Origin of the sequence: Alishewanella sp. WH16-1, from assembly GCF_001441695.1 — a bacterium.
Taxonomy (GTDB): domain Bacteria; phylum Pseudomonadota; class Gammaproteobacteria; order Enterobacterales; family Alteromonadaceae; genus Alishewanella; species Alishewanella agri.
The window spans coordinates 1-115343 of the sequence record NZ_LCWL01000024.1 but is presented as its reverse complement, the minus strand read 5'-3'; the positions used below and the strand labels follow the sequence as shown (position 1 = coordinate 115343).

Below are 115343 nucleotides of genomic sequence, written 5' to 3'. Positions count from 1 at the left end.
TCTCCTTGCTCGCGACTTAATAAATATAAGCGCTCGTTATTCAAACTGAGGCTACGGTAATTACCCGCGTCCAGCGGCACTTGCCACAGCCGGCTGTTTAATCCCTGCCAGTCGATACGCTGCCCTCGCCGCCCTTGCTGGCTGTCGGTTGCGGCTTTATTGTCGCAGGTCACCAGTTCTTGCTCCGCGGCAAAGGGGAAACAGGCCTGCGTTTTCAGGCTAAGGGCAAAGATTTCTGCTCTTTTATCAAACATCGGCCCCAGGTTACGGTCGCCCCAGGGGCTGGAAGGGGTGGCGCGGAACTGGCGGTCAGATAAGAAATACAACCAGAGCCCATCCGGGCTAAAGGCCGGCGCATAAGACTCATACTTATCACTGGTCAACACTTCACTGCGCTGCTCCGCCAGGCTGTACAGTACCACCTGACTGCGCGGTCGCTGCTGATGATTCAGGGTAAAAGCCAGTAACTGGCTATCCGCCGACCAGATCACATCGGCATAAGGGGAATGGCCCCAGCCTTGCTGATAAATTTTGCGGTTACTGCCGTTTTGTAAATCGAGCAACCAGAGATCGCCGTTTTTATCATCGTGCGCCAGATAACGGCCATCCGGCGACAGATGTAAGCCCCAGCGAAAGGTGCTGCCATCTTTTGTCAGTTGCTCTGAGCGAGCAGAGCCATCGGCCGCAAAGCGCCAGATTTCATTTTCACCACTGGCATCGTTAATGGCATAGACCCAGCTACCGTCATGACTTAACAACGCTTGCCGGGAACGACTCCCCTCCGGCGTGGCGATTTGCACCGTGCGTCTGTTGCCCTGACCGACCAGCACCACCTGACTTCGCACAGTTAACACGGCTTGTTTGGTATTGGCATTGGCCGTGACATCAGTCAGGTAACGTAATGGCTGCTCCAGCCAACGCTCCCGCTGCTGTAAACGATCGGACGCCAGTTGCAGTTTTACTGGCTGCGTTTGATTGCTAGCTAAATCCAGTTGATACAGATCAGCGCCGAGCTGATAGACCGCCTTGCCGTCGCTGACCGATAAGCGGCCAATACGCCAGTCTTGCTGGCGGGTGTGCTGCTGCAAATCCTGCCCGTTGAGCGCAACCGACCAGATATTCGTATTACCATCGGCATCACTGATAAAATACAGTCGACCTTGCCACAGCTGTGGCTGGCTAATTGAGCCCTGATGCTCAGGCAACATCCGCTCGGCTTCTGTATTTGAGCCCAGCGTCCAACGCCACAGCTCGCCCATGGCTCCACCGCGGTAAACTTTGGCGTTGTCACCGGTTAGATGTAAACCAAAGCGGGTAAAAAACAGCGTATTGCTGCTTTCATCCAATTGACCACTATTCGCATCGGCCAGCGGTAACACAGTAGCGATGCCGGTTTGCGGATTAAGTAATTTCAATTGCCAATAATTAACCGGGCCAACGGTATTATCGGTGGCATATAACACCCGGCCATCGCTTAAGGTTTGCTGCAAGCGAACCCGGCTATTTTCAAAAGTCAAACGCGTGGCAGTGCCGCCGCTCAGCGGCAACTGATAAATCTCATCGGCACCATCGTAATTGGCAATAAAATACAGAGTCTGACCATCGCGTGCCAGCAACGGCTCGCGCTCCAGTGCCGGATGCGTAGTCAGTCGTTGTGTCTGTTGCTTATCCAGAGCACTGTGCCAAATGTCGCCTTCGGCGGTAAACACCAGTTGATTTTGTTGCACAGCAGGGAAACGATAGTAGCCTTCGCTTGCTGAGCTGGCCAAGGCCGGATTAAAGCAGCTAGCAAAACACAGAGAGAGTACGGTTAGCGGGAAACGGCGGCTGATAGCCATGGTTGACACCTCATTGCTGTTATATTGTTATTCTAATAGCCAGAAACTAACAGAATGCCGCTACCACGGGTAGTCACAGCTGCTCAAATGCCCGGAAAAAACGATAAAAAAAGCCAGCACTGAAACGCTGGCTTGTTGCTAACCATCAACCCGAACTAACGCAGAACTTCACTCAGTGCCTGTAAACACAGCGCCACATTTTCGCGCCGGGCGCCAAAGCCCATCAGGCCAATGCGCCAGGCTTTACCGGCCAGATCGCCAAGGCCAGCACCAATCTCCAGATTATAGTCATTAAGCAAGCGGCTGCGCACTGCGGCATCCTCCACGCCGACCGGGATATAAATGGCATTTAATTGCGGCAAACGGTATGGTTCAGCCACCACGAAGTCGATACCCAGTGATTGTAATCCCTGCTTTAACTGCTGATGCATTGCCTGATGTCTGGCCCAGGCTTGCTCCAGGCCTTCTTCGGCTAATAAACGCAGCGACTCATGCAGCGCATACAGCGTATTAACCGGCGCGGTATGGTGATAAGCCCGTTTAGCACCACCACTCCAATAGGACATTACAAGGCTTTGATCGAGGAACCAGCTTTGTACCGGCGTCTTACGTGCTTTGATTTTTGCCACTGCAGCCGGCGAAAAAGACACCGGTGATAAACCCGGTACGCAAGACAAACATTTCTGACTGCCGGAATAAATGGCATCAATACCCCAGTCATCCACGCGCAGCTCGACACCACCAAGTGAAGTGACGGCATCCACAATACTCAAACAACCATACTGCCTGGCCAACGCACAGAGCGTTTTGGCATCTGATAACGCCCCGGTTGAGGTTTCCGCATGCACAAAGGCCAGAAAGCGTGCATCCGGGTGCTGTTTCAACGCATCTTCAACCTTAGCCGGGTCGACCGGTTCGCCCCAGCTATGATCAACCGTCACGGCAATACCGCCGCAGCGCTCGACATTCTGCCGCATCCGCTCACCAAAGACGCCGTTACGACAAAGGATCACTTTCTCACCCGGTTCCACTAAGTTAACAAAACAGGCTTCCATCCCGGCTGAACCCGGTGCGGAAATCGCCAGCGTCATCTCATTACGGGTTTGAAACGCATATTGCAGCAGTTGTTTCAGTTCATCCATCATGCCGACAAACAGCGGATCCAAATGGCCGACGGTTGGTTTACTCTGCGCTGCCAGTACAGTCGGATACACATCAGAAGGCCCGGGGCCCATTAAAATACGCCGCGGTGGATTAAAAGCAGCGATAGTGGGTGCCGGAATCATCGCCAGGGTCATAGATAAGCTCTCCTCAACTTAGCCTGCAAAGTGCGAGACAAACAAAGCGAAACGGCAGCATAACAAATTATCCGCGCCGCGGCGGTCTCAGCGCGGCATTTAGCTGAATAGCGAAGATAAAGCGCCTAAATACTGACAGGACAAGCCTGAGACTATCAACTATAATGCGCGGTTTTCCAAGTTGGAGTCTTGTATGCAAACCTTACCCGCCTGTCCCAATTGTCAGGCTGAATACACCTATCAGGATGGCGAGCTGTTACTTTGTCCGGCTTGTGGCCATCAATGGTCTGCGACAGAGAGTGCCGCCAGTGAGCAAGGCTTACAGATCCGCGATAGCGCCGGCAACTTGCTGCAGGACGGCGATACCGTTACAGTAATTAAAGATCTAAAAGTCAAAGGCTCTTCAGCAGTAGTTAAAATTGGCACTAAGGTGAAGAATATCCGGCTGGTATCAGGTGATCATGATATCGACTGCAAAATTGATGGTTTTGGCGCCATGAGTTTGAAGTCGGAGTTTGTGCGTAAGGTGTGATGAGATACCGCACCTGCAAGGGTGCGGTTATTCCGGTTACTGTTTTAGCATTGCGGCAATTTCAAAGCTACGCTTACGGTCTGCAAAGTGATAAAAATCACAGGTAAATATTAGCTCATCGGCCCCGGTTTGCTGCAAGATGCGCTCTAAACCCGTTTTAACCTGGTCTGGCCCGCCAATAACTGCCATCGCTAAAAACTCCTCTACTGCTCGTTGCTCATGGGGTTGCCATAAACCATTCATCGAGGCGACAGGAGGTTTCATTTGCAATGATTGTCCGCGAAACAAGGCAAGGATCCGTTGATAAGCCGTGGTTGCCAGATAATGTGCCTGCTCATCGGTGTCTGCAGCAAACAAAGGAACGCCAATCATCACATAGGGCTTGGCCAGCACCGCAGAGGGTCTGAAATTATCGCGATACAACTGAATGGCTTGTTGCAGAAAACGTGGCGCAAAATGAGACGCGAAAGCATAAGGTAAGCCACGATAAGCCGCCAACTGAGCACTAAACAAACTGGAACCAAGCAACCAGATAGGTACCTGAGTATCCATGCCAGGCACAGCAATGACTCTTTGGCCTGGCTGCCTTGGCCCCAAATAGTGTTGTAGCTCAGCGACATCTTCCGGGAAGTCGTCAGCACTACCATCACGGCTCCGTCGCAAGGCGGCCGCCGTATACTGATCTGCTCCGGGCGCCCGGCCAAGTCCCAGCTCGATACGATTCGGATATAAGGTAGCCAGGGTACCGAACTGCTCGGCCACCACCAGAGGCGCGTGATTCGGCAACATAATTCCACCGGATCCAAGCTTAATTCGTTGCGTGTTGGCCGCCAGATAACCTAACAGCACTGCCGTTGCCGAGCTGGCAACACCATCCATATTATGGTGCTCTGCAACCCAGAATCGATTGAAATTGAGCGCTTCCGCATGCTGAGCTAAAGCCAAGGCATGATGCAATGCCTCAGAAACATCACCGTTATCTCTTATTGGAGCCAGTTCAAGAATAGAAAATGGGGTTTGCTGTAACATGTTGGCACCTCTGCAGAAAAACAAACACCCCAACAAGCGGGGTGTTTGTCAGAGCGAAAAATTAGAACTGACGGCTGTTTTGCAACGCAGCAATGCGTTTTTCCAGCGGTGGATGGCTTAAGAACAGTTCTGATTTGGCTTTCTTACCGGAAATACCAAAGGCCATCATACTGCCTTCCAGGCGGCTTTCATGGTTATACTTTAACCGCTCCAGCGCTTTAATCATCTTACCGGCACCGGCTAAACGAGCGGCACCGGCATCAGCCCGGTATTCTCGCTGCCGCGAGAACCACATCACAATGATGCTGGCCAGAATACCAAATACCATTTCCAGTACGATAACGATGGCAAAATACGCCAACTGACCCATTTGCTGGTTGTTGTTACGAATAACACCGGCAATTAAACGCGCTAAGAAAATCACAAAGGTATTCACCACGCCCTGGATCAGCGTCAGCGTCACCATATCGCCATTGGCAATGTGAGACACCTCATGTGCCAACACCGCTTCGACTTCATCTTCGCTCATATTGCGCAGCAGGCCGGTCGACACCGCGACCAGCGCGTTATTGCGGTTAGCCCCGGTAGCAAAGGCATTCATTTCTGGCGAGTCATAGACCGCCACTTCCGGCATACCAATGCCTGCCGCTTTCGCTTGCTTGGCCACGGTATTCATCAGCCAGTGCTCAGTGGCATTGCGCGGCTGAGTGATCACCACAGCGCCGGTAGAGCGCTTAGCCATCCACTTAGACATCAGTAACGAGATAAAGGAGCCACCAAAGCCAAAAATCGCGGCAAACACCAGTAAGCCGCCGATACTGCTATGGTCTATTCCCAGAAAGCTGAACACGATATTTAATACAATGCTCAGAACTAAAATCACCGCTAAGTTAGTTGCCAGAAATAACAACACCCGTTTCATCGATACATCCCCTTAAGATTTACTGCACCTGTATATATGGGCATAGACCCTGAATTCAATTTCTGGTTGCCGTTTTACGGCAAAAAATATGAAAAGTCAGGTAAAACGTGTAAGTAAACATAAGCACTCACAACGGCCTAAGTCAGTTGTTGTTCTAAGGCTGCCGCTAACTGAAGCGCGATTTCCGGCTTAGCGACAGCGGCATAAGGCACAGTAGCCAGCAACGGCGCCTGAATACGCTGCGTTAAGTCCGCAATATTTTGTGCCAGGTACAGCATATCCGGGCTGATAATATTGGCGACCCAACCAAGGATTTTGGCGCCACTGCGCTCTAATTCCCGCACCGTAAGCATGGCATGATTTAAACAGCCCAGCTTAATGCCTACCACTAACACCACCGGCAACTGCTGCTCTAACACCCAATCTGCCAGATAACGCTTTTCCGATAAGGGTAATAACCAACCACCGGCACCCTCGATTAAAATGCGCTGTGCCTGAGTTTGCTGTAACTGCTGCAAATGTGCAGTCAGTTGTGGCTCATCCAGCCTGATACCGGCGGCCGCGGCCACCAGATGCGGTGCGGCTGGTTCGGCTAAACACACCGGATTATGCTGCGCATAAGGTAACGCGATACCAGAATGCTGCTGTAGCAGTAACGCGTCACTATTTTGCAGACTGCCATCCGCCGCCTGCTCTGCACCCGCCGCCAGCGGTTTCGCACCCAGCGCCGCAATGCCCAAAGCAGCATAGCCTTGTAACAATAAGGCACTGACATAGGTCTTACCGGCATCGGTATCAGTGCCGGTAACAAAAAAACAGTGTTGACTCATCATTAATCCCTGCATGGCTTGCTAAGCTGTAACACCGCAACCTGATAGCTGGCCGTTAAACCTGTGGCACTGGCATTGGGATAAGCCGCCGCAACCTGTTGCCAGTAACCCTTGCCGGTTAACCCCTGCCGCCCACGATGGGCAATATAACTGGCACCCAATTGTTTTAGCTCTTTTGCCAGCGCAAAGATATCCGGGTAGTTAAGGTCAAGCTGATAGCTGTGCACTTGCCAGCTCGCGCCTGAGGTCTCTGCGGCGGTGCTGAGTGCATTGAGGGGTAAAAAATGTTGCACATGCTGGTGCTGATCCACGGCGGCGAAGGCAGTCTGCAACTCGCTAAGGGTGCCGGCAACTAAAGTCGTGACCACAGCCCGGCCCCCTGGCGTCAGTACCCGGCTAATTTCGCGCAGAACCTGAGCTGGCTCAGGGCACCACTGCAGCATTAAACTGGAAAATACGGTATTGATACTGGCATCAGCCAGTGGGATCGCCGCCGCATCGGCTAACAGATAATGCGCCGCCTGCCCCTGAGCCTTGGCAGCCGCCAGCATGCCGGCACTAAAATCCAGCGCAGTCAGCGTTTCGGTATGCGGTGCTAACTCCGGATGCAGCCAACCCGGGCCGCACCCCAAATCGAGCGTCTTGCCCAGTGTTGTGCCTGTAAACGAACCGGCAGCCGTTAAATCGGCCAGCGCCTGATAGGCCACCTGACGCTGTAAACGGGCCGCGTGCTGATAACTGGCCGCGGCTTTACCAAAACAGGCGGCGATGGCGCCCTGAGAAGCGTGCATTACAGCTTGCATTAAAAGTACTGCCTTAAGGTATTGATTAAAAACCGGATATCGTCCGGCTGATGACTGGTGCTAATCGTTATGCGTAACCTGGCACTGTTAGGTGGTACCGTCGGTGGCCGGATCGCGGTCAGCCAAACCCCCTGTTGTTGCAAGGCCTGGCTCAGTGCCAAAGCACGACTGGCTTCGCCTAATAGCAGCAGCTGAATGGCACTGTGCTGGCTGCGATCCAGCCAGCTTGTTGTCGCCTCTTCTGCATGCAGCAGCGGTAAACCGGCCTCTGCTGCCAGTTGTCGGAACAAGCGGATATTGTCCTGTAGCAGGTCACGTCGCCACTGCTCAGTGCGAACTAAGCGGATGGCACAGTGCACCGCCGCGCAAAGTGCCGGTGGCAGCGCTGTGCTGTAAATATAATGTTTGGCAAACTGTTCCAGATATTCGATAACGGTGCTGTTCGCTGCCAGAAAAGCACCGCTGGCACCCAGGGCTTTGCCAAAATTCGCCATGGTGCAGAACAGTTCGCAGTTTGCCACCCCCTGAGCCGCCGCAGTACCGCGCCCCTCAGGCCCCAGTACGCCTATACCATGCGCATCATCCAGTAGCAGCGCGGCCTGATGCTGCTGACACAGCTTCAGCATAGCCGGCAAATCCGGACTATCACCATCCATACTAAACACACCTTCAGTCACCACCAACTGATGCCTGGCGCTGACGGTTTTTTGTAACAGCTTTTCTAAGGAAGCCAACTCATTATGCGCAAAACGCCGCAGTGGCTGCTTGGCCTGTGAGGGATGCTGCTGCGCGGCGCTAATCAGGGAGGCATGACAAAGCTTGTCGAGCAGCAGCTGATCATCGGCACTGGCCAGACACTCCAGCATACTTTGGTTCGCGGCAAAACCCGAGCTAAACAGCAAGACCCGCTCGACACCAAGCCAGTCACAAAGCTCAGCACTTAATGCCTGATGCGCGGCATGAAAACCTGTTACCAAAGGCGAGCCGGTACTGCCCACCCCATATTGGTTGACCGCATCACACAGCGCTTGCTGGACTTTGGGCTCGCTGGCCAACCCCAGATAGTCATTACCGGAAAAATTCAGATACTGCCGGCCATTGACATGCAATAACCGGCCACAGACGGCGCCAAGTGCCCTGGTGCTACGCCTGAGCGCCTTAGCCTCGCGCTCGGCAAGTGCCTGTTGCATGGCGGCAAGCTGCATGGCGCTTAGCCTGCAGCATGATATAGCGGCGGATTTTGCTGCTCTTTAATGGCATCGGCCAGTGCCAGCGCATGGGCTTCATCCGACACATCCTGGCGCTTTTCCGGCACTATGCCGAGCTTGGTAAATAATTGCATATCCGCATCCGCCGCCGGGTTTTCGGTGGTCAGCAGTTTGTCACCGTAGAAAATGGAGTTGGCGCCGGCGAAAAAGCACAGCGCCTGCATCTGTTCATTCATCCGGCTGCGACCGGCTGATAAACGAACATGACTGTGCGGCAACATAATACGGGCCACGGCGATGGTACGGATAAACTCAAAACCGTCCAGATCGGCGACATTCTCCAGCGGTGTGCCTTCTACCTTGACCAGCATATTAATTGGCACACTCTCCGGATGCAGCGGCAGATTGGCGATTTGCATCAGTAACGCCGAGCGGTCATTGGCACTTTCGCCCATACCGACAATGCCACCACAACAGACTTTCATGCCGGCATCGCGTACATGGCTCAGCGTATCCAGTCGATCCTGATAGCTGCGGGTGGTAATAATTTCACCATAAAACTCCGGCGAGGTATCCAGGTTATGGTTGTAGTAATCCAGGCCTGCTGCGGCCAGTGAATGCGCCTGCTCCGGCTCCAGCTTACCCAGTGTCATACAGGTTTCCAGGCCCATGGCTTTTACACCACGCACCATCTCAATTAAATACGGCATATCACGCTGCTTAGGATTACTCCAGGCGGCGCCCATACAAAAGCGACTGGCGCCCTTGTCTTTCGCGGCTGCGGCCTGGCGCAGCACCTTTTCTACCTCTAACAACCGCTCACGTTCAAGGCCGGTATTGTAATGACCACTTTGCGGGCAATATTTACAATCTTCGGCACAGGCACCGGTTTTAATCGACAGCAAGGTGCTAACCTGCACCTCATTGGCATTAAAATGTGCCCGGTGCACCGACTGTGCCTGAAACAATAGATCGTTAAAGGGTAAGGCGAACAGCGCGTTAACCTCGGCTAAAGTCCAGTTATGGCGGGGAGTAACCTGAAAAGATGTGGCCTGCATGGGGATCCCTGTTATCAGCGTAGCAGCATTGAGCCGCAATGGTTTTTCCGCTAGTCTAGCGACCAACCCCGGCTTGTCAACGCAGACCAGCCACCAAAGTTTACTACTGGTTATTTTATGAGCGCAGATCTGGATTTTGATCGCCAGCATATCTGGCACCCCTATACGTCGATGTTAACGCCACTACCGGTTTATCCGATAGTGCGGGCCGATGGCTGCGAACTGGAGCTGGAAGACGGCCGTAAACTGATTGACGGTACCGCTTCCTGGTGGTCAGCCGTGCATGGTTATAATCACCCACGGCTGAATCAGGCTATCAGCAGCCAACTTAGCCAGATGGCGCATGTCATGTTTGGCGGCATTACCCATCAGCCGGCGGTGGCACTCTGTCAGCAGCTGCTTAAGATGGTACCGGCCAATCTCAGCAAGGTTTTCCTGGCCGACAGCGGCTCTATTGCGGTGGAAGTGGCGCTGAAAATGGCGCTGCAATACTGGCAAGGTGTGGGTCAAACCCAAAAGACCCGGCTGGTGAGTCTGCGCAAAGGCTACCATGGGGATACCTTTGCGGCGATGGCGGTCTGCGATCCGCATGACAGTATGCATACTATGTTTAGTAAGTTACTGCCACAGCATGATTTCCTGCCGGCACCACAGAGCGCGTTTGCCGGCCCTTTTGACGATAACGATCTGACGCCGCTACGTGATCTGCTGCGCCAGTCTGCCAATGACATCGCCGCTATTATTCTGGAGCCGATCGTTCAGGGCTATGGCGGGATGCGCTTTTATCATCCGAATTATTTACGCGGTGTACGCGGGCTCTGTGACCAGTATCAGGTGCTGCTGATTGCCGATGAAATTGCTACCGGCTTTGGTCGCAGCGGTAAGCTGTTTGCCTGTGAGCATGCGGCAATCACCCCTGATATTATGTGTTTGGGTAAGGCGTTAAGTGGTGGCTATCTGACGCTGGCAGCCACGCTGTGTAGCGCTGAAATTGCCCGCGGTATCAGTTTAAGTGCGGCCGGCGGTTTAATGCATGGCCCGACCTTTATGGCCAATCCGCTGGCCTGTGCGGTAGCACTGGAGAGTATCCGCATCATTGCCGAGGGGCACTGGCAGCAGCAGGTGGCGGCGATTGAACAACAGCTTAGCGCGGAGTTAGCCCCCTGTGCTAATCTTGCGACAGTAAAACAAGTGCGCGTGCTGGGCGCCATTGGCGTGCTGGAAATGCGGCAAAAAGTGGATGTGGCGAAATTACAGGCACAGTTTGTCGAGCGCGGTGTCTGGGTCCGGCCCTTTAATAACCTGATCTATATTATGCCGCCCTTTACTATTAGCAGTGCACAGCTAAGCCGTCTCTGTTGGTCGATGTACGAGGTCGCCTCGTCGTGCTAGAGTAAACCAGATAACTGAACAGGCCGTAGTTTTTGTGCCTAATCACAATAAATTATTGGAGCCCATAATGAAAATAACCAAACCTCTTAGCCTCTTAACCGGCGCCGCGCTGTTACTGTGTAGCAGCGTCGCCTTAGCCAACCGTTTTGCCGATGTGCAGGTTAACGCTACCCCGCTGAAAGACAGCGTTTATATGCTGACCGGCGCTGGCGGCAATATGGCCGCAGTCGCAACCAGCGATGGCGTCTTACTGATTGATAGTCAATACGCCGAGCTGGCGGATAAAATTCGCGCTACGTTAAAAACCTTAAGCCCGGCTGAGCTCACTACGCTGATTAATACCCATATGCATGGTGATCATGTTGGCGGCAATGCAGCACTGGCAGCTAATGCCAATATTATCGCCCATGCCAATGTGAAAACCCGGCTGATGGCTGACAACAATTTCGACCGTGCGGGCCTACCAAAAACCACCATCAGTGAGAAAACTACCATTAATCATCATGGCGTTGAAATGGTACTGGAGCCGATGCCGGCCAGCCATACTGATGGTGATTTACTGATTTGGTTCCCGAAACAAAACATTGTGCATATGGGCGATTTAATGTTCCAGGGCCGCTTTCCGTTCGTCGACACCAATAACGGCGGTAATGTGCAGCAATATATTGAAAATACCCGCTATGTCATTAGCAAAATTGATGAGCAAACGCAGGTGATTCCGGGCCATGGTGAGCTGACTAATAAAGCCGGCCTACAAAAAGAGCTGGCGATGCTGGAGCAAACCCTGGCGCTGGTGACTGCTGCTAAACAGCAAGGCGTCTCTGAAGCCGAACTGATTGCCAAGGGCCTTGGCGACGAGTTCAAAGCCTGGCACTGGAACTTTATTACCGAAGAGCGCTGGATAAAAACCCTGTATCAGGCAGTGAATTAATGTTAAAGCGCCTGTGTCTGCTGCTAGGTTTGGTGAGCCTCGCGTTACCAGCCCAAGAGTTGCCCGGACAACCGGTGCAGTACCTGCTGTCTGAAATCAGTAGTAGCGCAGCACAGCAACTGGCATTGGCCGATGGCTCGCTGTGGCGGTTAACCGCCACACGGGCGTTAAGCCGGGGTAGCCCGATCCTGATTAGCGGCCGTAACCTTAAAACCGGCGCCGAGGCGCATAGCGGCGGTTTTAGTTTCCGGCTCAGTTACGATAGTGGTTCCCTGCAGCCACAAAGCGGCACAAAGCTAAAACTTATCGCCATGCAACAAGATGGCAAACGACTACTGTTATCTGAGCAACTACAAGCTCTGGTTTATGACGCCGACCGCATGCAAAGCCGGCACTTTCAGGGCAACAGCGAGGTCATTGTCAGCCAGGATGGCCAACGGCTGATTTATCTGCCCAGTCTGCAACAAATTCGCATCCGGGTATTAGCCACTTCGCCCTAACCCTGCCCTAATCCGGCCTTAAGCCGTTAACTGTTTAGCATCGGCGTGATTTTTTACTTGTATTCAGCAAGGCGCCAAGTATCATTACTGCTTTGACTAAATCAGGCCTCAACCACGACTGAAGCCCTCAGATCTACCCTGTGGAGTTGTTTGCATGACGCATGCTGTTATTAAAGATGTTCTGGCCGGTCGCTATGCGATTGGCGATAAAATCACTGTAAAAGGTTGGATCCGCACCCGCCGTGACTCCAAAGCCGGTATTTCATTTCTGGCCGTGCATGACGGCAGCTGCTTTGACGCCGTGCAAGCCGTAACTCCGGCCAGCCTGAATAATTATGAAACTGAAGTGAAGCGTTTGACGACCTCTTGCTCGGTGATCGTTTCAGGCGTTATCGCCCGCTCTGAGGGCCAGGGCCAGGCCTATGAAATTCAGGCTGACGCCGTCGAGGTGATTGGCTGGGTAGAAAACCCGGATACTTACCCAATGGCGCCAAAACGCCACAGCATGGAATATCTGCGCGAACAGGCGCACCTGCGGCCACGCACCAATATTATGGGCGCGGTCACCCGGGTACGGCATTGTCTGGCCCAAGCCATCCATCGCTTTTTCCATGAGCAGGGTTATTACTGGATCAGTACGCCAATTATTACCGGTTCGGATACTGAAGGGGCCGGTGAGATGTTCCGCGTCAGTACGCTGGATATTCATAACCTGCCACGTAACGATCAGGGTAAAGTCGATTTTAGCCAGGATTTCTTTGGTAAAGAGACGTTTTTAACGGTATCAGGTCAGCTGAACGGTGAAGCCTATGCCTGTGCGCTGTCAAAGATCTATACCTTTGGCCCAACCTTCCGTGCTGAGAATTCGAACACCAGCCGTCACCTGGCTGAGTTCTGGATGATTGAACCGGAAGTCGCCTTTGCCGAACTAAAAGATATCGCCCAACTGGCCGAAGATATGCTGAAGTACGTGTTTAAAGCGGTATTGACCGAGCGCGCCGACGATTTAGCCTTCTTTGCCGAGCGGATTGATGCTGATGCGATCAACCGGCTGGAGAAGGTGGTGAACTCCAGCTTTGTGCGGATGGACTACACCGATGCCATCGAAATTCTGAAAACCTGCGGTAAGAAATTCGAGTACCCGGTAGAATGGGGCGTTGACCTGCAGTCTGAACACGAGCGCTATCTGGCCGAAGAGCATATTGGTGCGCCAATCATTATGCAAAACTACCCGAAAGACATTAAAGCCTTTTATATGCGTTTAAATGAAGACGGTAAAACCGTGGCAGCGATGGACGTCCTGGCACCGGGGATCGGTGAGATTATCGGTGGTAGTCAGCGTGAAGAGCGCCTCGAGATGCTGGATAAGCGCATGGACGAGATGGGTCTGAACAAAGAAGATTACGGCTGGTATCGCGATTTACGCCGCTACGGCACAGTACCACACGCCGGCTTTGGTTTGGGCTTTGAGCGTTTAGTGTCTTATGTTACCGGTGTCGGTAACGTGCGCGATGTAATTGCTTTCCCACGGACACCGGGTAATGCCGAGTTCTAATTGTTGAATGTTGAATAGAACATTCTGATAAGACAGAAAAAACCCGCAATAATTTGCGGGTTTTTTCTGCTTAAAGTGTTGGGATAACGTCAGACTTCACAGTATTTATCAGCCCGACCAACTGATTAAAACGCAGAGAAAAAGTTATCCGCATCCAAGGGTGTGCGATTAGGTGCCTCGCCATTTGGCGTGCCGAGATATAAAAAGCCAACAATTTCATCATCTGCTGCCAGCTCAAACGCCTGCTTAACATAATCATACTGAGTGTAAGCGCCGGTGCGCCAAATACCACCATAACCTAAGGCAAAGGCCATTTGCTGCATTGCCATCACTGCACAGGCGGTGGACTGTACCTGCTCCGCTGCGGGGACCTTCGGATGGTCGGTAATCTTCGCAATACAGACAATCACCATCGGTGCCCGCAGTGGCAACTGCCGTGCCCGCTCCTGTAATTCCAGCGAAATGGTAGGATCTTCTTCAATCGCCGCTTCGGCAAAAATATCGCCTAAGCGAACCAGCGCCTCCCGCCCTTGCACTACGACAAAACGCCATGGTCGTAAGGCACCATGATCCGGTACCTGCACCGCGGCACGTTTAATCAGTGCCATAGCTTCAGCTGAGGGAGCCGGCTCGGTTAGGCGCGGCGAAGAATAACGGCTGGTCAGAAGAGTTAATGCATCCATAAACTTACCTGTAAATAGCGAGTGCTGTTGCTGCGCAGGCTATCAAAAAAAACCGTCCGACTCACGGCAATTTTGCAGCACGCTGCGCAAGTGGCGATTAAGTCCGCGAAAACTGCTCGGTCAACGCCTGTTGGTAAAGCTGAATATAACTTTGCACCGAGCTTTGCCAGCTAAAGTTCTGTTGCATACCGCGTAATTGCACCGCCCGATAGGCTGGCTGTTGCAGATAAAGTTGCTCGGCTTGCTGTAACGCCGACAACAAAGCGGCGATACTGACGTCACTAAAACCAATGCCCGTTGCGGCCTGGTCTGGCCAAGGTATCACGGTATCCCGCAAACCGCCGGTTAACCGTACCACAGGCACAGCACCATATTTCAGACTATACAGCTGATTTAAGCCACAGGGTTCGAATAACGATGGCATTAAAAAGAAGTCACCGGCCGCTTCGGTCTGGTGTGCCAGAGCCTCATCAAAGCCCTCAAAAAAGCGGAACTGCGCCGGGAAATCTTCCTGCAACTGATAGAGTTGCCGGCAATAATGTTGCTCACCACTGCCAACAATAAACACCTGCACCTTACTTAGCGCCAAAAACTGGCGCAATGCCGGGATCAGATAGTCATAGCCTTTCTGACCGGTGATCCGGCTTACCGCTACCATTAACGGCACGTCGGCCGCCGGTAAATGAAACCGGGCTTTTAGCTGTTGTTTACAGGCTACTTTGCCGCTCAGATCGGTGCTATCGAAATTTTTAATTAAGGTTAAATCGGTGGCCGGATCCCACTGCTGATAATCGCAGCCATTCAGAATACCGACAAAATCAGCTTGCCGCTGCTGATATAAGCGGGCCAAACCATTGGCCGCCGGCTCCGATAACAACTCGTCACGATAGCCCTGGCTGACGGTATTGACCTTAGCCGCATAGCGAATGCCCTGCTCCAGCATATTCAGAAAGTGATCCTGCTGCTGCGCCAGTTCCAGCTTACCAAACCACTCTGCGCCGGCCGTTAACTGATAGGCACCATTGTGGATAGTAAAGACAAAGGGGACTCTGCCAAGTACCGGATCCTGCGCATAATGCTGTTTTAAATAGGCCGCTGTTACTGCGGTTTGCCAGTCATGGCCATGGATCAGGTCAACATCCGGCAAATACTGGCGGCACCATTCCAGCGCTGCTTTACAGAAAAACCCAAAGCGTAGCGGATTGTCGGCATAACCCTGATCACCATCATCATAGGGCCTCTCACGATGAAAAAAGTCATGATGCTCCAGCAGGCGGATATCCACCCCACCCTGGCTGGCTTGTGCCAACTGTCGTACCGCACAGCCCAGTGGCCGACCGCCTAAATGAAAATAAACCGAGTGCCATTCACCGGTTGGCCGGCTGTAAAGATTGGTATATTGCGGCAATAACACGGTAACCTGATGGCCGGCATCAACCAATCCCTGCGCTATGCCGCGACAAGCATCGGCAAGGCCACCGGTTTTGATCAGCCCTTCATATTCACTACACAACAACAAAATTCGCACCAGGCAGATCCTTTTCTAGCTTAAAGCAGCAACCTTAGTTGCTGCTCACGTCGTTATCAAAACCCACTTTCGCACCTTTGGGGATCACTACCACACCACCTGGCGAGATATGAAAGCGCTTGCGATCCGCTTCAATATCTTCGCCAATCACCGTGCCTGGGGCTATCTTAACATCTTTATCGATAATGGCACGGCGGATCCGACAGCCACGGCCGATATCGTTATTGCCCATTAGCACACATTTCTCGATATAGCTGTGGCTATGCACATGGACGTTATAGCCCAGTATCGACTGATAAACGATAGAACCACTAACAATACAGCCGGCAGCAACCATTGAACTGATTGCCTGCCCGGTACGGTTAGCTTGGTCATGGACAAATTTCGCCGGTGGCATCGGTGGTGTATAACTACGTAGCGGCCAGTAACGGTTATAGACATCAAAAGGCGGGTCAATAGAAATCAAATCCATATTGGCTTCATAGTACGAGTCCAGTGTACCCACGTCGCGCCAGTAACCTGAGCTGGACTCGGATTCACCGCGAATTTTATTGGTGGAAAAGTCGTAGACGAACACCTCGCCGGTTGGCACCAGCTCAGGAATAATATTATGGCCAAAGTCATGTTTCGAGTCTGCCTTCTTGGCATCCTCGTTTAACACCCTAACCAGGCAATTCGCTTCAAAAATATAATTCCCCATCGACGCCAGCACCATATCCGGCCGGCCGGGGATGGTTTTAGGATTTTCTTTTGGTTTTTCCTGAAAGCCAATCATCCGCCCTTCGTGGTCAACCTCAATAATGCCGAATTCATGTGCCTGATCAATGGGCACCGGGATGGCCGCGACCGTAAGTTTGGCGGCTTTATTGCGATGAAAGTCCAGCATTTGCCGCACATCCATTTTATAAATATGGTCGCCACCGAACACACAAATATGCTCCGGATCCAGGCCTTCAATCAGGTGTAGATTTTGATAGATGGCATCGGCCGTACCCAGATACCAGTGCTTACCGGTTTGCATTTGCGCCGGGATAGGATCAATAAAGCGGTTAGTAATACCACCAAGTCGCCAGGCCCGGCTTAGGTGTTTCATCAAGGAATGCGATTTAAATTGGGTAATAACAAAGATTTGTAATAAATCAGAGTTCACAAAGTTGTTCAGTACAAAATCGATAATGCGGTAGTTACCACCAAAGGGTACTGCAGGTTTGGCCCTTACTGCGGTTAATGGTGCCAAGCGCGTACCTTCGCCGCCTGCCAGAATCATGGTTAATACACCTGACATATTTTCTCCCCTAGCGCTGTACTTTGGTACGACGCTTTGCCTGTGATGTGATGCGTCCTATATTAACCCCGGGGTTTATATTGTTTTACGGGGATGTCGTTGGCTATGCAATAGCAATACCAAGGCTTTCGATTGTTATACACAGCCCTGTTAACTAACGGTGAGGTATCAGTCAACGTTTTAAAGATAGCAGGTAATGGTGCCTAAACATAGGGCAAAGAAATGACAAAAATATGACCAACTGCACCAGCATGGTGCAGCTGCCATCGAGAATACGCTTTAAATTTGTGCAGCTAACTCAGCGCCTTGGCGGATCGCGCGTTTGGCATCCAATTCTGCCGCGACATCCGCACCACCAATTAAATGCACTTTCTGCCCCCGCTCAACTAAGCCTTGCTGTAACGCCCGCAGTGGCTCCTGACCGGCGCAGATCACCACATTATCGACCGCCAGGCAGCGTTCTTCGTTATTAATGCTGATCCAAAGCCCGGCATCGTCTACTTTCAGATAGTTAACGCCGGATAGCATCTCCACCCCTTTTTTCTGCAGCGAAGCCCGATGCGCCCAGCCTGAGGTTTTGCCCAAACCCGAGCCGACCTTGCTGGTTTTACGCTGCAATAAAAAGATTTTGCGCTTAGCAGGCTCTGCTGGCTCCGCCTTAAGTAAGGCTCCGCGCGCCTGATAGGCCTTATCCACACCCCATTCTTTTAACCAGGCATCGGGTTGTAGCGTCAGTGAGTGCTCTTCAGTCAGGTATTCGGCAACATCAAAACCGATACCGCCGGCACCGATAATGGCCACATGTTTACCCACTGCTTTGTGGTCACGCAGTACATCGAGATAGCTCAGCACTTTCGGATGATCCTGGCCCGGCAAGCCAATATCCCGCGGCACTATGCCGCTGGCCAGAATAATCTCATCAAAACCACCGCTGCTTAATGACTCGACGGTTTGTTCAGCATTTAAATGCAGCTTAATCGCATGCAGCTCCAGCATCCGGCCGTAATAACGCAGGGTTTCATGGAACTCTTCTTTTCCCGGAATTTGCTTGGCGTAGTTAAACTGGCCACCGATTTGATGCGATTTATCAAATAAATGCACCTCATGGCCGCGCTGCGCGGCATAGACACTAAACGCCAAACCGGCTGGGCCGGCACCGACGACGGCCAGTTTTTTGCGCTGCGTTGCCGGCACAAAATTCAGCTCGGTTTCATAGCAAGCGCGCGGATTGACCAGACAACTGGCGCGTTTTTGCTGGAAAATATGGTCCAGACAAGCCTGGTTGCAGGCAATACAGGTATTGATTAAATCGGCCTGATCGGCAGCAGCCTTATTCACAAAGTCGGCATCAGCTAAAAATGGTCGCGCCATACAGACTAAATCAGCCTGACCATTGGCCAGGATATCTTCCGCTACCTGCGGATCATTAATCCGGTTAGTGGCAATTACCGGCACTGATAACTCCTTACGCACCCGCTCGGTGATCCAGCTAAAGGCAGCGCGCGGTACCCGGGTGGTAATGGTCGGGATCCGTGCCTCATGCCAACCGATACCGGTGTTAATCATACTGGCGCCGGCTTTGGCCACACCTTTACCTAAGGCCACGACTTCCTCAAAGGTATTACCGTCTTCGACTAAGTCGAGCATCGATAAGCGATAAATGATAATAAAGTCCTGGCCACAGGCTTCGCGCACCGCACGCACGGTTTCCAGCGCAAAGCGGCTACGGTTATCAAAACTACCACCCCACTCGTCGGTACGCTGGTTGGTGCGCTGACATAAAAACTGGTTAATCAGATAGCCTTCAGAGCCCATAATTTCTACGCCATCGTAACCGGCTTTCTTCGCCAGTTTGGCCGCATTGGCAAAGTCTTTAATCGTAGCGCGGACCTGACGACCCGACATAGCTGAGGGTTTAAAGGGAGTAATAGGTGATTTAATCTTACTTGGCGCAACGTTAAACGGATGATAACCATAACGGCCGGCATGTAATAACTGCAAACAAATTTTCGCACCATGCTGGTGCACGGCGGCAGTCACTTCTTTATGTTTGCCAACCTGCCACCAAAAACTCAGCTGGCTGCCAAAGGGCACCAGGTTGCCGCGAAAGTTCGGGCTGATGCCCCCGGTAATAATCAGGCCAACGCCGCCTTTGGCGCGCTCGGCATAAAAGGCTGCTAATTTATGAAAGCCGTTTTTTTCTTCTTCGAGGCCAGTATGCATCGACCCCATAATGACTCTGTTGCGTAATGTTGTGAAACCGAGATCGAGCGGTTGTAATAATTGTTGATAAGCCACATAAACCTCTCTGGTCGTACCTGTCGTAAAAGCCAGACTCTAGCGACTTTGCCGCCGTTTCGCAAGCGCTAAACATTTTCTTACAAATTCGGTTTCGCCTTTATTCGAAAAGCCGTTAGCATTAGCCTTGTGTAATTGCATTTTAATACGGGACATAGGACAACCTCATGGCTGAAAAAAAGAAAGGTTTAATCCGGCGCTTCTTTGGCGCGATCTGGGCGGTCTATAAAGGCTTTCGCTCTACAGTACTGAATATTATTTTTATTCTGTTCGTTATTCTGATTGGCAGCGCCATCTTTAGTGGCGGTGACAAGGTAGAAGTCGCGAAAACGTCAGCACTTTATCTGAACTTGCGCGGTGACTTAGTTGAAGAGAAACGCTTTGTTGATCCCTTCGCCGCCATTATGAATGAAAGCCTGGGCGGTCAGGAAGAAACGCCTGAGGTATTAGTCCGCGACGTGGTGGCGGTAATCAACCATGCTGCCAAAGATAACCGTATTCAAGCCATGGTGATGGATCTGTCCGGTTTAGGCGGCGCCTCACTGGATAAAATGCTGGCGGTAGGTAAAGCCATCGAGAACTTTAAAGAGAGCGGCAAAAAAGTGTTTGCCTATGGCGCTTTCTTTGCGCAGAACCAGTATTTCCTGGCCAGCTATGCCGATCAAATCAGCCTGGAGCCAATGGGCGCAGTGATTTTAGAAGGTTACGGCAGCTACCCGATGTTTTATAAGAGCGCGTTAGAGAAGCTGAAGGTCAATACCCATGTATTCCGGGTCGGCACTTATAAATCAGCGGTGGAGCCCTTTACCCGTGACGATATGTCACCCGAGGCGAAAGAAGCTAATATCGCCTGGTTAAATGAGCTGTGGTTGCAGTATAAAGAGCAGGTTGCCGGCCGTCGTGGCTTTGCCCTGGATAACTTTGATGAAACCTTCGCCAGTCTGTATGCCAAAGTCGCAGCCGCTGAAGGCGACTTAAGTAAGTATGCCCTGGACAACAAACTGGTGGATAGCATCCAAACCCGCGAAGAATTCCGCCGCAGCCTGATTGCGGTAGTAGGTAAAAATGACAAAAACACCTACAACCATGTCACCTTTGGCGACTACAGCAAGCTGGTGTTACCGGCGAAGCAATTCGATAACCCGATGACCGAAAAAGTCGCCGTTGTCGTGGCGCGCGGTATGATTATCGATGGCACGGCTAAAGCCGGTACCATTGGTGGTGATTCTACTGCTGCGCTGCTGCGTCGCGCCCGTCATGACGATAAAGTAAAAGCCGTGGTACTGCGCATCGACAGTGGTGGCGGTAGTGCTTTCGCCTCGGAAGTGATCGGTCAGGAAATCACCTTATTACGTGAAGCTGGCAAGCCTGTTATCGCTTCTATGGGTGCCGTTGCGGCCTCTGGTGGTTACTGGATCGCTGCTCCAGCCAATGAAATTTGGGCTGCACCAACCACCATTACGGGTTCTATCGGCATCTTCGGTTTAATGCATACGCTGGAAGATGCAATGAAAACCCTGGGCCTGAATGTCGATGGCGTCGGTACCACTGAACTGGCTGGCGTTTCGGCAGGCTTACCGCTGTTTAAAGGCTTAACCGATCCGATGAAAGACTTAATGCAGTTAATGATCGAACGTGGCTATACCGAGTTCCTGACCATGGTCGGTAAAAACCGCAATATGAGCATTGAAGCAGTAGATAAAGTCGCCCAGGGTCGCGTTTGGACCGGCCGCATGGCACAGGAATTTGGTTTAGTGGACAAGCTAGGTACCTTTGATGACGCCGTGGCACGCGCCGCTGAGATGGCTGGCTTAAGCCAGTACGATGTAAAAGTGATTCAGCAGGAGCTAAGCCCCACTGAGCAACTGTTCGTGGATATGTTTGGTGCAGCGCAAGCCAAAGGCTGGGTACCAAGCTTCGGTCAGTCGATGCAAAACCGTGCGCTGCGTCAGTTAAGCCAGCAGGTGCAACAAGACTTTGTGTTAATGAACCAGTTTAACGATCCAAATGGTATCTACTCTTACTGTCTGAGCTGTCAGATCCACTGACAGCCCCGCCAATAACGATTACAATGCCCGGCAATGACCGGGCATTTTTTTAAGGTTCACATGCAGAGAAAACGTATCTATGTCGCTTATACCGGCGGTACCATCGGTATGCAGCAATCCACCCGCGGCTTTATTCCGGTTCCGGGCTTTTTAACCGACACGGTAAAACGGATGCCGGAGTTTTACCGGCCGGAAATGCCCGAGTTCGATATTCACGAATATCATCCGGTGATTGACTCGTCCGATATGACACCCGCCCACTGGCTGGCGATCGCCAAGGATATCCAGTCGAACTACCAACAGTATGATGGCTTTGTGGTACTGCATGGCACCGATACCATGGCTTATACCGCCTCAGCGCTGTCTTTTATGCTGGAAAATCTGCAAAAACCGGTAATTATCACCGGCTCGCAAATTCCGTTGGCGCAGTTACGTTCGGACGGCCAGGTTAATCTGCTGAATGCCCTCTATCTGGCAGCGAATTATCCGATTGCCGAAGTCGCCTTGTTCTTTAACAACCAGTTATTCCGCGGCAATCGCGCCACCAAAGCCGATGCTGATGGCTTTAATGCCTTTGCCTCACCTAACTTTCCACCGCTGCTGGAAGCGGGTATCCATATCAAATTACAGGCTGGTAAACTGAGTAATCCGCATCAGCCATTGCCACTGCAGGTCGCGGATATTACGCCGCAGCCGATCAGTGTGGTGACACTCTATCCCGGCATTACCACCGACGTGATCAGCAATATGCTGGCCGCCCCGGTACGGGCGCTGATTATTAAATCTTTTGGGGTCGGTAATGCGCCACAGCGCCCTGAGTTATTACAGGTACTGGAAGATGCCACCGCACGCGGTCAGGTGTTAGTTAACTGCACTCAATGCTTTAAAGGTAAGGTGAATATGGATGGCTACGCCACCGGCAACGCCCTGCACCGCGTTGGCGTCATCAGCGGTTTTGATATGACGCTGGAAGCCAGCCTGACCAAGCTGCATTACTTATTAAGCAAACCGCTTAGCAGCGAACAAATCCGCAGCCAGATGCAGCAAGATCTGCGCGGTGAACTAACCCTGTAAGCGGAAAAACTGCAAAAGCTGCCCCGCTCTAAGACTCTGCTCCACGACTCCGGTACGCTCGTCGTACCGGAGTCGCAACCTGCGATATCAAACCAAGCAGCTACCTAAGCGCTACACCAAACCTCGACTCCGGTATGCTTGCGTACCGGAGTCGCAACATGCGATACCAAAAAAGAATCCCAAAGTTAAGTGCCGGTGCCCGACTCGACTATGGTTGCCGTAACAGCACTCAACTTAAAACGTCATGCTCTGTCAGCAACTGGCGACAGTTTCTTACCGTTAGAACGCGTATCTCATGACTCACACTATAAATTATGCGGTAATGACCAAAAATAATTTCTCGGTAGTTGGTGTGAGGCAATTCTGGAACGATTCGCCCAATTTCCGGCGTTGATCCAAGTAAATCCGTTTTGTTAAAAACTTCATTTACTCATTTTTCAGCCGCTGACGGATTATCCAAAGCAATAAATTCTGCCGCATCACCCAATTTTTGTAATGCTAAAGGTGACCACAGTACTTTCATCTATTAAGGCGTTCCAATATTTGGGAACGAGCATCTTTATTTGATACACCTAAGCCTGCAACTAACTGAGCTTCTGCGATACGCATTTCTTCAAGTAACTCAATTTTCTCTTGCATTGCTTCATATTCTGCAACGTCAAGAACAACTGCTACACCTTTACCACGCAGTGTAATAACCAATGGACGGCGAGTCTCATTGATTTGCTTAATAAATGACGCTACGCCAGCCCGAAATTCAGATAAGGGCTGAATATCTTTATCAAGGTGGATACGGCTCATATTTGACTCTTTACAGTACGCTTAGATGTACAAATAGTAATGCAGTTAGCTTTTGTGAGCAAGGAATAACACTCATCACGATATCGTAGGTTGCGACTCGGGCTATTATTAATGATGATTATATACCTTTTGAGCGTAAACCTACCCCGCTCTACGACTCCGGTATGCTTGCGTACCGGAGTCGGTCCTGCGATAGTGGGTTAGAAACCTTGGGTGTGATATGTGGTCAATCCTGGTGCGAAGAAATGCAGCTTTGTGCCAATAGCCGACATCACATACTTTTGATGGCGAAACTGGTTGTAGAAGTTATACAAACAATCATTTATTGAAATGACAATTACTTAGGGTCCCCCCCTAAAGTCGCTTAGCATGTGGAACAATCAGAACAGCCACAAGAGTAGAGGAATACAAGAGCCATGACTCATAACAAAATCACCCTGACCATCGCCGCTGTGTTAGCCCTAAGCGCATGTGCCGACAAAAATCCGCCAGCACCGACCTTAACTATCAAAGTGACACCACCGGCTGATTACTCTGCTAATGACACTATTCATCTGGTCGGTAGTTTTAATGATTGGGAGCTGGACGGTGACAAGGCTTACTCACTTATAAAAAATAACGGGGAGCTGAGCGTTACCATTCCGATCACCGAGAAAAATGTATTTTTTACCATGGTCAAAGACAAAAATTGGCAATGGATGCCCGCCAACGAAATGGCAAAAAGCCAATGTACCTATCTACATAAAGCAACGGGTGGCAATGCGGAAATGGCAGTTCATATTCCGCTCTGGACTGGCGATAAGCCTTTAAAAGCAGCCGAGCCGAGTTTAAGCGGCAGCATCGTACAGCATAAAAATATTACACTGCCCCAATTTGGCCGCAGCAGTGATATCTCCGTTTATCTGCCTAAGTCCTACCAACACAACACTGACAAAACCTACCCGGTTTTATATATGTTGGATGGCCAAAATATTTTTAACGCTCAAACGGCACACAGCGACGAATGGCGCATTGATGAGCTATTGGAGGAGCTGACCAGTGCTGGCAATCTGGATGAAATGATTGTGGTGGCGGTGCCCAATAGCGCTGAGCGATGGGTTGAATACAACCCCTGGGCATTTAAAAACCGCGATGGCAAAGCCACACAAGGCCAAGGAGAATTAACGATTCGCTCGATTAAGGATACTCTAAAACCCTTTATCGACAGCCGCTACCGAACCGATCCGCAGCCAGCCAGCACCGGTTTAGCGGGCAGCTCGCTGGGCGGCTTAATGGCCATTTATGCCGCGCTGAAGCATAGCGACACTTTTGGTTTTACAGCCGCATTTTCACCGGCTTTAGCGATTGAAAATATGGACGGAATAAATGTGTTATTCGAAGCCATTAAACAGCAGCAAACTATTGGCAATAGCAAAATATATTTTGATATAGGGCAGATGGAATATGGCAATTACGAGCAGATCGAACAATTAAATAGCCTGCTGCTTAAACAGGGATTTAAACCGGAAAATCTTAAGTTGGTGAAAGATGATGTTGGGCGGCACTGCGAAGTGGACTGGTCGCGCCGATTCCCTGCGGCGATGGAATGGTTGCAAGCAGGCATTTAATACATTTCGAAATATTCGTTGAAAACCACTCTGATTGTATGGATGTCCAAAAAAGCTGTTTTCTTTTTGGGGTCCCCGTAAAGTGAGCCGGTATTTTGGCCGGTTGTGAGGTTTTAAAAATGCGCGTGTCTGAGCGGTTCGACGGTAGCGAACCACGAGTTTGCGCATTTGCCTCAAAATTGGCCAAAATACCGGGCTTTCGAACGATCCCGGGGTCGCCTTTTCTTTGGTTTCTTTCTTTTGACGAAGCAAAAGAAAGAGACTCGCCTTTAGGCGAAACCCGCGCAACGCCGTTGCTTAAAACAACTATCGCCTGAAGGCCAAGGGTCTATGCCGAATGACCGCAACTCGCTCAAAGCAGTCCTCCTTCGCAACAAGCTAGCCGTTACATCAACCAAAACTACCAATCCCACTATCGCAGATCGCGACTCCGGTACGACAAGCATACTGGAGTCGTCAAGTGGTGTACCCTTGCGTTGTGGAGTCAAAACCAACCCTAGCATTGACGAGCGCAGTCAAACACGGTTCAATCGACGCTGGTTTTACTTCAACTCTATTAAATAGTTGTATCTTTTCAGACAAGGGATCGTGATGCGCATAAAGGGAAAAATTACGCAGTGGGATGATGCCAAAGGCTTTGGCTTTATTCAGCCGATGCTGAAAGGCGAACGGGTATTTGTGCATATCAAAGCACTACAAAACCGCGCCCGCCGGCCAGTGCTGGGTGAGGTAGTTACTTACAGCCTGGGTCAAGATGAGCAAGGCCGTTTGCAAGCGCAGGACGTCACCTTTGCCGGTGAAAAGCATCGCATCAGAACCGCGAAAACGGCGTCAAAGGCACCCTTGCTGCTGGTATTGGGTTTTGCTGGCGTTTTAACACTGGCGCTGTTTTTTGGTACGTTACCGCTATATGTGTTGGCAGTTTATGCGCTGCTAAGTGTGCTGACTTTTATTGCCTACTGGTGGGATAAGCGACAAGCCCAAGCTGGGCGCTGGCGTACACAAGAGTCGACATTGCAGCTGCTGGCTGTGCTGGGTGGTTGGCCGGGAGCCTTATTAGCGCAAGCCTATTTGCGGCATAAGTCACAAAAGCGGCCATTTTTAGTGGTGTTTTGGTTTGCCGTGGTGGTAAACCTGGTCGCACTTAGCTGGGCGGCGTCACAGCAGTTTTTGCGGTTACAAGTCTGGCTATAGTTTTTACTTAGTGCTGTTTGTCACGATCGCAGGACCGACTCCGGTACGGCAAGCATACCGGAGTCGTGGCTTGGTGTAGCGTTAAGATCGGTGCTTGGTTCGATATCGCAGGATCGACTCCGGTACGGCAGGCGTACCGGAGTCGTGGTGTGGTGTAGCGTCGTAGCGCTGTTAAAACAATGCGGCGACCCGTTGTAATAACGGTTGCTCATTTGCTGCGACCGGGCCGTGTGCCAACCAGTATTGCAGTAATTGCTCGGCATTAACCTGCTGACCACCATTATGCTTCATTGATAACAGCGCTAACTGCACCTGCTGTTTTTCGCCGGGTTCAACCTGGGTTGTGCCCTGCCCGGTTAACAGCTCTAAGGCTACCGTTAGTTCGCGCCGGCTAAGTGGCGGTGTTGTGCCCTGCAACGCATCGCGATAACCGGCAGGTACCAGCTCTGGACGCCACTGGCCTGCAGCCAGGGCTTCGAATAACTGGTTTAACTCGGTTTTTTGCTTCTGCTGCCGCAAGCTGGCGGCTTTACTGCTTAACTCCGTTGCCAGTTGTTCACGGGCAGCACGGGCTTCGGCCAGATCCGGCAAGGTTAGCTGCTGTAGTTGCTGTTGCAGTTGTTGTACCGTGCTTAGCTCTGTCGCGTCTGCTAAGGCCTTTGCGATATCTCGCAATTGCTGTTGCAGGGTTGACCAGGCTTGTTGCTGTGCCGCCTGCTGCGCTTGATGTTCAGCCTGGCGCTGATTAAAGAAGCCATCGCACAGCGCGCGGAACTCTAACCATAACGCCTGATCCTGCTGCTTACCGGCAAAACCCAGCTGCTTCCAGCGCTGCTGTAACTCTTTTAATACCGTAGCGGTTTGGCCCTGATCTGGCAGTGATAACGCGGATTGCGCCTCAGCTACCAAGGCTTGCTTAGCCGCGGCCTGAGCTTGCTGGGCTGCTGTTAATTTTGCGCGTAATTGCTGATTTAACTGCTGATATTGCTGCTGTAACGCCTGATAATCCTGGCGTTTTACCGCCCCCGCCTCACGCCAGCGTTGAGTGAGCTGACGTAGTGATTGCTCAAGGGCTTTTTCCGGCATTTCAGTGTGTAACAACAAGGCCAGTTCAGTCAGGATTTGCTGACGCTGCGCCAAATGCGCTGCCCGCTCGGCATCTTGTTTGGCAAATAGCTCCCGGCAAGGCGCAAATGCCGCTTCGCAGGCCTCGTCGAAGGCCTGGTTCAGGTTATCATCCGCTGCCGGATCGGCTTTACCCAGCGAGTTCCAGTTTGCGCGCGCCAGTTTTACCTGCTCTGCTCTTTGCTTGGCATCTTCGACTGGCTCTGCCGCCAGTTGATGCATTTGCGCCAACATTTCATGTTTACGCGGCGTGGCAATATACTGCTGCAGATCGTTTAATTCCTGATACAAGGCGGTAATTTCGTTAAAATCCCGCTCTGCCTGCTGCTGCGCTGAGCTATCCAGTTGCTGATAGTCACTAAGCAAGCCTTTGTATAGCCCAAACAACACTTTAAAGCGCCCGGCGCCGTGCAAACGCTTAAACTCAGCACATTTGCTGCGTAACTGGCGTAATTGTTTATGCTGTTGCTGCTGTAATTCAGTCAGGGTGGCTTTCCAGCGCTGCTGCACTTGTTGCTGCTGTGCTGCCAAGTCGGCCGGTACTGGCAAACCTAATTGCTGCACGCTTTGTCGCCATTGCTGCTTAAACTGTTGCAGCTGTGTCGCCGCTTGGTCACATTCCTCCGCCGTAGCGGGTAGTGCCTGAGCAGCAAAATCGTTAAGCAAAGTGGTTAACTGCTGCAACGTATCGGCTGCGGCCGGCAGCGCCTGCAATTGTGCCGCCAGTGTAGTCAGCTCTCGCTGTAAACCGGACTGCTGCTCCGCGCTTAGCGTCGAGCTGGCCACCTCTTGTGTTAGCTCCTGATGTGCTTGCTGTAATAGTCCTTGCTGCTGGGCACTGAAATCTGCAAGATTAGCCAGCTGGGCGCTAATTTGCTGCTGTAACGCCGCGATCGCGGTTGTCAGTTGCTTAAGCTGCGCCGCGGCCTGCTGTTGTGCAGCCAAGCGTTGCTGCTCAGCGGCCAGCGCTGCCAGCTTAGGGCTTAGCCAGGTATCGAGCTTTTGCTGTAACTGTTGGTACTTTTCCTGATACTGCGCGGCTTCGGTATCTGGCAATACCGGCAAATCAGCAACCAATTGCTGCCATTCCGCCGCCAGTTGCTGTTGCAGCGCAGGGATGTCGGCCAGTTGTGACCGTTCACGCAGGGCGTTTAATTTTGCCAGCAGTAAGGTTAACTCTTTTCGCAACTTAACCGGCCGCTGCTTGTCTTGTTGCAACTTCTGCAGTTGTTGTTCAGCTTGGCTAGCTAATTCGCCCGGCAATTGTTTGCTGAGTTTTTCCAGCTGCTTTTCATCCTGGATCGCTGACAGCAATTGCGCTTTACAAGCCACCGGGAAAGTCGCATCCAGCAGGCTTTGCATTAGCAGATCCTGCCGGCTCAAACGCTGCAATAAGCTTAAACGCAGGGTCGCATCGTTATCCTGCAGCGCCAGTTGCTCCAGAATACTGCTGCGCTGACATTGCTCGATAAACTTATGTTTTAATGCAGAGTCGACTTTGCCAGTCAATAATTGCTGCACCAGTTGTTGCTCGGCATAAAGTTTTAGGCGCTCGGCGGCGTCCTGCTTACTGGCTTGCCACCACAGTGCAAAATCATTTAAGCGGTGCAACGCGGCCTTGCGCACCGCTTCGGCGCCATCATTAAAAGCCAGCTCATGCAGGGTGTTTTTATGTTCGGTATTTTGCGGATCCAGACTTTCCAGCGCCTGTAGGCGTACTGCGGCATCCTGATGTTGCCATTTGGGTTTAAACCAGCGTTTAAAGATCATCGTGTGAAAACCTTGCGATAGCGGCAGGATCAGAAAATTGCTTTTTTAATTCAGCTTTGGATTTATGGACAATTTGGCCATCGGCGCCAACGGTAAAAATCTCGTCCGATTTTAATACTTTGGCTTGATACGCCATCACCAGTTGCAGGGTATGGGCTTTTTGCTCGTCAGATAACGGCGTGCCATCGGCCCAGCGGCCGGTTTCGGCCGCCTGTGCCAGTTTTTCATAGGTGTCAGGCGTCATCGCGCTGACCAATGCATTAAAGTCCATACTACTTCTTACGCTTTAACCAGATAATGCGGGCGCGGCAAACCACATACCAGATAAAACCCAGTGCGATCGCCGCCGTTGAGACATATTCGTTATAGCTGCCGGTTTCCGGTTGCCACCAGTACAGAATACCGAAGCCACCCAGAAACAGCAGTAACGCCAACATCGACTGATTCATCATTGATTGTGACTGTTTGAGCATCCGATCCCGGTGCTGCGCCGCCAGTTTCTCCGGCGTGGCCGCAGTCAGATCGGTTTTACACTTCGGGCACTCTGCTGCTTTGTTAGAAACCCGGTGTTGGCACACCGGGCAGGAAATAATTGCCATCTGCTGTTCCTGTGTGGTTAGGTTGTTATTACTGGCCTAAATCATCAACTACGGCCAAAATCGCTGTTAACGCATCCTGGCCCAGTTTCATTGAGCGTACGTCTGACCAACCATAGGCTTCATCCGGCAAGTTGGCGTTATCTTTAAACGGCATTTCCAGCGTATAGGCCAGGGTTTTAAATTGCTCGGCAACCCAGTTTGAACACACAGTTAAATTGGCTTTACCCGGCTCATCGCGATCATAGCCGTAAGTGGTTTGGAACTCGGGTGTTACCGCCAGCAGCGCTTGCTTAAAGCTGGTTTCTAACTGCGCCATTTTGCCGTTATAAGAAGGCACGCCCTCGGCACCGGCAACAAAGTTGTACGGCAGGTTTTCGTCACCATGCACATCCAGCAGCATATCCAGCCCCAGCTCCAGCATCTTCTGGCGCACCAGGAACACTTCCGGGCTCTGTTCCATACTTGGGTTTTGCCACTCGCGGTTTAGGTTAACGCCAACGGCGTTGGTACGCAGATGACCACGCACACTGCCATCCGGGTTCATATTAGGTACGATGTAGAACACGGCTTTGGCCAGCAGGCTACGCGCTACACCGTCATCTTCATCCAGCAGGCGATCTAATAAGCCTTCGACAAACCACTCGGCCATGGTTTCACCCGGATGTTGCCGGGCAATGATCCAGACTTTCTTTTTGCTGTCATCCGGCTCACCGACTACCAGCATGTTCATATCGCGGCCATCCAGGGTTTCGCCCAGTTCAACCAGCTGACAGTTGTAGTCGTTTTGTGCCTGATGCAGCAGATCCATATGCCGCTCGTAGCTATAAGGCGCAAAGTAAGCAAAATAGACCGACTCAGCTTCCGGATAATGGGTAATGGTCAGGGTATTGCCGTCATATTCGGTTTCGACCCGGAACCAGTTCTGCCGGTCATAAGAGGCCACTGCCTGATAGTCTTTCCAGCCATCCGGATAGGCCGAGGTGCCGGCATTGGTAATGTGCAGTTTATGCACCTGGGCATGCGGGCTGTTTAAGCGAAAATGGAACCACTGGTAAAAATCCGACATATTGTCTTTACGGATTGCCAGTTGAATATTATTCGGATCGGTGGCATTGATAACTTCGATATTGCCACTGTCAAAATTTGCGGTAATTTTCATAACAAAACTCATTGGTTGTAGGCTGATACGCTGCGGCAATCGAATAGGATCGCGCAGCCTGTTATTCTTCTGTTGGCGGATTCTCGCGCACAAAGGCGATCTCTGCAAACCCAAATTTACTAAATGTTTGTAATCGATAGTTTTTGATTGCCGACTTATCTTTAGCGGTTTGCATTAACTGCTTTTCCATTGCCAGAAACTGCGTTAAGTCGATACCCTCTTCCGCCGCGGCGGCTTCATAAGGGTCGCGAAAGCGATCAAAACTAAAGGCAATGACTTTGCGTTGCCCTTTGTATAAGTAGGTGACCTGTCGTGCCATATCGGTTTACTCCTGTCTGGCCGGCCGGCATAACCAAAGCGACGCCAGCAAAATTACCGAGCCCAAAGCCAGAGACCAAAGATTGGCGCTGCGGTTCCAAATTAACAGATTTACCAGCAAGCCCGCCGGGATCAGTGCATTATTCATTACGGCCAGGGTGCCACTGGAGACCAGACTGGCGCCTTTATTCCACCAGTAATAACCGCCGCCGGAGGCCACTAGCCCCAGCCATAATAATACGGCCCACTGCGTGGCATTAACCGGATATTGGGCTGTGCCGAGGATAAACCAAGCCGGTAGCGCCACCAGCAGCGCCCCAACATAAAACCAGCCAAACTGCTGGTATTGCAACCTGGCAGGCGATTCACCTTGCTGCATAAGCCGTTTATAGCCAACCTGTCCGGCAGCAAAACACAAATTAGCGCCCTGCACCACCAAAAAGCCAAGCCAGTAATCCGGTGCCGGCACGCCATCGCGCATCACCGCTGCCGCCACTACCGCTAACAGCGCGGCCAGTAAAAAGCGCGGCTGAAAGCGCCCGGCCAGCACATCGTAAAGCAGCGTGATATAAACCGGGGTAAAGATGGTAAATACCAGTACCTGTGGTACCGACAACAACAAAAACGACTGATAATAAAACAGATACATCAGCCCCAGTTGCACCGCTCCCAGCGCGGCCAGATGCAGCGCCAAGCCGGCTTTTATCGGATAACGCAGCAACCAGGGTAAAAATACCAACAGTGCCAGCGCTACCCGGGTCAGAACGGCAAAATAGGCATCGACCTGCCCGGCCAGATACACACCAATCAGGCTAAATGAAAACGCCCATAACAGCGTAACACCAACCAGATAGCCCATCAGGCGTTAGCTACCGGCCTTTCAGCCGCTTGCGTATGCTGTTTCAGCACCGGGGCAGCATACATTTGTGTTAAAAACGGCTGCGACTCCGGCGGTAACGCATCCAGCCTTTGTTGCCAGCTTGCCTGTTGTGCGGCATCAGCTTTGGTGCTGTCACCTGCGGCCAGATAATTAACCGGAAACAGTTTATAGTTTTGCCAGATCTGCTGATCAATCAAGGCTGCCAGCGCGTCGGCATCATCCGGAATATCAGTTAACGGTTTAGCGAAGGCAACATGCACCCGGCCTTTAAAGCCGACAATGCCTTTGATAATGGCATCGATATCTTCAAACTCGCCTTTTTGGTAATTACCATGCTGCTGTTTGTGAGAAAGTTCTCTGGCTTTATCCTGATCACAGGGATCTAACTCATACGATAAACACACCGGCACGATATTCAGGTTGCGCATATAGTCGGCAAAGCTGTCACCGCGCTTTTTGCCTTCCATATAAAACATTTTTAGTATTGCCGGATCGGTTTCATCATTACCATCTTTGGCGCGGCCTTCTTTTTGCGCAATCCAGATAGATTGCTGCTCATCCAGCGAATGGCGGATATAGGCCGAGAGTTGCGACAGGTTTTTCAGCATTTCCCGCGGCCCTTTGGCACCGCGTTTGACGATAAAGCTTTTATTCAGCTTCATCAGCTCGGTCGCACAGGCTTTACGCAGCAGGTTATCGCCAATGGCGATCCGTACCGTCTCAAAGCCATGCTTATGCAAACACCAGTTAACCAGCGCCGGATCCATCGCAATATCGCGATGGTTGGAGATAAACAAATACGCCTGCCCAGGCTTTAAATGATCTACTCCGCTAAAGGTCATGGCCGTGGTCGAGGTTTTTAGCATCCGCTCCATAAAGGCGGCAACCTGCAGCTGCACCTGCGCAATAGAGCGCAGCTTGGCCCATTTGCGTTTTAGGAAAAACTTGACCGCCGGCGCTAGCAACCAGCCAAAACTGCCGGCCAGATGCGGAAAGCGGTAATGCAAAATGGCAGCAATAAATTCCTGATCGGCAATCAGCCGGCCAATAGCGGCCTGAACTTCGTTATCATGGTAAGGCCGGATATCGGCAAAAGGGTCGTTCTGAATGTCGCTCACAAGCTTACAACACTGCTAATTATTATAAAGAGGCGTATTCTACTCTTTCAGACAGAATTCGCCAGCATCGTTATAACTTTGTCTGAAACATCGGAGCAGCAAGGCTGGGCAAAAAAGCTGCAGTCATACAAAAGCGCATTGCATTTCATACCGAAATCATTATGATACGCCCTACGTCGGTACGTAGCGCAGCTTGGTAGCGCACTGTCATGGGGTGTCAGGGGTCGTGGGTTCAAATCCCGCCGTACCGACCATTTAAATGCCTGTTGTAAAACAGGTTTTTTTGTTTCTAAACTCCGCAGACGTCCAGACCGCCCCAAATACACCCCAATATACAGTATTCGAATTTAAATGCATTCAGCTATCAGGATTGCTTTTGTCGGCAGTCGCTTCGCAATGGTGCGAGCACTTCTGCTCTACCAGATGTCCATCAAATGTCCTGGAAACGAGAGAGCGCTGCTCTATGCGATACCTACTTTACAAAAGTTTTTAACTGTATTGCGAGTAAAGATATCGACTCCGGTGTCGGTAAACAACCGGAGTCAGGCAGGTTTTGAACTTATTGCTGTTCCGGTGTTTCCTCAACGGCAATTCGCTGAGCCAGAACTTTATCGACGCGTTTGCCGTCCATATCAACAATTTCCAGACGCCAGCCAGCGACTTCTACCACATCAGTCGTACGGGGAATGGTACCTAACTGATACATTAGCAAACCATTTAAGGTTTGATACCAACCATCATTTTCGTCAGGTAAAGACCTTATCTCAAGTACATCCTTCATATCAATGACCGGCAATAAACCATCCAGCAACAGTGAGCCATCCTCACGCCGAATCACCATCTTATTGTCGTCATTGTCATCCTGGTTAATTTCACCGGTCAAGGCGTCCATCATATCCTGCAGTGTTACCATGCCTTTGAGCTCACCGTATTCATCGACCACAAACACCATTTGTGAGCCGGATGTCCGGAAATGCTCCAATAACTCCATGCCCGTCAGACTGTCAGGGACAAAGTTGCAGGGCTTAAGTAACTTGCCGAGCTGGATCTCCTTACGCGCGATCGACTGCGACAATATCTGCTTGGCTGAAACGATACCAACCACATTATCAACGCTGTTATTACACACCGGGAAGCGCGAGTGTGGTGAGCGCATAACGATAATCATGTTTTCTTCAATAGACTGGCTTAAATCCAGATAGATAATGTCCGAGCGCGGCACCATTAATGAGCTGATACTGCGCTCATCAAGCCGGAATACGTTCTTCACGATGGCATGTTCGCTGTGCTCAATCACACCACTGGTCGAGCCTTCCAGCAGCATCGCTTGAATATCTTCATGGGTCACACTGTCGCCGAGTTCCTGACGCAATCCCAACAGGCGCATCAGGCCATGAGTAGAACTTGATAACAACACCACAAATGGCCGGTTGATAATAGCCAGTATTGCCATAGGACGGGCAATTAAGCAGGCGATGGTTTCTGCGCTTATTTGTCCAATCCGTTTTGGCACTAATTCACCAATTACGATCGAAACATAAGTGACCACAACGACCACCAGCACTGTGGCAAGTATTGGCGCAATTTCAGCTGACACACCAACCGTTTGTAACCAGATGGCAAAGGGTTCGGCCAGAATGGATTCACCAAAGATACCATTCAGTATGCCGATCGAGGTAATGCCGATCTGTACTGTCGATAAAAACTGCGTGGGATCTTCAGCCAGTCTCAGCGCGGTAGCTGCGGAGGTACTGCCCCCCTGAGCCCGTGCACTCAACCGCGACTTGCGTGCTGTGACAATTGCAATTTCTGACATGGCAAAAATGCCATTGAGCAAAATTAAGCCAACGAGAACAAAAATTTCCATGATATTTATGCCCAGACAGAACCAGATCCGAGCAAGCAGGTGCTCAAATATTGGTGTGCAAAAGTGTTGAATGGCAGGTTGGCTTGTTTGAGAATATTTCCGGCGTTAACGTTACCGGAGAGAGTGATATTTTTTACGGCGACGCTTAGCGGCGCCATACTTCGGTGCGGGTTCATATTTTTCGCTTTGTTACCAAGGGACAACTATTATAGTCAACAATAGAGAAATTTAAAAGTCCCTACAAAGTCTTTGTTGCTATTTAAGCGTGTTAGCCTGATTAATTTAAAACTAATCCTACCAGGAGAAAATAGCGTATCCTCAGTGAACTCACAGCGTTGAGCACTGTCATATCCCGCTACCCGGGAGACACATCCGTATCTTATATAAGGAGTCTGTATGTTAAAATCTACCCTGCTGAAATCCGTTAGCACCGCTGCCTTATTATTGGCCTCGTTATCCGCCTTTGCTACCCCTTTTACACAGGCACCACTGCCTTATGCGGCCAATGCGCTGGAGCCGGTAATTGATGCCAAGACCATGGAAATTCACCATGGCCGTCATCATTTGGCGTATGTGAATAACCTCAATGCGCAAGTCGAAAATTTTCCAAAGCTGGCAGAGTTGAGTTTAGAGCAAATGATGCAGCAGATGTCATACTTTAATGCAGCAGTGCGTAATAATGGTGGCGGGCATTATAATCATCAGCTGTTTTGGCAGTTAATGGCGCCTGTTGGTCAGGGCGGCACACCTTCAGTTGCCTTAACTGCAGCTATTGAACGTGACTTTGGCTCATTGGATGCGCTGAAAACCGCCTTTAATCAGGCAGCGGCCAGCCGCTTTGGCTCGGGTTGGGCCTGGGTAATTGTTAATACAGACGGTAAGTTACAGGTGACGTCAACGGCAAATCAGGATAACCCGCTGATGGATGTCGTTGAGGAGCGTGGCACGCCGATTCTGGCGCTGGATGTTTGGGAACATGCCTATTATCTGGCCTATCAGAACCGCCGTGGCGATTACAGCCAGGCCTGGTGGCAGCTGGTTAACTGGAATAAAGTGAACCAGTTGTTCGAGCAAGCCAGCACTGAGTAACAGCCAAGCAAAGTTGCATTGCCAAAGGCCGCCGAGCTTTGTACACTGCGGCCTTTTCGTATCTGACTAAAAGAGCATCTGATGGCACTTAAAACCACTGTTTATAAAGTCCAACTGAAAATAGTTAGGCTCTGCACTGCCCTTGCAGCTTAGTAAAATCCACTGCTACAGCAGCGGCTAAGTCGGGTATGTTAAGCAACCACCCAACACCACAACAAAAAATACCACTGCTTCCGACTCCAGCATGATTACGTACCAGAGTCAGGCCTTCGATGCTGAATTTAGCTGAAATTTTATGGCTTTGTGGTTAAAAGGAATTACTAGGAAGCAGATTGCGTTGTTCCAGCGCCGAAATCAATTGCATCGCAAAATTTTCTAACAACGGCGTAAAGTTAGCTGCGCTATTAAGTGCATCCGCCAATAGCTGCAAGTCTTCTATATACTCATGCACCATTTTGTTTCGCAGTTGTCGGGCCAATAACCAATTTTCAGCAGATTCTAACCAACCAAAACGCTCCGCCTTGTTTAGATTATCCAAGACCGGGCCCTTGTGCTCCCCCAATGCAGCCAAGGTAGCCGGCAACAACTTATCACCTAGGTTGTCTTGTAACCTGGCAAAACGGCTGGCAAAAGCATCAAGTTGTTCGGAAAATGCTGGATCAGTATCCAGTTGCTGCAAACGCTCGGGTGTGAGTGGCGCATTAAATAAGCGTTGCAAGGTCACTGCGAGTTGTTTCCGCTCCTTGTCGATAACACGAATTAGAAAAGCCAGGCGTAACTGTTCATCAGATAGTGTGGTCATAGCGGTATACCCTTTGCCGCAATCTGGTGAATTGCTGAGCGTTGCAAATTTGGCGCTTGTAATAACACATCAATTTTTTGTATGCCGATACGCTGTATTATTTTAGCTTCCAGGCGGGCAGCAACTAAAGCGGGCTGATTGATTTCATTAGTACTGCTTACCAGTAAGTCAATATCCCCGCCCCGGACGTTATCGCGTTGCCGCGAACCAAATAACGTCACTGTCGCCTGACTGCCAAGCTCTGCAGATACCACGGCTTTAATTTGCATAATTTGTTGTTCAGTCAAACGCATAGTGCCCCACTCCCAGAGGTTTTAGTATATACCAAAGCGAAGGAGGAACAACCATTTGGGGCAGATTACATAACAACTCCCCAAAGCGCCTCAGGTTGAATGATTAAAGCACCACTGAGCGCATTGCCAAAGGCCGCCGTGCTTTGTACACTGCGGCCTTTTCCTATCTGACTAAAAGAGCATCTGATGGCACTTAAAGCCACTGTTTACAAAGTCCAGCTGCAAATTGCTGATATGGATCGGCATTATTATGCAGACCACAGCCTGACGCTGGCACAGCACCCGTCGGAGAATAACGAGCGCATGATGGTACGCTTACTGGCTTTTACACTGAATGCCAGTAACACCCTGCAATTTACCAAGGGGCTAAGCAGTGAAAGCGACGAGGCAGAGCTATGGGATCTGGCGCTGGATGGCACCGTGAACCTCTGGGTCGAATTTGGTCAGGCCGATGAAAAATGGCTGAAAAAGGCTTGTAGCCGGGCAAAACAGGTGCATTTATATTGCTATGGTGGCCGGGTAGTACCGATTTGGTGGCAGGCGAATCAAAGTGCGCTAAGCCGCTATCAGCAACTATCAATTTGGGACATTTCGGAGCAAAGCGTGCAGCAGATGGCCACGTTGGTACAGCGCAGTATGAACCTGCAATGTAATATCAGCGAAGGCCAAATCTGGCTATCAGATGACAGCCAGAGTGTGCTGATTGAACCTGTGCTGCTAAAAGCCGCCGGCCGTTAAGCCCGGTGTTTTTCCTGAATGTGAAACTGTGAGCTAACTGGCGATCACCTTGTTATTCTGATACGCTCTTGTTATCTCAAAACTTAATTTATTCAGACTGATGACTAACTCTGAGCCGATAGTATCCCGGATTACGCAGCTCGCAAAACAAAACGCGGATATTGGGGCTATCTGGTTATATGGCTCAAGAGTACAAGGAAGAGCCAGGCCAGACAGTGATTATGATCTCGCTGTTGCCTTTAATGATTTCGCACTCGATAACTTAGCGCGCTACAATCGTCCCCACTGTCTGGCACTTGATTGGGCCGCAGAGCTCGCCCTATCTGAAGCCAAAATATCTATCGTCGACATCAACCAAGCACCGATTTATTTGGCGTATCAGATTATTGATACCGGACAACTGATATATAGCGATGGTAGTGCAAGAGCATGGCAAGAAATAACGCGGATTAATAGCTTATTTGAGTATCAACAAAGAGAAGCAAGTCATGAGGTTTGAAGATGCCGGCTTAAAACTTTATTTAACTGAAGCCGCCAAACATAAACAAGACTACTGCCAACAATTAGACGAATTGCGTGCAGACTTAGCCCAGGGGGAATTACGCCGGCGTGACTACCTGGCTATAGAACGTTTATTACAACTGCTAACAGAATTGAGTATTCGCCTGGCCAAGCATTGTCTAAAAAGATATCAGCAACACAGTTCTGTCGACGCCTATCAAACTTTCTCACAGCTACATCAGCACGGCATGATTACGGCTGACGAATTGTCAGAATGGCGCCAGATTATTGGGATGCGAAACGGATTAGTACACGATTACTTAAATATTGATGTCAACATTGTGCGTTTGATTGTCGCGCAAGGGCGTTATCACACCCTTGCAGACTTTTGTGACAAAGCAATCCGATTTTTACGATAATGCTATTGTTAACGCATACACCGAATATCGTTATCTTCTGACTCAAGCCAGCCGCGGATCTGATACTGCGGCGCCGGCCTGTTGCTGATTGGCAGCATGAAACGCCAGTAAGGCCGGATAATCTTCCAGATCCAACAATTCGCGGAATATCACCCAGTCCAGTAAGCAATACAGTGCTATCGCCGGATACTGCCAGTTGGCAAATTCCTGATTAGCGGCCTGCTGCTCCAGCACAAACATTGAGGCAGCAATCCGCTCTTTTTGCGCATTAAAGAACAGCCGATCTTCGTTAGTATTCAGACCGCTGCGGGTACATAAAAACAACGAGACCAGCGAATCATTGACTGCATTAATCAATGTGAGTTGATTTTCCTGATACCAACTTAATGCTGCCAGGCCCATTTTGGCGGCAAGATACCGGTAGATCACATTAGAATCGAAGATAATCTCGTCGTTATCCTGCAACATCGGGATCTTTAACGTTGGGTTCAGCGCTAATAACTTCTGCCGATCCGCCTCGGCAAAAATATTCATATTGATAAACTGATGTGGTGTTTCAGCCAGCAGCAGCCGTATCCGTCTTACATAGGGTGAAGTCTGTGAACCGTATAGTTGCATTGCTATCGCTCCCGGTTGGTCAAATCATTGTCAGAAAATCGAATAATGCTACGCCAAACGGCGTTAAATATCGAAAATAGCTGCCAGCGGCATTGCCAAGCTATGCAGCTTTATTGCATAATCATCCCGCTTCATTTTGCTTTATATTAAGCTTGCTGCCCACGTTTTTGCGTGGGCTTTTTCTTTTTAGCGCGGTCGATTGTTACAACGCTGATTTATCATCCTGACTAATACGACTGGCGACAGCCCCGCTCTGCTCTTTATATTTGGCATCGCTGCGCTTGTTATAAGGCTTATCCGCCGGCCCTGTCATCAGTTCAAAATTCAGGGCGCCAATTTTCATATTGGGCCTTAGTGCCAGCGGTAACTTACCACTGTTAAAAAACTCCAGTACGATATTGCCCGACCAGCCCGGATCAATGCGGTGCGCGGTTACATGCACCATTAGGCCTAAACGGGCTAAAGAAGAGCGCCCGTCCAGCCAGCCGACGATATCTGCCGGCAGCGTTACCGACTCCAGCGTAATACCCAGCGCCAGCTCAGCCGGGTGCAAAATAAAGACACCATCGTCCTCCAGTACAATTTCATCGCTCATTACCGCATTTAAGGCAGCATCCACTTCCGCGCGCGGGCCACTTAAATCGATAAAGGGCGCGGTATGCGCCTGAAATACCCGAAATTTATGGCCAAGCCGAATATCAACACTAACGCCGCTAATCATATCGGCATCCGGTGCCGGACTGATGCGGATTTTTCCCTCGGCCAGATAGGCCGCTATATCGCGGTCACATAATCTCATTACTAATCATCCGTTATAACAATTTCCACGCTCTGACTGCTGGCACCGGTAAGTTGCCACAGCAAGGCACGACTAATTTGTTGATAATACTCCAGCAAGCTGGCATCTCCGGCCGTCAAAGCAGTACCGCTATCGGCTTGTTGGCGCAGTGCACTTTGCAGCGGTAACTGGCCTAGTACCGGCACCTGATAGCGCTCGGCCAGTTTTAAGCCGCCTTCACTACCAAATACATCATCGCTGGCGCCGCAGCTGGGGCAGATATAAAAACTCATATTTTCAATCAGGCCCAGGATTGGGATTTTCACCTGTTGAAACATGGTAATCGCCTTGCGGGCATCGGCCAGCGCCAGATCCTGAGGTGTCGTCACCACCATAGCACCCGTTACCGGCAGCTTTTGTGAAATGGTGAGCTGAATATCACCGGTGCCGGGTGGCATATCCACCAGCAGAACATCCAGCTCAGGCCACAGAGTTTCATTCAGTAACTGCAATAACGCCTGGCTGGCCATCGGGCCGCGCCAGACTGACGCCTGCTCCGGGTCAACCAAAAAGCCAATCGACTGCAAACAGACACCATGCGCCTGTAGCGGATGCATTAATTTATTATCCGGTGACGTGACTTTCTCACCGGTTAAACCAAATAGCGTGGGTACCGAAGGCCCATAAATATCGGCATCTAACAGGCCGGTGCGCACGCCCATTGCCGCCAACGCCATCGCCAGGTTAGCGGAGGTGGTAGATTTGCCAACCCCGCCCTTACCCGATGCCACCAGAACTATGGTTTTAATCGATTTAAAAGCAGCGGGTCTGGCTCTTAAAGCTTCAATAACGCCGCTTGGCTCATTCGCGCTCGGCGCGGGCTGATCTTTAGCCTGAGTTTTCTTTTTTAGCCAGTTAAACATAGTCACTCCGTTAAAAGGCTTTTTTATAAACTAATCGCTTTTGTTGACAAATCGTTGGGAAACGCCGCTTGTGCGGATGCGATTTAATGCCGGTTATAGTATCATTAGTTCATATCTTTTCAGTTATTTATTCTCAAGAGCAATCGTCAATGTCGAGCCGGAAAATTCTGATCACCAGTGCGTTACCCTATGCCAATGGCCCTATTCACCTCGGACACCTGCTGGAATATATTCAAACCGATATCTGGTCACGGTTTCAGAAAGCCCGCGGTCACCAGTGTTACTACGTTTGTGCTGATGATGCGCACGGCACCCCTATTATGCTAAAAGCGCAGCAACAAGGCATCACGCCGGAGCAGATGATTGCGCAAACCAAAATTGAGCATATGGCCGATTTCGCCGGCTTTGGTATCGCCTTTGATCATTATCACTCTACGCACAGTGACGAAAACCGGTACTTTGCCAATCTGATTTACCAGCGTTTAAATGACGGCGGCTATATCAAGCGCGATACCATCAGCCAACTGTACGATCCGCAGAAGGAAATGTTCTTACCGGATCGCTTTGTTAAAGGCGATTGCCCGAAATGCGGTGCTTTGGATCAGAACGGTGATAGCTGCGATGTCTGCGGTGCCACCTACAGCCCCACCGAAGTAAAAAACCCGCGCTCGGTCGTATCCGGCGCCACGCCAATTCTGAAAGACAGTGAACACTACTTCTTTGATTTACCGGCCTTTACCCAGATGCTGCAGGACTGGACCCGTAGCGGTGCCTTGCAGGATGAAATGGCCAACAAACTGCAGGAATGGTTTAAAGATGGCCTGCAGCGCTGGGACATCAGCCGCGATGCGCCTTATTTTGGCTTTGAAATTCCGGGCGCACCAGGCAAGTTCTTTTATGTATGGCTGGATGCGCCTATTGGCTACCTGGCCAGCTTTAAACACCTGTGTGAAACAGCCGGTATCGATTTTGACAGCTACTGGGCGCCGGATTCTAACGCCGAGGTCTATCATTTTATCGGTAAAGATATTATCTACTTCCATAGCCTGTTCTGGCCGGCGATGCTGCACGGCGCCGGTTTCCGCAAACCTAACGCAATCTTTGCCCATGGTTTTGTCACAGTAAATGGCGCCAAGATGTCCAAGTCACGTGGTACCTTTATCAAGGCCCGTACCTATCTGGATAATCTGGACCCGGAATATCTGCGCTATTACTTCGCCTCGAAGCTAACCAGCGGCATTACCGATCTTGACTTAAATCTGGAAGACTTTACCCAGAAGGTCAACGCCGATCTGGTGGGTAAAGTCGTGAATATCGCCAGTCGCTGCGCCGGTTTTATCAGTAAGCGCTTTGACGGCAAGCTTTCCGCCAGCCTGAGTGAGCCGGAGCTGTTCGCCGACTTTATTAACGCTGGGGACAGCATTGCGCAAAGCTATGAGCAGCGTGAATTTGCCAGGGCCATCCGCGATATTATGGCGCTGGCTGATAAAGCCAATCAGTATATCGATGCCAAGGCGCCCTGGGTGCTGGTAAAAGATGACAGCAAGCAGCAGGAAGCGCATGACGTCTGCTCAATGGGCCTGAATCTGTTCCGCGTGTTAATGCATTATTTAAAGCCGGTGTTGCCGAAAATGGCCAGCGACAGCGAAGCCTTTTTAAATACTGAACTGCTTTGGGCGAATTACCGTGAGCCACTGTTAAACCATGCGATTAACCCTTTTAAAGCACTGATGCAGCGCGTCGATCCGCTAAAAGTGCAAGCCATGATTGATGCTTCAAAAGAGAACTTACAACCTACTGCTGAGCCGGTTACAGTCGCTAAAGCTGAAGCAGCTAAGGCTGAGGTTAACGTTGTTAGCGGAAAACGGGAGCCGATTAGCGAGACCATCAGCATTGATGACTTTGCCAAGATTGACTTGCGGGTCGCGACCATTATTGATGCCAAGCCGGTGGAAGGCGCCGACAAACTGGTCCAACTGCAACTGGATATTGGCGGCGGCGAAACCCGGCAGGTATTTGCCGGTATTAAAGCCGCTTACACCCCAGAAAGTTTAATCGGCCGGCAAACAGTGATGGTGGCTAACCTGGCACCGCGCAAAATGCGCTTTGGTTTATCCGAGGGCATGGTACTGGCCGCTGGCCCGGGTGGCAGCGATATCTTCCTGCTGACGCCGGATCAGGGTGCCGCCGCAGGTATGCGCGTTAAATAAAAGACTTTACAGGAGCTTAGGATGGCCTCACCGTTTCGCAGTTTTTCATCGCTGTTTTCCAGCACCCTGATTATGGTGCTGGGCGCCGGCTTGCTAACGACCTATCTGGCGTTATCGCTGGCGCGGGATGGTGTAGAACAACTGTGGATCGGCGCTATGATGTCGGCTTACTACTTTGGGTTGGTCGTCGGCTCAAAGGTTGGCCATAAGCTGATCGCCAGGGTTGGCCATATCCGTACCTTTGTTGCCAGCGCCGGCATTGTTACCGCTTCGGCCTTATGTCATGCGTTAACGGATGTGTTACCAATCTGGCTGTTGCTGCGGCTGATCGTCGGTACCGGTATGATGTGCCAGTATATGGTGCTGGAAAGCTGGCTGAACGAGCAAGCTGATAGCAGCCAGCGTGGCAGTGTTTTTGCCGGCTATATGATTGTCTCCTATTTTGGTATGGTAGCCGGGCAAACGGTGCTGTCATTTTTCCCGGAGCTGGGCCTAAAGCCGCTGCTGTTAATTGGCATTTGCTATGCGCTCTGTATCGTACCCATTGCGCTGACCCGCCGTATCCACCCGCAGCCACTGCATCCGGCCCCGCTAAAGATTTTGCCGTTCTGGCGCAAGGTGCCGCAATCACTCACCACCATTTTAATTGCCGGTGGCATTTCCGGCTCGTTTTATGGCTTAGCCCCCGCCTTTGCAGCCGGTTTAGGTATGGGCACAGCCGAAGTTGCCAGCTTTATGTCAGCAACGATTCTGGCCGGATTACTGGCACAGTGGCCAATGGGCAAACTTTCCGATCGCATTCCGCGTAGCCGTTTACTGCGCTTTAACAGCGCCCTGCTCGGTATTTTGGTATTGGCGATTGCACTGCTACCATTAAAAGGTATCGCCTTGCTGGTAGCCACTTTCTGTTTCGGTATCCTGGCGTTTACGCTGTATCCGCTGGCAACCGCGCTGGCGAATCAAAATATTGAACAACAAGACCGGGTCGCGTTATCCGCAACGATCTTACTGACCTTTGGTATTGGCGCGACGCTGGGGCCATTGCTGGCCTCTTTTGTGATGCAAATGCTCGGCAACGCCATGTTGTATGGTTATATGGCGGTGTGTTGTCTGATCCTGTTCTTACGGTTAGCCCGGGTTAACTATACCCAGAAAATGGCGCGGCGGTTGCTGGCTGAACAGCAACCTTCGGACTACCAGTTGGCTTCCGGTGATCTGGTATCGTCTCCGCTGGCTGCAGCCTTGGATCCGCGGGTAGATGAGCAATTAGTGAAAGAGCAGATGCAAGATGAGCCCCTAGCAGAAGCTGCTACCGCGCAAAGTGAGAGTACACTTGCTGGCGATAATGCAAGCTTGAGTGACAATGACGCGATCACAGCGGACAGCAGCACAAACCCAAACGATACTGAGCTAGATACTGAGCTAGTTAGCGGGGTTAGCACTGATACTACTACCACAGCGACAACTGAAACCCGACACAACACTACGACAACGGCAGCCCCTACTGACAATCTGCACTCAGATAGCGACAGTACCCTGGAGCGCGCTGCCAACGCTAGTCAGCAAACACCCGGCCATTAAGCCGGGTGTGCCAATACTTAGTTTTGACTCACCACCGCTTTATTCCAAAGATTCTGATTCTTCTGATTTAAAAAGTAATCATCCGGATGCCAGCAACGCGGTAATAACGGCGATGCCATCCGTTCTTCAAAGTTGTAAACCAGCTTACGCAAAATATCCAGTAACCGCTCTTCTGGCACCACTTCAAGCTTTTTGCGGCCTTGGGCAAAATACAAATTGTTTTCCGCACTAACAATACAGCCGCGCGCCGACGCCTGATAAGTCAGACTATAGGTCACCATGCGGCAAATTGGCGTGCGAAAATCCGGTGGATAAAGGCCGGTGACGATAGCGTACTCGTAGCGCTCCATATCATTACCATCGGAGTCTTTCGGGATATAGGTAATGCCATAGCCTTGCGGAAACATCCCGACGATCCTTAAAAAAGCGGCGACACTGTTTTTACTGAGCTTACCCAGCTCAGCGCTTTTCTCCAGCGCCAGCGCCGCTTTTGGTAAGTCTTCATAGTTGTAACTGCTGCGGGTAGACAGCACCATACCGGTATAGATTTGTGGGATACGCAAGATACTGCCCAGCACATCCTGTGGCCGGACGGCTTGTTTTAACAGCAGTTGTATCAGCTCACGTTTTTCAATCTCGCCCTGCACAAAGCGATCTCGCTCTTCTTTACTACGGCCGGTATAGCGACCTACCGTTAACGCGTCCTGCACGTAGTTTAACGTCTCGGTATAGCTGGTTTGCAAAAAGGTGTTACGTTCTTCCGCATCTAACTCACGAAACTCATCGAAGCTACCATCAGCCCCTTTTAAAATGCCCTGACAAATCGGATGACAGCGACCGATATCCTGCAGAATAGCCGCCATCAGAACCGGGATTTGGATATCATCCCGATAAGGGTGATATTCCGTTTCGTCACTGTAAGGTACGCTTTTACCGGCTTCATAGCGCTCCAGAATAAAGGGGTGGTCAATCAAACCGTCCATTAATAAGCGATCCAGCAAGCGAATACTTAACACCGCTTTGTATAAGTGGCGGGCTTTTTGGTTTTCGCGGGCAATATGGCGGCGACGGGTTGGACAAATTAGCTGAATCGTTCCCAACATCTTGGCTGAGGCATTGTTGGTATCAACAAAGTTCTCGCCCTGACACAGTGACAATATATCCCGGCACAACGACTGCAATTCACTATAGCGCTGAAACCGCGCTTCTTCGATTTCCTCACTAAAGGTCTTATGCTGTTCTTCCGCTTGTTTCAGGTTACGGGCCACTGCTGCCTGATCACCTTTTTTAGATTGTTGTTGCCGGTTCTCAAATAAAAACAGTTGTTGCTCTAACTCAGTCGCTTTTTGATCCCGATAGTCTTTTTCGTCGAACCACTTGATGGCCTGTTCATAAATAGAATCCTGCAACGGACTCTGATGATAAATGCGCTCTATCAGACGTTGAATCACTTTAGCGTAGGCCGCTTTTCCAAAACTCAGTGACATCCCGCTCAACTTCCTCTTTATTAACCTTAGGACTATTCCAGCGTAACCAGTAACTTACCAATGGTTTGATTACTGGCTAATAACTGATGTGCTTGTTCAACTTCTTCGCGGCTAAATACTGCGGCGATCACCGGCTCGATGGATTTAGCGGCTAAATCTGCTGCAAAATCAGCGTGAAAGCGGCGTGTTAGTTCAGCTTTGTAAGCCGCATCTCTATTACGTAGCGTTGAGCATAGCAGCTGACCACGTTTTTTAAATAATAAACTCAGGTCAAACTCCGGGATTTTTCGCCCCCCCATCATCGCATAAATAATAATCTTACCGTCAACGGCCAACACACTGGCCTCACTGTTCAGATAACTGCCGGCAACCGGATCCAAAACCAGCGCCACACCCTCTGGCCAGGCGGCTGCCAACACCTCGCTAAAGTCTTGCTCACGGTAATTAATAGCGATGTCAGCGCCCAGCTGCCGGCAAAATGCCGCTTTATCAGCAGTGCCTACCGTCACGGCAATCTGTAACTGCCTGGCTTTTGCCAATTGAATAGCTGAAGTGCCAACCCCACTGGCACCGGCATGGATTAATAACCTTTGGCCTTCAGTTGCCTCACCGAGTAAAAATAATAACTGATACGCAGTTAAAAACGTTTCTGCCGTGGCCGCAGCTTGTTGCAGTGACCAGCCCTCTGGCACCGCCATTGCTTGTGTTGCCGGTATGGCGACATACTCTGCATAACCACCGCCATTCACTAAGCCAAATAGCGCTTGGCCAATTAACGGACTTAAACTGTCGTCCGCCACGGCGACAACAATACCAGCAGCTTCTAGCCCCAGAATTGTACTATCGCCTGGTGGTGGCGGATACAACCCCTGACGCTGCATCAAATCGGCACGGTTGATACCAAAAGCCGCCACTTTTAGCAGCACTTCACCCGGTTTCAGTTTTGGTAGCGCGCAGTCCTGCCAGCGCAGCTGACTATCGCGGCCAGGCGAGTCAACACACACTGCCTGCATAATGGTAGGGAGCGTAGTAGCCATAAGGATCCTTAATCGACCGGCAGATTTGGCTAAGCTCGCGTTAGAGCAGCGATTTCACTTTAGCTTTGCCGGCCACTTCTCTAAAATACGGCCTTTAGTCTAGCATAGCGAAGTAACCAATATGAACAACAGTAGCACCGTGCCGGCCGTGATCCTGGCTGAAGGCCGCGAAAAAGCCCTCAATCGTAAGCACCCCTGGATTTTTTCTAACGCCATCGCCAAAGTCCATAATACGCCGAATCGCGGTGATACCGTCGCTGTACTCAGTAGCAAAGGCGAATGGCTGGCCTGGGCCGCTTACTCACCTGCATCGCAAATTCGCGCGCGGATCTGGAGCTTTCAACAGCACGAGCAAATCGATCAGGCGTTTTTTAAGCAACGTCTGCAGCGCGCCTGGCAACTGCGGCAGAGCCTGTTTAATACTGAAGAGACGAATGGGCTACGGGTAGTGGCTGCTGAATCGGATGGTCTGCCGGGTATCACTATTGATAAATATCAGGATGTGTTGGTAGTGCAGCTACTCTCTGCCGGTGCCGATGCCAAGCGTAAACAACTGGTCGCTGCTCTGCTGGAGGTGTTCCCAAAGCACAGTATTTACGAGCGCTCCGATGTGGATGTGCGCAAAAAAGAAGGCCTGCCGCTGGTAACCGGCTGGCTACATTTACCACGTGACAGTGGTGAGGTGTTGATTAAAGAGCACGGTATGACCTTGGTCGTTGATGTAGTTAACGGCCATAAAACCGGTTTTTATCTGGATCAGCGGGTAAACCGGGCGGCGCTGCGCCGTTTTGCCAGCGACGCCGAGATTTTAAATTGCTTTAGCTATACCGGTACCTTTGGCGTGGCAGCCTTAATGGGCGGTGCTAAACAGGTGACCAATGTCGATCTGTCTGAGCTGGCACTAGAAACCGCGGCGCGTAATGCCGAACTTAATCGGTTAGATCTTAGCAAACTGAGCAATCAAAAAGCCGATGTGTTTAAACTGCTGCGTCAGTATCAGGAGCAAGGCAAAACCTTTGATATCGTGGTACTGGACCCGCCGAAGTTCGCGGACAACAAAGCCCAGCTTAACAGTGCCTGTCGTGGCTACAAAGATATTAACCGGGTGGCGATGCAGCTGGTAAAACCAGGTGGTCTGTTGTTTACTTTTTCTTGCTCAGGCTTAATGGAAGAGAGCTTGTTCCAGAAGGTGGTCGCCGATGCGGCACTGGATGCGAAACGGGATTGCTTGTTTATTGAACGCTTACAGCAAGACAGCGATCATCCGGTCGCCAGTTTCTACCCCGAAGGCTATTATCTGAAAGGTTTGATCTGCAAAATCTATTAAGTTATCGCAGGATGACTGCCGCTTTGGCCGTCATTCCGCTGCTTAAGCCTAATTCAACTCCAGAAACGCCAGCCCAAGCTGATAGCAGTCTTCATTTTCCTGACTGCAGCGCATCACCTTAGCAGTGGCATCTAAGGGTGCCACGCTGGCATCCGGCGATTCTAAACGTACGCGGATTAAGGTGCCCACCTCCAGCGGTTCATCGACTTCTACCGCCATACCTGAGGCGCTAAGATCACGGCACACTCCATCTAATACCCGCGCCGCCTCCGGGTCGTTGATCATCAATTTAACTTCCGCATTAACCATCATACGGTAAAAATGGCGGTGATCATTCCTCTGTGGCATATACAACTCCTTCGCTACGCTTTGCATCATCTTAGCAAGCTGTGGCAACGACGCAAGTTTATTATTTAAGCTCCTGCACCGCATGCAAAATTCGCTTTACCGAAATCGGATAAGGGGTACCCAACTGCTGCGCATGTTGTGACACCTTGAGCTCTTCCAGCATCCAGCGGATCTGGCTGACCGGCTCGGGGATGGCCTGACCGGCATATTTACCGAGTAAATTCTGGTAAGCCTGTTCAGCTTTTTGATACTCGTGCATCAATAAACGGTCGCGGTTCGGATCGACCGGGAGCTTTTCCAGCCGCTTTAACATTGCCTGCAAGTAACGTTTTAAGTCATCCAGTCTTGCTGCACCATGTTGACTGACAAAGCCTTTAAAAATCAGCTGCTCTAACTGCTGTTTAATATCGGCCTGCGCCTGAAAGTGTGCCAGATCCACCTTACCTTTTAAGCGTTTTTGAATATCGTGATAGACCGTTAAAATTTGTTCCACCTGCAATGCGATCTGCCGTACCCGCTCATTCAGCTCAGCGCGTAGCGTTTCGCGTAACCGCTCAAAGGCGGTTTTGTCCTGCACCGGTAATTGCTGGCGGATCAAGGCATCTGTTGCGGCGGCGATACAATCATCGATCAGCTCCAGCACCTTACCAAAGGGGTTAAAGTACAGGCCGAGCTTGGCTTTGTTCGGTAACGACTCCTGCAGATATTTCACCGGTGAGGGCACATTCAGCAGCACTAAGCGGCGCAACCCCTTAATATGCTCCTGCTCTGCCCGCAGTGGATTATCCAGCAGCTTAATGGCAACGCTCTGACCGGCGTCGACCAGCGCCGGAAAAGCTTTAATTTCAAAGCCGGCCTGTAGCTTAATATACTCTTTGGGCAACTCGCCAAAACTCCATTCGGTCAGTTGCTCCTGCTCAATACCCTGCTCAGCCACTTCACTCAGGCTTTGCTGCACTGCGCCCTGTAATTGCTGTTTCAGTAGCGCCAGAGAGCGCCCCTGCGCCACCAACTTACGCTCATCGACAATTTTAAAATTTATTTTTAGGTGCGCCGGCAGCTCTGTTAACTGCCAGGCATCGTCGGGGATAGTTATGCCTGACATCCGCTTTAACTTGCTGCTAATCGCAGTCAGCAGTGGCTCGCTAAAGGGGGTCAGGCTTTGCATTAACGCATCAGCATAATTCGGCGCCGGGACAAAGTTGCGCCGGTATTGCTTAGGCAGCGATTTAATCAGCGCTACTAGCAGCTCATGGCGCAGCGCCGGGATCTGCCAGTCAAAACCCTGCTCTTCGACCTGGTTTAATAGTGCCAGTGGGATCAACACACTGACGCCATCATCCAGCTCACCGGGGGCAAAATGATACTCCAGCGGCAGCGTTAAATTGCCCTGGCGCCAGCTTTCCGGGAAGCGCTCGGCACTGATATCAGAGGCATCGCGCTGATACAACAGCTCTGGGTCGAAATTCAGTAACTCAGGCTGCGTCTGGCGGGCTTTTTTCCACCATTTGCTAAAGTCGATGCGGTTATTCGCCCACTGCGGAATTCGTTCGGCGTAAAACGCGGCCAGCGCATCTTCGTCTACCAGAATATCGCGGCGGCGGGATTTTTCTTCCAGCTCCTGAACCTTACTGATTTGTTGCTGGTTGTAACGTAAAAAGGCTTCATTTAAGCCCAGTTCGCCATTGACCAGGGCTTCGCGGATAAACAGCTGGTGTGATACCGCCTCGTCAATCCGGCTATACAGCACCGGTCTTTTACCGACGATAATCACGCCGTACAGCGCGACCTGCTCATAAGCGACCACAGCGCCTTTTTTCTTTTCCCAATGTGGTTCACTGTAGCTGCGATTGACCAGATGCGCCGCCAACGGCTCAATCCATTCCGGTTCAATTCTCGCTACTGTACGCGCATACAAGCGGCTGGTTTCAACCCATTCGGCCGCCATAATCCATTTCGGTTTACGCTTAAACAGATGGCTGCCGGGAAACACATAAAAGCGGGTTTGCCGTGGTCCCAGATAGTCGGCATCGCTGTCTTTACTGCCGATTTGCCCCAGCAAGCCGGTTAAAATGGCGCTGTGAATAGCCTGATAGCCTGGCGGATTGGCGTTAAAGCTAAGCTGTTGCTCCTGCGCGACCTGAGTCAGCTGCGCCACCAGATCCTGCCACTCCCGTACCCGTAAGTAGTTTAGCAGCTCTTGCTTACACAGCCGGCGAAACTGGTTATTGCTCAGCGCCTCCTGCTGCTGTTGCAGGTAATCCCAAAGCTTTAACCAGCTGCTAAAATCGGAATCCGGATCCGCAAAGCGGCCATGCAGCTCATCGGCTTTTTGTTGCTTATCCAGCGGCCGCTCGCGCGGATCCTGAATGGATAAGGCTGCAACAATCACCAATACTTGCTGTAAGGCGCCCTGCTCGCTTGCTGCCAGCACCATCCTTGCCAGCCTGGGGTCGATCGGTAAACGCGCCAGCGTTTTGCCTAATGGCGTTAAACTGAGCTGTTGCTTGCTACGTTGCTGTGGGATCGCGCCCAGCTCTTCCAGTAGCTTGATACCGTCGTTAACAAAGCGGCTGTCTGGTTTTTGCAAAAATGGAAAGGCTTCGATATCACCCAGTCCCAGTGCCAGCATCTGCATAATGACTGACGCCAGGTTAGTGCGCAGAATTTCCGGATCGGTAAACTCCGGCCGGCCTAAAAAGTCCTCTTCGCTGTAAAGCCGGATACAGATCCCCGCCGCGACCCGGCCGCAGCGACCTTTACGCTGATTGGCGCTGGCCTGACTAATGGCTTCAATCGGCAGTTGCTGCACCTTAGAGCGATAACTGTATCGCGAAATACGCGCCGTGCCCGGATCGATCACATAGCGAATGCCCGGCACAGTAAGCGAGGTTTCGGCGACGTTGGTCGATAAAATAATCCGCCGCCCGGCATGCGTCTGAAAAATGCGGTTTTGCTCTGCTGCACTTAAGCGTGCATACAAGGGTAGCACTTCGGTATGCGGCAGCTTCAGTTTTTCCAGCGCATCAGCGGTATCACGAATTTCCCGCTCACCGTTTAAGAAAATCAGAATATCGCCCGGCGGCTCGCGATACAGCTCTTCTACCGCATCAAAAATACCCTGCAGCTGGTCGCCATCTTTATCATCCTGCTCGGTAAAAGGCCGGTAACGGACTTCTACCGGATAGGTGCGGCCTGAGACTTCAATAATGGGGGCATCGAAAAAATGCCGGGAAAAACGCTCAGGATCGATGGTGGCTGAAGTAATAATCAGCTTCAGATCCGGGCGGCGTGGTAATAACTGCTTTAAGTAGCCCAGCAGAAAGTCGATATTCAGGCTGCGCTCGTGCGCTTCATCGATAATGATGGTGTCGTACTGATTTAAAAAGCGGTCTTGCTGCATTTCGGTTAGCAAGATGCCGTCGGTCATCAATTTGACCAGCGTTTGCTGATTAGTATGATCACCAAAGCGAATTTTATAGCCAATTTGCTGACCAACCTGGCATTGCAGCTCTTCCGCCAGGCGGGCACAGACACTGCGCGCTGCCAAACGTCTGGGCTGGGTATGACCAATAGTGCCGGCGACACCCCGCCCCAGCTCCAGACAGATTTTCGGAATTTGCGTGGTTTTACCAGAACCGGTTTCGCCGGCAATAATCACCACCTGATGGGCGGCAATAGCGGCTTTAATTTCGTCTTTTTTTGCCACTACCGGCAGCTCAGCCGGATAGCTTAACGTCGGCATGGCAGAGAGCCTGGCCGCTCGTAGCGCTGAGGACTGAGCGATTTGCGCTTCAAGTTTGCTCAGTTGCGCCGCAGCTTGCTCTGGTGGCAGCTGTTTTAGCTGGGCCAGTTTACGGCGTAGCCGGAATTGATCTTGCAGCAGACACTGACCGATTTGGGCCGACAAGGTGGAGACAGTGGATGGTGTTTCAACAGACAAGTTAGCGCCCTCAGCTTTCAGAGGGCGCAATGCTACCAAGTTAGGGGTTAGGAGTGCAACGCCACTGCAGCCTTAGCGCCAGCTTTCTTGCGTCCTGCTCCGCTTGACCGCTAGCCTGCTTTACGCTAACCCGCTTTGCTATAGTGCGAGTGTAGTTCTTTATCTATGGCGCCTAACACATCAGAGCGGGTAATAATTCCCAGCAGATGACCGTTATCATCAACCACCGGATAGAGCTTGGGTTTGGCTTTTAACATAGTTTGCGCCAGATCGATAATGCCATCGTACTCTTTTACCGTCAGCACCTCGGTGCGCATCACATCACTGACCCGCGCGGCCTGCTGGTCATGATAAGTCGACATCAGCATCCGTGCCAGGCAATCCTGCTCCGAGATAAAACCTATAATTTTGCGCTGCGCATCTATCACCGGGCCACCGGTTTGCCGGCCTTTGATTAATCTGTCCACTGCCATCTCCACTGGCATATCAGCATCAAAGGTCACCGGGTGGCGATTCATATAATCGGCAACTTTTAGTAAGTCCATGCATCCCCCCTCAATTACTCATACGAATTATCGGGCGCCGCTTTACTGCTGAAACAGAAAAAGGCGATCCACATGCTTAAGGTTAGACGATGAACTCCTGCTTTGCCTGTTATTCACGCGTTATTCGGCTTGAAAAATCTCAACTTTAAGTGGTGTCGTCTCGCCCAGCATCGCCCGGTACATACCCTCGGTATTAAAGGCCCAGCTTAAGCGCCCTTGCGGATCCACTACAATTACGCCACCAGTGCCACCGACTTGTGCCAGCTCAGCCATCACTTCCGTTGCCGCCGCACTGGCCGTTTTGCCTTGATACTTCACTCTGGCGCAAATATCAGAAGCCACCTGATAACGGATAAAGTACTCACCATGGCCGGTGGCGGAGACTGCACAGCTTTGGTTGTCAGCAAAATTTCCGGCACCAATTACCGGCGCATCACCAATCCGGCCATAGCGCTTGGCAGTCATGCCACCGGTTGAGGTCGCGGCGGCCAGGTTACCGGCCTTATCAATGGCTACGGCGCCAACGGTACCCATACGCCAGGCAGGGTCAAAGGGAACGGCCGCCTGATGTGGCTGCGGCTGCAGTGCTTGTTTGGCGCGTTTTAATGCCTCATAGCGAAATTCAGTGTTGTAATAGCTGTTCGGTACCCGCTCCAGCTGCAGGGTATCGGCGAAGGCCTCAGCGCCGGCACCGGCGAGCATCACATGCTCGGATTGCTCCATCACTGCCCGCGCCAGTAAAATCGGGTTTTTGATGGTACTGACACCGGCAATAGCGCCGGCTTGCCGGTCTTGGCCCTGCATAATAGAGGCATCTAACTCATGGCTTTCATCATAGGTATAAACCGCGCCCTTGCCGGCATTGAACAGCGGCGAATCTTCCAGGATCATCACGGCACGGGTCACCGCATCCAGACTGCTGCCACCTTGTTGCAACACAGCATAACCCTGTTCCGCGGCATGCTTTAAGGTTGCCTCATAGGCCTGGCGCTGGGTATCGGTAAGCTGCGCTTTGTTGATAGTGCCAGCACCGCCATGGATTACGATGCCACTGGGGGCGGCAGCAAGTGACAATAAAGGTGTGAAACAGAGTAACGCTAACAGGCGGGGCATAGTTTTCATCTGAGTTATCCTAATCCGGGTAAGCTGTGCTTTCAGTTGTAAGATATATTTACGCTGCGGGCAACTTATTCCGGCTGTTCGCCCTTTTCTTGCGGTAGATCAATAGTACGGCAGCACAGTTCGTTAAACTAACGTCGTTGTTATACGTACTGTTATCCAGCGTAAACCTGACGCTTTGGCGCCTCTCCCTGTGGCGCCTTTTTTTTCAATATTTTCTTTCCAGCCGCTAAATGCTAAGGTCTGCAGCATAGTTTGTTGCGGAGCGCGTGTTATGTCATTTCTAAAGTCATCTGGCCTCAGTGTCCTGTTGTTGTTTATCGCCATACCTCACACCCTGTTCGCCGCAGCAGAGACCCAGGCGCCAAGGGCTGCCGCTGTTGCCAGCCCCGATAGCTATGGCGCTGAGGTGGCGGCTCAGATCCTGACACAAGGGGGTAATGCCGTCGATGCGGCAATCGCCACCGCTTTTACGCTGGCTGTAACCTACCCCGAGGCCGGCAATTTGGGTGGTGGTGGCTTTGCTACCCTGTGGTTTAATGGCAAAGCCTACTTTCTGGATTACCGGGAAACGGCACCGGCCAAAGCACACCGCGATATGTACTTGAACGCGGAGGGTGAAGTCGTTGCGGGTCTAAGTCTTATCGGGCATCAGGCCTCCGGAGTTCCCGGTACAGTAATGGGTATGTGGCAGTTACATCAGTTATTTGGTAGCAAAAGCTGGGCTGAGCTGCTGGCACCGGCAATCCAGCTGGCAGAGTACGGTTTTATCGTGCCAGAGAAAGCCTATTTATACGAAGGCGATATGCTGCAACGCTTTGCCGGCAAAACCAACTTTATTGACTACTTCGGTCACATGCGTGCTGGTGAGCGTTTTGTGCAGCCTGAGCTGGCCGCAACCCTAAAACGCATTGCGGCAGAGGGTCCGGCCGATTTTTATCAGGGCAAAACCGCAGCCCTGATCGTCACAGAAATGCAGCGTGGCGGCGGCCTGATCAGTGCTGAAGATCTGGCTGCTTATCAAGCTGTCTGGCGCACGCCCTTATTAACAAACTGGCGTGATATGCAGCTACTGACAGCGCCGCCGCCCAGCTCAGGTGGTATTGCGTTACAACAACTGCTCACACTGAAAGAATTAAATCAGCAACATTTTCGTGGTGTAAGCCATAATTCTGCGCAATACGTGCACCTGATGGCTGAGATTGCCAAGCGGGTATTCGCCGATCGGGCGGATTATTTAGGCGACCCAACCTTTACCGAAGTCCCAGTCCAGCAATTATTGGCCCCTGACTACTTAGCCAAGCGGGCAAAAGAAATCAACCCGGACAGTATCTCAGCCACAGCAGCGATTAAACCTGGCCTGGAATCTGAACAAACAACGCATTTTTCGATTGTCGATGCCGCGGGTAACGCCGTTGCCAATACTTATACCCTGAATCTGGATTATGGCAGTGGCGTCGTCGTCCGGGGCGCTGGTTTTTTACTTAATAATGAAATGGATGATTTCTCAGCCAAGGCGGGTGTACCCAATGCCTTTGGTGTGGTTGGCAGTGACGCCAATGCCATTGCACCAGGTAAACGCATGCTATCCTCAATGACGCCGACTATTATTTTAAAAGATCAGCAGCCTGCGCTGGTAATCGGCACCCCAGGTGGCTCAACGATTTTTACCAGTATCTTTCAGGTAATAAATAATTTGTATGATTTTCAAATGACACCGCAACAAGCGGTGGCCGCTGCGCGCTTTCATCACCAGTTATTACCGCAGGATCAGATCCGGTTGGAGCCCTATCAAACACTCAATGCCCAAACGCAAGCTGAGCTCACGCAAAAAGGCTATCAGTTGCATACACCGAATTGGGATTTAGGTGATATCCAGCTGATCCTTATCAATAAAGCTGGCACCACGGCGGTGTCCGATCCGCGGGGGCGTGGCAAGGCTCTGGTAATAGAAGCGGCAAAAGCGCAGTGAGCCGACTATACTTAAGCTGTTTCGCGCAGATTATGCGCCGTGTTGCGGAGTATCAATGAAGTTTATCTTGCTATGTTAAAACGGCCGCTGTTGCTGTTCATCGTGTTGACGGCGTTGACAGCATTGCCAGTGCAGGCCACCGAAACTCGCCTGCGATTTTGTTACGAAGACAAGCCACTGTTGCCTTTTTACAGCGGTCATGGCCTGGTACCAGCCGATCCGCCCGGGGCTGCGATTGAGCATTTAAGGGCAGCAGCCGCGGCGAGCAATCTGCAACTGGAGTTGATCCGCCAACCCTGGTTACGCTGCCTGCAACAGCTCGAAGATAATAGCATCGATGCGCTGGTTGCCGAATACTCCGCCGATCGTGAACATTATATGCAAATGCCCCGCACGGCTTCTGGTGAAGCTGATCCGCGGTTTGCGATGAGTAGTTTTAGCCTGTGCCTGGCCTATCACCCGCAAAGTGCCTTGCCGGATAAACTGGCCAACGGCGGCGAATTTACTATCGCCCGCCCACTTGGTTATCGCCCCATCCCCCTGCCGGCAAAAAGTGTGCAAGTTCATGCTGATTCAATCAATCACGCCCTGGATTTAGTTAGCTCGGGTCGGGTTGATGCAACAACGGTACTGTGCCAGTTTAATGATCAGCCGGTACAGCCGGCAGAATTGCAGCAAAGACCGGTATTGTTTCATCCGCAGCCGGTACATCGCTCGGTAGGCTATTTGATGTTAAGTAACGCCTTTTTTAAGGCACAGCCAGATGTAGCCCAAAACCTCTGGCAGCAAGTTGCCAATACCCGATCGACCGAGCGTTATCTGGAATATCTGCAGCAACAAAACCCCTGACTGTACTAAAGCGCTATTGCCAACAACATAAGGTCCGCTATGCTGGCCTGATTAAGATCTGTTATTGCGCGGAGTAACTATGTTTAAAACCAGCCTAACCCTGAGCAGTATTATGGTTGCAGCGATATCTGGCTCATTGCTTACTCATCCGCTACTTGCTAAAGAGGATGAAACGAGCCTGCCCAAGCTGCAACTGGCACCCCATCTGACCGTATCGGGTTTGTCTTCCGGTGGTTACTTCGCGGCGCAATTTCATCTGGCGTTCGCTAATGAGGTGAAAGGCGCCGCTATCCTGGCGGCAGGGCCGGTGTATTGTGCGAAAAACGATTTAATGCAGGCGCTTGGCAACTGTATGAATCAGCCCACCGCAACTCCGGATCTGCCGGCAATTAATCAGTACCTTGCGACACAACAAGCCGCTGGTAAGCTGGCACCGGCCACGGCACTTGCTGACAGTAAAGTCTGGCTGTTTAGCGGCTCTGCCGATGCGACAGTATTGCCACAAGTCAGCACCGCGCTTTATCAGCAGTATCAGCAATGGATACCTAAAGAAGCGCTGCGCTTTATTAATGATCAGCCTTTTGCGCATCACTTTCCGACTAAGCAGGCCGGCTTCACTGCCTGTGATAAATCTGAGTCACCTTTTATCGCCAGCTGTAATTATGATGCCAGTGGCCAGTTGCTAAGCCATTTATTGGGCGCGATAAAACCGCCAGCCAGCCAAGCCAGCGGGCAATTAGTAAAACTGCAACAGCATCAACTGGCACCGGCAGCGGCAGGTGAACTGGCTGCTGAGGGTTATCTGTACATCCCTGAAAGCTGCGCTAGTGGCGCTGCATGCCGGCTCCATATCAGTTTTCATGGTTGTAAGCAGGATGTCAGTCAGGTCGGCGATGCCTATATCCGTCACACTGGTCTGAACGAGTACGCCGATACCAATCAGCTGGTCATTTTGTATCCACAAGTTGAGAAAAGCGCGATGGCGCCCTTTAACCCGAATGGTTGCTGGGATTGGTGGGGTTACAGTGGCGAACATTATGCCACTATCGACGGCCCACAGCTTAAGGCAGTAAAACAGCTGGTGGAGGCGCTGCGCTAATAAAGGGCGGCACCGACATTGCTGCATTAGCAGCAATGTCGCCTCTCATTTATATCGCAGCGGCACTTATATCGCAGTGGCACTTGCGGCTAACAGCTGCTCCAGGCATTGCTGTTTTACACCGTAAAATTGCTTTAATTCGGCAATTTGTGCCAGTACTGCAGTGTTATCTTTTGGCTGTTGCCGCTTCGTTGCCAGGATCATTTTGTTTTTGCTGGTGTGCTCCAGCGAAATAAACTCAAATACCTTAGTGTCGTAACCATGCGCATCGAGCAGTAAGGCGCGTAAGCTATCGGTTAGCATCTCGGCTTCCTGCCCCAGATGGATGCCATGTTGCAGCATTGGCGCTAACACCAGCGGTAATCTGACTTGTGGCCGAACTTCTTTGTGACAGCAAGGCGAACACATAATAATTTCGGCGCCAGTGCGGATCCCCATATGAATGGCATAATCTGTCGCGGTATCACAGGCATGTAACGCCACCATCACATTAATACCCTGTGCCTGAAAATGCTTTACATCACCCTGAGCAAATTGCAGGCCGCTTAGTTGCAGCTGCCGGGCAGTGTTATTGCATAAATCAACCAGGTTTAGTCGTAGTTCAACTCCGGTCACCTGGGCCTGCATCCCCAGGGTATGACAAAAATAGTCGTGCATCGCAAAGGTCAGATAAGCTTTACCCGAGCCAAAATCAGCAACGTGCAAAGTGCCACGCTGCAGTAAGCCACTGTCTTTTACCGCACCGGATAGAATTTCAATAAATTTATTGATCTGCTTCCACTTATTCGACATCGCAGGAATAATTTGCCCACGTGCATCGGTAACCCCCAACGCCTGTAAAAATGGCCGGCTCTGTTCAACATAGCGTTGTTTATCACGGTTATGCGCACTGGCGACGACAGGTGCGATTGCCTGGCGCTTCAAATTCAGCAGAAACTTCCCCTTTTTTGAACGGCTTAGCTGGGCTTGCAGCTGACTACTCTGTAAATTTGCCTGCGCAAAATCCTGTTGTAATAAGCTATCAATTAAGGCTAGCGCCGGCTCAGCGCCATAGTTTTGTGTAATATGGTTGGTTTGATGCTGATATAAAAACTTGAGTTGCCAGCTGCCTTTTAATTGCACTGGTGTAATTTCCAGTCGTTGCAGACTGCTATCGCTACCCTGATATTTACTCAATACCAGCTTGACCAGTTGCTGCTGCTGGATAGCCTGTTGTAAAGCCTGATAAAACTGCTGCCAGGGGCTGACTTGTGCAGTCAAAACGGAATCTCCTATAAAACCGGGGCCATGAGGTGCGCGGCGCGCGACACAGCACGTAACCACCAGGGACGCAATGCCAGTTCAGACAGTGACATTTGCCGCGACTGACTGAAATCGACTAAAAACTGTTGCTCCAGTTGCCGGGTAAAGGCTTCATCCAGCAACAAGGCGGTAATTTCAAAATTTAAGCGAAACGAGCGGTTATCCAGATTTACGGTGCCGATGGCGGCAAGACGCTCGTCAACCAGAAAGCTTTTTGCATGTAAAAAGCCTTGCTGATAACGATAGATTTTAACACCGGCATCTAATAAAGGCCCGATAAAGGCATAAGCCGCCTGCGTCACTAACAGGTTATCGGTTTGCTCCGGGATCAGAATACGCACATCCACCCCACGCAGGGCAGCGAGTTTAAGGGCCGCCAGGGTGCCTTCGTCTGGCACAAAGTAGGGGCTGGCAATCCAGATCCGCTCTCTGGCACTGTGCAAGGCATGCTGGATCAGTAGGCTGGCAGTTTCGAATCGATCGGCCGGACCAGAGGGTAAGATCAACACCGGAATATCGTCAGTCGCCGCCGCTTCAGCCTGCCAATGCAAGGCGGGCACGGTGTCAGCGCTCCAGAACCAGTCTTCAACAAAAGATAATTGCAACGCTAATACCGCCGGCCCCGTCAATTTTAAATGGGTGTCACGCCAATTACCGTAACGCGGGTCCTGCCCCAAATATTCATTGCCAACGTTCAGGCCACCCAGCCAGCCATGTTGGCCGTCGCTAATGACAATTTTGCGATGATTTCGAAAATTCAGCTGAAAGCGGTTACCCGGGCCCTTAGTAGAATGAAAAGGCCGCACAGCGACGCCCGCAGCAGTTAACTGGCGTAAGTAGGCCTGAGACAAACGGTAACTACCAATCTCATCGTACAGAAAATAGACCGCAACGCCCTGCTGCGCTTTGTCAATCAGGGCCTGCTGTAAGCGTTGCCCCAGCTCATCGTCGCGCACGATATAAAACTGGATTAACAGATAATGCTGTGCCGCGGCAATACCAGCAAAAATACTATCAAAAGTCGCTTCACCATCAATCAGCAACTCAGCAGCATTTCCACGCAAAAACGGCATTTTCGCTAACTGCTCAACAGCCTGCAAACTGCCGCGTTCGCGGGTACTTTGCAGAATATATTGCTCTACTCCCGATGCTTTAAGCTGATGTTTACTGACAAGTTCATGTTCAGTAGCCTGGCGGGAAATAATATAACCCTGAAACCTGCTGCGGCCAAAGATCCAATAAGCCGGCACCGCCACGTACGGAAAGGTATTTAGCGACACAATCCAGGCAATACTGCCCTGCGCTGTGCGGGATGACATCAGCGCATCCAATGATGACAGCAAGCCAGAAAGATGAAACAGTGCCAGCAAAACCAGCAGCAGCCGTCGCTTTTTCGAGACTAAGGGTTTGCCCGAGGCTAGCGCGCCAGATGAGCGGCTAAAGGCCTGCTGCAGTAATTTTTGTATCCTTAGCATTCAGGCCTTAAAATCAGGCAGTGCGGGCGAGATTGACATCTTGTTCGATAGGTGTTGCTCTGTTTCGTAATACCCGGATTACTGTACTGCGTGCCAGCAACTTACCAGCGAGCGATTCGCCAGCCTCAAGCAACAGGCACTCGACACATTCCAGATCTGAAGCAACAACTAAAGCAGTGATGGTGTCTTTACCTTGCAACTGTACCAACTGATATAAACCACTGTCTTGCGAGCGTTGGGTGGCAAAGTACCAGCTTTTATGGGCACTCAGTTGCCGGTAGCGATTGGCCAGCGCATGTAAAGTCAACTCCAGACGCAGCGCATCGTCGCTGATGACCGGCAGTAATGCATCATGAAAACGCCAATAACTTTCCGCCTCTTCTAGCGAAAAAGGTTGCTGCTGGATCCGGCTATGCAGATTAGCGCCCGATAGGTCGGAACAAAACTGCAACTGGTCATCTATTTCCAACAACAGACGATCTTTTTGCGGGCAGTAATGCCAGGTCCATTGCTCTGACGGCGTTAACATTGTGCTCCTTTATCTGGTCAGACTACGCACTTATTAGCACTAATATAGCACGCCGATCAAAAAGTTAAAGAATAATTCTGTCTAAATAACCCTGATCGGCAACAGATCGTTATAAGGACTCGACGATTTCTTTGATTAACGCCGGCCCGCGGTAAATAAAACCCGTATACAGTTGTAACAGATCAGCACCCGCGGCCAATTTTTCTGCTGCAGAGGCCGCATCATGGATACCGCCAACACCAATAATCGGAAACGCCGGGCCGACGGCCTGACGTAACTGACTTAATACCTGGGTACTGCGTTGTTGTACCGGTTTACCACTTAAACCACCAGCTTCATCGCTATAACGCTGGCCGGCCACCAGGCTACGATCCAGCGTGGTGTTAGTCGCGATAGCACCATCCATTTTGCTGCGTAACAGGGTTTCGGCCACCTGCTCTACCGCTACCGCGTCCATATCTGGCGCAATTTTTACAAAGATCGGCACATAGTTATCATACTGCGCCTGCAAATCCAGCTGCTCATTCTTAACGCTTTGCAGCAAATCAAACAAGGCCTCACCAAACTGTAGATCCCGCAATCCCGGCGTATTGGGCGAAGAAATATTGACTGTGATATAACTGGCATAGGGGTAGACTTTACGCATACAGTGCACATAGTCATCTTTACCCTGCTCGTTTGGGGTATCTTTGTTCTTGCCGATGTTGATACCCAACACCCCTTTAAACTGACTATGCTTTACGTTATTAACCAGATAATCCACGCCTTTATTGTTAAAACCCATGCGGTTAATAATGGCTTCCGCCTGCGGTAAGCGGAACATGCGCGGTTTGGGATTACCCTGTTGTGGCCGCGGTGTGACAGTACCGACTTCCAGGAAACCAAACCCCATCTGGGCAAAAGCGGCGATACAGTCAGCGTTTTTATCCAAACCAGCCGCTAAGCCAACCGGGTTTTCAAAGCGAATGCCAGCGACGGTTTTCGGCTTAGCCAGCAGTTGTTGCTGCCATAACGCCGACAGTGGTGTATGCGCCAGACGTTTTAAACTTCCAAGCGAAAAATCATGCGAGCGCTCAGCATCACAACTAAATAACACCTTTCTGGCAAGAGGATAAAACATAACGGATCCTAAAATAAAAAATACCCCGGCGAACCGGGGTATTGTAATGATTTTACTAGTTAATGAATAGCATCAGACCGATTGACTTAATAACATCAGCTCACGCATTGCAACCGAGAACTTAGCGAATTCATGGCTTTGCGTCGTCTTAAACTCAGACAACATTAAGCGCCACCGCTCTACCAGACCACTGTGCTGCTCCAGCCAGTTGCTGATAATGTCCTCAGCATTGCACACCGTACCGCAGCTTTTTACTACCACTGAGGTTAAACCACGTTGCTGCCAATCCAGCTCTTCGCGATACGATGCCCGCGCCAGAGCCTGCCAATGGTTGGCGACCGGCTGCCGGGTAATTTGCTCCAGGAACCAGTGTAGCTCCAGTTTATCGCCTAATTTAAAGTAAATTTCAGCGACCATCGCCAATGGTGTTTGCTGTGCATCTGCCACCTGCGCGATATCCATCACCGAGAACACTGTACTCAACCGGCTGACATAGGATGCTACCTGCTCCGGAATACCCTGCTCCACCAGCTCCTGTGCTTTTTCTGCCAGTTCCTGCATTTCACGCTCAGCAATATACTGCGTTAAATCGCGGCAAATCGCTTCGTACGCCGGTTTGAAGAAATCTACGGTTTGGGTAATGTCCAGCGACTTGTCACGGTGACGTACAAACCAGCGGGTAGCCCGACGCATAGTGCGGCGCAGTTGGAACAGCACCCGGCTTTGCAGCGCGGCTGAGACTTTATTATCCAGCTGTTGTAATTGCTTCCAGTTGTGTGACAGATCGAACAACTCACGCACTATGGCATAGCAAATCGCCACTTCAGCCACTGAGGCGCCGGTTTCTTCAAACATCCGCTGCACGAAGTTCGGGCCCATCTCGTTAACCAGCATATTCGCCAGTTTGGTGGCGATAATTTCCGCTTTCAGCGGGTGCTGGCTAATTTCTTTGCCAAACTTCTGTTGTAATACCGCTGGGAAAGCACCGGTCAATAATTTTTGGAAGAACGGATTATCCGACACTTCCGGCGTCACCAAGCGTTCTTTTAGCACCATCTTGCCGTAAGCGGTTAAAATTGCCAGCTCAGGTCGGGTTAAGCCCATACCTTTGGCCATCCGATCCGCTAACTCATCGTCTGACGGCAGGAATTCCAACTCACGGTTAAGTTTCCCGTCTTTCTCCAGAGCATGGATAAAGCGGGTATATTCTTTGATCTGCTCTGAACCCAGCAAGGACGACAAGCTGATGCTCTCAGTCTGCCGGTAACAGTCGCCGATAACAATAGCGGCCACGTCGTCCGTCATATCGTTGAGTAACGTATTCCGCTGTTTCAACGTCAGATCACCGGCTGCCATTAAGGCGTTTAGCAGGATCTTGATATTGACTTCGTTATCCGAGCAGGTTACGCCGCCAACGTTGTCGACGAAGTCAGTATTAATCCGTCCGCCATTGGCTGCGAATTCAATCCGGCCTCGCTGGGTACAACCCAGGTTACCGCCCTCACCAAAAATCTTCGCCCGCAGTTCACGGCCATTGACCCGTAAGGCTTCTGAACCACGATCGCCAACTTCCGCATGGCTTTCGTTGCTACCTTTAACGTAGGTACCGATACCACCGTTCCAAATCAGATCCACCGACATCATCAGACATTCACGAATCAATTCGTTTGGCGTCATGCTGGCTTTGGTCGTGCCCAGCATATCTTTCATTTGCTGGCTTAACTTAATCGATTTCGCACTACGGGCAAATACACCACCACCCTCAGAGATCAGTGACTTATCAAAATCATCCCAGGTTGAAGTTGGTAAGTTAAATAAACGCTCACGCTCTTTATAGGTCTTTGCCGCATCCGGATTCGGGTCGATAAAGATATGCATATGGTTAAAGGCAGCCTGTAACCGGATGTGCTTCGATAGCAACATGCCGTTACCAAAGACGTCACCCGCCATATCACCGATACCCACGCAAGTAAAATCAGTAGTCTGGCAATCGATACCGATTTCGCGGAAATGGCGTTTTACTGCCTCCCAACCACCACGGGCTGTGATACCCATCTTTTTATGGTCATAGCCGTTAGAGCCACCTGATGCGAAGGCATCACCCAACCAGAAACCGTATTCTTCCGAAATCCCGTTAGAAATATCGGAGAAGGTAGCCGTGCCCTTATCGGCAGCAACTACCAGGTAAGGATCGTCTTCGTCTAACCGCACCACGTCAACCGGCGGTACGATACTGCCTTGTTTAATATTGTCGGTGATATCCAGTAAGCCACGGATAAAGGTGCGGTAACATTCTTTGCCTTCATTGATAAAGGCTTCGCGACCACCGGTTTCCGGTAATTTCTTACAAACAAAACCGCCTTTCGCGCCTGATGGCACGATAACAGTGTTTTTCACCTGCTGTGCTTTTACCAGGCCCAGTACTTCGGTGCGGAAGTCTTCGCGGCGATCGGACCAACGTAAACCACCCCGAGCCACCTTGCCAAAGCGTAAATGCACGCCTTCTACCCGCGGTGAGTACACGAAAATCTCGAACATCGGCATCGGGAGCGGCATATCCGGAATCAGATCAGGTTTGATCTTGAAGGAGATATACGGCTTGTCAGCGCCATCTGCGGCTTTCTGGAAGTAGTTGGTTCTTAAGGTCGCATTAATCATATCGACAAAGCGACGGATAATCCGATCATCGTCCAGATTAGCGACGTTCTCTAACTGCTCATTAATTTGTTCAGTCAGTTTTTCTAACTGCTTAGCCGTCGTTTTCAGTGACGGTGAAAACTTGGCGTTAAACAGCTGCACCAGCAAGCCAGCCAGGGTGGCATAACGGGCAAAAGTGCTTTCGACATAGCTTTGGCTAAAGGTGCCACCGATCTGGCGTTTATATTTAGCAAAGGCACGTAAAATGGAGGCCTCGCGCCCAGTTAAACCGGCGCCAAGGATCAAGCGGTTAAAGCCGTCATCTTCCAGCTGGCCTGCCCACACCTTGGTCAAAGAATCCTGAAAGCTTTGTGAGGCAGCAGCAAAATCAGTTGGGATCTCGCCATTTAGCTCCATCGCGAAGTTCAGGATCCAGCTGACCGAGCCATCCGGACACTTCACCGCATAAGGCGTTTCACCAATTACCCGCAGACCAAAGTTTTCCAACATCGGTAGCACATCGGATAAATGGATCGGCTGGTCTTTATGGAACAGATTCAGACGCACTGCTTTACTGTCACGTCCTTCTTCCTGTGGCCGGTAGAACAGCATCTCCAGCTTGTGGTCAGCGGATAATGACTCCAGCTTACCGATATCGACCAGCGCGTCATTGGGCAGCATATCTTCTTTGTACGCCCGCGGGAACGCATTAACGTACTTGCGGCTTAATTCACGGCCGCGCGCTTCACCATAAACCCCGATCAGGGCAGCTTCCAGTTTGTCTTCCCAGGTACGGGCCGCTTCAACCAGATTTCGTTCGATTTCTTTCACGTTGTACTCAATTTGGCTATCGTTGATCCGCACCAGATAATGAGTACGGGCCAACACAGATTCAGAGAAATAAGTGGTAAATTCAACCGGCTCGGTTGAACCTAAAGCACGTGCTAGTATGGCCTGGGTGTCTTTTCGCAGCTGAGTGTTATAACGCTCGCGTGGTACATACACCATTGCCGTGACGAAACGGCCAAAGGTATCTTCACGCACAAATAAACGCGTCATATCACGTTCCTGCATTTGCAGTACGCCACGGCTGACATCCAGCAGCTCATCGACATTAGCCTGGATCAGCTCATCCCGCGGATAGGTTTCTAAAATATTCAGCAGGGCTTTATAGGCATGAGTACCGACCGCAAATTCTGAGCGCTCCATCACCTGCTTTAACTTACCCTTTAACAACGGGATTTCTGCCGCAGAATTGTTATACAAGCTGGAGGAGTACAGACCGATAAAGCGATCTTCACCCACTACTTTGCCACTCTTGTCGAAGCGTTTAATACCGACATAATCGATATAGGCCGGGCGATGTACACGGGATTTGGCATTGGTTTTGGTTAAAATTAACAGCGAGCTGTTCAGTGCCTGCTGGCGGCCGCGCTCCGGTAATTCAGACAGCATCAGATCCCGCGGCTCTGAACGGCGCATCAGGCCTAAGGCCGAATCACGTTCACCGACAATCTGATAATCGCCTTTTACCGGCTTGATATCGTAGGAGCGGTAACCTAACAGCGTAAAGTTATCTTTGGCCAACCAGTTTAAAAACTCTGTGGTCTCGGTTAACTCGTCTTTTGATGCCTTACCGGCATGCTTAGGTAAGGCTTTGATCACGTCCAGCAGCTTCTGCCGCGCCGGTTGCCAGTCCTGAACCGCCAGAGAGACATCTTCCATCACCGATAACAACTCGGCTTTTAATGCGGCAATGGCCTCACTGTCCGTCATCCGATCAATTTCGATATGAAACACGGTTTGCTGTGTGGTGGCATCGCTTAAGCGGCCCAGCTTGGCAAAATCGGTAATATTACCCGCCGCATCACGTTTGGTTTGCAGCGGATAATGCAGTAACAGATGAGATGCAATATTATGCCGGCTCAATGCCATTCGCACTGAGTCCACCAGAAACGGCATGTCCTGCACCACCATTTCGACAATGGTGTGTTTTGACTCCCAGCCGTGACGGGCAATTTCCGGGTTAAACACCCGGATGCGAGCTGCTGGCTCGGCATGTTGATTAAAGGTTTGCCACAAACTTAAGGCTGCGCCGTACAGATCGCTGTCATTACGACCCACTAAATCTTCACTCGACATATTGCCATACAGGGTATGGGCAAATTTATCGACTAACTCAACCTGTTCTTTTACTTTTTGTTTGATCAGTTTGCTGACATTTTGTAGTAATACTGAGGGTAGACCATCTATCTTTGCCATTATTGCATCCTTTTATCAATCACTGCGACATTGCAGGATCCACAAAATTAACGGGGATACTTTAAGCTGCGCAGTGTAGTAGCTATTGTAGCGCTTTTGAAGCGATATTTGTGGCTTTTACGCTGGTTATACCACTGAATTACCGGCATTTCTGGCTGAATATTCAGCTTGTTTAAATAGAAAATGGCCTTTCGGCCATTTTCATTGTTTAAGCTGCATAATTATATTTTTTATCTGTTGGGCTAATTATTTTTGCGCCAGAAGAAAGCCGCCAGTGCCGGCAATACGACGATTGCCCCCAACATATTAACGATAAACATAAAGGTCAGCAGGATCCCCATATCCACCTGGAATTTCAGCGCCGAAAATACCCAGGTACTAACACCGATAGCTAGTGTGATACCGGTAAACAACACCGCACTGCCCCGCTCTTTTAACGCCTCAAAGTAGGCCTGACGCAGTGGCATACCATCGCGTAACTGCTGGCTCATCGTTGACAGAATATAGATACCGTAATCCACCCCAATACCCACACCCAGTGCGATAACCGGCAAAGTCGATACTGTCAAACCAATCTGCAACTTAGTCATCAGTGCTGTGGCTAACACTGATACCACATAGAGTGGAATAATGACTGCAGCGGTGGCGCGCACCGAGCGGAAGCTCAGTAAACACAGCAGAATAACTGCCGCATAAACGTACCACATCATCGGTTGCTGCGCGGCACTTACCGCTTCATTGGTGGCAGCCATGACACCGGCCGGGCCGGTTGCCAGCATAAAGCGGGTATCCGCATCACCCAGCTCAGCGCCATGTTGCTTGGCTGCGGCAACCACCCGCTCTATGGTTTCGGCTTTATGATCTTCGAGGAAAATCATCACTGGCATCACTGAGCAATCGGCATTCAATAAACCGGTGCTGGTTTCAACCCGTGATGACGCCTGCACCAGACTTTGCGTATTACGTGGTAATACCCGCCATTTAGCGTTGCCTTCGTTATAGGCGGCGTTAATCACTTTTGATACCGACGGCAAGGATACCGCCGACTGCACACCTGGTACGTTTTCCATCAGCCATTGGAACTGATCGATACGATCCATAATGTCATGATGGGTACAGGCACTGGGAATACTCTCAACCATCACATTGATATAGTCGACTGAGATCGCAAAGCGGTCAGTGATTAAAAAAGTATCCTGGTTATAGCGTGAGTCTTCGTGCAGCGCCGGCGCACCGGCATGCAAATCACCAATTTTCAGTTGCTGGCTCTGCCAATAGCCATAAGCAAACAATAACGCCGTACAGGCCAGGATCACCGCAGCGTAACGGCGCGTGGCAAAGGCGGATAACGCATACCAGGCTTTATCTGCTGCCACATTCGGCTTGGCTACCCGCTCCTGATAGGCTTTACTAAAGCGTACAAAAGACATCAGCACCGGTAACAGGATCAGGTTAGTCAGAATAATGACCGCCACACCCAAACTGGCAGTAATGGCCAGCTCACGGATCACGCCGATTTCAATAATCAATAACGTCAGAAAACCGACCGTATCAGATAACAGCGCCACGCCACCTGGGATCAACAGTTTACGGAAACTGGCCTGGGCTGCAGTTTTGGCATTCATGCCAGCAGCTACCCTTTTACCGGTGGAGTTAATCATCTGTACGCCGTGACTTACGCCTATGGCAAAGACTAAGAACGGGACCAGAATTGACATCGGATCGATGCCAAAACCCAGCACCGTCAGCAAGCCCATCTGCCAGACTACGGCAATCAGTGAACAGGCTATCGGTAATACCGTCAACATCACCGAACGACAGAACAGGAACACCATAAAGGTCGTAATGACGATCGCCACACCGAAGAAGGCAACGACACCTTTAGCGCCTTCTGCCACATCGCCAACCATTTTGGCGAAGCCAATAATATGCACACTAACCTGTTCGGTCTGGTATTTGGCGCGGATATCATTTTCCAGTTTACCGGCAAAGGCGATGGTATCCAGCGGCAGGTTAGTTTCCGGATCGTATTCGAGTAACGAAGCCGTAATCATGGCGCAGCTATAGTCATCCGCGACCATGCGACCGATAACACCGGCTTTCTCGGCGTTTTCTTTCACCCGCGCTAAGCCCTCGGCATCCGGTGTAAAGTCGGCTGGGATAACCGGTCCACCAGCAAAACCATCCTCGACCACCTCAATAAAGCGGGTGCTCGGGCTAAACAGGGATTTAACCAGCACACGCTCCACTCCGGGGGTATAAACCACATCATCATGGGCGCGACGTAAACTATCGAAGAAGTTGGCATTAAAGATATCGCCGCTGGCATCACACATCGCGATCAGAATATTGTTAGCGCCACCGAAGTCCTGTTCATGTTTCAGGTAGGTTTGCATATATTCGTGCTTTAGCGGAATGTTTTTGCTAAAAGCCGCATCCAGTTTGATATCGGTTGCCCGCCACAACAAGACAAGAGTCGCGACCGCAAACAGCACCAGCACCACTAAGCGATGACGGAACAGGCTATACTCAAACTTATTTACCAGCCAATTCATACTCATATTATTCAGACTTATTTATCGTAGTTAGTTTTACACCGGCTTCAGTTACCAGCAACACCTGTTCTGCAATGGCCAGACCATTTAATACCGCGCGGCCGTCGGCCTGTGACTGATCAACAAAGTTCAGACCGTCATCTTCGCTTAATAACAGCGCCCCGGCGTTACCCGCCAAATAAAGCTTGCCCGAGTCATCTTCAAAAATACTGTTCAAGGTCGCAGACACCGGTAACGCAATATCTTGCCAGCTTTCGCCATTATCGGTGCTACGGAACAGGTTACCGCGTAAACCGGCAACCAGCAGCGTTCCGGCCTGAGTGCGGTGAATATCAAACAAAGAGCCATTATAGAACGCCTCCAGCCGGCGCCAACTTTCACCGGCATCTTCACTGATGGCAACGAAACCGGCTTCGCCAACCATCAGGACTTGCTGGCCGGCAACAATTAGCCGGTTAAAATGCGGTAATACCGACTCTCGCTCCAGTAAATAACCTTCCGGATCGGTTTCTTCCAACTCTGCCAAAAACTCCTGATCATCAACCGAGGCCAGTGACAGGTAAAACGCCTTGTCCCAAGTATTACCACCATCATTAGTGGTAAAGAACATGCCATAGGCACCGACCGCCATACCGCGCTGCCGGTCAAAGAAATACACATCCATCAGCGGTTTATCTGTTTCCGGCAAAAACTGTTGGATTTGCCAGGTTTTTCCGCCATCCTGACTATGCAGAATGGTGGCATCATGCCCGACCGCCCAACCATAATCCGCATCAGTAAAATACACTGAGGTTAACAGTGACTGCACAGGCACCTGTGCCTGCTGCCAGTTCGTGCCATCCTGACTCAGCAAAATATGACCACGGTCACCTACTGCTACAAACTGACCGCCAGTGATTTCCACCACATCAGTCAGCAAGCTTTTCGCTACAAGCGGTACAATAAAGGCCGGTTTGGCCTCGCCAGGCGGCAAAGCCGTCTGTTCGGTCATCGCCGCAGCCTGTGGTGTCAAGGCTAACGCCGACAAACAGCCGGCAAGTAAATACTTATGCATAAATCAGTCACACACTCAGTCTATCAAGGCCAGACGACAGGCGCCTGCAGTTAAAAAAAAGGCTGGCTTGCGCCAGCCTTTCTCAGCTTTCCACTTTAACGGGTCCCCTCACGACGCAGCGAGGCTGGCGTGAAATCATTATCTGACAAGGTTACCGAGAAATCATACATCCGATCTTCGTTATCCAGACCTATCGCGATATAACGGCGCGAGTTCAAGTCATGGTAAACCTCTAACGTACTCCAATGTGTTGGCACTTCGTAGTAGTTCAGACCATGCGCTACCGCTACGCGATATAAATCGCCACGGTTGTCATACAGATCGGCAACATGAATTTGCCAGCTATCCTCATCGATAAAGAATACGCGCTTACCGTAAACATGACGGGTGCCTTCTTTCAGCGTTGCCTCAACCACCCAGACCCGGTGTTTTTCATACCGTACGTGCTCTGGATTAATATGGCCAGCCATCAGGATATCGGCATACTTCAACTCTTTGCTGTGCAGCTTGTAATCGTTATAGGCGATATACATTTCCTGCTTACCCTTTAACTCCCAGTTATAACGATCTGGTGAACCGTTAAACATATCGAAGTCATCAGTGGTACGCAGCCCGTCAGAGGCCGTACCCGGCGCATCATAAGCTACATTTGGCGCACGACGAACCCGGCGCTGACCGGTGTTATAAGTCCAGGCCTGACGCGGTGTAGCCACCTGATCCATGGTTTCATGTACCAGCAGCGCAGTACCGGCCAAACGGGCTGGTGTGGTTACGCTTTGCTTGAAGCGGAACAGGATGTTTTCTGCTTGCAGTGCTTCAGGGGTCGCATCCGGGTGGGAATACTTAAACATAATCTGCTCGTCAAAGCCGATAATGGTATAAGCGCCCTGCGCAGTTGGTGCAGCCTGGCCACCATTACGGCTAGCCGCAACACCACGGTAACGGACGATATGGTTCCATATCGCTTCCAGACCGTTGCTTGGGATTGGGAACGGAATACCAATAGCCGCATTTTTCAGGCCATTACCGCCTTGTATTAGCTCAGCTTCAGCAGCAATACGTTTTGTCGCATCATAAAAATATTGCGGAAAAGACGCACTACGACGGGTTGGATACACATTCATTTTAAAGGTATCCGGATACAGATCGAACAACGCAATCTGGCCCGGGCTTAAGAACTGCCGGTACTGATCAAGATTCGCTTTGCTGATTGTGAACAATACCTTGTCCTCAGCAAAGGGATTGGGATGGTGATCGCCAGGTTTATAACCAGCTGGGGCAGCTTGAATACCGCCAGTCCATTCCGGAATAGTACCAGCAGCATTACCCGCCTTCTCAGCACCAACCGGCGTTAAATCTTGTCCCAGACGCGCAACCTGATCGGCAGGTAACTTCGCTAAGGCGTTACAACTGAACACCAGCGCTACGGCTGATGCTAACAGGGTGAGTTTTTTCATAATTCGCGCTCGTCCCTTAAATAGAGTATTTAATATTGAAAGAAATAAAATCACGGTCTTCGGTGTTATTGGTCGTACCTACACCACCCCAGAACCAGTTATAGCTTAATTCACCAGACCATTTGTTCAGGTAATCGAAAGACACCGCGTAAGACGCAGACTTACGATCTTTAACAAACATAAACAGTGGATCAGGCGTGATACCGTTCACATCATGTGAGAACACCAGACGTTGTGATAAGTTCACCCCGGCGAATACGTTGTTATAATCGGCTTTGGCCAGAATACGGTAGCCCCAGGCTGACGCTGTTGGGAATGGATTTGTTTCCGGGCCATTTGATAAGCCAGTATGTAAACCAGTTGACGGACCATTAGCACCAATCAGCGGTGCGCCGCTACGGTCTGTATTTGGACCGTTTAAACGCAGTACATCTTCCGCTGGCATATCGTTGATGCGGATTCCGCCCACTTCAGCCAGCATCGTGAAGTTATCGGCACCTAAGCTTGGTCCAAACAGGTGGGTAAAGGTCATCTGTGCCTGAATGGTGTCACGGAGAATATAACCCTGCGCATAATTGCCCGGAGTGGCTTTCGAACCAATAAAGCGGCCTAATTGTGAAATCCCAGCCAGATCCGGACGAATGCCCGCATTAGCCAGCTGCTCCGGCATACCGGCATACAGAATTTCTACGTCGTCAATTTGCAGTGGCTCGTCCTGACGGTAAGCAATTTCACCGGCTACTGAGGTGGTACCCAGGTTGGTGTTAAAGCTAAAACCATACAGTTTGATATCTTCCGGATACTCCAGTAAGCCTTTAGAGAATGCCTGCAGGTTTTGTACGTTCTGTGCGCTCAGATTACCGGCATTTTGCACCAGATAACCTAGATCTGCCTGAATTGCCGCGGCGCCAAAGTTTGAAGCAACACCGGAAATAACAGGTACCCGGCTATGGTAGTTCATATAGTACAACGCAAACTCGGTATCACCCAGGTTTGGCGCAAAATATTCTAATTTCACACCGTACTGACCACCGTCTTCCGGCTTGATCTCACCCGCATCACCCGCCGGGCGCAGCGCGACCTTAGTCGGGTAAGCAAGATAAAGTTGCGACGCCTGCGTCGGCGTAATCTGACCAGCAGCTAACGCCGCACCTAAACCATTCAGGTTTTGTAACACGAAAGCCAAATCGATATCCGGGTTACCCGAGAAACCTAACTGGATATTCTGCGCATAACCGCCGCGACCCGCGAAGTCGTTGGTTGAAAAGTAAGTGCCTGGGGGGGGTAAATAACTTTCCTGCCAGCTGTATTGGTAGAACAGTTCAGCTGATAATTGATCTGTTAAGCCGACCGCTAAAGTCACCATGCCAGTTGGGATAAAGGCTTCTTTTAAGTCAGCGCCCGGTGCCCGCAAAATACCCACATCGACCGGCGTGATATTAATACCGTGTGGAATAAAGGTGCTTTCGCCCCAGCTGAGTACCTGGTTACCAACGCGGACAGTGACCGGGTTCATGCCATCATTAAAGGCGAAATTGCCATAAATGTAAGCATCCAGCAGGCGCACGTCTTTACAGGCTAACTCACTGGATCTTTTATCCTCACAAGGGTCAACCTTGTTACCGCTTAACGGGTTGGTGTAAGCAAATTTGCCATCATTTAACGCCGTGTCGTAGAAATACATAAAACGGCTAAAGAAACCGATATTATCTTTTTTGATTGAAAGTTCATGTAAGCCTTTAAACAGGCTACTGAACATATCACCACGGTCAAAATTCAGGTTGCCAGCATCACCATTGCTGGAATAGCCGCCTGGCTGAGCCCAGATATCTGCGGAGGGGTAGATCACGTTGGTCGCAGCGTTATAACCGGTCCAGTTAAAGCGTGGATGGTTAACTTTTGCAATGGTATCCCAGTTACGCTCTTCAGTACGCCAGCTGGCACCGTAAGAGAAAGTTGAGTCAAACACCACTTCAACATCACCGAAATTGAATGTGGCTGCCTGAGCCGGTGCATAAGACAGCATTAACAGCGCAGTAGTAATACCGGCTGCCAATGGGCTTTTAGCAAAGCGGATTGGCCTTTTCTTCATTTTGTTGTCTCCCCCCCTGTCCCGACAGGTAGTGTTATGTTCTTTTTTATTTATTGTCCTGAGCCGCCATCATAGCCGCATCAGTTCCTTTCATTAAAATAATTACATCATTTGTAAGCGTTAGCAAGGTTTGCCAAGAGGTAAATCTGTTGATTTTTATTCATTTTTTGCCCTTTTACACTGAGAACTCTCAGCTGCTGCCGTCAGCTAGTTTAATCATGGAGATCAGACCAGCTGACCCACGGGCTAAGCTAATGAAATTAAAGGTCAAACCAGCTAATAAAGCAAGCTAATGTTTTAATCTTGCGTTTAAAGTATATACTCTAACTAATTTTTTCCAGCTGCAAAAAATCCCCCGCCGCATTCACGGTCAGCCGGAAACGACCGTGGATCCCCAGCTGGCTTAAATAGGGTTGGAAATGCCGGAAGGCTAACTGGATACGCTCGCCGCTGTCCGCAGTGACGATGACATAACGCACCTCACCGCGATAATAGCGCTGGCACTTTTCTGCTGATAAAAAAGCGCCAAACAGATAGCTACGGTTCATGTCAGGCTCTTACTCACCTTTTCATAAAGATCATCTGACATAGCACTACCGCTGGCTAACTGCTGTAGTAGTTGCCGCAACAACTGCTGACGGTGTTGATCATAACGTTGCCATGACAGCAGTGGTGTGATCAGGCGGGCAGCAAGCTGTGGGTTCACGGCATCTAATCTGGCTACGACACTGGCCAGTAAGCGGTAACCCTGGCCATCAGCACGATGAAACTGCTGTGGGTTACGCAAAGAAAAGGCAGAGAACAGAGCCCGAACCCGGTTCGGATTTTTCCAGCTAAAGGCCGGATGCGTGGTAAGCTGTTCCAGCTTGGTAAACACCTGATCACTCGGTAGGGTTGCGACCAGACTAAAGTATTTATCCAAGACCTGCACATCGTCCGCGAATCGCTCCGCCAACCGGGCCAAACGGCTGTCGTTTTCGGCCAGTACCGCTGACTGGCCAGCACGCAGCGCCGCTAGTTGATCGGTAATATTATCAGCCTGTTGAAACTGCTGCTCCACCAGCTCCTCACCAACATCAGTATGCGCCAGATAATTTAAACACAGACTCCTCAGCGCACGTTGCCCTACCTGCTGTTGTTGATATTGATAGGGTGCAAACAGCAGCTGCTGATAACAATAGCTAAAATCATCCTGCAATACCGTCGCGAGCTGATGGGTCAAATGTTGTAACGCATCCAGCAAGGCGTCAACCGGGATCGGTTGATACTGCCCGGCCAAGGTCTCAAAATCAGGTAACTGCAACAGTTCCGCGGTCAACGCTAGGTCCTGCAGCGGCTGACGCAATAACTGACGATAGAAAGCCAGCAACTCAGTTGACAGTTGCGGCAGCTCGTTATTGTGCAGTGCCTGACGTAGCGTCAGACTCCAATACTGCTGCATCGCATCCCAGCGGGCAAAGCCATTGCTGGCTTGTGCGGCAATACTGAGCCACTGCTCTGCTGTATACTGACAGTGCAGTTTCACCGGTGCCGAGAAATCTTCCAGCCAAACCACCAAGGGTGCTGTCGCAATCTCAGCTATCACAAATTCCTGAGTCGCTGCCGTTAGCACCAGCAAGGCTTGTTGGCGCAGCTTTGTTTGTGGTTGCAAAATTTCGATTTTTACCGGAATCACCAATGGCTGCTTGCTGTGCTGATCCGCAGTTGCCGGCGTATGCTGAGTCAAGGTTAAGCGTAATTGTTGCGCAGCGGCATCGTAAACCTGAGTTACGCTAACTTCAGGCGTACCGGACTGGCTGTACCACAAGCGGAATTGCTGTAAATCAACACCACTGGCATCCTGCATCGCCTGCACAAAATCATCACAGGTAACCGCCTGACCATCGTGACGTTCAAGATATAGCTGATGCCCGGCAGTAAAACGCTCGCGTCCGAGCAGCGTTTGCAACATCCGGATCACCTCAGCACCCTTATCGTAGACGGTGACGGTATAGAAATTATTCATTTCCAATACTTGCTCTGGACGGATCGGGTGCGCCATAGGACTGGCATCCTCGGCAAACTGTGCGGTGCGAATCAGCTTCACTGCATCTATCCGGCTTAAGGTGGCAGAAGACATATCAGCACTAAATTCCTGATCGCGGAATACCGTCAGCCCCTCTTTTAAACTCAGCTGAAACCAGTCGCGGCAGGTGACACGGTTACCGGTCCAGTTATGAAAATATTCATGACCAATAATCGACTCGATATGATAGTAATCGTTATCGGTGGCAGTTTGTTCATCCGCCAGTACATATTTACTGTTAAAAATATTCAGGCCTTTATTTTCCATGGCCCCCATATTAAAGAAATCAACCGCCACTACCATATAGCGATCCAAGTCATATTCCAGACCAAACCGCTGTTCGTCCCAACGCATCGCACGCTGCAGCGCAGCCAGTGCAAAAGCAGCACGGCGGCCCTTGCCTTTTTCAACAAAAAATTCCAGCACCACCTCGCGGCCACTGGCGGTGACAAAGCGATCCGCCAGCACATCAAAATCACCGGCGACCAGGGCAAACAAATAGCTGGGTTTAGGAAAAGGATCATGCCAGGTTACTGCAGTGCGGCCATCAGCTAATTGTTCAGTGGCAATCTTATTGCCATTGGACAGTAAAAACGGCAGCTGAGCCTGGTCTGCGACAATAGTAGTCGTAAAAACTGATAGCACATCGGGACGGTCCGGATAATAAGTAATACGCCGAAAACCCTCAGCTTCACACTGAGTACAATAGACGCCATCGGCCAGATACAACCCCTCTAGCGCAGTATTCTGTTCCGGGTTAAGTTGCGTTACCACTTCCAGGATGCCAACGTCACCCGGCTCATTAATCGCCAACCCTTTATCGCTAAGCTGATAAGCGTCTTCGCCAAGCGGCGCATCATTTAGCCGGATGCTGATTAACTGCAGCGCCTGGCCATCCAGCCACAAACTGCCAGCCGTCTGCCGTCGGAACTTTAATTTACTGTAGACCCGGGTTGCGACCGGATCCAATTCCACCCGTAACAGGGTTTGCTCAATAACAAAAGCCGGGGCTTGATAGTCAACTAAACGTTTTGGCTGACGGATTTCACTCATACTGCAGATCCCTACTTCATATACTGTCTTAAGGTAAAAAGCCTGAATCTCTTCAGGCTTTTTTCTTAGCTATTTTTACCGGCTAAACCTGGCAACACCGACTCCGGTGGTGTCAGACGGAGGATCTTAATCCCCAGATACGCATAGATCACCGCCAGCACCGGGTTTATCAAATTAAAGAAGGCATAGACCAAGTAATCCAGCGGATTAACATTCAGCACACCATGCATATAGGCACCGCAGGTATTCCACGGAATCAACGGACTGGTTATGGTGCCGCCATCTTCCAGAGCCCGGGATAAGTTGACCGGTGCCAAGCCGCGACGCTCATACTCCTCTTTATACATCCGGCCGGGCATCACAATGGACATATACTGATCGGCGGTCAGGATATTGGTTGCCAGACAGGTTGCCATAGTACTGGTAATCAGTGAGCCGGTGCTACGGGCGAACGCCAGAATTGACTGCACAAATTTCCGTAGCAGGCCAATATGTTCCACCACAGCGCCAAACATCATCGCCGAGAAAATCAGCCAGATGGTGTTGAGCATGCTCGCCATACCACCACCACTGAGCAAATCATCCATATCTTTATTGCCTGTGCTGATGCTAAAACCAGCAAACAGGGTTTGCCACACCAGTTTTGCCACCGCAACGGCGGCAGGTAATTGCTCATCGACTAAGCGGTTTATCAGCTCTGGCTGGAACAACACTGCCCAGACACCACCTAATAAAGCACCGATAAAAACGGTTGGAAAGGCTGGCACTTTGCGCATTGCCATAAATAACAGTACAAACAACGGTACCAGCGTCCATAGGCTGATATTAAATTGACTGTTCAGTACCGCACTGATTTGTTGTACCTGCTCCAGATCTGCACTAACTTCAGTATTAAAACCGATAATCAGGAAACCAAAAACGGCCAGCACAATGCTGGGGATGGTGGTCCACAACATATGCCGGATATGCTGAAATAAATCTGCACCGGCTACGGCGGGCGCCAGATTTGTCGTTTCACTTAACGGCGAGATTTTATCGCCAAAATAGGCACCGGAGACAATGGCACCCGCAGTAATTGCCGGTGACAGCCCCAAACCCGTGGCTACGCCAATCAGCGCGACGCCGATAGTGGCAGCAGTAGTCCAGCTGCTACCGATACTCATCGCGACTACGGCACACAGGATACAACTGGCGGCATAAAACCAGCTCGGGCTCAGTACCTGCAAACCATAATAGATTAAGGTTGGTACTGTGCCGGATAAGAGCCAGGTACCGATTAGCGCACCGACCGCCAGTAAAATCAGTACGGCCGCCAATGACAGCGAAATGCCCTTTACCATCGCGGCTTCAAGATCAGACCAACTGTAGCCGTTTTTCAAACCAATAATGATCGCGACACCAGCGGCAATAAAGAGTGCGATTTGATTTGGCCCGTAAGACGAGTCACTACCAAAAAGTATGACCGACGCCGCCAATAACAGAATCAGTACCAGCATCGGTAGAATGGCATCCAGCAAGCTTGGAGCTCGTACCTGAGTTTGTTCCATGTTCACCATGCTCCGCTTACTGGTTAGTCAGGCTGCGGAACCAGTCCAGCAAGCCGATCAGATTTAAAAATACGATAATCACCGCCACCGGCGTTAACCAACGGATAGCCAAACGCCAGATTTGATAGGCAAAGGGTGTCGTTGCCAGTTCTTCACGGGTCGCTTTTTCCGTCATGACCCAACCAACAAAGACTGCAATAAAGAGTCCTCCCACCGGCAACATAATTGCGGACGTCAGATAATCTTTAAGCTCAAAAAAGTTACTGATTGGCTTACCAAGAATAGTCCAGTCCAGGCTGGCCCAGCTGGCGCCGGCAAAGGAGAATACCGTCAGCAAACCGAGTAACCACAGCGACAAGCCGGTTGCAATGGTCGCCTGATAGCGTTTTAAGCCTTTGGTTTCGACCAACCAGGCAACGGTCGATTCAATCATGGCGATGGTAGAGGTAAAAGCGGCGAACACCAACATCACAAAAAATAGCGTACCAAACAGCGTGCCAAATGGCATGCTACCAAAGGCAATCGGTAAGGTAACAAAAATCAGCCCTGGCCCTTCTGCCGGCGTTAGTCCATAACCAAATACCAGTGGAAATATTGCCAAACCAGCCAACAGAGCGACGGCCGTATCGCACAGTGCAATTAATATCGTTGTTTTACCGATAGACACATTAGTCGGCAAATAAGCCCCGTAAATCATCATAGCGCCAGAAGCTAAACTCAGACTGAAAAAGGCATGCCCTAATGCCAGCAAGACGCCGTTCACCGTCAATTTTGAAAAATCCGGTTTAAACATAAATTCAGCGGCCTGCGCAAAGTCACCATTGAAACCAGAGTAAAGCGCCATCACAAGCAGCAGTACAAATAAGGCCGGCATCAAATAATTAACTGCCTGCTCCAGACCTTTGTGCACACCGCGCCCCACCACATACACTGTCGCCGCCAGAATAACGGTTGAAAATCCAATCAGTAACAGCGGGTTGCTGATAAAACTACCAAACTCAGCGCCAACTTCTGCGGCTGGCATGCCGACAAAATCACCACTGGCCGTTTTAAAGACGTAATACAGTGCCCAGCCGGCTATCACCGCATAAAATGACAGGATCAGGTAACTGGCAACTAAGCCGCTCCAACCCGCCAGTTGCCAACGGGTACTGCCATTAGCCTCTAAGGCCAGCGTTTTTACTGATAAACCGGGGCTCTGCCTGCCGCGCCGGCCAATCAACACTTCCGACATCATAACCGGAATACCGATCAGTAAAATACACAGCAGATAAACCAGCACGAAGGCACCGCCGCCGTTCTGACCCATAATGTAGGGGAATTTCCAGATATTTCCCAAGCCGACTGCAGCACCGGTGGCGGCAAGAATAAAAGCCAGACGGCTCGACCAAAGGCCGTGCACGGATTGACGTGTTCCCGACATAGTTAACCTTTATAATTATTATGTTGTTGTAATACGTATTATGATTATTGAGAAAAGGCGGTTAACACCGCCCTTTTCGCTTATGCTGACTTACTTTTTGGCCAGCCGGTTTAACTGCAACCAGTCTGACGTGATGTGGGCAGCTTCTTCTAAAAATGGATCCAGCTTGCTCAATACCTCAGGTGCGTCGTCAACCGAAGTAACCGCAGGTAATTCCAGCCGTTTCAACCGCTCATTGGTACGTTGTAACGCCCTGGCCTCATCACTTTTACGCTTAGCAATGCGCTCCGCCTTATTTAACGATACCCGCTTTTCATCTTTCTGCTGCTGATATTCAGCGATATCGGCGGCCAGATACTGAAACTCGACTTCATTCGCAATACGCTGCTGATGCTTTTGCTGCAACACAGGGATAACTTGTTGCAGATCTTGCTGCGCCGCATACTGCGCCGGGGTGATCGCATCCCAGGGCAGAGCATAGTCTTCCTTACTCTCACCCCAGTCTGCAGGGTCAATTGCCGACGGGAAGCTAATATCCGGAATCACACCTTTATGCTGGGTGCTGCCACCATTAATGCGATAGAACTTCGCCATGGTGTATTGCACACTACCGAGCTGTTGCTCAAACATGTCGTAGATCCGACCTATTCCGCGATGTTGCTGCACAGTTCCCTTACCAAAGGTCTGCTCACCTATCACCAAGGCCCGGCCATAATCCTGCATCGCAGCAGCAAAAATCTCAGAGGCTGAGGCACTGTAGCGGTCAACCAGTACCGTTAGTGGACCATCATAAAAGGAGACGCCATCGCTATCACCATTCAGACCAATCTTGCCATCGCCATATCGGATTTGTACCACCGGACCACGATCGATAAATAAACCGGTTAACAGGGTAGCTTCTTGCAGGGAGCCGCCGCCATTACCACGTAAATCAACGATCAGAGCTTCAACTTTTTGCTCGTTCGCCTCGGCCAGCAGCTTTTTCACGTCCTCAGACAAATTGTTATAAAAGCCCGGGATATTAATGACGCCAACTTTAGACGTTAATTCGCCTAGTTTGGGCTCCAGTACTTCAAATTTTGCTGCCCGGTCTTCCAGCCGGATCTTATCGCGAACGATCTCCACCACCTGAGTCTGGCTATTTACATCACTACCGCCCAGTACCTGTAAACGAACTTTACTACCCTTGGGACCTTTGATCAGATCCACTACATCGTCCAGGCGCCAGCCTACAACATCAACGAAATCTTTACTGTCCTGCGCTACGCCAATAATACGATCTTTTGGCTTTAAGCGTTGGGTCAGATCCGCCGGCCCCCCCGGCACCAGACTTTGGATTACCGTATAATCCTCATCGGCACGCAGTACCGCACCAATGCCTTCCAGCTGCAGGTTCATTTCCTGCTGAAAACGATCGGCATTACGCGGAGACAGATAGGACGTATGGGCTTCTACCGCTCTGCCGAACGAGTTCATGACTAACTGGAATACATCTTCGCTATTCGTTTGCATCAGGCGTTTCTGCGTATTGCGATAACGCTTAACCAAAATTTCTTTGGCTTCCGCCAGAGTTTTACCGGTCAGTTTTAAATTGAGTAAGTCGAACTTAACCCGTTGCCGCCATAACTCATCCAACTCGGCTCGGTCTGAAGGCCAGGCTGCATCTTCACGGTCATAAACGTAATAGTCATCGGCTTCAAAATTGTGCTCTTGCTCCAGTTGCTGGATGGCAAAATCAAAACGTTCAAAACGCCGTTGCTGCGCCAAATTGAAGAAATCGAATGCAAAACTCAGGTTGCCACGATTGATCGCATCGTCAAATTGATTGCGATATTGCTCAAAGTCGCTGACATCGCTGGCTAACAGGTGGTTACGGTAGTAATCAAGGTTTTTCAGGTAGAGGTCAAAAATTCGCCCTGACAGCTCGTCATTCAACTGCACCGGTAAATAGTGGGCCCGGGTAAAGGTTGCCGCTACCCGTTTGCTGGCAGTCGCATGTTGTGGCGACTGGCTAATGACCGGTAAGGCGCTGATATCAACCGGCGTTGTGGTCTCTGCAGCAACGCCAAGTGCTAAAAATAAACCAACAGCTATCAGGGAAAATTTTTTCATAACACTCTCAGTTTGCGTCAGGCCTGAAACAGGCTGTCCTGACGTGTTTTGATCACCATTCCGGAGTTTAACTGTACCGTCACATCCGGCAGGTTTACTTCTGTTACTGTCGCTGGCATTGGACTTGAGCCTAACTTCACCAGCACCTTAGCGCCGACCACTGTGTGTTGCGGTGCTAACGCCGCTAACTCTACCGCAGCCGCAGCAGGTTTAACGACAGGGCTTTGTACCGCTTTAACCGGCGCTTTCACACTCTTAGAGGCAGCTTTAGGGTTTTTGTTCGGTCTTTTTTGTTCTGACCGTACCGGTTTAGCTGCGCCCGGGCTTCTTTCAGCTTGCGCCGTCTTTGCCGCCAGCGCTTTTTGCTCCTGTTGCCGGACCTTACGTTTCTCAGCGGCTTTTTGTTTACTTTCTGCCAATAATTTTGCCGCATGCTCCGCTTGCTGAGCATCTATCAGCTCAGCAGGCTGGCCATCTAAGTCGACCCGGCTGGCACCTTCTTTGATGGCTTCCAGGTAACGCCAACTCGAGGTATAAACCCTTAGCGCTTGCCGCAATTGGGTTTTACTCACAGCGGCATCCTCACCCAGGCGAGCTGCCAGATCTTGAAAGATCCCCACTTTTAAGGGTTTTACCGGACCCTCGCTAATAAAGCATAGCGGAAAATTTGCGGTTAAAAAGCTTAAAACCTCTTTTACATTCGCTGGTTTTTCCGCTACCGGCGTCGCCAGTTCAGAATTTACAGGGGTATCAGCCGTTACAGGGGTAGCAATTGTCATGCAGCATTCACTCTTCTTCATCAGCAGGCTCATCGTCAGCCATGCCTTCTTCTATTTGTTGTTGGATATAGGACAGTGCCCAATCAATCAGTTCGTCTTCGTCAGCGTCCAGTAATACCGTATCGCCACGCAGTTGCTCCCACAACAGTGGCATTAACTGGCGAATTTGCTTAGTGGTTAAACTATCAGGTAGCGCATCCCACACTGCGTGCACTATGGTATTAAATTTATCGGCAACCAGCTCTTCTTCGCCATCCCAGTCACCGACGTCTTCCACCTGCAGCAGGTAATCCTGCACTGAGAGCAAGTCTTTCATCAGGCGGCAACCAAGGCTTGTTCAAACGCAGCAACCAAGGCAGCCAAGCCTTGCTGATCGACGTCGTCAAAGCGGTTTAGTGACGGACTGTCGATATCCAGTACCGCAATAATGTCGCCGCCTTGCCGTACCGGTAACACAATCTCTGAATTACTGGCAGCATCACAGGCGATATGCCCCGGGAATTCATGCACATCGGCAACGCGTTGGATTTCACCCGTTGCGACACAGGTGCCACAAACGCCCTTGCCTACCGGGATCCGCACACAGGCCACCTTACCCTGGAAGGGTCCCAGCACCAGTTCGCCCTGGCGCATAATATAAAAGCCTGCCCAGTTTAAATCTGGCAGGCTTTGAAATAGTAAAGCACTGAAATTGGCCATATTGGCAATCACATCGGTTTCTTCCTGCAGCAAAGCCTTAGCCTGCTGCAGCAATTCAGCATAGAGTGCGTGTTTTTCGCTCGACATCTTCGTTCGTAAAGTGAGTTAGGGTCAAAAGCAGTACATTACTTGTTTTAAGCGCTAATTTAAACCTTTTTTAGCACGTCACGCTGGCGTCCAGGCGCAGTCCGTACACTAAACACGACTAATTGCTGCTTATTTCAGCAAGAGCCGCCTGCGGCGTTAAACTGCAACGGGTTGGCGGGATACAACAGCTGTGGTGCCTGACTCTGATGACTAAACTTGCGGGTGTCTTTATATGGCAGCTTCATAAAGCCCCCGACACCGTCACCGCTGATCAAACCCACCTTACTGAGGATACTCTGCAGTAAACGGTTAAATTCTGGTTCAGCCGCCGGATCCAGCAGGCGGTAGTAGCTGTGGATCTTCATATACAAGGGCGTGACCTCAAAGATAATACAACCGGTATGCCGGATCAGGTTAAGCCGCGCGATATCGTCCATAATGGCATCGGGTAATACCAATTGCTCATCCGGATCCTTACCATCTTCAAAGTAAGAGTGCTGCTTACTGGCTTCCTCTGCACTGAGTACCGGCGCCAGCTGATACGGAATACGACTCTCTCGCGGTGCCACAAAGGGCTCCGCTTCCGATGCGCGGCTAATATGAATAGTATTGCGGGCATTAAATAGACAGGCTTTAAAGATCCCGACCTTGCCGATAGCACGGGCCAGCGTCACCACATTATTAACCGCCAACGCGAAGGCCTGACTCAGGCTCTGATCATATAAATTCAGACTGCTGTCGATATAGATGCCGCCGGCCTGCCAGTGGATGGCTAAACCGCCTACGACCGGATAGCGCCCGAGCCGGCTGACGGCAGCGATAAAGGCTTTTTCGGTTTCGCCCATCCCTTCCAGATAGTTTTTGTAATAGCGTTCCAGCTGCACATCATCGACGTAGGCGATATCCAGCTCTTCGTTATGCTCGCGTAAAAAGGATTTGCGCGACGAGTACACCACGGTATCCAGCTCACGCCGCTGTGGGCTCACCCAAACCGGCAATACGGGGCTGTCATCAAACAGCGGCAGTTCCGGTAATACCAACTGCTTTAAGCGCGGCATCTGCTTGATAAAATAATCACCGGCCTGCTGGCGTAATGACAGATCATCGGCCAGCATACTATCCAGTAAGGTGGCAAACTCCAGCGGCAAACCCAGACTACGTGCCGGAATAGCTTTGCGGCCGAAGCGGCAGGCCTGCCCCGAGGCCAGCGCATAGAGGGTACTGGCGACGCCCTGCTCGTCAAAGCGTGGGCTGGATAACTGCCCGCTGCGCTGTTCCGGGCCAATAAAATAGACATCGCCCATCCGGGCATTGGAGTGTTGCAGATCAGCTGACATCAGCTGCATCACGTTATTCGACAGATAATGCCCCTCGTGATCCAACTGAGCAAACACCGAGGAGCCCCAGTCAATCAGGCTCAGGTGGCCGCTTTGCTCCTCAAATACCAGATTAGAAGGCTTAATATCGCCATGGACTATCGGCGCCGGCGCGCCGTCTTTTTCGATACTACGTAAATATTGCAGCAGCTCAGCCAGTTGCGCCGCCAGATCCACCAGCAAACGTACCGGCAGGCGGCCATGCTGCAGGCTGTATTGCTCTAAATCGATACCCGGCGCCCGATCCATCATCAGAATGCCCTGCTTGCGCACCACCTGATAAGTGATATAACGCGGCACCGCCGGATGTTGTACCTGCGACAACATATAGGCTTCATCGGCCAGACGTTCCTGAATATGCTGCGGCAGATTGATGCGCGAGAACTTAAATACATAGCATTCGTCGTTAATGCCAAAGCCGGCAAAGGCAAAACCGTAAGCACCTTTACCGAGCAAATGGATATCCCGGTATCCTAGTTGTTGTAACTTGCTGATACAGAGCGCCACCCAATCTTTCAGCTTTTTCGCGTCATTGGCGTTCAACAGATAGATTGACTGTTCTTCCGGGATATAGAAATTGCGCAGATTACGTTCTTGCATCAGGGATTTTACTCATCTAAGGGCAAGCGCCCGGCCCGCACGGTGCGTCTTTGCACCGCCTGTTTCAGCACCTGATAATCTGGGACCACCAGGGTCAGTTGCTTTGCCGCCCGGGTAATGCCGGTATACAGCAGCTCGCGGCAGAGTACCGGGTTATCCCGCTCCGGCAATACCAGCACGGTATGACTGAACTCTGAGCCCTGCGACTTATGCACTGTCATCGCAAAGACGGTTTCAACAGCACCCAGGCGGCTAGGTAAGATCCACCTTAACTGGTTATCAGCATCAATAAAGACCACACGTTTTTGCTGATCCTGCGGTGAAATCAGGACAATGCCGATGTCACCATTACGCAAATTCAGATTATAGTCATTACTGCTAACCATTACCGGCCGCCCCTCATACCAGCTATCCTGCTGCAAACTGCGACTGGCCGGCAGTTGCGGCAAGGCCTGTTGTACCAGCTGATTTAAACCGGCAACGCCAAAGGGACCTTCACGCACGGCCGTTAATAACTGAAATTGCTGATAGCTGTTAAGCACCGCCCGCGCCCACTGCTCAATAGCGCCCGCCTCGGCACCCGCGTCAGGTTTGGCCGCTAGCTGCTGCCAGTAGGCGGCAAAGCCACGACGGCACAAGGCTGCTAACTGTTGCAGCGGATCTTGCTCCGGCTCCCCGGCTAATAACTGCAGATCCTGATAGCCCGCCTGACCTGATAACAAATAATCGACCTGCGCCTGCTCACCCTGATTGACTGCGCGGGCCAGGGCGCCAATACCACTGTGTTGATCAAAACGCCGGCTAACCCGCAACATCACCACCTGTTGTAGCCGCTGCCGCGGCGTGCTGGTTGCCAACTGCGCCGGTATAGGTGCGGCGCTGAATTGCTGCAGATAAGCCATAGTTTCTGCACTATAGCCACCCTGCTCGGCATCCTGACAAAGCTGTCCTAAAATAGCGCCGGCTTCCACTGAGGCCAGCTGATCCTTATCACCTAATAAAATCAGGCGGCCATCCGCCGGCAGTGCCGCTAGCAGCGCCTGCATCAGCTCAATATCAATCATACTGGCTTCATCAACAATCAACACGTCAAGCGCCAGCGGTTTACTGCGCTGATGCTTAAATTGCCGGCTGCCGGCTTGTACCCCCAACAGTTTATGCAGGGTCGCGCTGTCGGCGCGGATCACGGAAACCGCGCTCTGCCAGTCTTCTGCCAGCGCTTGTAAGCTTTGCATCGCCTGGGTAATCGCCTCTTTCATCCGCGCCGCGGCTTTACCGGTGGGAGCTGCCAGCTTGATGGTCAGTGGCGTGGCCGACAAACGCTGTAACAGCGCCAGTAAGCGCACCAGGGTATAGGTTTTACCGGTGCCCGGTCCGCCGGTGATCACACTAAAACGGCTACGCAGGCTGTTGGCGCAGGCCAGCTTTTGCCAATTGATCTGAGCAAAGGCATCGCCAGCGCTAACTGCTAACGACTCAGCGCCAAACAGTTGATCCAGATAACGTTTTAGCTGCGCCGGCTCTGCCGGCAGGCTTACCGCTTGCATCAAAGCGCGCAAGTCGGCGGCGATCTGTTGCTCTGCTGACCAGTAGCGGGCGAAATAGAGTATCTGTTGATCCAATACCAGCGGCCGGCCCGGCGCTACGCTGGCAATCGACTCAGCGTTGGCCGGTGTTACAGTAAGCACCGTATCGCACTGTGTCAGGCAGGCCTCCAGCTCGTCCAGACTATATGACGCCAGTAGTAGTGCCGGATCCGGTAACAGACTGCCATCCTGCTGGCTTAACGCCTCAGGGCTTAACTGCGCACTCTGGTAATTGAGCAGCTGTGGCGCATCGGCCAGTAAATCGGCCAGTGGCAAACAGACATGGCCGCGGCCAACCTGTCGCGACAGTAAGGCAGCAAGCAACAAACTCAGGGGTTGTACTGTGGGTGCGTTCTGCGCCAGAAAGCGGGCAAAGGCTAGGTCAAGCTGACTTAACAGCTGCTGGCGCTGATAGGCGGCCAGTAGCGCCAGCATCGCCTGACGATCCTGCAGCCGTTGTAACACCTCAGGTAGCACTGCACTAATCAGCATCGGCGACCTCCACAGCAGACTGAGGCTCTTGTTGCATAAAGTATTGCTCTAAACTCAGTATCAACGACTCCGGTACCCGATCGATAAAGGCGCCACGGCTACTGGCTTGCTGGCCACGCAAAAACAGATACACCACGCCGCCGACATGCTGCTGATAGCTATATGCGTCTTTTAAGCGGGCTTTTAAAAGCTTATGCAGGGCCAGGCTATAAAGCACATATTGCAGCTCATAGCGGCTTTGTAAGATTTTCTGTTGCATCGCTGCCGGGTGATAAGCCGCATCATCCGGCCCCAGATAGTTTGATTTATAATCCAGCACGTAGTACTTACCCTGATGTTCAAACAGCAAGTCGATAAAACCTTTTAACATGCCATTTAAGTAGTTACGGCTAAGCTCAGGCCTGGCGGCACCGCCCAGCACAGCGGCCTTAACCCGCTTGTCCAGTTGCCGGGTACTGACCCCCTGTACGGCGAACCAGAACTCAGGCTCAGCCCGATAGCTACGCAAGGCATTAAGTGCTACCTGCCCACCACCCGGTAACGGAAAACTCAGCTGCAGATAGCCATGTAACCAACGACTTAATAACTCAGCGCGCTGCGCCCAGCTTCCGTGGCGGCAGCGCCGGGCAACCAGGCTTTGACACAGCTCAGGATCGGCTGCCACGGCGGCGAAGCCGTGCTCAGCCGCATCCTGCAACAAGTTATGCAGCAAGGTCCCTGGCCCGGCTCCGCGTGGAAAGTCATGCAAACTGACTAAGTCTGGCGTTGCTGGCAAGGACTGCGCGACAGCGGCAAATTGCGCTGCACTGTCTGCTGCCAAGGCTGCCGGGGAGGCATTCGGCATGGCTTCTGCAAGCAGCGCACTGGCCTGCTCTTCCAACAGGTTATGCTCCAGCGCGGTATCGCCCTGACTGGCAGCACCATAGGTTAACGCCGAATAACTGGCGATCCACCAAGGCTCAAAAGGTTGCGCAGTATTGCGTTGCCGCGCGGCAAACTGTGAGGCTGAGCCGCTGTGCGCCGGCGGCAAATGCTGCGGTGCGCTAAAATCAGGCAAGGCAAGCACCTGAATGTCTTTGGCATTAGCAGGCCACAGCGCCTCGGCTTGCTGTAGCAGCTGCAGCGGCTCTGTCGCCTGATCACAGCCCAGCAGATAGGCCAGCGCTGAGCGCTGCCAATCACCTACCGGACTTAAACTAAGCCAGGTCGCATATTTGGCCCGGGTCACTGCCACATAGAGCTTGCGGATATCTTCGCCCAGCCGCTCCTGATCGGCGGTTGCCAGTTCAAGCTTGCCGGGCGTCAGGCTTTGCACCAGTTCACCGGCTTCATTATGAAAGCTTACCAGCCGGTCATCATGACTTACCGGACGGCACAGGCTGATAAAGGGCAAAAATACCAGTGGATACTCCAGCCCTTTCGATTTATGGATGGTCACAATTTGGATCAGCTCAGCATCACTTTCCAACCGCACTATCTGGTCATCTGCTGGCTGGGCAATGGCTTCCTGCTGGTACAGATGCTGATAGAAATAGCGCAGCAACGCATGCACACCATCCAGTTTGACACTGGCCTGCTGCAACAGCTCGGCAAGATGCAGTAAATCGGTCAGATAGCGCTCGCCACCGGCGTTCGCTAACACCCGCTCTGCCACCTGAAACTGCTGCACTAACTGGCGGATCAGCGCCAATACGCCGCGCTGCTGCCAGCAGTGGCTAAACTGATAAAACCATTCCTGATACTGCTGCCAAAGCCTATCGTCATGCCTTAGCGCATCCAACTGCGCCAGCGGCAAGGCCACCAGTGGCGTATAGAGCGCGTTTAGCAGCGCCTGCTGATTGGCCGGCTCGGCACAGGCCTGCAACAGTAAATACAGATCGCCGGCCACTTCACTGTCGAACACGGAATTACGATCCGATAAATACACGCTGGCCATGCCGCGCTCACGCAGCTGCTGCTGGATCAAATGCCCTTCCTGATGGGTACTGACCAAAATCGCGATATCTTTACTTTGCAGCGGTTGTAAGGTCGGCGCAGTCGCAGCCTCCTGCCGCAGCATAAAACCCGTGCGCCCGGCGGCAGCACTACCCAGCAGAGCACCAATATAGTCAGCAACCCGGCCCGCCAGCTGCTCCCGGTACAGGGTTTTACTCAGTGCTTTACTATCGTCTGCACCCTCATCGAAACTGCCGGCACTGGCAGTCCACAGGGTTAAGGCAGCCGCAGCCGGTTGACCGTCAATCATCAGCTCGGCTTTAACGCCCCTGGCGTTAACTTCAGTAAAAGGCAACGGGTTGCCGCTGCTGTCCGCGAATAAAAATGCCTGCCTGGCGGCGCTTTGCTCGGCTGGCCGAAACAACGCATTAACGGCCGCCACCATCTGCTTACTGGAGCGGAAGTTGGTGGTCAGCGTATAGTGGCGCCCTAAGGTATCGCGGCGGGCTTGCAGATAGGTGAAAATATCACCGCCACGAAAGGCATAAATCGCCTGCTTCGGATCGCCTATCAAATAGACTGCCTGTGCCGCTGCATTGCTGGCCAGCTGGTATACCGCACTGAAAATGGCGTATTGCGCCGGATCGGTATCCTGAAACTCATCAATCATTGCCACCGGGTATTGCTGCCGTAGAATAGCAGCCAGTGCCGGCCCGGCATCACCCTCCAGTGCACGCCGGCATTGCTGGATAATGTCATCAAAGCCCATTTTGGCTTGCTGCTGCAGTTGTTGCTCCAGATGCGCCTTACACCAGCTTACCGCCTGTGGTAATAGTAATGGCCGCAGCGCCGGCCCTTCGGACAGTAGCGCAACCAACTCCAGCAAGGCCGCCGGCCAGTCTGCTGCCAGCGGTTCGCCCTGATAATGTTGGTAAAACTGCTTGCCGTAATTGTCGATAAAAGAGGTTTTCAGTTCAGGTAACTGCGTTACGGCCTCAGCAACAGCTAAGGCCGTCCAATCCAGCAAGGGGGCAAAATCCTGACGGGCTTTTTTCAGATTATAGGTTCTGGGTTTACTAAAGCTGCCGGCCGCTTCGGCCGCGGCAATCCAATCCAGCCAAGCCGGTAACGCTTGTTGCCAATAGTAAAAGGCGCTACTGAGCCGCTGCTGATAGGCTTGCTCAGCCGCCAACAGCAGCTCGGCTAATTGTACCGGCTCAGAACTGGCACTGGCCTGGGCCCATAACGGCCGTAGATCATCCAGTAAGGCTTCCGGCTCACGGTATAGAGCCTGGATCTGTTGTAGTTGTTCGCTTGGTAATGGGTAGCAGCAGCTGCGCCAAAAGTCTCTTACCGCCTCTAATTGCAGGGCGCTAAGATCGGTCAGCAACTCCTGTTGAAACAAACTGCCGCTATTAAACGCATGCTCGCGCAGCACCTGCTGGCACCAGCTATGGATGGTTTTGACACTGGCTTCATCCATGGCTTCGCTGGCCATTTGCAGCGCATAGGCACATTCCGGCCAATGCTGCGGCGCAAAATCGGCCTTCAGTGCCTGCAACACAGCATCGGCGCTGGCCGAAGCGTCACGAAACAATGCCGCCGCCTCCACCAGACGCTGACGGATCCGGTCTTTTAGCTCTGCCGTTGCCGCCTTGGTAAAGGTCACCACCAGAATATCCGCCGGCAATAGCGGTGTGCTGCGACTGGCTGCCGCTGTCAGCCTCGGCAGATGCGCCAGAATAAAACGTAAATACAGCGCTGCTATGGTATAGGTTTTACCGGTACCAGCACTGGCTTCAATCAATACACTGCCGTGCAGCGGTAATTGCAGCGGGCTGGTTAGTTCTTGGCTCATGGCTGCTCCTGACTCGTGATTGCTAATGGCTCATGCTGCGCCTGAATCATGGCTGCGCCTCCGCTGCTATATCCGCGGAATTCTGATCTAAAGCGCCTAACGATGCCACCAGGGCACTAAGCGGTTGTGCTGTTGCTGCCTGCAGCTGTTGGAAGAACGGCCGGTAATACGCCACCCAATCGCTAAAGCCGGCATCCAACAGTTGCTGTGCCTGCGGGTAATAGCGCGCCAGATAAGGCGTATCGGCCCGCACCCCCTCATGATACGCGTTACCGTGATAGCGGCCGGCAAGTTTCGACAGACTGTACTCTTCCTGCTTCTGCTCCGCTTTATACCAATCAGCAGCCAGCTCTAATGCCAGCGGTAATGGCTGACACAGCGCCTGTTGTAACCAAGCTGCAAGTTGCTCTAGCTCTGCTCTGGCTTGCGACGCGTTTAGCGGTGCCAGGGTCAGAAAACCATCGGCGCCCAGTATCACCGTGCTGGGTGCCTGCTCCAGCACAGTGCAGGCGACCAGATGTTTCAGATACCCCGTAACCAGATTGCGCCACTGATAACTGACACTGCGCGGTTTGACTTCGACCACCTTGCTGGCGGTCAGCTCCAGTTGCAGCATCGCCTCTGGCGTGGCATAGAGTGTGTTGAGCTCCGCCTCGAGCAAGACATCACCCAGTTGCAACTGATAAGTCTTGGCCGCCAGCGGCGCACTTTGCTGCACCAACGCAGAGCGTGCCTGATATAACGCCAATACGGTTTGCTCGGTGCGGGCCAGATCCGGCCCGGCTGCCGCACCGTAGGGTAAGTCACCGGCTTGCTTTAGACGTTGTTGCTGCTGACGCAGCAGTGCCAACGCTTGTTCATCAGTTTGCGGCTGCTCTGCCAGCAATGCTGTCAGTAGCTGGTGTTTCACCTGCCACACCGCCAGTCCGTTCAAAGCAAAGGGCTCAACATCCGGCAAGGCCTCTGGCGTACTCTGCAGGTAAACCCCTAAGCGGCGCCGGGCCAATAACTGCGCCGGCTCTTTTAACAGCAACTGTAAATCCAATAAGCTAAAGGGCGCTTCAGCCTGAAATGGCGCCAAAGGTTCAGCCTCGCCACCGGTAACGCGTACCGTACCACACGGCAACTCGGTTACGCGTTTACCTGAGGGTTTTTCGCTATCCTGATGAATACTAAGCCATTCTTTGGCATAGCTAAAGTAAGGTGAGTCTGGCTGGGCAGTAAAGTATGCCGGCGCAAAAGGTTGCAACTTATGGGCGGTGGTCAGGCGTTCGGCCAGTGTCGGGGAGCCCGCTGGCGCTGGCCAAAGTGCATTCAGTTGGTCCTGTAGTTGGCCGACCAGCACCGAAGGCGGCAGTTCACTGTTATCCTGGGCACTGGCGCCAACCCAGCTGATATAGAATTGTTGTCTGGCCGATAACAAGGCTTCTAAAAATAGATAGCGGTCATCTTCACGACGCGAGCGATCGCCGGGCCGGTAATGCAGGCGCATAAGATCAAAATCGGTTTTCGGGCTTTGCCGCGGGTAATCGCCCTCATTCATCCCCAGCAAACAAATGCGCTGAAACGGAATGGCCCGCATTGGCATCAGCGTGGCGAAGTTCACACTACCGGCCATAAACCGCTGTTGCAGATTTGGCTCGTCGACACTGGCAAGCCACAGCTCTGCGACGATACCAATAGGTAAAACCGCGTCGAACTGCGCCTCCTGGGTGCTTTGCAACCAATCATCCAGCGCATCGCGTAACCTAACCAGCAGCAACATTTCCTGTTCGTTGTCAGGCGTAAACAGTTGATCTAACAGGTTACTCAACAGTTGATGCCAATTGGCCGGGCTGCGCTCTGCCTGCAGCTGCTGCCAACAGTGCTGTAAGGTTTCCACCAGAGCTGCCAGCGCCCCTATCGCTTGCGCTTCCAGTGCTGACACCTCAGCATAAGCGGCGATATCTTGCCAGGATGCGGCCGTGGCGCCGGCAGCATACCCATAAAGCAAGCGGTTCAGCGCAAACTGCCAGCTGTTTTGCTGCCAGCTATAACTTAACCCCAGCCCCTGACGCTGAGTAGCATCCAGACCCCAGCGTGCCCCTGCGGCAGCTGCCCACTGTTGTAGTTGACTGACCTGCTGCTCGCTCAGAGCGAAACGTCGGCGCAGTGCCGGGACCTGCAGTAAGTCAAACAGTTCACTGTGACTAAAGCGCTGCGTTGGCGCCTGTAATATCAGCTCCAGCGCCTGCAATAGCGGGTTGCGCTGACGCTGGCCCTGATCGGCCAGCGTATAGGGGATATAACGCGGATCATCCGCCGCCAGCCGGCCAAACACGGCAGCAATATAGGGCGCATAGCTGTTGATGTCAGGCACCATCACCATAATATCGCGCGGTTGTAAGCTGGGATCGGCATCAAAGGCCGCCAGCAAATGGTCATGTAACACTTCCACTTCCCGCAAAGCACTGTGACATCGCTGAAATACTATCGATTTATCCGTTCGCGGGTCCGGCGCTGGCCAATATTGCTGACTTTCCTGATTGGGCCTGAGGTGCAGAATATCGTGTTGCAGGCGGCCTAATAAATGCGTTGGCTCTGCCTCATCAAACAGATCAAACCGTAAATTGGTAAAGGCAGCCGCTTTGGCTGCCGTTTCATCAAATTCATCCAGCAGCCGGATATAATCCCGCCCCTGTTTGCCCCAGGACGCCAGTAACGGCGGCGCATACTGATGCAGCTCTGACAGCAGCAGCGAGCCGGAGCTTTGGTTTTTGCTGCGAAATCTCGGCTTAGCATACTGGCGCAGCAGATCGCGGCCGGCAATAATATCGGCCCAATGATACTGACAGGGGTTATGGACGCAGAGCACGATCTGACATAGTCCTTTCAGAGCGTGCAGCACTTCCAGCGTTTGCCGCGGTAATGAGGAAATACCGAATACCACAATCCGCGGTGGTACGCCGTCGGGGCGCTGCTGCGCCGTCAGGCTGGCCGCAGCACTTAAAAAGCGCTGATGCAGTGCCGCCCTGTTGCTACAAATTTGCTCAGCACCAATATCCTGCACCAAAGCCTGCCATAGTTTTGCCTGCCAGCGCTGTTCGTCAGACAAGGGGATATTCTGCCCCGACTGGGCCAGTACCAGCTCACCACGGCCCCAACTATCCAGCCAGTCCGCGCGATACACCTGATACTGGTCAAACAGATCGGCCAGCTTGTCGCTTAATTGAAATAATTTGCGCTGATCAGGCACGACCTGACTGCTTTGCTGCGCGTCGGTGGCAGACTGCAGCTGGTGAGCAGCGGCCTTATCTGCCGGCGCGATATAATGCGCCAGCGCCTTAAAGTCTGGATCCGCAGCGACCAGTGCCGGCAATAACCGCAGAATACGCCAGCGGAGCCGCTGCTTATCAAAGGGGGAGTGTTTCGGAATATCCGGGCCCAGCACACTGCGATAAAGCCGCCATACCAGACGCGCCGGCAAACTGACTTCCAGCATAGTCGCAATACCGGTCTGCCGTGCCAGCGCCTGCTTTAACCACTGCGCTATCCCATTGGATTGCACCAACAGCACTTCCTGCTCCAGCGGTGGCAGTGGATAGCGATCCAGTAATTCGACAGTTAGGGCGGTCAGGTCTTCAAGGCGGTGGCTATGCGCAACAATAAAACCGGGCGTCAGCATCAAGATTCCTTTTCACAGGCGACAGTTAACAGCAGGCAGACAGCATAGAAGATCCGGCTTCAGCTGTCAGACTGTAAATATATCCACTGTACCCTAAACCAGCAGCAGTGCAAGCCAGACACTGCTAACTGCCCGAACTTTAAACAAATTATTTAAACTTGACTTGATGAGGCGCCACTCGCTGATAAGTGGCACTGTGCCCCGGCACCCATTCGCCGTTTTGCAGATAACGCGAACTAACCGTTAAAGTATCAGCACTCAGGGTACTGACCGATTCCACCATCGTAATGCCGTTGGCATTATTTTCGACTGCCTCGCGCGCGATGATCCGCTGATTATTATCTTCAAACGTCATACTGCCGTGGGTATAAAACCCGGCCGTCGTAAAATAGTAGTAATTGATGCTTTGTTTGGCTTCATCCCAATAAATAATCGACTCGCCGCCATAAACGCCATCATTAATCGAATGCACCGTTTTAATCGCATTGCCATTTAAAGCCCGTTGCCAGTGTGAGCGATCAATCATTTTTTCGGCGGCGCCGCTTTGGGTCAGATCGCCCTGCCAGTAGGTATCCAGATAGGGTCTGAAGGGTTCAAGTTTTGGATGTAATGTAGGTTGCTCAGCCTGTAGTGAGAAGCTAAACAGGCTCAATAGCAGGATCAGCAGGACTTGGTTTGCTCGCAGCATGGGGTACTCCGTTATCGTTATCATTATCATTATCATTATCATTATTAAGGATCGGATCCTAAGTAAAACCGATCAGGCCAATAACTGCAACTCTGCCAGCTCGCGGTAAAGTGGACAGGTCGCCACCAGTTCGCTATGGCTGCCACTGGCCAGCAGCCTGCCCTGATCCAGCACCAGGATGCGGTCAGCATTTAATACCGTGCTAAGCCGATGAGCGATAATCAGCGTAGTTTTTTGCTGCATCAACTCCTGCAACGCCAGTTTGACCGCATGTTCACTGGCCGCGTCCAGCGCACTGGTGGCTTCGTCCAGTAATAAAATTGGGCGATCCGCCAAAATGGCCCGCGCTATCGCAATACGCTGCTTCTGACCGCCAGACAGGCGCACGCCCCGCTCGCCCAGTTGAGTCTGATACCCTTCTGGCAAGTCGCGGATAAACTGATCAGCCCGCGCTGCGACACAGGCGGCAATCACCTGCTCCAGGCTGGCCTCGGGCCGGCCATAACGCACGTTCTCCAGCACCGAGTTGGCAAAGATCACTGCCTCCTGTGGCACCAGCGCAAATTGACGGCGCAATTGTGCCGGCTCGAGCGCTGTGATCGGCAGTTGGTCCAAATAAATGGTACCGGCGCTGACATCATAAAAACGCTGCAACAACTGAAAGAGGGTACTTTTTCCGGCGCCACTGGGACCAACTAACGCCACCCGCTCACCCGCCTTCACCGCAAAGCTAAGCTGGTGCAGCACCGGCTGTGCCGGCGACAGCGGATAAGCAAAGCTGACCGCGTCAAAACGTAAATCGCCATTCAGCTTTGCTGGCAGTGCAATCGGCTGAGGCGGCGCAGCAATTTGTACCGGCTCACTGGCCAGCTCCTGCAGCCGCTCTGCTGCACCCGCGGCCCGTTGCACTTCTCCAATCACTTCGCTAATGGTGGCCATGCCGCCGGCGACCATCACCGCATAGAATAAAAATGCGGTCAGTTGGCCGGCGCTGATACTGCCAGTTAACACATTCTGCGCACCAATATAGCCAACCACTGTCACAGCGCCGATGCTAAGTAGCATCACCGAGGCAATCAGTAAGGCGCGATAAAAGATCCGGCCACGCGCCGCTGCCAGTACCGCATCGATTTTTTGCGCAAAATGCTGTTCATCGCGCAGTTCATGGCCATAGGACTGCACGGTATGAATTTCATGCAGGCTTTCATCAACATGAGCGCCAATATCAGCCAACCGATCCTGACTTTGCCTCGCCAGCTTACGCACCTTTTTGCCGAGGATAAAAATCGGTGCTAATACCAGGGGCACCGCCAAAAATACCAATACCGTCAGCTTAATACTGGTAAAGGCCATCATCGTCAGGCCACCGATGGCGGTAACCGCCGAGCGTAGCGCCATCGACAGGCTGGAGCCGACCACGCTTTGTATCAAGGTAGTGTCGGCAGTAAAACGTGAAATCACCTCACCGGTACGGGTTTCACTGTAAAACGCCGGTGACAGCTTAAGTAAATGTTGAAACACCCGGTTGCGCAGATCGGCACTGACCCGCTCACCGAGCCAACTCATAAAGTAGAAGCGGAAAAATACCGCCAGAGCCCCCACCAGCGTAATAGCCAGTACCAGTAGCGTCAGTTCGTTTAAACGGCTGCTATTACCGGCAACAAAGCCTTCGTCTACCAGTAAACGTACCCCCTGCCCTAAAGCCAGCCAGGCCAGCGAGCTAAGCAATAAAAACAGCAGCGCCGCTAACACCCGGCCGCGATAAGGATTTAAAAACCCGGCAACCCAGCGTAAAACGCCTGGCTGCTGTTGTTGTGGCGAAGCACTCATCATTTATCCTGCCATTCAGCTCGGCTAAAAGCTCAGAGGTGGCGCCGCAAATAGCATTAAACAAGAGGTCGACAGAAAATTTCACCGTCCGCTCAAAATGCAGCTCAAATCTGGGCGGCGACAGCCGATATAAAAATACTGACGTTAAACCCGTTCTGATCGGAGCTAAGCATGGCCAAATTTGATCCGCAGGCAATTACCCCGGAGCAAACCTCGGAACTGCGTTACTTACATAAGGTAATGCAGGCACTGGATATCTTGGGAGAGCACCCACAGCTGTATGTAGTCGCCTACGGCCGGATCTGGCGCTATCCTGATATGCTGCAAACCGCCATGCGCTATGCCTATCTGGCGCAACTCCATGGTTTTAATATTGAACCGTTCCGGTGCTGGTATAACCGCGATGCCGAAATCTTCTCACACTATGGCATCCAGTGGTTTAATGGTCAGCAAGGTTGAAATAAACAGTTAAAATCTTTCTTTTTAATTGCTAAAAGCTATTAGGCTATTCGCTTTAAGTTATTTTTCCTTTTCCATATTGGGGGCTATAGTTATTGCAACTTATTGACGTATCGCGCGTCGTACCCTTTGCAATAACCAAAACAGGAGTGACCCATGGACAAGAACACCCCCTCCACTGGCAAGTGCCCTATCGCACACGGCGCCAATACCAGTAGCAGCGACAATGTGATGGCCTGGTGGCCGAAAACATTGAACCTTGACATTCTGCACCAACATGACACCAAGTCCAACCCGCTTGGTGCCGACTTTAACTATGCCGCCGAGTTTGCCAAGCTGGATCTGCAAGCCGTTAAAAACGATCTGAAAGCGCTGATGACGCAAAGCCAAAGCTGGTGGCCGGCAGACTGGGGCCATTATGGTGGCCTGATGATTCGGATGGCTTGGCACAGTGCCGGTAGCTATCGTGTAGCGGATGGTCGTGGCGGTGCCGGTACTGGCAACCAACGTTTTGCCCCTCTTAATAGCTGGCCGGATAACGGCAATCTCGACAAGGCCCGCCGTCTGCTGTGGCCCATCAAGAAAAAATACGGTAACAAAATCTCCTGGGCCGATCTGATGATCCTGGCTGGTAATATGGCCTATGAGTCGATGGGCTTTAAAACCTTCGGTTTTGCCGGCGGTCGCGAAGATATTTGGCATCCGGAAAAAGACACCTACTGGGGCTCAGAAAAAGAATGGCTGGCAAAATCCGGTAGCGAAGGCAGCCGCTATTCTGGTGAGCGCGATTTAGAGAACCCGCTGGCTGCGGTAATGATGGGTCTGATCTATGTCAATCCGGAAGGTGTCGATGGTAACCCGGATCCGCTAAAAACCGCTCACGATATGCGTGTAACCTTTGCGCGGATGGCGATGAACGATGAAGAAACCGTGGCGCTGACCGCCGGTGGTCATACTGTCGGTAAGGCGCACGGTAACGGTCGCGCCGAAAACCTGGGGCCGGCACCAGAAGGCGCTGAGCTGCATGAGCAGGGTTTGGGCTGGATGAACCATAAAACCCGCGGTATTGGCCGTGATACCGTTACCAGTGGTATTGAAGGTGCCTGGACCAGCGAACCGACCAAGTGGGATAACGGCTACTTTAAAATGTTGCTGGAACACGACTGGGAGCTGACCAAGAGCCCCGCCGGCGCCTGGCAATGGCAGCCGGTGCATATTAAAGATCAAGACAAGCCGGTTGACGTTGAAGATAGCTCAATCCGCTGTATGCCAATGATGACTGACGCTGACATGGCGTTAAAGATGGATCCGGAATATCGCAAAATTTCTGAGCGCTTCTACAAAGACCAAGCCTATTTTGAAGAAGTGTTTGCCCGCGCCTGGTTTAAATTAACCCATCGCGATCTGGGTCCGAAAAGTCGCTATTTAGGACCTGATGTGCCGAATGAAGATTTAATCTGGCAAGATCCGATCCCAACGGTCAACTATACGCTGTCGAATACCGAAATCAGCGAATTGAAAGCAAGAATTCTGGCTAGCGGTTTAACAGTAAGTGAGCTGGTTGCCACTGCCTGGGATAGCGCCCGCACCTTCCGCGGTTCAGATTATCGCGGCGGCGCGAACGGTGCCCGTATTCGCCTGGCGCCACAAAAAGATTGGGAAGCCAATGAGCCCGCAAGGTTACAAAAGGTACTGAAGGCGCTGGAGGGCATTCAAGCTGGCCTGAGTAAAAAAGTCAGCCTGGCGGATCTGATTGTACTGGGTGGCTCGGCAGCGATTGAACAGGCAGCTAAAGCGGCCGGTGTGAATATCACAGTACCTTTTGCACCGGGCCGTGGCGATGCGACTCAGGCGCAGACTGATGTTGAGTCATTCGAAGTACTTGAGCCGATGCATGATGCCTACCGCAATTATCTGAAAAAAGATTATGTGGTACAGCCTGAGGAAATGATGCTGGATAAAACCCAGTTACTGGGGTTAACCGCCCCGGAAATGACGGTTTTAATCGGTGGTATGCGGGTACTGGATACCAACTTTAGTGGCAGCAAGCATGGCGTCTTTACCGATAAGCCGGGGGTGCTGAGCAACGATTTCTTCGTCAATTTGACTGATATGAGTTACAGCTGGCAACCTACTGGTCGCAACAGCTATAACATTGTCGAGCGCAGCAGCGGCAAAGTGAAATGGACAGCAACCCGGGTTGATCTGGTGTTTGGCTCCAATTCGATTCTGCGCGCTTATGCTGAGGTTTATGCCCAGAATGATAACAAACAGAAGTTTGTGCAAGACTTTGTTAACGCCTGGGTGAAAGTGATGAATGCCGATCGCTTCGATCTGAAATAAAAATCTGATAACCGAAGACCCGCTACAACTTAGCGGGTCTTATTCTTAACGCTTAAAGCCCCTTCACCTTGAAGCAGGCTTTTTCATTTCTGCCCCTGTAAAGCGCTTAAAATACCGGTGCTAACTGTGGTAACTGCACAGATGCACGCTGCGGTGTATTTCCCAAGGTCGCGGTAATTTTTGGTACATCCTGTTCATTCAGTAAATCTTTATGCCAAACACGCAAGGTATATTCCCCCTCCGGCACCGCGGTAAGTTTCGACTCACCTTGTTGATTGCTGCGGCTGTAATAAGGCGTATCCAGCGCCACTACCCAGGCAATCATTTCATCGTGAATATTGCAGCCCAGCACAGCAACGCCACTCTGGTCAAACAGCACCGGCGCCGCCGGGGTGCCAACATAGAGCTTGATTTCAAACGGCTTGATAGCAGAAAACGAATACACATGATGCCGCACCGTATCCTCGTTGGGAAAATACACGGCGGTACCGCGCGGGATCACCAGTACATCCGGCACAAAGGTTTTATTTTTTTGCACAATACGGGCATCAGTAACCGGTTGCACGGCAGCGCTGGCGGCGGCAGATTCCAGAAATACCACAGCACCAGCAACAGGTGCGCCCTGGCTATCGGTTACGTTAACCGTTAATTCTGCCGCCTGACTGCTGGCACTGACCAGCAGCATCAGCCACCAGGCTTTAAGGTTCAATCGCTAAGCCCATAATAGTCGCTTTAATGCTGCCTAAAGCTTTTAGCTCTGCCGTTTGCAAATCAACCTGATAAAGCGTGCTGCCAGACCCATCGGCGGCAGTGGCGCTGATCAGGCCGATATTACGCACATCTGAAATATCAAAAGAAATATGTTGTACCGCAGGCAGTGCCAGTTTGCCGACAGTGAATAAGGTGCCGGTGTTCGGTGATACCGCGGGTTCAACGCCTTCAATGCTGCCCTGAGTTACCAGACTCAGTTGAGCCAGATCGATAGCGTAGTTGGTAGTCAGTTTTTCGTTTTGCTGATTATAGGTGTAGGCTGCTGCCACAACAGCTGGTTTGTTCGCCGCATTAACATCTGTCGGGGCGTAATGAAGCTGTGGATCAGTAAACGCCAAAGCGCCGGTTTCCGGATGTAACCGCAGATTCTGGCCATTGGCATTCACCACCCGAATTCGATCCGCGGCCGGGTTAAAGTCAAAACCATATTGCGCCGCGCTAAGGGTACCGCTGGCTAACGCACTGCCAACCTGCGTTAGCTTGCCGCTGGCGGTATCAATCTGGTACAGGTGTCCGCGATCAGATAGCCCAAAGAGCACGCCATACGCCACGCGATAATCGATACCCTGTAGCTTTTCACCTTCGGCTAAGCCTGAAATACTGTGCTGCTGCAGAATGGTAGCGGGTGCCGCTGCGGCGACCTTTATTAATTGTTGTTGTTCAGTCAGTAACCACAGTTGTTCATTACCTTTTAACTCTGGCATCGCTGTCGCAGGCAACGCCATTAAGGCTCCAGCACAAGCTGTTAGGGCTAAGGTCAATTTCATCGCGATTTCCTTCTATAGTCCCGGCCGACACAGCCAGTGCTTCCTGTTTACGGTAGCGGCTTTTTTGCAGTTCAGCAAATTAAAGTGTTAATAATCCTGCCATTAAGCCGAGCAAGCCACCAAAAACACCGCCCCATACTACTAACCAGCCTAAGTGCTGGCGAATCATGCGCTGAATAATCTCTTTTACCAGCTCCGGCGTCAGCTCGTGTAATCGCTGCTGCACGATCTGTTCTATCTGCTGCTGTAACGCATCCAACTGTGAGCTGTTATGCAGCTGTTTTAACAGCAGCTGCTGAAAGTCGTCACTCGCGGCAATTTGTAGCAAGGCGCCACGTAATTTATCGGTAAAAGGTTGCTCTAACGGCTGTAACACGGCGCTGCCGCCAAACATCGCCAACATAGCACCGAGAGACGACTGCTCAACCGCTTTTTGCAGTGCCCGAAACGCTAAACTTAAATCAACCTCTGCTAACACCGGCTCGAAATCAAATGTCTGACGCTGCGGTTTTTGGCTGTCGATAAAACGCGCAATATTGGCCTGATTAAAAAACTCCGACATCACTAACTGCTGGATTCCCAGTCGGAATTCCGCAAAACGTGCCGGAATCACGCCAGAGCCATATAAAAACGGCACCCGCTCAAACAGCATATGAATAGCCAAAGTATTAGTAATAGCACCCGCCAGGGCAAACAGGCCGATATTAAGTAACAGTGGCTCAGCCAGAGCCCAACCTGATATCGTCAGCAATAACGCGATAACATTGGTCAATACATTTTTATTCACCGCAAACTCCTGTGGTCGAATATCTTTCATATATTTAGCGGGCGCTGATTTTAATCTGCTATCCGGCAGTCGGCAATCTGCTACCACAATTAACACGTAACAGCAGACAAAGGCTGGTTTTTTTGTAAAAAATCCACCTATACTGAACCAAAAAAGGATCTGAAGATGGCTGTATTACAAAAAATCGCGCTGCTACAAGGAAAGTTACGTCAGGCTGAGCAAGCCATCGCCGACTATGTCATGGCACATAGCCAACAAATCCGCCAACTGTCATCGCAAGAATTAGCCCAGGCTGTCGGCGTCAGTCAGGCGACCGTCGTTCGTTTTACGCAGAAACTGGGCTACAAAGGCTACCCGGATTTTAAATTTGCAATAAGCGATCATTTACACCAGCAAAGTACTCCCAACGTACAGCGATTGCATGGTGATATCGCGCTGAACGACAGCTTTGCAGAAGTGGCGCGTAAACTCTTAACCGGCAAAATTGAAGTGCTGACCAATACCCTGAGTGCCAATGACCAAAGCAGCCTGGAGCAGGCCTGCCAGCTATTAAATACCGCACGACGCATTATGTTAACCGGCAAAGGTGCGTCCTTTTTGGTCGCTCAGGATTTTTGTCTGAAACTGCGCAAACTTGGTCTGCAAGCCATTGCCGAAAGTGATAACCATATCCAGCTGGCCGATTTAGCCCACTATACCGGCAAAGATTTGCTGGTGGTGATCAGCGAATCCGGTGAGACCAACGAAATGATTGTGGTCAGTCAATATGCGAGAAGCCGGCACATTCCGCTGCTGAGTTTAACCGGTTTTGCCCCTAATACCGTGGCCAAACTCTCCGATCTGAATTTAAAAACCGTTGCCAATGAAAATGCCGCCCGCTTGTCGTCAATTTTGTCACGCAACGCCCAGGAGCTGGTGATTGATTTGCTGTTTATTATGCTAACGCAAAGTTCTGCTAAAGGCCGCAAGATGGTCGAAGCCTCGAATCAGGCCGTGTCTGAGTACCGCAAGCGCTAGGACACACTCAGCCTTGTATAAAGGCCAGCCAAACAGCTGTAAAAACAAGCAGCAAATGGCAACACGCCCTGGCAGTCAGCACTATATCTGAGTAAACTACTCAACTATTTATCACTGCGGATTAGCACGCTTATGACAAGGTTTCAGGTCGAACACAGTTACCGCACTCTGCCTGGCGCCTGCTACGCCGATTGCGCACCAACACCGGTGCGCTCGCCCGCCTATCTCGCTTTTAACCAGCCGCTGGCCGAGCAACTGCAATTGCCCGCGGACTATCAGGCTACTTCAGCCGGGCTTGGCTTATTCAGTGGTAACGACTTACCCGCTTGGACTGCCCCGCTCGCCCAGGCCTATGCCGGACATCAGTTTGCCAACTATGTGCCCCGGCTCGGCGATGGCCGCGCAATCTTACTGGCGGAAGTGCGGGATCAAAACGGTCAGCTTTACGATCTGCAACTGAAAGGCGCCGGGCGCACCCCGTTCTCCCGCGGTGGTGATGGCCGGGCGCCACTTGGTCCGGTGTTACGTGAATACCTGGTAAGCGAAGCGATGCATGCGCTGGGCGTGCCTACTACCCGTGCGCTGGCTGCAGTCAGTAGCGGTGAGCTGGTATTTCGCGATGAAACCCTACCCGGCGCGATTTTAACACGGGTCGCCAGCAGTCATTTACGCATTGGTAGCCTGCAATATGCTGCCAGTCAGCCCGATCCGGCGGTGTTACCAGCACTGGCAGATTATGTGATTAACCGCCACTACCCAAACCTTTGGCAGCAGGCTAATCCTTATTTGGCATTACTAGATTGCATTAGTCGCCGACAGGCTGAGCTAATTGCGCATTGGATGAGCCTGGGTTTTATTCATGGCGTGATGAATACCGATAATATGAGCTTGAGTGGTGAGACCATTGACTATGGCCCCTGTGCTTTTATGGAAGCCTATAACCCGCGCCAGGTATACAGTTATATCGATCAGCAGGGGCGCTATGCCTATCAGAACCAAGCCGCTGTCGCACAATGGAATCTGGCGCGACTGGCTGAAGCTTTATTGCCACTGCTGGATCAACATCAGCAAACGGCCATTGAGCTGGCAATGGCCGTGCTTAATCAATTTCCTGCGCATTATCAAAGCGCTTACCAACAGCGCTTTTCCGCCAAATTAGGTATTAGCAATAGTACAGAGCAGGATGCGGCACTGATTACTGACTTCCTAAATTTACTCGCGGCCCGGCAGGCCGACTTTACGCTGAGTTTCCGCGATCTGCTAACGCCGGGTACACCTTATTTGCAGCAGCAACTGGATGCCGAAGACTACCAGATCTGGTTCCGTCGCTGGCAGCAACGTCTGGAACAACAACAGCAAGCGCCAGAGCGAGTAATGGCTAATGCCAATCCGGTTTTTACGCCGCGCAATCATCTGATCCAGCAAGTGATTGATCAGGTGAGTCAGGATGGCGATTTAAGCTTATTTAATCAGCTTAATCAGCTATGGCAAAGCCCCTATCAGGATAACGCGGCTGCCGGGGCCTTTAGTCAGCCAGCCAGTGCCGAACAGCGGGTATGCCAGACCTTTTGTGGCACCTAACCCGCTTTGGCAAGCCGTTAAACCTTAGTCCTTATCTTGTCACCGGCATGCTACAGCCGGCACAGATCGGCTACAGCACCCAGCTTTGATACAGCGGAATCCCTACCAGAATATTAAACGGAAAGGTCAGTCCCAGCGCCGCCAACATCGATAACCCGATATCGGCTTGCGGGATGGCCGCTCTAATCGCTGCCGGCGCGGCAATATAGGAGGCGCTGGCCATTAAAGTGGCGAAGACCAGGGCACTGCCCGCTGGCATGCCAATCACGCCGGAGATCACTAAGCCGATACTGGCCAGAATCACCGGCATCCCCAGAGCAAATAGCATCAGGCGCCAGTGCTTCCAGGGCAACGGATTACATACCCGGGCAGTACAAAGCCCCATCTCCAGTAAAAACAACGCCAGCATGGTTTTAAAGCCACCCAGCAGCACCGGCGTGATTTCCGACAAGCCGGTCTTGCCATAAAACATGCCAATTAACATACCGCCCAATAATAACAACACGCCGCGACTGGTCAGGGCTTCATGTAAAATCGCTAGGCCGTTAGCTTTACTGCCGTTGATATAGCGATACAGCCATAACATCACGACGATAGCCGGCAACTCTAACAGTACCAAATACAAGGTAGTTTGAGCCGATAATTCCAGATTATTCGCCATCGCCACTGCTAATACCACGGCAAAGGTACCGGCGCTGACCGAGCCATAGTGTGCCGCGATACTGGCCGAGTTGGCACTGTCCAGTTTGACCAGTTTACGCAGCAACGGATAAAGCAGCAGCGGGATCAAAGCGCCACAAAAGACAATCAGTGATAACTCCGGCAACAACGGTAACAGCGGCACGCCATGTAAGGCCATGCCCCCTTTTAAGCCAATGACCAGCATCAACAAGATGGACAGGATTTCATATATCGACACCGGTACCTTTAAATCGGACTTTACCAGCCCGGCAATCAGTCCCAAGGCAAAAAACGCTATCACGACATCTGGCATTAAGTTTCCCCTGTAATCGTTATTATCGAATGCGGCGGCGATCTTGCCTGCCAACGGACTTTTATGCTAATTAATAATCATGCAATTCAGTATAGACAAATATCTATGGATGCCCGTCAACTTAGCTTTCGCCTACTGCAGGTATTTCGGCAGGTCGCACAAAGCGGCAATATCACCGCCGCGTCACGGCTGTTACACCTTACTCAGCCTACCGTGTCATTACAGCTTAAAAAACTTAGTGAAATCATTGGCGAACCCTTATTCGACTATCAGCAGCAAAAGTTACAACTGACCGCCGCCGGCGAGTTGTTGTATCAGGCGGTGCTGGATATTGATGAACGGCTATCAGAATTTAATCTGCAATTACATCAGCAACGCAGCGGCAGCGCTGGCTCACTCTCACTGGCAGTGGTCAATACCGCACAATACCTGTTACCGCAGCTGCTGGCCGACTTTGCTAATCAGTATCCGCAGGTGGTGATTAATCTGCATATTGGTAACCGGGCGCATATTCTCAGCCGCTTCGAACAGCAACAGGATCACCTGTATTTATTTAGTCACCCACCGCGCGGCGAGTATGTGCAGGCGACACCGGTAGTGAAAAATCCGCTCTACCTGGTTGCCCCCAAGGAACATTGGGCCAGCAAACAACCACAACTTAATTTTAGCCAATTATCGGCTGAGCGTTTCTTATTACGTGAACCGGGATCCGCCACCCGGATGACCTTTGACAGCTGGCTTAGTAGTCAGGCCACCGAGTTAAAGCAGAGTATGCAAATGGAGTCTAACGAGGCGATACGGCTAAGTGTGAATGCCGGTTTAGGTTTAGCCTTGCTGTCAGCCCATACCTTGCAGGGACAACAACATTTATTGTCAGTGTTACAGGTAAAAGGCTTTCCGCTCAGCAGTCACTGGTATCTGGTACAGCATGCCAATAAAAGATTACCGCAGGCGGCAGCCAGGCTGAGCGCTTTTATTAGTCAGCAACTGGCGGGTTGGCAGGATCCGTTGGCACCGTCACCATCGTCGTAAAAAAGCGTTGATTATCGGTAGCAAATTGTTGCAGCCAAAGACTAAAATCGGCTGCCGCTAACGGCTTGGCAAAATAGTAGCCCTGCACCTGTTGGCAACCCGCCGCCAGTACCCGCGACAAACCAGCCTGATTTTCCAGGCCTTCAGCGGTGACGCTTAATCCCAGGCCCATCGCTAGCTGCGCCGTCGCTTGCACAATCAGGGCATCTTGGGTGTTATGTTCGATATCTTTAATAAAGGCACGGTCAATCTTCAATTCATGCACTGGCAGATTTTTCAAATAGGCCAGCGATGACTGCCCGGTGCCAAAATCGTCAATCGCCAATTTGATACCGGCAGCGTTCAGTTGTTGTAAATTAGCAACAACTTTACCGGTATCCTGCATGACAGCACTTTCCGTGACCTCCAGCGTCAGCGCCCTAACGCTCACCCCGGCTTCTGCCAGCCAACCGAGGATCCTGCCGGGTAAGCTATCATCTAACAAATCCGCTGCGGACAAGTTTACCGCCACCGCCAAGTGCGGATGTTGCTGTTGCCAGCTGGCTAACTGACCAATCACGGCTTTTAACATCCAGTGCGAGAGCATTCTGATATTACCCGAGCGCTCCGCCAATAGAATAAACTCCATCGGTGAAATAAAACCCAGCTGCGGATGCTGCCAGCGGATCAACGCTTCGGCCGCCACACAACGCTGTTGCTGAATATCCACCTTAGGCTGAAATACCACACTAAACTGCCCGCTTTTCAGCGCCTGCGGCAGATCACGGATAATGGTCAGTTCGCGTTGATGACTCTCATCCTGACCACTTTGGTAGTACATCAGGCTCAGGCCCCTGGCACGGGCGTTATTCAGCGCGATATCGAGCCGGCGCAGTAACATATTGACGTCAGAGGCGCCCTGCTGACACGGGTATGCCCCCGCCAACAGACTCAGTTGAATGCTGGAGCCGGCCAGATCAAAGGGGGCACTTAATTGCTGTAGTAGATGTTGCAGTGTGTTCTCTGCTACCGGCTGTGCCAACACCACTAAAAACTCATCCGCGCCGAGTCGGGCACATAAGCGGGCATCAGCCTGCAGTGCCAGGCGTCCTGCTAGTTGCTGCAGTAACAGATCACCACTGCTAAAACCGAAGCTATCGTTTATAAAGCGGAACTTGGCAATATTCAGCTGCAATAGCAGCGTATCCTCTGCCGCCAACAGCGCAGGTAGATGTTTGTCAACGGCCAGGCGGTTTGGCAGATTGGTCAGCGTATCGGATTCTGCTTGCTGTTGTAGTTGCCGTTCCCGCTGCACAATTGCCGAACGCATATGGGTTAAGGTATTCGCTAATACGCTCACTTCTGTCAATGCAACGGCCGGTGGCGCGACCTGCTGGCCACGGCCGATGGCACGGGCAAAATCCACCAGCATAGCCAAGGGCCGGGTAACGCTGCGGGTGTAAATAAAGGCCACCACCAGCGCTAACGCCAGACCCAGACTAAAAATTTGCAGTAGTTGCTGACGTAACTGTTGATAATTCGCCAACCAGCGTTCATTCGGTAAATGCAGAAACGCCCACAACTGCTGCTGCGGACTCAGCGTAAAGGCCTGCGAAATATGATGAAGTGGTTCATCCAGCAACATTAACTCTTCGCTTACCATCAATTGTTGCATACTGTGCTGCAACTGCTGCTGTGCTGCGGGATTTAAGGTAGACGTAAGCAACTGCCGCTGTTGCGGTGCCAGGCGGGCAAAACTGACGCCTAACCCGGTGATCTCGCGGATTTGACTGGCCAGCGCCTCGTCGACACTAAACCCCATACCAACCCAGGCGATAAGATGTGGCGCCCTGACCGGCACCAGCACAATTTGATAAGCTTGTTCACCAATACTCAAAATACTGGCCTGCGACTCTTGCTGTTGCCGTGCTTGCTGCAACAAATCAGTTAGTAAGTTGCTATCTTGCATCGGTGCAGTCGTAGCAAGCAGTTGGCCATCTGCAGCGAATAACAATGCCAGGCTGGCGTTAATACGGGCGCCGTGATTTTCGAGCACACTATTAATGGTATCCGCTTCAGCCGTGGCTACTGCCTGGCGAAAACCAAAATCGGCAGCTAACAAGCGCACACTATCGGTTAACTGATTACTACGCACCTGCAAAGTTTGCCGGAACACCTTGGTGGCAACCTGTAACAGTTGCCGTGCCTGCTGTTCACTTTCATTACGCATCGTAGTCAAGACTGCATAGCCGGTAACCAGCTCCAGCAACACCAAGAGCCCTAGAAATAACAGTGTCAGTTGACTGCGTAATGAACGAAACATCAAACTCCTTAGTCGCCCAGTTTAGCGTTTAAAGCGATGTACTAAATCAGCCAGCTCGTCAGACACGCTCTTTAGCTGTTCCAGCGTATGTGACGCCTCATTCGCCGCACGGGTACTCTGCCCGGCTAACGTTGAAATACTCACTACCTGGCGATTAATATCTTCGGCTACGTGCGCCTGCTCCTCTACCGCTGCCGCCATTTGCGTCGACATATGAGCAATTTCAGTCACCGCACCACTGATTCCGGCTAACATTTCACCGCTTTCTACCACTTTTTGCAAGCCATTTTCTGCATCGTGGGCGCCCAAGCGGGCAACCTGGACTGCATTATTCGCTCGTGCGGTTAATTCACTGACAATACTATAAATTTCTTTTGTCGACTGCTGGGTACGTAACGCCAGATTACGCACCTCTTCTGCAACAACCGCAAAGCCACGGCCTTGCTCGCCGGCGCGCGCAGCTTCAATGGCAGCATTTAGTGCCAACAAATTGGTTTGATCAGCAATTTGTTCGATAAATTGTGCGGCTTTAGCGATCCTCTCGGTTTGCTCCGCCACTTCAGTCACTGACTGGCCAATACTGCTCACGGTGTCGCGTAATTTTTCAATCGAATGACGGGTAATCCCGGCAATTTCGTTACCCCGCGCCGATAACTGGTTTGCTTTATCAGCTTGCGCCGCGGTATCCGTAACATGATGCGCCACCTCGGCAATGGTCGTGGTCATCTGGTTCATTGCGGTGGCAACCTGCATGGTTTCGGCCTGCTGGCGATCAATCTCGTTATTAGCCTCGCGGGTAAGCTGTAAGCCCCGTTCAGAGTCCCGCGCCACAGAACCTGCAGCGTTCTCAATTCGGGTTAGCATAGCTCTTAAATGCGCCCGTTCACTCAGCACACTGACCTTTAAGCGGCCATTGCTTAAACTGTCGTCAGTATAACTGGCAACTGCTAGCGGATCCTGAAACGCACCCGGCATTAACAATTCTAAATCGGCAAATAATTTACGCCGCCGCAACTGATAATACGCAACCAACGCCAGTAAGCCGGCGATCAACACCCATTGCGTCACGGCCAGACTCGCCATCATCAGGCTTAACAGCAGCAGTAACAAGGTCACACTGGCAATCAACACCGTAGGTTGTGGCATTTTGCGGCTGGCTTTACCGGCATTAATTTGCTGGTACAGCTTTTCGGCACGGGCGACATCCTGCTCGTTTGGCACACAACGCACCGACTCATAGCCAATAACTTTACCTTTTTCACTAATCGGCATTACATAGGCATCGACCCAATAATAATCGCCATTCTTGCAGCGGTTTTTCACCAACCCCATCCAGTTTTGACCCTGCTTTAAATAGCGCCACATGGTTTCATAGGCAGCAGGCGGCATGTCAGGATGGCGCACAATATTATGGGGTTGGCCAATCAGCTCATCTCGACTAAAACCACTCACCGCCACAAAGGCGTCGTTGCAATCGGTAATAATGCCGCGGGTGTCGGTCACCGAAATCAGGCGCTGTTCAGCTGCGAAGGTACGGCGAATGGAAGTAACAGGTAAATTTTTACGCATAACAAACTCAGGGTGTTCTTATTTAGCAAAACGCTAAGTATAAGTGGTAGCGCGCACTTTACCACTTTGTGAGTAGCTCGGCCATCCGCCACAGCGCAATTAACCGGTACTGGTCGCAGTTTGTTTAGCGTATCTTCAGCATGGCACACGCTGGCTGTACGGCTTGGGGCCTGATAAGGTATGATGCAGCTTGTAATGTAATGACAGCTAAGCGGCTGAATTCCCAATCAGGACCTGTAATGAACCAAGCGCCAAGCTTTTATTTCTATGACTTTGAGACCTGGGGCGCGGATCCGAAAAAAGATCGGCCAGCCCAATTCGCCGGCATCCGCACTGACAGCGAACTAAACATTATCGGTGAGCCGGATATGTGGTATTGCCAGCTGGCGAACGACTATTTACCGCACCCTCAAGCAGCCCTGATCACTGGCCTTACTCCGCAGCTATGTAATAAAAAAGGATTAGTTGAAACTGAATTTATGCAGCGCATTCTGCAAGTATTCAGCACCCCGAATACCTGCGTGCTTGGTTACAATAGCCTGCGCTTTGACGATGAAGTTACCCGCTATAGCCTGTATCGCAACTTTTTCGATGTGTATGGTCGGGAATGGCAACAGGGTAATAGTCGCTGGGATCTGATTGATCTGGTGCGCGCCTGCTACGCGCTGCGCCCAGAGGGTATTAACTGGCCGCTACGTGAAGATGGCAGCCCCAGCTTTAAGCTGGAGCACCTGACTAAAGCCAATAACCTGGAGCACAGCTCAGCACACGATGCCTTATCGGATGTCTATGCCACCATTGCTATTGCCAAATTGATAAAACACCAGCAGCCGAAGTTATTCCAGTACTTATTTGAACTGCGTAAAAAGCAAAAAGTCAGTGAGCTGATTGATGTTGCCGGTTTAACCCCGCTGGTCCATGTGTCATCAAAGTTTCCGGCTGCGCAAGGTTGTGCCAGCTGGGTAGTACCGCTGGCCTACCACCCAACTAATAAAAATGCCGTGATCTGCTATAACCTGCAGCTCGACCCAAGCCCGTTACTCAACGATGACTTAGCCACACTGCAGCAAAAGTTATATAAAAAAACCAGCGACCTGGCCGATGGCGAACAACGGCTGGGGTTAAAACTGATTCATCTGAACAAATGCCCGGTTTTAGCTAATGCCAAAACATTGAGTGCCGAGCGCGCCACTGAGCTTGGTATCGATCGTAACCTGTGCCTGCAGCATCTGGAATGGCTACGCCAGCATCGTGAGCTCCAGCAAAAGGTTGTTGAGCTTTATCAAACGCCAACCGAGTATAGTGCAGAGACTAACCCCGACTACCAGCTTTACCAGGGCTTTATCAGCGATGCCGATAAGCAGAAAATGCAGCTATTGCATCAGTTGGATCCGGCTAACCTGACTGCCGATAGTGTGTTGTTTAACGAAGAGCGGTTAAACCGGCTGTATTTTTTATACCGGGCGCGCAACTACCCGCTCACCCTTACCGATAGCGAGTTACAAAAATGGCAACGCTATCGCACCGATAAACTGATGCATGGACTGGATAATCCAAACTTAACGCTGGAGCAATTTAGTCTGGCGCTAGAAAACCTGGCACATGAACACAGTGCCGACGAACAAAAAACTGCGATTTTAAAAGCGCTGTATCGCTACGCCGAAGCGCTGTAACAGAGCCTGCTTACCTGCCCGTTTATCGCAAAATTGCCGATAAACTGCACCGTCCCTGCCGCTGCTTCGTATACTTGTCATTGGCGTGCGGCAAACACGCTAACTCTTTTTAACAGCAAATGAGGTTAACCATGCGCAAGTTCACTGACAAAACCCTTGGTGTCACTGTTGTTGCGGTCACGCTTTGGGCTAGTAGCGCCCTGGCCCATCACGGCTGGAACTGGACCGAAGATAAGCAAACCGAAATGACCGGCGAGATCACCGAAATCTTTATCGGTCCCCCGCATCCGCGTTTAATGATTACCACGCCGGATGGCGCCTGGCAGGTAGATTTATACCATTCCGTCTAGTTTTCTGTTCTAATTGCAGGTTTCGAATAATCACTCGCTTAGCTTTATGAATCAAACCGCTGAAGAACTCCTCAAGCTCTCCCGAGCGGAGAAAAATGCGCGAAAACGCATGCGTTTACTCGCGATCGCGCAATTCCTTGAATGTAAAAACCGCACACAAGTCGCTAATCAATTGAAGATCAGCAGAACTAGCGTCAATAACTGGGTGTCAAGTTACCTTGAAGCGGGCTTGGATGGTCTTGAAGCCCGCAAAGCAAAGGGGCGGATTCCTTATCTCAGCGCACAACAGCAAAAGCAATTAGGCGAGTTTATTGAATCGCATAGCCAGAGTGAGCAAGGTGGCAGACTGACCGGCGAAAAAATTCTTCACTACATCAAAACCGAGTTTGGTGTGGAGTACCACCACAACGCTATTTATAAACTCCTCAAACAGCTGGGATTTAGCTGGATCACCAGTCGCTCCCGACATCCGAAGCAACAACAAAGCGTCCAG

88 protein-coding genes, 1 tRNA gene and 1 pseudogene (1 of these 90 running past the window's edge) are annotated in these 115343 nt (G+C 51.3%); 28 read left to right on the top strand and 62 right to left on the bottom strand.

Annotation, left to right across the window (positions count from 1 at the left end; genetic code table 11):
* Window positions 1-1838, bottom strand: the 5' portion of a protein-coding gene (locus AAY72_RS03000; protein WP_057785539.1) for a S41 family peptidase. It extends 1447 nt beyond the left edge of the window; the window shows 1838 of its 3285 coding nt (coding positions 1-1838); it begins with the start codon at window positions 1836-1838; its stop codon lies off the left edge, out of view.
* Between the two features lie 155 nt (window positions 1839-1993).
* On the bottom strand, window positions 1994-3124 hold the full coding sequence (locus AAY72_RS02995; protein ID WP_057785553.1) for an alanine--glyoxylate aminotransferase family protein: 1131 nt from the start codon (window positions 3122-3124) through the stop codon (window positions 1994-1996).
* A 205-nt stretch (window positions 3125-3329) separates the two neighbouring features.
* Here AAY72_RS02995 and AAY72_RS02990 point away from each other — a divergent pair, with 205 nt between their 5' ends.
* Window positions 3330-3668 carry a zinc ribbon domain-containing protein YjdM gene (locus AAY72_RS02990; protein WP_057785538.1) on the top strand — a complete coding sequence of 113 codons (339 nt, stop codon included), beginning with the start codon at window positions 3330-3332 and terminating at the stop codon, window positions 3666-3668.
* Window positions 3669-3704: 36 nt separating this feature from the next.
* Here AAY72_RS02990 and AAY72_RS02985 read toward each other — a convergent pair whose 3' ends face one another.
* The 6 genes from AAY72_RS02985 to bioB form a co-directional block, all read right to left on the bottom strand.
* Window positions 3705-4697: an LLM class flavin-dependent oxidoreductase gene (locus AAY72_RS02985; protein ID WP_057785537.1), complete on the bottom strand. Its 993-nt coding sequence runs from the start codon at window positions 4695-4697 to the stop codon at window positions 3705-3707.
* Between the two features lie 61 nt (window positions 4698-4758).
* Complete coding sequence (gene htpX / locus AAY72_RS02980) at window positions 4759-5619, bottom strand: protease HtpX (RefSeq protein WP_008608463.1); 861 nt, start codon at window positions 5617-5619, stop codon at window positions 4759-4761.
* A gap of 137 nt (window positions 5620-5756) precedes the next feature.
* The gene (bioD, locus tag AAY72_RS02975; RefSeq protein ID WP_057785536.1) at window positions 5757-6449 is read right to left on the bottom strand and encodes a dethiobiotin synthase; all 693 of its coding nucleotides are present in this window, start codon (window positions 6447-6449) and stop codon (window positions 5757-5759) included.
* Between the two features lie 2 nt (window positions 6450-6451).
* Window positions 6452-7252, bottom strand: a complete 801-nt coding sequence (locus AAY72_RS02970; RefSeq protein WP_057785535.1) for a methyltransferase domain-containing protein — start codon at window positions 7250-7252, stop codon at window positions 6452-6454.
* Window positions 7252-8457: an 8-amino-7-oxononanoate synthase gene (locus AAY72_RS02965; protein WP_057785534.1), complete on the bottom strand. Its 1206-nt coding sequence runs from the start codon at window positions 8455-8457 to the stop codon at window positions 7252-7254. Before AAY72_RS02965 ends, AAY72_RS02970 begins: the two co-directional genes overlap by 1 nt.
* 5 nt (window positions 8458-8462) lie before the next feature.
* Window positions 8463-9518 (bottom strand): biotin synthase BioB, encoded by a 1056-nt coding sequence (gene bioB / locus AAY72_RS02960; RefSeq protein WP_057785533.1) that lies wholly within the window; start codon window positions 9516-9518, stop codon window positions 8463-8465.
* Window positions 9519-9635: 117 nt separating this feature from the next.
* Between bioB and bioA the strand changes: the two genes are divergently transcribed.
* The 4 genes from bioA (at window position 9636) to asnS (ending at window position 13896) form a co-directional block, all read left to right on the top strand.
* Window positions 9636-10910: an adenosylmethionine--8-amino-7-oxononanoate transaminase gene (bioA, locus tag AAY72_RS02955; RefSeq protein ID WP_057785532.1), complete on the top strand. Its 1275-nt coding sequence runs from the start codon at window positions 9636-9638 to the stop codon at window positions 10908-10910.
* A 67-nt stretch (window positions 10911-10977) separates the two neighbouring features.
* A complete protein-coding gene (locus AAY72_RS02950; RefSeq protein WP_057785531.1) occupies window positions 10978-11841 on the top strand; it encodes an MBL fold metallo-hydrolase in 864 nt (287 codons plus the stop codon).
* Complete coding sequence (locus tag AAY72_RS02945) at window positions 11841-12341, top strand: hypothetical protein (protein WP_057785530.1); 501 nt, start codon at window positions 11841-11843, stop codon at window positions 12339-12341. The genes AAY72_RS02950 and AAY72_RS02945 overlap by 1 nt, the downstream gene beginning before the upstream one ends.
* Before the next feature lie 154 nt (window positions 12342-12495).
* Complete coding sequence (gene asnS, locus AAY72_RS02940) at window positions 12496-13896, top strand: asparagine--tRNA ligase (protein ID WP_057785529.1); 1401 nt, start codon at window positions 12496-12498, stop codon at window positions 13894-13896.
* A gap of 125 nt (window positions 13897-14021) precedes the next feature.
* Here asnS and AAY72_RS02935 read toward each other — a convergent pair whose 3' ends face one another.
* The 4 genes from AAY72_RS02935 to AAY72_RS02920 form a co-directional block, all read right to left on the bottom strand.
* Window positions 14022-14579, bottom strand: coding sequence for an NAD(P)H nitroreductase (locus AAY72_RS02935; RefSeq protein ID WP_057785528.1), 558 nt, complete (start codon window positions 14577-14579; stop codon window positions 14022-14024).
* Between the two features lie 97 nt (window positions 14580-14676).
* Window positions 14677-16107 carry a glycogen synthase gene (locus AAY72_RS02930; RefSeq protein WP_057785527.1) on the bottom strand — a complete coding sequence of 477 codons (1431 nt, stop codon included), beginning with the start codon at window positions 16105-16107 and terminating at the stop codon, window positions 14677-14679.
* A 34-nt stretch (window positions 16108-16141) separates the two neighbouring features.
* Window positions 16142-17392, bottom strand: a complete 1251-nt coding sequence (glgC, locus tag AAY72_RS02925; RefSeq protein WP_057785526.1) for a glucose-1-phosphate adenylyltransferase — start codon at window positions 17390-17392, stop codon at window positions 16142-16144.
* A gap of 279 nt (window positions 17393-17671) precedes the next feature.
* Window positions 17672-19690, bottom strand: a complete 2019-nt coding sequence (locus AAY72_RS02920) for an NADPH-dependent 2,4-dienoyl-CoA reductase (RefSeq protein ID WP_057785525.1) — start codon at window positions 19688-19690, stop codon at window positions 17672-17674.
* Between the two features lie 167 nt (window positions 19691-19857).
* Between AAY72_RS02920 and sppA the strand changes: the two genes are divergently transcribed.
* Window positions 19858-21738: a signal peptide peptidase SppA gene (sppA, locus tag AAY72_RS02915; RefSeq protein ID WP_057785524.1), complete on the top strand. Its 1881-nt coding sequence runs from the start codon at window positions 19858-19860 to the stop codon at window positions 21736-21738.
* A 60-nt stretch (window positions 21739-21798) separates the two neighbouring features.
* The gene (gene ansA, locus AAY72_RS02910; protein WP_008983598.1) at window positions 21799-22812 is read left to right on the top strand and encodes an asparaginase; all 1014 of its coding nucleotides are present in this window, start codon (window positions 21799-21801) and stop codon (window positions 22810-22812) included.
* 229 nt (window positions 22813-23041) lie between these two features.
* Here the strand turns inward: ansA and AAY72_RS16880 are convergent.
* Window positions 23042-23227, bottom strand: a pseudogene (locus AAY72_RS16880) (type II toxin-antitoxin system RelE/ParE family toxin); the annotation flags it as partial.
* A gap of 104 nt (window positions 23228-23331) precedes the next feature.
* Window positions 23332-23613 (bottom strand): type II toxin-antitoxin system Phd/YefM family antitoxin, encoded by a 282-nt coding sequence (locus AAY72_RS02900; RefSeq protein WP_057785523.1) that lies wholly within the window; start codon window positions 23611-23613, stop codon window positions 23332-23334.
* A gap of 416 nt (window positions 23614-24029) precedes the next feature.
* On the opposite strand from AAY72_RS02900, the gene AAY72_RS02895 reads away from it, so the two are divergent.
* The gene (locus AAY72_RS02895; RefSeq protein WP_057785522.1) at window positions 24030-25220 is read left to right on the top strand and encodes an alpha/beta hydrolase; all 1191 of its coding nucleotides are present in this window, start codon (window positions 24030-24032) and stop codon (window positions 25218-25220) included.
* A 591-nt stretch (window positions 25221-25811) separates the two neighbouring features.
* Window positions 25812-26414 (top strand): cold shock and DUF1294 domain-containing protein, encoded by a 603-nt coding sequence (locus AAY72_RS02890; RefSeq protein ID WP_057785521.1) that lies wholly within the window; start codon window positions 25812-25814, stop codon window positions 26412-26414.
* 171 nt (window positions 26415-26585) lie between these two features.
* Here the strand turns inward: AAY72_RS02890 and AAY72_RS02885 are convergent, their stop codons facing one another.
* From AAY72_RS02885 to AAY72_RS02855, 7 genes are all read right to left on the bottom strand, one after another.
* A complete protein-coding gene (locus AAY72_RS02885; protein ID WP_057785520.1) occupies window positions 26586-29309 on the bottom strand; it encodes a DUF349 domain-containing protein in 2724 nt (907 codons plus the stop codon).
* A complete protein-coding gene (locus tag AAY72_RS02880; RefSeq protein ID WP_008983604.1) occupies window positions 29299-29580 on the bottom strand; it encodes a YeaC family protein in 282 nt (93 codons plus the stop codon). Before AAY72_RS02880 ends, AAY72_RS02885 begins: the two co-directional genes overlap by 11 nt.
* Before the next feature lies 1 nt (window position 29581).
* Window positions 29582-29908: a hypothetical protein gene (locus tag AAY72_RS02875; RefSeq protein WP_057785519.1), complete on the bottom strand. Its 327-nt coding sequence runs from the start codon at window positions 29906-29908 to the stop codon at window positions 29582-29584.
* Between the two features lie 28 nt (window positions 29909-29936).
* On the bottom strand, window positions 29937-31067 hold the full coding sequence (locus AAY72_RS02870) for a M14-type cytosolic carboxypeptidase (RefSeq protein WP_057785552.1): 1131 nt from the start codon (window positions 31065-31067) through the stop codon (window positions 29937-29939).
* A 61-nt stretch (window positions 31068-31128) separates the two neighbouring features.
* On the bottom strand, window positions 31129-31386 hold the full coding sequence (locus AAY72_RS02865; protein WP_008608438.1) for a DUF2960 family protein: 258 nt from the start codon (window positions 31384-31386) through the stop codon (window positions 31129-31131).
* Between the two features lie 6 nt (window positions 31387-31392).
* Window positions 31393-32244, bottom strand: a complete 852-nt coding sequence (locus AAY72_RS02860; protein ID WP_057785518.1) for a hypothetical protein — start codon at window positions 32242-32244, stop codon at window positions 31393-31395.
* Entirely contained in the window at window positions 32244-33383 is a 1140-nt protein-coding gene (locus AAY72_RS02855) for a 1-acyl-sn-glycerol-3-phosphate acyltransferase (RefSeq protein WP_057785517.1), read from the bottom strand. The genes AAY72_RS02860 and AAY72_RS02855 overlap by 1 nt, the downstream gene beginning before the upstream one ends.
* A gap of 177 nt (window positions 33384-33560) precedes the next feature.
* Here AAY72_RS02855 and AAY72_RS02850 point away from each other — a divergent pair.
* A tRNA-Pro gene (locus AAY72_RS02850) sits at window positions 33561-33637 on the top strand.
* 305 nt (window positions 33638-33942) lie between these two features.
* Here the strand turns inward: AAY72_RS02850 and AAY72_RS02845 are convergent.
* A complete protein-coding gene (locus AAY72_RS02845) occupies window positions 33943-35250 on the bottom strand; it encodes a hemolysin family protein (protein WP_057785516.1) in 1308 nt (435 codons plus the stop codon).
* Between the two features lie 396 nt (window positions 35251-35646).
* Between AAY72_RS02845 and AAY72_RS02840 the strand changes: the two genes are divergently transcribed.
* Window positions 35647-36339, top strand: coding sequence for a superoxide dismutase (locus AAY72_RS02840; protein WP_057785515.1), 693 nt, complete (start codon window positions 35647-35649; stop codon window positions 36337-36339).
* 307 nt (window positions 36340-36646) lie between these two features.
* On the opposite strand, the gene AAY72_RS02835 is transcribed toward AAY72_RS02840, so the two are convergent.
* Window positions 36647-37141 (bottom strand): hypothetical protein, encoded by a 495-nt coding sequence (locus AAY72_RS02835; RefSeq protein WP_008608430.1) that lies wholly within the window; start codon window positions 37139-37141, stop codon window positions 36647-36649.
* Window positions 37138-37434 carry a nucleotidyltransferase domain-containing protein gene (locus AAY72_RS02830; protein ID WP_057785514.1) on the bottom strand — a complete coding sequence of 99 codons (297 nt, stop codon included), beginning with the start codon at window positions 37432-37434 and terminating at the stop codon, window positions 37138-37140. Before AAY72_RS02830 ends, AAY72_RS02835 begins: the two co-directional genes overlap by 4 nt.
* A gap of 186 nt (window positions 37435-37620) precedes the next feature.
* Here AAY72_RS02830 and AAY72_RS02825 point away from each other — a divergent pair, with 186 nt between their 5' ends.
* From AAY72_RS02825 to AAY72_RS02815, 3 genes are all read left to right on the top strand, one after another.
* Entirely contained in the window at window positions 37621-38172 is a 552-nt protein-coding gene (locus tag AAY72_RS02825; RefSeq protein WP_057785513.1) for a YaeQ family protein, read from the top strand.
* A 100-nt stretch (window positions 38173-38272) separates the two neighbouring features.
* Window positions 38273-38671 (top strand): nucleotidyltransferase domain-containing protein, encoded by a 399-nt coding sequence (locus AAY72_RS02820; RefSeq protein WP_057785512.1) that lies wholly within the window; start codon window positions 38273-38275, stop codon window positions 38669-38671.
* Window positions 38661-39092: a DUF86 domain-containing protein gene (locus AAY72_RS02815; protein WP_057785511.1), complete on the top strand. Its 432-nt coding sequence runs from the start codon at window positions 38661-38663 to the stop codon at window positions 39090-39092. Before AAY72_RS02820 ends, AAY72_RS02815 begins: the two co-directional genes overlap by 11 nt.
* Window positions 39093-39134: 42 nt before the next feature.
* Here the strand turns inward: AAY72_RS02815 and AAY72_RS02810 are convergent, their stop codons facing one another.
* From AAY72_RS02810 to apbC, 3 genes are all read right to left on the bottom strand, one after another.
* Window positions 39135-39710, bottom strand: a complete 576-nt coding sequence (locus tag AAY72_RS02810) for a glutathione S-transferase family protein (RefSeq protein ID WP_057785510.1) — start codon at window positions 39708-39710, stop codon at window positions 39135-39137.
* A 202-nt stretch (window positions 39711-39912) separates the two neighbouring features.
* Complete coding sequence (dcd, locus tag AAY72_RS02805) at window positions 39913-40509, bottom strand: dCTP deaminase (RefSeq protein ID WP_057785509.1); 597 nt, start codon at window positions 40507-40509, stop codon at window positions 39913-39915.
* Between the two features lie 2 nt (window positions 40510-40511).
* Window positions 40512-41411 (bottom strand): iron-sulfur cluster carrier protein ApbC, encoded by a 900-nt coding sequence (gene apbC, locus AAY72_RS02800; protein WP_057785508.1) that lies wholly within the window; start codon window positions 41409-41411, stop codon window positions 40512-40514.
* A 149-nt stretch (window positions 41412-41560) separates the two neighbouring features.
* Between apbC and metG the strand changes: the two genes are divergently transcribed.
* Window positions 41561-43621, top strand: a complete 2061-nt coding sequence (gene metG, locus AAY72_RS02795) for a methionine--tRNA ligase (RefSeq protein ID WP_057785507.1) — start codon at window positions 41561-41563, stop codon at window positions 43619-43621.
* Window positions 43622-43642: 21 nt separating this feature from the next.
* The gene (locus AAY72_RS02790) at window positions 43643-45202 is read left to right on the top strand and encodes an MFS transporter (RefSeq protein WP_057785506.1); all 1560 of its coding nucleotides are present in this window, start codon (window positions 43643-43645) and stop codon (window positions 45200-45202) included.
* Window positions 45203-45219: 17 nt separating this feature from the next.
* On the opposite strand, the gene AAY72_RS02785 is transcribed toward AAY72_RS02790, so the two are convergent.
* On the bottom strand, window positions 45220-46689 hold the full coding sequence (locus AAY72_RS02785) for a hypothetical protein (protein WP_057785505.1): 1470 nt from the start codon (window positions 46687-46689) through the stop codon (window positions 45220-45222).
* Between the two features lie 32 nt (window positions 46690-46721).
* Window positions 46722-47726, bottom strand: a complete 1005-nt coding sequence (locus tag AAY72_RS02780; protein ID WP_057785504.1) for an NAD(P)H-quinone oxidoreductase — start codon at window positions 47724-47726, stop codon at window positions 46722-46724.
* Between the two features lie 121 nt (window positions 47727-47847).
* Here AAY72_RS02780 and AAY72_RS02775 point away from each other — a divergent pair, with 121 nt between their 5' ends.
* Window positions 47848-49053 carry a class I SAM-dependent rRNA methyltransferase gene (locus AAY72_RS02775; RefSeq protein ID WP_057785503.1) on the top strand — a complete coding sequence of 402 codons (1206 nt, stop codon included), beginning with the start codon at window positions 47848-47850 and terminating at the stop codon, window positions 49051-49053.
* Between the two features lie 48 nt (window positions 49054-49101).
* Here AAY72_RS02775 and AAY72_RS02770 read toward each other — a convergent pair whose 3' ends face one another.
* The 4 genes from AAY72_RS02770 to AAY72_RS02755 form a co-directional block, all read right to left on the bottom strand.
* Window positions 49102-49401, bottom strand: coding sequence for a PilZ domain-containing protein (locus AAY72_RS02770; protein WP_057785502.1), 300 nt, complete (start codon window positions 49399-49401; stop codon window positions 49102-49104).
* 61 nt (window positions 49402-49462) lie between these two features.
* On the bottom strand, window positions 49463-53344 hold the full coding sequence (gene hrpA, locus AAY72_RS02765) for an ATP-dependent RNA helicase HrpA (protein ID WP_057785551.1): 3882 nt from the start codon (window positions 53342-53344) through the stop codon (window positions 49463-49465).
* Between the two features lie 125 nt (window positions 53345-53469).
* On the bottom strand, window positions 53470-53889 hold the full coding sequence (locus tag AAY72_RS02760; RefSeq protein ID WP_008983623.1) for a CBS domain-containing protein: 420 nt from the start codon (window positions 53887-53889) through the stop codon (window positions 53470-53472).
* 120 nt (window positions 53890-54009) lie between these two features.
* A complete protein-coding gene (locus tag AAY72_RS02755) occupies window positions 54010-55011 on the bottom strand; it encodes an isoaspartyl peptidase/L-asparaginase family protein (RefSeq protein ID WP_057785501.1) in 1002 nt (333 codons plus the stop codon).
* A gap of 271 nt (window positions 55012-55282) precedes the next feature.
* Here AAY72_RS02755 and ggt point away from each other — a divergent pair, with 271 nt between their 5' ends.
* The 3 genes from ggt (at window position 55283) to AAY72_RS02740 (ending at window position 58928) form a co-directional block, all read left to right on the top strand.
* The gene (gene ggt, locus AAY72_RS02750) at window positions 55283-56980 is read left to right on the top strand and encodes a gamma-glutamyltransferase (RefSeq protein ID WP_156411268.1); all 1698 of its coding nucleotides are present in this window, start codon (window positions 55283-55285) and stop codon (window positions 56978-56980) included.
* A 72-nt stretch (window positions 56981-57052) separates the two neighbouring features.
* Entirely contained in the window at window positions 57053-57829 is a 777-nt protein-coding gene (locus AAY72_RS02745; RefSeq protein WP_231728883.1) for an amino acid ABC transporter, read from the top strand.
* 79 nt (window positions 57830-57908) lie between these two features.
* The gene (locus tag AAY72_RS02740; RefSeq protein WP_156411267.1) at window positions 57909-58928 is read left to right on the top strand and encodes a PHB depolymerase family esterase; all 1020 of its coding nucleotides are present in this window, start codon (window positions 57909-57911) and stop codon (window positions 58926-58928) included.
* A gap of 66 nt (window positions 58929-58994) precedes the next feature.
* On the opposite strand, the gene AAY72_RS02735 is transcribed toward AAY72_RS02740, so the two are convergent.
* The 23 genes from AAY72_RS02735 to AAY72_RS02625 form a co-directional block, all read right to left on the bottom strand.
* Window positions 58995-60188, bottom strand: a complete 1194-nt coding sequence (locus AAY72_RS02735; protein WP_057785499.1) for an SAM-dependent methyltransferase — start codon at window positions 60186-60188, stop codon at window positions 58995-58997.
* A gap of 11 nt (window positions 60189-60199) precedes the next feature.
* A complete protein-coding gene (gene cls / locus AAY72_RS02730; RefSeq protein WP_082628925.1) occupies window positions 60200-61705 on the bottom strand; it encodes a cardiolipin synthase in 1506 nt (501 codons plus the stop codon).
* A gap of 13 nt (window positions 61706-61718) precedes the next feature.
* Window positions 61719-62234: a cell division protein ZapC domain-containing protein gene (locus tag AAY72_RS02725; protein WP_008983630.1), complete on the bottom strand. Its 516-nt coding sequence runs from the start codon at window positions 62232-62234 to the stop codon at window positions 61719-61721.
* 109 nt (window positions 62235-62343) lie between these two features.
* Window positions 62344-63354, bottom strand: a complete 1011-nt coding sequence (pyrD, locus tag AAY72_RS02720) for a quinone-dependent dihydroorotate dehydrogenase (RefSeq protein WP_057785498.1) — start codon at window positions 63352-63354, stop codon at window positions 62344-62346.
* A gap of 72 nt (window positions 63355-63426) precedes the next feature.
* Window positions 63427-68253, bottom strand: coding sequence for an NAD-glutamate dehydrogenase (locus AAY72_RS02715; protein ID WP_057785497.1), 4827 nt, complete (start codon window positions 68251-68253; stop codon window positions 63427-63429).
* A 242-nt stretch (window positions 68254-68495) separates the two neighbouring features.
* Complete coding sequence (locus tag AAY72_RS02710; RefSeq protein ID WP_197408364.1) at window positions 68496-70808, bottom strand: RND family transporter; 2313 nt, start codon at window positions 70806-70808, stop codon at window positions 68496-68498.
* Between the two features lie 7 nt (window positions 70809-70815).
* Window positions 70816-71862, bottom strand: coding sequence for a YCF48-related protein (locus tag AAY72_RS02705; RefSeq protein WP_057785495.1), 1047 nt, complete (start codon window positions 71860-71862; stop codon window positions 70816-70818).
* 95 nt (window positions 71863-71957) lie between these two features.
* Window positions 71958-73322 (bottom strand): DUF1329 domain-containing protein, encoded by a 1365-nt coding sequence (locus AAY72_RS02700; protein ID WP_197408365.1) that lies wholly within the window; start codon window positions 73320-73322, stop codon window positions 71958-71960.
* A gap of 13 nt (window positions 73323-73335) precedes the next feature.
* Entirely contained in the window at window positions 73336-75411 is a 2076-nt protein-coding gene (locus AAY72_RS02695; RefSeq protein WP_057785493.1) for a DUF1302 domain-containing protein, read from the bottom strand.
* Between the two features lie 323 nt (window positions 75412-75734).
* Entirely contained in the window at window positions 75735-75959 is a 225-nt protein-coding gene (locus AAY72_RS02690; RefSeq protein ID WP_008983637.1) for a DUF2835 family protein, read from the bottom strand.
* Complete coding sequence (pepN, locus tag AAY72_RS02685; protein WP_057785492.1) at window positions 75956-78529, bottom strand: aminopeptidase N; 2574 nt, start codon at window positions 78527-78529, stop codon at window positions 75956-75958. Before pepN ends, AAY72_RS02690 begins: the two co-directional genes overlap by 4 nt.
* Before the next feature lie 65 nt (window positions 78530-78594).
* Window positions 78595-80085, bottom strand: a complete 1491-nt coding sequence (gene nhaC, locus AAY72_RS02680) for a Na+/H+ antiporter NhaC (RefSeq protein WP_369815327.1) — start codon at window positions 80083-80085, stop codon at window positions 78595-78597.
* Window positions 80086-80092: 7 nt separating this feature from the next.
* Window positions 80093-81499: a sodium-dependent transporter gene (locus AAY72_RS02675; RefSeq protein WP_057785490.1), complete on the bottom strand. Its 1407-nt coding sequence runs from the start codon at window positions 81497-81499 to the stop codon at window positions 80093-80095.
* A 90-nt stretch (window positions 81500-81589) separates the two neighbouring features.
* The gene (prc, locus tag AAY72_RS02670) at window positions 81590-83611 is read right to left on the bottom strand and encodes a carboxy terminal-processing peptidase (protein ID WP_057785489.1); all 2022 of its coding nucleotides are present in this window, start codon (window positions 83609-83611) and stop codon (window positions 81590-81592) included.
* 17 nt (window positions 83612-83628) lie between these two features.
* Complete coding sequence (proQ, locus tag AAY72_RS02665) at window positions 83629-84390, bottom strand: RNA chaperone ProQ (RefSeq protein ID WP_057785488.1); 762 nt, start codon at window positions 84388-84390, stop codon at window positions 83629-83631.
* Window positions 84391-84397: 7 nt separating this feature from the next.
* Window positions 84398-84706: a hypothetical protein gene (locus tag AAY72_RS02660; protein WP_057785487.1), complete on the bottom strand. Its 309-nt coding sequence runs from the start codon at window positions 84704-84706 to the stop codon at window positions 84398-84400.
* Window positions 84706-85176 (bottom strand): GAF domain-containing protein, encoded by a 471-nt coding sequence (locus tag AAY72_RS02655; protein ID WP_008949313.1) that lies wholly within the window; start codon window positions 85174-85176, stop codon window positions 84706-84708. The genes AAY72_RS02660 and AAY72_RS02655 overlap by 1 nt, the downstream gene beginning before the upstream one ends.
* Before the next feature lie 134 nt (window positions 85177-85310).
* Window positions 85311-87152: a protein kinase gene (locus AAY72_RS02650; protein WP_057785486.1), complete on the bottom strand. Its 1842-nt coding sequence runs from the start codon at window positions 87150-87152 to the stop codon at window positions 85311-85313.
* An 8-nt stretch (window positions 87153-87160) separates the two neighbouring features.
* On the bottom strand, window positions 87161-89230 hold the full coding sequence (gene recD, locus AAY72_RS02645) for an exodeoxyribonuclease V subunit alpha (RefSeq protein ID WP_057785485.1): 2070 nt from the start codon (window positions 89228-89230) through the stop codon (window positions 87161-87163).
* Window positions 89220-93023: an exodeoxyribonuclease V subunit beta gene (gene recB / locus AAY72_RS02640; protein ID WP_057785484.1), complete on the bottom strand. Its 3804-nt coding sequence runs from the start codon at window positions 93021-93023 to the stop codon at window positions 89220-89222. The genes recD and recB overlap by 11 nt, the downstream gene beginning before the upstream one ends.
* Window positions 93024-93069: 46 nt before the next feature.
* Window positions 93070-96687, bottom strand: coding sequence for an exodeoxyribonuclease V subunit gamma (gene recC / locus AAY72_RS02635; protein ID WP_057785483.1), 3618 nt, complete (start codon window positions 96685-96687; stop codon window positions 93070-93072).
* A 148-nt stretch (window positions 96688-96835) separates the two neighbouring features.
* Window positions 96836-97375 (bottom strand): hypothetical protein, encoded by a 540-nt coding sequence (locus AAY72_RS02630; protein ID WP_057785482.1) that lies wholly within the window; start codon window positions 97373-97375, stop codon window positions 96836-96838.
* A 72-nt stretch (window positions 97376-97447) separates the two neighbouring features.
* Window positions 97448-99205 carry an ABC transporter transmembrane domain-containing protein gene (locus tag AAY72_RS02625; RefSeq protein ID WP_082628924.1) on the bottom strand — a complete coding sequence of 586 codons (1758 nt, stop codon included), beginning with the start codon at window positions 99203-99205 and terminating at the stop codon, window positions 97448-97450.
* A 171-nt stretch (window positions 99206-99376) separates the two neighbouring features.
* On the opposite strand from AAY72_RS02625, the gene AAY72_RS02620 reads away from it, so the two are divergent.
* Entirely contained in the window at window positions 99377-99664 is a 288-nt protein-coding gene (locus AAY72_RS02620) for a hypothetical protein (protein ID WP_057785480.1), read from the top strand.
* 156 nt (window positions 99665-99820) lie between these two features.
* Window positions 99821-102007 carry a catalase/peroxidase HPI gene (gene katG, locus AAY72_RS02615; protein WP_057785479.1) on the top strand — a complete coding sequence of 729 codons (2187 nt, stop codon included), beginning with the start codon at window positions 99821-99823 and terminating at the stop codon, window positions 102005-102007.
* Window positions 102008-102113: 106 nt separating this feature from the next.
* Here katG and AAY72_RS02610 read toward each other — a convergent pair whose 3' ends face one another.
* From AAY72_RS02610 to AAY72_RS02600, 3 genes are all read right to left on the bottom strand, one after another.
* A complete protein-coding gene (locus tag AAY72_RS02610; RefSeq protein WP_057785478.1) occupies window positions 102114-102716 on the bottom strand; it encodes a hypothetical protein in 603 nt (200 codons plus the stop codon).
* Complete coding sequence (locus AAY72_RS02605) at window positions 102706-103545, bottom strand: DUF4394 domain-containing protein (protein WP_057785477.1); 840 nt, start codon at window positions 103543-103545, stop codon at window positions 102706-102708. The genes AAY72_RS02610 and AAY72_RS02605 overlap by 11 nt, the downstream gene beginning before the upstream one ends.
* A 79-nt stretch (window positions 103546-103624) precedes the next feature.
* Complete coding sequence (locus AAY72_RS02600) at window positions 103625-104332, bottom strand: hypothetical protein (RefSeq protein ID WP_057785547.1); 708 nt, start codon at window positions 104330-104332, stop codon at window positions 103625-103627.
* Window positions 104333-104497: 165 nt separating this feature from the next.
* Here AAY72_RS02600 and AAY72_RS02595 point away from each other — a divergent pair, with 165 nt between their 5' ends.
* Window positions 104498-105349 carry a MurR/RpiR family transcriptional regulator gene (locus AAY72_RS02595; protein ID WP_008983658.1) on the top strand — a complete coding sequence of 284 codons (852 nt, stop codon included), beginning with the start codon at window positions 104498-104500 and terminating at the stop codon, window positions 105347-105349.
* A 132-nt stretch (window positions 105350-105481) separates the two neighbouring features.
* A complete protein-coding gene (locus AAY72_RS02590) occupies window positions 105482-106930 on the top strand; it encodes a YdiU family protein (protein WP_057785476.1) in 1449 nt (482 codons plus the stop codon).
* Window positions 106931-107000: 70 nt separating this feature from the next.
* On the opposite strand, the gene AAY72_RS02585 is transcribed toward AAY72_RS02590, so the two are convergent.
* The gene (locus AAY72_RS02585; RefSeq protein ID WP_057785475.1) at window positions 107001-107924 is read right to left on the bottom strand and encodes a sodium-dependent bicarbonate transport family permease; all 924 of its coding nucleotides are present in this window, start codon (window positions 107922-107924) and stop codon (window positions 107001-107003) included.
* A 63-nt stretch (window positions 107925-107987) separates the two neighbouring features.
* Between AAY72_RS02585 and AAY72_RS02580 the strand changes: the two genes are divergently transcribed.
* A complete protein-coding gene (locus AAY72_RS02580) occupies window positions 107988-108956 on the top strand; it encodes a LysR family transcriptional regulator (protein ID WP_231728882.1) in 969 nt (322 codons plus the stop codon).
* Here the strand turns inward: AAY72_RS02580 and AAY72_RS02575 are convergent.
* Both AAY72_RS02575 and AAY72_RS02570 read right to left on the bottom strand, forming a co-directional pair.
* Window positions 108901-111258, bottom strand: coding sequence for a bifunctional diguanylate cyclase/phosphodiesterase (locus AAY72_RS02575; protein WP_057785473.1), 2358 nt, complete (start codon window positions 111256-111258; stop codon window positions 108901-108903). The two genes, AAY72_RS02580 and AAY72_RS02575, sit on opposite strands and share 56 nt — an antisense overlap.
* Window positions 111259-111279: 21 nt before the next feature.
* Complete coding sequence (locus AAY72_RS02570; RefSeq protein ID WP_057785472.1) at window positions 111280-112827, bottom strand: PAS domain-containing methyl-accepting chemotaxis protein; 1548 nt, start codon at window positions 112825-112827, stop codon at window positions 111280-111282.
* 239 nt (window positions 112828-113066) lie between these two features.
* Between AAY72_RS02570 and sbcB the strand changes: the two genes are divergently transcribed.
* The 3 genes from sbcB to AAY72_RS02555 form a co-directional block, all read left to right on the top strand.
* Window positions 113067-114500, top strand: a complete 1434-nt coding sequence (gene sbcB / locus AAY72_RS02565; protein WP_057785471.1) for an exodeoxyribonuclease I — start codon at window positions 113067-113069, stop codon at window positions 114498-114500.
* Window positions 114501-114631: 131 nt separating this feature from the next.
* On the top strand, window positions 114632-114850 hold the full coding sequence (locus AAY72_RS02560) for a hypothetical protein (RefSeq protein WP_231728881.1): 219 nt from the start codon (window positions 114632-114634) through the stop codon (window positions 114848-114850).
* Between the two features lie 46 nt (window positions 114851-114896).
* Window positions 114897-115343: winged helix-turn-helix domain-containing protein (locus tag AAY72_RS02555; protein WP_057785470.1), on the top strand; the 447-nt coding region annotated here is incomplete at its 3' end.

Coding starts and splice junctions, on each gene's coding strand:
- AAY72_RS02995 (WP_057785553.1), bottom strand. CDS start 3,124: ATGATTCCGGCACCCACTATCGCTGCTTTTAATCCACCGCGGCGTATT.
- AAY72_RS02990 (WP_057785538.1), top strand. CDS start 3,330: ATGCAAACCTTACCCGCCTGTCCCAATTGTCAGGCTGAATACACCTAT.
- AAY72_RS02985 (WP_057785537.1), bottom strand. CDS start 4,697: ATGTTACAGCAAACCCCATTTTCTATTCTTGAACTGGCTCCAATAAGA.
- htpX (WP_008608463.1), bottom strand. CDS start 5,619: ATGAAACGGGTGTTGTTATTTCTGGCAACTAACTTAGCGGTGATTTTA.
- bioD (WP_057785536.1), bottom strand. CDS start 6,449: ATGAGTCAACACTGTTTTTTTGTTACCGGCACTGATACCGATGCCGGT.
- AAY72_RS02970 (WP_057785535.1), bottom strand. CDS start 7,252: ATGCAAGCTGTAATGCACGCTTCTCAGGGCGCCATCGCCGCCTGTTTT.
- AAY72_RS02965 (WP_057785534.1), bottom strand. CDS start 8,457: ATGCAGCTTGCCGCCATGCAACAGGCACTTGCCGAGCGCGAGGCTAAG.
- bioB (WP_057785533.1), bottom strand. CDS start 9,518: ATGCAGGCCACATCTTTTCAGGTTACTCCCCGCCATAACTGGACTTTA.
- bioA (WP_057785532.1), top strand. CDS start 9,636: ATGAGCGCAGATCTGGATTTTGATCGCCAGCATATCTGGCACCCCTAT.
- AAY72_RS02950 (WP_057785531.1), top strand. CDS start 10,978: ATGAAAATAACCAAACCTCTTAGCCTCTTAACCGGCGCCGCGCTGTTA.
- AAY72_RS02945 (WP_057785530.1), top strand. CDS start 11,841: ATGTTAAAGCGCCTGTGTCTGCTGCTAGGTTTGGTGAGCCTCGCGTTA.
- asnS (WP_057785529.1), top strand. CDS start 12,496: ATGACGCATGCTGTTATTAAAGATGTTCTGGCCGGTCGCTATGCGATT.
- AAY72_RS02935 (WP_057785528.1), bottom strand. CDS start 14,579: ATGGATGCATTAACTCTTCTGACCAGCCGTTATTCTTCGCCGCGCCTA.
- glgC (WP_057785526.1), bottom strand. CDS start 17,392: ATGTCAGGTGTATTAACCATGATTCTGGCAGGCGGCGAAGGTACGCGC.
- sppA (WP_057785524.1), top strand. CDS start 19,858: ATGGCTGAAAAAAAGAAAGGTTTAATCCGGCGCTTCTTTGGCGCGATC.
- ansA (WP_008983598.1), top strand. CDS start 21,799: ATGCAGAGAAAACGTATCTATGTCGCTTATACCGGCGGTACCATCGGT.
- AAY72_RS02900 (WP_057785523.1), bottom strand. CDS start 23,613: ATGAGCCGTATCCACCTTGATAAAGATATTCAGCCCTTATCTGAATTT.
- AAY72_RS02895 (WP_057785522.1), top strand. CDS start 24,030: ATGACTCATAACAAAATCACCCTGACCATCGCCGCTGTGTTAGCCCTA.
- AAY72_RS02890 (WP_057785521.1), top strand. CDS start 25,812: ATGCGCATAAAGGGAAAAATTACGCAGTGGGATGATGCCAAAGGCTTT.
- AAY72_RS02885 (WP_057785520.1), bottom strand. CDS start 29,309: ATGATCTTTAAACGCTGGTTTAAACCCAAATGGCAACATCAGGATGCC.
- AAY72_RS02880 (WP_008983604.1), bottom strand. CDS start 29,580: ATGGACTTTAATGCATTGGTCAGCGCGATGACGCCTGACACCTATGAA.
- AAY72_RS02875 (WP_057785519.1), bottom strand. CDS start 29,908: ATGGCAATTATTTCCTGCCCGGTGTGCCAACACCGGGTTTCTAACAAA.
- AAY72_RS02870 (WP_057785552.1), bottom strand. CDS start 31,067: ATGAAAATTACCGCAAATTTTGACAGTGGCAATATCGAAGTTATCAAT.
- AAY72_RS02865 (WP_008608438.1), bottom strand. CDS start 31,386: ATGGCACGACAGGTCACCTACTTATACAAAGGGCAACGCAAAGTCATT.
- AAY72_RS02860 (WP_057785518.1), bottom strand. CDS start 32,244: ATGGGCTATCTGGTTGGTGTTACGCTGTTATGGGCGTTTTCATTTAGC.
- AAY72_RS02845 (WP_057785516.1), bottom strand. CDS start 35,250: ATGGAAATTTTTGTTCTCGTTGGCTTAATTTTGCTCAATGGCATTTTT.
- AAY72_RS02840 (WP_057785515.1), top strand. CDS start 35,647: ATGTTAAAATCTACCCTGCTGAAATCCGTTAGCACCGCTGCCTTATTA.
- AAY72_RS02835 (WP_008608430.1), bottom strand. CDS start 37,141: ATGACCACACTATCTGATGAACAGTTACGCCTGGCTTTTCTAATTCGT.
- AAY72_RS02830 (WP_057785514.1), bottom strand. CDS start 37,434: ATGCGTTTGACTGAACAACAAATTATGCAAATTAAAGCCGTGGTATCT.
- AAY72_RS02825 (WP_057785513.1), top strand. CDS start 37,621: ATGGCACTTAAAGCCACTGTTTACAAAGTCCAGCTGCAAATTGCTGAT.
- AAY72_RS02820 (WP_057785512.1), top strand. CDS start 38,273: ATGACTAACTCTGAGCCGATAGTATCCCGGATTACGCAGCTCGCAAAA.
- AAY72_RS02815 (WP_057785511.1), top strand. CDS start 38,661: ATGAGGTTTGAAGATGCCGGCTTAAAACTTTATTTAACTGAAGCCGCC.
- AAY72_RS02810 (WP_057785510.1), bottom strand. CDS start 39,710: ATGCAACTATACGGTTCACAGACTTCACCCTATGTAAGACGGATACGG.
- dcd (WP_057785509.1), bottom strand. CDS start 40,509: ATGAGATTATGTGACCGCGATATAGCGGCCTATCTGGCCGAGGGAAAA.
- apbC (WP_057785508.1), bottom strand. CDS start 41,411: ATGTTTAACTGGCTAAAAAAGAAAACTCAGGCTAAAGATCAGCCCGCG.
- metG (WP_057785507.1), top strand. CDS start 41,561: ATGTCGAGCCGGAAAATTCTGATCACCAGTGCGTTACCCTATGCCAAT.
- AAY72_RS02790 (WP_057785506.1), top strand. CDS start 43,643: ATGGCCTCACCGTTTCGCAGTTTTTCATCGCTGTTTTCCAGCACCCTG.
- AAY72_RS02785 (WP_057785505.1), bottom strand. CDS start 46,689: ATGTCACTGAGTTTTGGAAAAGCGGCCTACGCTAAAGTGATTCAACGT.
- AAY72_RS02780 (WP_057785504.1), bottom strand. CDS start 47,726: ATGGCTACTACGCTCCCTACCATTATGCAGGCAGTGTGTGTTGACTCG.
- AAY72_RS02775 (WP_057785503.1), top strand. CDS start 47,848: ATGAACAACAGTAGCACCGTGCCGGCCGTGATCCTGGCTGAAGGCCGC.
- AAY72_RS02770 (WP_057785502.1), bottom strand. CDS start 49,401: ATGCCACAGAGGAATGATCACCGCCATTTTTACCGTATGATGGTTAAT.
- AAY72_RS02760 (WP_008983623.1), bottom strand. CDS start 53,889: ATGGACTTACTAAAAGTTGCCGATTATATGAATCGCCACCCGGTGACC.
- AAY72_RS02755 (WP_057785501.1), bottom strand. CDS start 55,011: ATGAAAACTATGCCCCGCCTGTTAGCGTTACTCTGTTTCACACCTTTA.
- ggt (WP_156411268.1), top strand. CDS start 55,283: ATGTCATTTCTAAAGTCATCTGGCCTCAGTGTCCTGTTGTTGTTTATC.
- AAY72_RS02745 (WP_231728883.1), top strand. CDS start 57,053: ATGTTAAAACGGCCGCTGTTGCTGTTCATCGTGTTGACGGCGTTGACA.
- AAY72_RS02740 (WP_156411267.1), top strand. CDS start 57,909: ATGTTTAAAACCAGCCTAACCCTGAGCAGTATTATGGTTGCAGCGATA.
- cls (WP_082628925.1), bottom strand. CDS start 61,705: ATGCTAAGGATACAAAAATTACTGCAGCAGGCCTTTAGCCGCTCATCT.
- AAY72_RS02725 (WP_008983630.1), bottom strand. CDS start 62,234: ATGTTAACGCCGTCAGAGCAATGGACCTGGCATTACTGCCCGCAAAAA.
- pyrD (WP_057785498.1), bottom strand. CDS start 63,354: ATGTTTTATCCTCTTGCCAGAAAGGTGTTATTTAGTTGTGATGCTGAG.
- AAY72_RS02715 (WP_057785497.1), bottom strand. CDS start 68,253: ATGGCAAAGATAGATGGTCTACCCTCAGTATTACTACAAAATGTCAGC.
- AAY72_RS02710 (WP_197408364.1), bottom strand. CDS start 70,808: ATGAATTGGCTGGTAAATAAGTTTGAGTATAGCCTGTTCCGTCATCGC.
- AAY72_RS02705 (WP_057785495.1), bottom strand. CDS start 71,862: ATGCATAAGTATTTACTTGCCGGCTGTTTGTCGGCGTTAGCCTTGACA.
- AAY72_RS02695 (WP_057785493.1), bottom strand. CDS start 75,411: ATGAAGAAAAGGCCAATCCGCTTTGCTAAAAGCCCATTGGCAGCCGGT.
- AAY72_RS02690 (WP_008983637.1), bottom strand. CDS start 75,959: ATGAACCGTAGCTATCTGTTTGGCGCTTTTTTATCAGCAGAAAAGTGC.
- pepN (WP_057785492.1), bottom strand. CDS start 78,529: ATGAGTGAAATCCGTCAGCCAAAACGTTTAGTTGACTATCAAGCCCCG.
- nhaC (WP_369815327.1), bottom strand. CDS start 80,085: ATGGTGAACATGGAACAAACTCAGGTACGAGCTCCAAGCTTGCTGGAT.
- AAY72_RS02675 (WP_057785490.1), bottom strand. CDS start 81,499: ATGTCGGGAACACGTCAATCCGTGCACGGCCTTTGGTCGAGCCGTCTG.
- prc (WP_057785489.1), bottom strand. CDS start 83,611: ATGAAAAAATTTTCCCTGATAGCTGTTGGTTTATTTTTAGCACTTGGC.
- proQ (WP_057785488.1), bottom strand. CDS start 84,390: ATGACAATTGCTACCCCTGTAACGGCTGATACCCCTGTAAATTCTGAA.
- AAY72_RS02660 (WP_057785487.1), bottom strand. CDS start 84,706: ATGAAAGACTTGCTCTCAGTGCAGGATTACCTGCTGCAGGTGGAAGAC.
- AAY72_RS02655 (WP_008949313.1), bottom strand. CDS start 85,176: ATGTCGAGCGAAAAACACGCACTCTATGCTGAATTGCTGCAGCAGGCT.
- AAY72_RS02650 (WP_057785486.1), bottom strand. CDS start 87,152: ATGCAAGAACGTAATCTGCGCAATTTCTATATCCCGGAAGAACAGTCA.
- recD (WP_057785485.1), bottom strand. CDS start 89,230: ATGCTGATTAGTGCAGTGCTACCTGAGGTGTTACAACGGCTGCAGGAT.
- recB (WP_057785484.1), bottom strand. CDS start 93,023: ATGAGCCAAGAACTAACCAGCCCGCTGCAATTACCGCTGCACGGCAGT.
- recC (WP_057785483.1), bottom strand. CDS start 96,687: ATGCTGACGCCCGGTTTTATTGTTGCGCATAGCCACCGCCTTGAAGAC.
- AAY72_RS02630 (WP_057785482.1), bottom strand. CDS start 97,375: ATGCTGCGAGCAAACCAAGTCCTGCTGATCCTGCTATTGAGCCTGTTT.
- AAY72_RS02625 (WP_082628924.1), bottom strand. CDS start 99,205: ATGAGTGCTTCGCCACAACAACAGCAGCCAGGCGTTTTACGCTGGGTT.
- AAY72_RS02620 (WP_057785480.1), top strand. CDS start 99,377: ATGGCCAAATTTGATCCGCAGGCAATTACCCCGGAGCAAACCTCGGAA.
- katG (WP_057785479.1), top strand. CDS start 99,821: ATGGACAAGAACACCCCCTCCACTGGCAAGTGCCCTATCGCACACGGC.
- AAY72_RS02605 (WP_057785477.1), bottom strand. CDS start 103,545: ATGAAATTGACCTTAGCCCTAACAGCTTGTGCTGGAGCCTTAATGGCG.
- AAY72_RS02595 (WP_008983658.1), top strand. CDS start 104,498: ATGGCTGTATTACAAAAAATCGCGCTGCTACAAGGAAAGTTACGTCAG.
- AAY72_RS02590 (WP_057785476.1), top strand. CDS start 105,482: ATGACAAGGTTTCAGGTCGAACACAGTTACCGCACTCTGCCTGGCGCC.
- AAY72_RS02585 (WP_057785475.1), bottom strand. CDS start 107,924: ATGCCAGATGTCGTGATAGCGTTTTTTGCCTTGGGACTGATTGCCGGG.
- AAY72_RS02580 (WP_231728882.1), top strand. CDS start 107,988: ATGCTAATTAATAATCATGCAATTCAGTATAGACAAATATCTATGGAT.
- AAY72_RS02575 (WP_057785473.1), bottom strand. CDS start 111,258: ATGTTTCGTTCATTACGCAGTCAACTGACACTGTTATTTCTAGGGCTC.
- AAY72_RS02570 (WP_057785472.1), bottom strand. CDS start 112,827: ATGCGTAAAAATTTACCTGTTACTTCCATTCGCCGTACCTTCGCAGCT.
- sbcB (WP_057785471.1), top strand. CDS start 113,067: ATGAACCAAGCGCCAAGCTTTTATTTCTATGACTTTGAGACCTGGGGC.
- AAY72_RS02560 (WP_231728881.1), top strand. CDS start 114,632: ATGCGCAAGTTCACTGACAAAACCCTTGGTGTCACTGTTGTTGCGGTC.